This is a genomic window from Pedobacter miscanthi, assembly GCF_003315595.1.
Classification (GTDB): domain Bacteria; phylum Bacteroidota; class Bacteroidia; order Sphingobacteriales; family Sphingobacteriaceae; genus Pedobacter; species Pedobacter miscanthi.
In genome coordinates, this window is sequence record NZ_QNQU01000005.1 from 55,902 (window position 1) to 171,244 (window position 115,343).

Genomic DNA, 115,343 nt, shown 5'->3' on the forward strand with positions numbered 1-115,343 from the left:
TTGAGTGAAAAACTGGAAGTTTTGATCCCGGCGGGCAAAATCGCATCACTCGGTGCGGGCGAAATGGTTGGGGTAATTGCAGCGGACGCTCAGAGTTCGTTCTCTGGTAAGTATGAGACCTCGGCAATCAATTGCAGGATAAACCTGGATATGGATGAAATCAAAAAAGAAGAAGATGGATTTATCGACCTGCCTATTTACTATGATTTTGGAGATAATAAGGAGGAAATACTCCGTAGCAACTTTATGCGCATCACCCGGGAAATTGAGGTTATGGTTGCTAAGTTTGCTTGAGGTAGTGCTGCTGTTTTCTGCTGTTGCACATGCGCAATCTTTTGATAAACTGAGGCTGTCTCTTCCACTGCGTGAATTTAAGATTAATTCTGGATTTGGTAACAGGACCCATCCGGTAAGTGGAAAAAAGAACAGTTTTCACAGTGGTGTTGATCTGCATGCCAGATCTGATAGTGTATTTTCCATTTTGCCGGGTAAAGTTGTCAGGGTTTCTTTTAATCCCCTTATCGGAAACTATATCTTAATTATCCACGGTGGATTTACCAGTGTTTACGGGCACCTTTCAAAATTTATGGTAGTAGAGGGGGATTTTGTTGGCTCAGGCTCCGCAATTGGAATATCCGGGAATACGGGCAGGTCAACAGGGGAGCACCTTCACTTTGGGTTAAAGCACAATGGAAAGTTCATCGATCCGCTCCGGTTTCTTTATCTCTTTGCCAACCTGGAAGAACGCGCACTCCTTACTGTGTTGTCAGATTAAGTGTGATTTACAAGAATGGTTTGGATCCAACTATCAAAAAACGAACATGAATTAACATTTAACGGAAGTTTATTATGAATACACAAATTTTAAATGAAAAGGATCTGCCCCTAGAGCAGCTCAAGGAGATCGGACTCGTCAAACATGAAGAGCTCTTGATCCAGAGGAAAGATATTCACGCACTCTTATCCGGAGGAAGAACCAGTCTCATCAAGCTGCATAATATCTCACGTAGCGGTATCGAAATCAAGGAAATGGAAGTCAAACTCTCTCTGGTTAGAGGAGTATCGGGTAAACCAGACCTTCTGGTACATCCTGTGTACAAACAGTCTTTAAATCCATCTTATATTAACCAAACGGAGGCTGATCAGCTCATTTTGGGAGAAAAAGCCAATATCCTGAAAGAAGTTGAACGAGATGGTGAGAAAAAATCATTACTTATAGAGTACGATTCGGATACTAAGGAATTTGTCGTTACCGATATGATCAAGGTCAAAGCGCCCGAAAAGGTGAACGGTATTCAATTGAGTCCATATCAGAAAGAACGCTATAGTGCAGGGAGGCAGATCGAACTCGAAGATGGTACTTTGATACAGGCAAGTAGCACAAGTGCGGAGGGCATTCGCTCTAATAGGCTTGCACTTGTTGTTTCTGTATTAATGGACGGCGGGATCTCTTACCTGTTGTTAACTGGCCTTAAAGCATTGATCGGAGAAAAAGGTATGCTTGCCCAGACTAATGAAAAAAACAACGGATACAAGCAGGCATTCAAGGAATATGAGAAGCAACAGATGTCAAGGCTCGGGGATATGTTGACTGCTGAAAAGATAAGTGCAGGCGCGAGTCATAGCAGAGGCTATACACGTTCCGGAACATCAAGATAGATGTTTCCTGCTGTTTCTGTCGCCAAGGGAATATGCGAAAGATATAGGTTTTCTTTTAGGACCGACATTTCAGGCAGTTTGATATTTGATTATAATAGTGGCGAGTCTGAGCATTTCGGGGAGAACGTGCATTTGGTACCCTTAAACGGCGGTTTCTGGAGCAGTAGATTAGTGGATCTTAATATTATATCTCATATTTATATCTGCTCTAGCGCGATGGAAGCCATTGCATTTATACATTTCAATTCATCCAGGTTTAGTAAGCCGGATGGGTTACTTTTTATAGCGATCAGTTCATGTTATAACTATCCGGAAAGTATAGTCCGGCGCCTGGGGAAGGTCAGGGTAAATCTGGTTCTCGGCAACGACTTGATTGATAACCTTAGGGCTATAAAATTCTGTATGGACTATAAAGGTATTCAAGTGCAGTTTCTTACTGAAAATGAACAGGTAGTATTTAAAGTTGCCGAACGTTGTTTTTCTCTTTCCCAGCCCGGACTTTCCTTGAGGCGGTTTTTCTTATTGGCGAAGATTAGACCTTTTTTCAGGCAGTATATCCCGAAATCTAAAATTTCTTTTTTGCACGAATTTTTAAATCAATAAAACTGAACCGTATCAGTAGTTATGGTTCATATTCTATCCATTAAATTAATCCATTTATTATGAATGAAAACAATTTGGAGTATCTTCAGAATAATCTGAAGTACTTAGGATTTGGCGAGTCGCTTTATCCACAATTAAAAGAAGCTATCGAAAAAGGGCTTCCGGATATCAGGCTTCAGTTTGAAGTCAATATGCCAGCTCCCAATGCCAAGGATAAACCTGAGCTTGCTGATGCCATGCGTTATGAGTTGGACTTTTCGAAGAGTAAAGAGACGGACATGTATTTTTTTAATAAATACAGTGCATCCCTTCAAAAGCCAGGGCAGTCCAGTACCATTGATCAGAGCTTTTATATTAATAAGGGTAAAGGGGTGACGGCAAAGGAAAGTTACAATCTGCTTTCAGGGCGTTCGGTAAATAAAGACGTCGTACTTAAAAGCGGTGAAAAAGCCAACATGTGGCTAAAGCTTGATTTGTCAGAGCATGACCCTGAAAAGGGGTATACGGTCAAAAATTATGGTGAAAACTATGGGTTCAGCCTGGCTTCGACGATTGATAAGTTTATTCTTCCAGAGATCGAAAAGCCCGGTTTTAGAGAACAAATGATTAAAAGCCTTGAAAGGGGCAATCTTCATGAGGTGAATTTTTCAAAGGATGGCAAAGAAATGAAGGGTTTTGTTAGTGTCAATCCGCAGTTTAAAACCCTTGATTTTTATGATCATAACCTCGCTTCGGTTTACAGCAAAGCGGTCGACCTGAAAGAGGTCGCTGCTAAGGCTTTGGCACCGGTGGAAAATAAGGAAGCTGTAGTTGAAGAGGCTACAGTTGAAAAAAAAACGGGAAGGGGTAGGTAATCGGATGTAGTATTAGCTACTGAAACTGGGGACTTCGGTCCCCGGTTTAATTATTCAAAACCAGGTAAGAAATATCTGGTGGGGGAAAACTACATCAATTGATTTCATCGGATAAATGACATTTTGAATTGTCGTATATGAATGAAGAAAATTTAAGGCATTTGCAGGCTAATCTGGAATACCTGGGTTTCGGAAAAAAATTAAATACATCATTAAGGTATTGTATCGAATTTGGACTTCCACGGTTTCGGATGACACTGAACTTGAAAATGCCTGTTCCTAATCCCAAGAACTGGCCAGACCATGAAGATTTTATAGAATACCAGCTTGAAATATCAAAAGACAGTGATAATGATAAATATTCATTTATTTGGTATGACTTATATCTAAGTAAGGCTATTAAGCCTTACGAAATGATAAATCAACGCTTTTTTATCAATAATGGTAAGGGGATAACGGCAACAGAAAGCTATAATATGCTTTCCGGGCGTGCGGTAAATAAAGATGTCATGCTCAAAAACGGGAGAACAGCCAATTTATGGCTGAAACTCAGCTTTACTGAGTATCTTGCTGTAAATGGTTATGCTATAAGAAGTTACGGCGGAAATTATAAGTTTAATTTAGCTGCTGCAGTTGACAGGTTTATTTTTCCTGAAATGGAAGAGGAAGGTTTAAAAAATCGGTTGATGAAAAGCCTGAAGAGAGGAGATCTTCAGAGAATGTGTTTTTTTACTAGTGGCAGGGAAGTACAGGGGTTTATTACTGTAGACCCCCAGTTCGAAACGATTGAATTTTATGATCACGATCTTGAGCCGGTTCCCAGTCACTTAATTGATAGAAAAACTGTTTATGGAAAAACTATGGGATCGACTCGTAATAAGGATGCTTTGCTCAACGAGGCTATGGATGAAGATAAAAAGGGCAGAGGCAGGTAGAACTTTTGTTATTTATGGTTAATAGTATATTTTGAGCACGGAGGCTTTTGCCTCCGTGCTTGCGCATGCCTAAAATTTTTAAGGTTTATTTTGGTAATGAGATGTTTTCAAGCATTTTATGGATTTATAAATTTGCTGAATTCATGTTAATGGATATATTTGCCCCTTAAATTATAATCAGGATGGAAAAATTCGGTAAAATCAAAGAATTGATCGCTTCTGTTGAAGCTGATGTAGAAAAGTTTTATAATGCTGGCAATGGCGCAGCGGGTACACGTGTACGCAAAGGTATGCAGGATCTAAAAAACCTTGCTCAGGAGATCAGGGCTGAGGTGACAGAAAAGAAAAATACAAAGTAAAAGAAAATCTGTTTTGGGAAATATCAGCAAGGCCGCTGTCCGATTGGGCAGCGGCCTTGCTGGTTTATCGCGTGTAAACTTTTTCGGTTGTAAGCTTTTAAGTTGGTATAATTTATAGTTCAGATCTCAACCATTCTATCGTTTTTCACAATAAGGATTTTTCCGTTTTCCAGTTCCAGCCAGCCATAATCAAAACAGAACCTGTAGATACCTTTTGATGTGGTTAGGATGCGGGTATGGAATTCGAAATTGAATCCGCTATCCCTCAGCAGAAAACTGGTGATCACCGTATTATCTCCCTTATCATCAAACAGGTGTTTGAGGATTTTATGGTTATGTTTAATAATCTCTGATATTTTGAGATAAAAAGCCGGGGCATTCCATTTTTCGGTTTTTAGCTGGTCTCGCCTGGCGTGGTTACGGCATTGGTCGCTGCAGAAGACCTTGTCACTTCTCCCTTCGAATGTATTTTCACAGTAGCGGTAAGCACAGGTCCGCCCGGTTTCTTTAGCCTGCTTCATTCTTAATTGTCTTCTTCTGTCTATCCGTTTTTTATCCGATTGGATCGGCTAATACAAGATACAACCGAATCGGCGGAATCCAATAGATAATTTTGTTCATTCCTAAATTCGATAGATATGAAAAATTGTAATCTCGCTACTGAAAACTTTTCCTCAGGAAGGAGGAATTATTTTCTGGATTTTAAAAGGGCAGTTAATGATAACCGTTATCTGAGCATTACCAGGAGTGATGAACTGGATGATGGAAGCTATAAACGATCATCTGTGGTGGTTTTTGAGCAGGACTTTCATTTTTTGATATCAGCGATGTCTTCACTGTTCCATTCAGCGGTTTACCTGCATCAGGATAATTTCAGTGTGGCGGATCTGGTTCACCTCAGGACCCATGGTGCAAATAAAGGGATCAAATCATGGGATGTCAATTTAAGGCCAAGAGAAAAGTTTATTGCTCTGGGAGGGGAACAGATGAGTAATGCGGAACTGATCGCGATGCTGATCGGCTCAGGCCATAGTGATGTAAGTGCTGTAGACCTGGCAGCAAATGTTTTAAAAGCTGTTGGAGGCAGGCTCGATCTGCTGGCTGCCGAAGACCATAAATCACTTTCCAGGTTTAAAGGAATTGGAATAGCAAAGTCCAGCGCTATCCTGGCTGCGCTTGAACTCGGCAGAAGGATGTGCAGCGTTTAGATTTTATGCAGGACTGCAATTTGAAAGAGTAATACACTGGCGTCTTCAATGACCAGCACCTTGGAACTTTTAAGATATGTTATGGTCGGCTTAAAATAGCCTTTATGTTAGTTTCTGCTAGATTCTTCAAGTGATTTATTGGTTTAATCCTCACTTTGCTTACAGGTTATATTATAAAACTTCACAATAGAAAACGGTAAAAAAGGGCGCGAAATTCGGGCGTTTCGATCTCTGCGAGCGCATAATGTTGTGGCTGCGCCCCATCACCCTCCGGGACTTATAGCTCTCCGTTCCTGTACACCCGCTTTTCTGTACTTTCTTTTTTTCCGTTTTTTCTTTTGAAAAGATTTTTTGGAAAAAAGGAAAGGAGACAAAAAAGTTAAACTTAAAAATTTTACAAAATGGAAATTACAGGAAGATTGACCGCTGATGCAGTGGTAAGAACGGTAAGCGGAGACAGAAAAGTAACAGGCTTTTCAATTGCAATTAATGACACTTACCGCTCTGGCGGGGAGCAGAAAAAGGTGACTACATTTATCGACTGTTCGTATTGGCTTAATACCGGGATAGCGGACTACCTGAAAAAGGGTGGATGGGTTCAACTGTATGGCCGTATAGGCGTTAATGCCTACCTGAGCAGTTCGGGTGAGGCTAAAGCATCACTGACCTTTCATACAGCAGAGATTAAACTACTGGGCAGCGCTACACGCTCCGAAGTGGCAGCCTATTCAGATTCTATGCAACATGCACCAGAGCAGACCCTAAACGAAAAAATAACTTTTCAGGGCATAGACGATCTTCCGTTTTAATAATTAGCTGATACTTATTCATTTTAGATTTTACGACAATGGCACATAACTTAAATTATAACGAGAACACACAGAAACACAGTTTTTTTTCGGTAAGTGAAAAAGCATGGCACGGCCTGGGGAAAATTGTAGATGCTTATCCCACATCAGCGGAAGCCTTAAAATTTGCGGGGCTTGATTATTCGGTCGAAAAAAGGCCGCTCTTTACAATGGATGCGCTGAATATGCGCCTGCGCAATCAGCCTGATCCCGATGCGATCATTTTGGGCGCATCCTCTGACATTGAAGTCCCGAATTATTTTGCTACCGTACGTACCGATTCCGATACGGTTTTGGGAGTGGTGGGCAAGGATTATAGCGTGGTACAGAATACCGAAGCCTTTGAATTTTTCGATAGCATTGTTGGCGGGGGCGAGGGCATCCTCTACGAAACCGCCGGGGCTTTGGGTAAGGGGGAACGGATTTTCATTACCGCAAAATTGCCCTCCTATATCAAAGTGGGAAAGGATGACCTGATCGAGCAATATCTTTTTCTAACTACCTCACATGATGGCTTTGGAAGCATCACAGCAGCTTTTACACCCGTACGGATTGTGTGCAACAACACTTTGAACGCAGCCCTTAAAAATTCTACAAATTCCATCCGAATCCGTCATTCCTCGGGTGCAGGGGACAGGCTGAAAACGGCCCACACGCTTATGGGTATTTCGGGCAGGATAGGGGATGAAATGGAGCAGCTATTTAACCATTGGGCAACCGTGCGTATTTCCGATGAAGAAGTAAAGAAACTCATACAGATTGCAATGGCTCCAAACCGTGAAGTGTTAAGCAAACTGAAAAACGGGACTGTTGATGAAGCATCAAGTGTGTATAAAAATATTGTTGATGATGTTTATAGTTATGCAATGGCTAATCCCTCGCAGTTGCTGGATACCACCAAAGGCACGTTGTTTGGTGCGTATAATGCCGTAACGGGCTACTATCAGAATGTGCGCAGGTTCAAAGACGGAGAATCCAAGTTTAAATCCATATTGGAGGGAACTGCCAAACAACGGGGACAGTCTGCCTTTGACCTGTGCTTGAGTCTAGGCAGAAACGAAAACATTTCATTTCAACTGAATTAACTATCCGGGAGCGGTTATCCGCTCCCTTAAACAACTATACCATGAGCATATTAGCCGATACAACAGAAAAAAAAGCGCTTTACGAAATCGCAAAAACTCTGAGGTTTTTTCAGAGACTTGAATGCCTGCAGATTTCAGCAGGGGATGCCGTGCGCATCCGCCATGCAGAAAATATTATTAAAAGCGTAATAGGGGCCAACGGCTTTGATGCCGTTTTTTCTAAACGCAGGGGAACACACTTGATTAAAAAAAAATCATAAGAGCTAACTTCTTATGCAACTTTAAAAATGACTACTTAGGGTTAAGCATGTTAATAAGTGACTCCCTAATTTCCACCTGCTAAGTGTTCAGTCCTGAAAGCCTATGGATCCCAGGAATACTTTACTTCCCAGGGTGGGATGATAGGATGGGCGGTAGATGATATAGCCACATTCCTGCAACGACCTTAGGCATTTGTGGTAAGTTTTAGTTGAACAGATCTTACTGATCAACATAAGCCTGCTTCTGCTGATAGAAAATGGATTTTCAAATCCATTTTTCTTCCAGCAAATTAACATCGCTGAAAATAGTCCGAAATCAACTGTCGTAAGCCTGCTATCCCTACTGACTTTCTCTATCAGTATCGATATATCGTTAAATTCAGTCCTCATCATTACCAGATCTAAAGGATGTGAATTCTTTAACAATATCATTCTCATTAGGCTTTGGAATCATAAGTTCTTCAACCGTGTCATGGAGGTAAAAATAAATACTTCCAATTTTTGAATATGGCAAGGTTCCGTTCAGCCTGAGGTTTTGAAGCGTACCCTGCGATATCCCAAGTAATTTTCTTACCTCATGACCTCTAATGTATTTTTTTTTAACTGGCTTATCCAGCCTGATAATTTTTTTAATCTCATTAAGCAGTTCACTGCCAAAAGCCTGAAGGTCTTCTTTTGTTATGATTTCTAAGTTCATTGCATTATTTCTTTATAGTTATTCACCGATTTGTACAGGTAAAACTATAGAGGGAATGCTAAACAAAAATGGCCAAAGTTTGGCTTTGGGCATTTGGATTAGAGGTGTTTTAAAGTAATCTGAAAAATTTTATCCTTTTCAGCTATCTCAATATACTTTGAAGATGTATCGGGGGAAAGGTAATTTTGTGCGGTGCCGAAAGGAATATCTTTGTCCCCATGTGCAAAGTATTTCGATACCATTTTATATGCTGAACTATATCCCTGGGCGGTAAGCATTTTGGTGCCGTTTGGAAGCTGCAATGTTCTGATCTGCCTGAGCAGATCCATAAAAGTGGCCAGATTGCCTCTGCTTATGCTAATTTTTTCGCTAGGCTCATATTTCAGGCACTCCTTGATTTGCCCCTCCAGTTCCTTTATTCGGGTACGCAGGTGTTCTATTTCAAAATCTTTCTCTATTAGTAGATCGCTTACAGGTGTTGAACTGTTCCATTTGTCATGTTTAGAAAATATGTTTCTGAAAGAACCAAGGGATTCTAAAGACCTTATATTGGTACTGTGTTTTTTGGAAAAGGGATTTTGGCTTTGATAATATTTAATCCTTGTGGTAACTATGTCATTTACACATTCATGGAAATATCTTTCTTCACCGGGGTACTTGTCAATAAAATACTTGAGATGATAGCAATAAAATTCATCATAGGAAGTCTGGGGCAAGTCATAGATTTTGAGTAAAAAGAAGTTGTCGGCCGAACCCTTGTCCCTGAAAACAGGTCGCCCGATTTCAAATGGATTCGGGGAAAAGTCAAATCTTTCCCTGAATTTGAAGAGGTCATTTCTCATATACAGGAGCGTTAAGTTTTAAGTGAACAATTAAATTTAAACAAAAATGATCTGAAAACAGAATTTCTTAAGCTTCAGATCACTTGCGGATCAGGTTTTATAATATATCCGGTTTGAACCCAATTCTTGTTCTTGGTTTTTTCTCATTTTCACTCGATACCATGAGTTCATCGAGATAACTAAAGACAATTTCGAGATTTTTATCGTGATCGCTTAACCTGTTCTTAATCCTTTCTATGTCCATACGTAATGTGCTGGATTCTTGGAGCCGGTGCCTGATTTTGGTAAAAATTCTGATTATTTCTATGTTTACCATTATTGCACGCTCACTGTTTAATACGCTTGAAAGCATCGCAACCCCCTGTTCTGTAAAGGCCATAGTCCCATATTTTGAATATGTTCCATGTCCTAAGGTGCCAAATTGGTACCTTAGGATTTTCTGTTCATCATCATTAAGTTCAAACATAAAATCCATTGGGAACCTAAGGAGGTTTCTTTTTACCTGCCGCTTTAGCTGTTTGGTTTCCACTTGATAAAGATTTGCCAAGTCGCTGTCCAGCATTACTTTTTGGTCTCTAATGTGATATATTTTACCTGTTACCGCTTCTTCGGTAATTAAGTCTTCTATGCTGTTTTCCATTATTTTGTTATTGTGTAGTTATAGCTTACACCGGTGGTTTTTACAGGCGCTGTAGTAAGTTTTTCGCGTAAAACGGCCATATCTTTTCCGACTTTTATATCCAGCGTCTTTGCGTAGTGCTGTGTCGTCCTAATATCTTTATGCCCTAGCATTTTACTCACCGTTTCAATGGGTACGCCATTTTGAAGAGTAATTGTAGTAGCAAATGTATGCCTGGCAATATGATAGGACAATACGAAACCTATTCCACACAAATCAGCGATTTCTTTTAAGTAGGCATTCATTTTCTGGTTTGAACTGACTGGAAAGGCTTTATCAAAATCGACACAGAGGGGATGGTTCTCGTATTTTGAAAGTAATTCAATGGCTTTTGGTAGCAGCGGGATTCGGGTAGGAGTACCAGTTTTCTGTCTGCTTGTAATAAGCCACCTTTCATTACTATTTCTAATAATAATTTCTGACCTTTTTAACTGATATATGTCAATGTAGGCTAAGCCGGTATAACAACTGAATAGAAATATATCCCTAACGCGGTTCAGCCTCTCGTTTCCAAATTCCAAAATTTCTAATTTATTTATCTCTTCCTGTGAAAGGCATGGCCTTTCAACTACTTTCACCTTGGCTTTGAAATTTGCAAATGGGTCTCTGTTAATCCACCCATTTGCCAGGCAAAGCTTGATGATTTTTTTAAGGTTTTTGATGTATTTAACCGCTGAATTATTGTTGCATTTTCTTGTTGTCCTGAGAAAGAAATCATAGTCAGTCAAAAACTCATGGTTAATTTTTCTGATATCGATATCCTTGATTTTATGTTTTTCTGTTAAAAATTGCTTGATATGTCGCAAGGCGGTCTGATAGCGTAACAAAGTCATTGGTGCAAATTCGATACCTACCAATGCTTCCATTTCATCGTTATGGTCTTGGAATACTTCGGTAAGCATTCGCGGCTTATCTGTTTTGCCCAGGAATTGATTAGCCAGGGTTTGGGCGGTGATTAGTTCATCCATAAGCAGAAGCTGTCTGTGTGCTTCATGGAGCTTCGTTTCCAACTGATGAAGATATAGATTTAGTGTTTTCGCTCTTGATGAGCTGCCGCTTACCTTACCATTCTCCCATTCTTTCTCAGGACAGGTTTTCCCTGTGGATAATTCACAACGTTTTTTTTCGACGGTAATCCTCATGTAGATAGAGGATAATCCTTGTTGATCTGTTTTTGCTTTCCGGAGAAAGAAAATTAAACTGAAATTTCTTTTCATAAAAGTAATCTTAAAGGTGAAATAAAGTTAAGATTGCAGTCAAAAAAAGTCAAGATGTTTACTGAGTAAACTAGTTGTATTACAACTAGTTAAGTGTGAAAGAGGTGAGTCCGAAACTTTCGTAGTTTGACTCACCTCTTTACTCACCTCTTATATGCGTTATTTGGTCAAAAAAGCCACTAAATGCTAAAAAACAAAAGCCTGCAAATCGTTGATTTGCAGGCTTTTAATGTTTTTCAGTGATTTTTGATACTGATTCCAGTGGAGCCGAAGGGAGTCGAACCCTTGTCCAGTTGTGAGATAAATTATACCTTCTACATGCTTATTTTTCAATTGATTTTCGGGAAATAAACGGGCTGAAAACCGACCTAATTTATAACCTTAGATACTTTATCTCACTTTAAGTCGCATCTCCTTAAAGCCAGCTTTGTTGTTTCGATGCCCCGGATTCTAACCCAACAATGCAGCAGTTAGAGGGACAAAAGCTAAGCTAGTTCTAAACTAGGCAGCTAAGGCGTAAGTATTTTCGCCAACTAAAATTTGATCGTTCACTTTAAGTGCTCTCCGAACAACGCACTGCATGCTAACATAACCTTCGCCACCCTGTCAAATCCAAGAACGGCCCCGGTTTTCAGTTTACAATTATCAATTATCAATTGCAAAACTGGACTACAAATATAATAAAATTATTGGTTAACTGGTTAATTGTTTAAATCGGTTAACTGATGCCATAACTACAACAATTAAACAATTAACCAGTTTTAACAATTAACCAATATACAGTTAACTAGTTAATTGTTTAAATCGGTTAACTGATGCAGTAAATCCAACAGTTAACCAATTAACCAGTTTATACAATTAACCTATTGAGCTAATCTTGTCTGCCTGGATACTGTTTCAAGGCTACTTCCAAACAATCCATTGCTGCATTTAAATCATCGGTATTTAAAACGTAAGCCATACGTACTTCGTTTTTACCCGAGCCAGCTGTTGAGTAAAAACCTGTGGCAGGTGCCATCATTACGGTTTGGTTTTCGTGGCTGAATTCTTCTAAAATCCACTGACAGAATTTATCCGCATCATCAATCGGGAATTTAGCAACTACATAAAATGCACCACCCGGGTTAGGGCAGAAAACACCTTCAATATTGTTCAACCTGCCAACCAAAGTATCGCGGCGTAAAGTATATTCTGTATTTACCTTTTCAAAATAGCTATCAGGCGTATCTACAGCAGCTGCACCGGCAATCTGCTCAACCATACCCGGACTTAACCTGGCCTGTGCAAATTTTAATCCTGATGCAATTACTTCCTTGTTTTTGGTAATCAAACAGCCCAAACGAGCACCACACGCACTGTAACGCTTAGAAACCGTATCCATAATGACTACATTTTCGTCTAATCCATCTAAATGCATCGGAGAAATAAATTCCCTTCCATCATAGCAGAATTCGCGGTAAGCCTCATCCGAGAATAGAAACAGGTCGTACTTTACACAAAGTGTTTTTAAAGCTTCCAGTTCTTCCCTCGAGTATAAATAACCGGTCGGATTATTAGGGTTACAGATAATAATTGCCTTTGTTTTTTCGGTAATCAGTTTTTCAAACTCGGCAATAGGAGGCAGGGCAAAGCCATTTTGGATATACGAAAGGATCGGTTTAACCACCACGTTACTCATACAGGCAAAACCATTGTAATTGGCGTAGAAAGGCTCAGGGATAATAATTTCATCACCTTCGTTAACGCAGGTTTGCATGGCAATGGTAATCGCCTCAGAGCCCCCAACGGTAACCAATATATTCTCGGGTGTAATGTTGTAACCCAGTTTATTGTAATATTCGGTAAGTTTTAAACGGTAGGCAAGTGTACCTTCTGATGGCGTGTAGGCCCAAACATTAAAATCAATGTTTTTAATGGCATTCAGCATCCCTTCGGGTGTTTCTATATCGGGCTGACCAATATTTAAGTGGTAAACTTTTTTACCATCTTTTTTTGCTTGATCTGCATAGGGAGTTAATTTTCTGATCGGCGAAGCAGGCATCTGCACACCTTTTTGTGAAATTTTCGGCATGGCACAAAAATAAAAAAGTCCCGATGAAAATCGGGACTTTTTAAATATTATCGGTTAAAAAATTACTTTGAAGCAGAAGCTACGGTTTCACCTTTAATATAAAGCACCTTGATTGGTGTTTTAGCGTTAGAAGTGATGGTAACCGCTTTAGAGAACGTAGATGGGCCGGCAGCAGCATTAAAAGTTACTGAAATTACACCTGTTTCACCTTTTTTCAATGGGGTAGAAGTGTATTTTGGTACTGTACAGCCACAGCTTGCTTCAGCTTTGCTGATAATTAAAGGCTCTTCGCCAACGTTTGTGTATTTGAAATCGAAAGTTACTGGTTTGTTTAAAACAATTTTACCGAAATCATGTGTTTCAGTTTCGAATTTAAATTCAGCAGGTTTAGCCTGTGCATTTGCAGCAATACCGAAACCTAATACAAAAGCGAATAATACTAAGATCTTTTTCATGTTATTTGGGTGTAATTTATTTTTTAAAATATCTAAAACAAATTTAATGTTTTCAATGTAAAACAAAAACTATTCCAAATATTATTTTCCTATTCCATATATAATTTTACAATCGAGGATAAAGGCAAACTTTTAATTTTGTATATATTTGCCACAACCAATCTTTGATTACTATGCCGAATGAAAAATTGATGACCAACGCGATTGATGCTTCCGAACTCAGTTTTAATGATTTTAAATCGATTGTTATAAACGATTATAAAATAGCCTGTGAGAGCAGGCAGGCCAGTGTTTTAGGCCGCAGGGAAGTATTAACCGGGAAGGCTAAATTTGGTATTTTTGGCGATGGTAAAGAGGTGCCGCAGATTGCCATGGCCAAAGCTTTTAAAAACGGCGACTGGCGTTCGGGTTACTACCGTGATCAGACTTTTGCCTTTGCAACGGGTATTTCTACTATAAAAGAATTTTTTGCGCAGCTTTATGCAAACCCAACCGAAGGAGCCGATCCTTTTTCGGGCGGCAGGCAGATGAACTGCCACTTTGCAACAAAATCTGTTAACGAAGATGGCAGCTGGAACGATCTTACACAGATTAAAAACTGCTCGTCTGATATTTCGCCAACAGGTGGTCAAATGGCCCGTTTGGTTGGTTTGGCCTATGCCTCTAAATTATTCAGACAAAACAGGGAACTCGATTATTTAAAACATTTTTCGGTTAATGGAAACGAGGTGGCATTTGGTACCATTGGCAATGCTTCAACTTCAGAAGGAGTATTTTTCGAAGCCATTAATGCGGCTGGTGTGCTGCAGATCCCGATGGCCATTTCAATCTGGGATGATGCTTATGGAATTTCTGTTCCGGCAAAATATCAAACCACAAAAGAAGATATTTCCGAAGTTTTAAAAGGGTTCCAGCGTGAGGCTGAAAAACCAGGGTATGAAATTTATAAGGTAAAAGGCTGGGATTACCCGGCTTTGTGCGAGGTATACGAAAAAGCAATCAATGTTTGCCGTGATGAGCATGTTCCTGTGCTGATCCATGTAACCGAACTTACGCAACCCCAGGGGCACTCCACCTCCGGTTCGCACGAAAGATATAAATCCAAAGATCGCCTTAGCTGGGAAACAGAACACGATTGTATCGTGAAAATGCGTGAATGGATGCTCGATTCGGCTGTTGCCACGGAAGAAGAAATTGCCGAAATTGAAAAAAATGCAAAGATTTTTGTGCGTAATGCCCAAAAAGAGGCCTGGAATGAATTTTTGGAAAGCATTAAACCAGAACAGAAACAAGCTGTTGATTTAATCAATGCAGTAGCTAAAGATCAGCCCGAACTGGCTAAAATTGCAGCTAACCTGGCCTCTACCACTGATGCCCAACGCAGGGAAGTTTTTGCGGCAGCCCGCAAGGCCATCCGTTTATCAGCAGGCAATAATTCTGCCGAACGCGTCGAACTGTTAAATTGGTATAAAGATCAGGGCTTGCTGAATTATGACCGATATAATTCTAAACTCCATACCGATGGAAAAGAAAGTCCGGCAAATATTCCTGTAGTTGCTGCTGAATACGACGATCTTTCTAAAATGGTTGATGGCAGGGAAGTCCTTAATGCCTGTTTTAACGAAAATTTTGCCCGCGACCAGCGTTTGGTTGCTTTTGGCGAAGATTTAGGGAATATTGGCGATGTAAACCAGGGTTTTGCCGGTTTACAGGCAAAATATGGCGAATTAAGGATTACCGATACGGGAATAAGGGAAATGACCATTATGGGTCAGGGGATTGGTTTAGCCCTACGTGGTTTAAAGCCAATCGCCGAGATTCAATACCTTGATTATCTGATATTTGCCCTGAATGTGTTAAGCGATGACCTTGCTTCGCTTGCTTATCGCACCAAAGGGATCCAGAAAGCACCTGTAATTGTGCGTACCCGCGGTCACCGCTTAGAGGGCATCTGGCATTCAGGTTCTCCCATCAGCATGTTATTGGGATCGTTAAGAGGAATGCACTTGTGTGTACCACGTAATATGACACAGGCAGCCGGCATGTATAATACCCTTTTCAGGGCCGACGAACCTGCAGTTGTAATTGAATGCCTGAATGGTTATCGCCTGAAAGAAAAATTACCGGTAAATGTGGGCGATTTTACTGTTCCTTTAGGAAAGGCTGAAGTTCTGGAAGAAGGAACCGATATTACCGTTATTTCTTATGGATCATCTTTAAGGGTTGTTCAGGAAGCGGCCGAAGAACTGGCGCTTTTGGGTATCTCGGTTGAGATTATCGATCCGCAAACCCTTTTGCCTTTTGATATTGATCAGATCTGTGTGAACTCCCTTTCTAAAACCAATAAACTGCTGGTTGTTGATGAAGATGTACCGGGAGGTGCTTCAGCATATATCCTGCAAAAAGTGATGGAAGAGCAAAAAGGATATTTCCACCTGGATGGACAGCCAAAAACATTATCTGCTAAGGCACACCGTCCACCATTCGGTTCAGACGGCGATTATTTCAGTAAACCATCTGTTGATGATGTAATTGAAACCATTTACCAGATGATGCATGATGCTAATCCTGCAAAATATCCTGCGCTTTTTTAATAGTGTAAAATATATTAAATTCAATAAAAAGGTTTAAGTGCTTATTCTATAGGTGTTTAAGCCTTTTTTTTGTTTGAATAAGAGAAATAAAATGGCTTTTTTGTGTGTTGAGTAAAAATCCGGTTACTTAGTAATGGAATTTTTATATACATTTATACATCCAAACAATATTTTTTATTTCAGTATGTTTTATATCATCACCTCTGTGAAACACTGTAATTTTCAAGCTTTTTTGTACCCGTATTCCAATAAAATTAACAAATAGATTTTATAGGATAATGGTATGTTGCGTTGTTGATAAACAGATGAATGCCTGTGCTTTGCTTTTTAAAATGAGTGCAGTGTTGCTGTTGTTTTTATTTTTTAGGATAACTGTTTCTGCGCAAACCAATGCGCCTCAAAAGAAACTTGATAGTTTATTAGCAGTTAATCAGAAGAACCAGAAAACAGATTCAACAAAGATTAAGGTGCTGACGGAAGTTTACCGCCAGTATATGAGAATGAGGAATGTAGAGAAGGCAGAAGAGTACCTGGATAAAACCATTCAGCTTTCGCATGAAAAAAATCTCAAAAAGTTTTCTGCAATGGCCTATTACCGGAGGGCTTTGATGTATCATGGCAGATCTAATTATCAAAAGGCAGAAGAAAACTATGTAATAGCGGTAAGCGAATTTTCTTCAATTGGCAATATGGATATGGAGGCCGGTACCTACCTCAATCTTGGAGCGCTTTACAGCACCATTCCCGATTATGTAAAATCACTGGAAGTTAATCAAAAAGCCATTACAATATATGAAAAAATGGGCAATGAGGTTGATATGGCCAGTTGTTATACCAATATTTCTACCATTTATCAGCGTTTGGGAGACCAGAGCCAGGCTTTGGTATATATGAGAATGGCTTTAAAGGTTTTTTCTAAAGAAGGTGAAAATTCGAGGGGGGTAGCTGTTGTTTATGGCCTGATGGGGAATAATTATTTTGAAGCGTCAGACCGCGAGCTGATGCAGATGAATGTTTTGCCGGGGCAAAAAATTAAACTGGCTTTAGAATATTATAATAAGTCGCTTAAAGTTGCAGAAGCCATTAATGATGTTGGTATTATAGCAACCGCTAAACGCGATCTGGCGGAATTGTATAGTTCAACAGGACAAAAAGATGCCGCCCTTAAATCTTATCAAAAATCCATCGAATTAAGCAAAAATGGCGACGATAAGGAGGCTTATGCTTCTAATTTATATGCGTTGGGCAATTTTTATCAGCGCGAAAATGATTTCGAAAATGCCACTTCCTTTTTGGGCAGCAGTTTAAAAATCGCCGAAGAAAACAGATTTTTGGAAATAGAAAAGGATGCCAGTTTAGGACTGAGTTCGGTTTACGAAAAGCAAAAAGATTACAACAAATCTTTAGCCTATTACAGGCAATATATTAAGGTAAGGGATCAGATTTTTAATGAGGATAAAGAAAAAGAAATTACCCGAAAACAAATGCAGCTCGACTTTAATGTAAAAGAGCGCGATTATTTATTAAAGCAGAAACTTACCGAAGGGGAACTTAAAAGACAGCAGCAGGAACTTACCCTGAAGAGACAGCAACTGGCGCTTAGTGCTAAAGAAAAAGCCCTGGATCTGCTTACTTTTCAGAAAGCCAAAGCCGACCTTGATATTCAGCGTTTAGCCCAGGAAGGCAAATATGCCCGTGCCAGGTATCAGGCACAGCTGGCTGCAAGTATAAAAGATAAGCAGATCAGTAAACAGGACCAACAGATTAAATTTGACGGGCGTGTAAAGATATTTTTAAGCATCGCCACCGTTTTAATTTTAATTATTGCGGTTGTTATCTTTTTTAACCAGCGGAAAACAACAAGGCTGAATAAAATTATCAATAACCAAAAAAAGGAATTAGAACAGTTGAGCAAGGTTAAAGACCGCATTTTCAGCGTGGTGAGTCATGATATGCGCACGCCGGTAAACTCATTGATTTCGTTTATGCAGCTACTGGAAGGAGGGAACATAGAGCAGGAGAAACTGAACCGTTATGCGGCATCGTTAAAAAATAACCTCACTTATACTTCTACCATGATGGAGAATCTGCTCAATTGGGCAGCAAGCCAGATGCAGGGTTTTAATCCTTATTTAGAAAATCTCGATATTAAGCATTTAACCATAGAAGTAATCCATTCCCTTCAAAACAATGCGGATCAAAAACAGATCAATATCCAAAATCTGATTCCAAACGAAACCTTTTGTAAGGCCGACGAAAATATGTTAAGCCTGGTAATCAGAAACCTGGTTAGTAATGCCATTAAATTTACACCTGTTGGTGGCACCATAGCAATCAGTTCAGCGAGCTCAGGTAACCGGTTGGAAATCAAAATTTCTGATACGGGTATCGGCTTAAGCGAGGTTCAGTTAAACCACTTTAATAAACCGGGCTATCTTGGCGCTGGAGTTAGTACGCTGGGCACAAACAAAGAAAAAGGAACAGGTTTAGGTTTGTTGCTCTCCAGAACTTTTATCGGTTTAATGGCTGGAGAAATCAGCGCTGCGGCTAATCCCGGTGGGGGCAGTTGCTTTATCATTACATTAAAGAGTTAGTAGTTGAGTTTGTCATTGTGAATACAACGAAGAACCCGAAGGCTCTGCGAAGCAAATCTTTGCATTCTATTGCACTAACTACCAAAAGCACTGTCTGCAAGAAATCGTCATTGCGAGGCACGAAGCAATCTTACTGCTATGGGTGGGTAAAAATGTTAATTCAATTTCATATCTCGCGATCGTTTTGAGATTGCTTCCTCGGCTGAAAAAGCCTCCTCGCAATGACGAGCCTTCTTATTTAGTCTGTCAGTGGTCGAAGATCGAAACGAAGAATCAAGCTTTAACTACTTCAAAAACCTTGAAAGAATTTTCTTATCAATCGATTTTTCAAGCAATTCCTGTCTGTTGGCTGCACTGATCGGAACAATAAAATTATGCGTTAAATGGACCTCGTGATTGGTTAAGGTAGTGATGTGGTTGATATTAATGATATACTGTTTATGTACCCTCGAAAAAATTTTTGACGGCAATTGTTTTTCCAGGTTTTTAAGGCCAACCAGTACAATGTGTTTATCATTGCGGGTAAACAGTTTAGAAAAATCGCCCATACTCTCAATGTAGATTACATCATCATATTTCAACTTGGTGATGCCTTTGGTTTCCCTGAAAAAGAAATGATCATCACCATCCTCATTTGTCGAATTATCAGCCTGTTGAACTTCTTTTCCTACCAGTTTTTTCAATTCAAGATATTCGATCGCTTTATTTGTTGCCTTAAAAATCCTTTCGAAAGTAGCAGGCTTTACAATAAAATCTAAAGCATCGAGGTTAAAACCCTCAGCTGCATATTCAGTAAATGAAGTGATAAAAATAAAAAGAGGTTGTTTTTTAAGACTTTTTAAAAGTTCCATGCCCGAAAGTTCGGGCATATCGATGTCTGAGTAAACAATATCCACCGGTGTTGTCGAAAGGATCTGCGAAGCCTCAATACCATTACTACATATTGCCAAAATGTTTAACGAAGGTATTTTTCGAAGATGCATTTCAATGGCATCTCTTTCAATTTCGTTATCATCAATAATTATGCAGCTATACATCATTCAGGGAAGGGATTTTAAAGGGAACAGGAGATTTTAATTAATGTTTGTAATTTAATTAAAATGTGGTATTAAAAAAGAATTATGTCAACACTTTTTTAATAAACGTAGTCTTAATTCTACTTTTGATGTTTCTTCTCGCCAGTATATAATTTTTCGCCTGCTTTTACAGCCAGTTCAAGGTCGTTTTCTTCTGGTGGAACCGGACAACGGTAACCATCGCTATAGGCACAATATGGATTATAAGCTTTGTTAAAATCGATTTCTATGCGGTTATCTTTAATTTCTTTAGCATCCAGATCGATGTAACGTCCTCCTCCATAAGTTTCTTTATTATTGGTTTCATCTGTAAATGGTAAAAAGAGGTGATCTTTATAGGTAGGATTGGATGCTAGTGCAACACTTCTGTACAAAGTCATCTGGATAGTTTTCCCATTTAAACTGAAATTTATATGGGCATATCGGTAATAATCGCTGCTGCTTCCATTAAAAGTTGGCATTTTGAAAACCTTTTCGTTTTTTAACAGCACTACTTCAGCCGAAACCCGGTAAGCACTATCTGCATCATAAAAATGAAGATTTTGAAGATCGCTTTTCTTTAAAGGTGAACGGTTGTCTTTAATAAAATCTTCTTTATAGCTTTCCCGGTGTTTTGCAATCTGCTCCTGATAGCTTTGTGCAAAGCCGTTGACACTGATGAACAGGAACAGAAAAGTAATGATTTTCATATTTAAATTACACTTGCTTTATTCCTTAAAAACTGATCGGCCAATACTAATGCTGCCATGGCTTCAACAATTACTACCGCCCTTGGTACCACGCATGGATCGTGCCTGCCTTTTCCTTTAATTTCGGCGGCATCGCCGGCTGCATTGATGGTTTGCTGGTTGTGCATAATGGTGGCTACGGGTTTAAATGCTACCTTGAAAGTAATATCCATTCCGTTAGAAATACCACCTAAAATACCACCTGCATAATTGGTAGTGGTTTTAAATACTTTCGAATCTGCAGCCTTTGGCTGTGGGATATCATTATGCTGCGATCCGCGTAGTTCGCTTCCTGCAAAGCCAGAACCATATTCGAAACCATGAACTGCATTGATGCTTAACATGGCTTTGCCTAAATCGGCATGTAGTTTATCGAAAACAGGTTCGCCTAAACCAGCCGGACAACCTTTTATCACGCAACCGATTTTACCGCCTACGGTATCGCCGTCTTTTCTAACTGAATCAATAAATTCGATCATTTCGTGAGCAGTTGCCGGATCGGCACAACGTACAATATTTTCTTCCCTGATATCCAGCAAAGCTGATAAATCGTTGCTTTCTAAATTAGGAGCTTCGATGGTACCTACTGAAGTTACATGCGCAAAAATTTCGATGCCCTGTTGTTTTAAAAACAGCTTGGCAATGGCACCTGCGGCTACACGTGCAGCGGTTTCGCGCGCCGATGAACGTCCGCCACCGCGGTGGTCGCGGATACCGTATTTTGCATCATAAACATAATCGGCATGGCTGGGGCGGTAAACATCAACATTATGTCCGTAATCTTTCGATCGCTGATCTTCATTCGGAATTAAAAGCGCAATCGGGGTACCCGTACTTTTTCCTTCAAAAACGCCCGACAAAACCTGAACGGTATCGCTTTCTTTCCTCTGCGTGGTGATTTTAGATTGACCCGGTTTGCGTTTATCCAGTTCTGACTGAATAAAATCCATATCAATATCCAATTGTGCCGGACAGCCATCAATAATTACCCCAATGGCTACGCCATGAGATTCTCCAAAAGTTGTAATGCGAAATAGTTGCCCGAATGAGTTGCCTGCCATATGTTAATGAGTGAATGGTTGATTTTTTAATGATTGAATGTTGTTGTCAGTCTTGATACTTAAATCTTGATACTTAACACTTTAATCTTGATACTTAGTACTTCTATCTCGATATTTACCTTACTTAATGCCGATCTCGAATCCCGCTTTTTTCAAATCCTCCCAGTAAAAAGGATAAGATTTTTCTACTACCTGCATTTCTTCAATTTCTACTTCGTTGATTAATAATGCAAGTGGAGCAAAAGCCATTGCCATACGGTGGTCCTCGTAGGTTGCAAAAGTAACTTTCTCCGGAAAGTGGAGGTTATCTGTATTTAAGGTATAAATCAGGTTATCTTCAGTTAAAGTAACACCGATTTTGGCCAATTCGTTCTGAAGGGCCGCAATACGGTCTGTTTCTTTGATTTTTAGTGTTTCTAAACCTGTAAAAGCCATGTTTTTGCCCAGAGCAGCCGCAATAACCACAATGGTTTGTGCTAAATCAGGACAGGTTTTAAGGTCTAAAACTTCATTGGTGTCTAAAGTAAGTCCTAAGTTGCTAATGGCAATGCCTTTATCGGTTTTACTGGTGGCAATACCAAAAATCTTCATGATATTTTTGATCTGGCTATCGCCCTGTAAACTTTTCTCTTTTAAAGCAGGTAAAGCAATTTCAGCTTCATCGGCCAGGGCTGCAATGCTGTACCAGTAAGAAGCTGCGCTCCAATCAGGCTCAACCACTAAAGTGCCCGGTTTAAAAACCTGGGGTTCAATGGTGATTAAGTTTCCGTTCCAGGTATGTTTAATGCCTACTTCTGCAAGCATATCCAAAGTCATATCAACATAAGGTTTGGAAGTAAGCTCACCTTCAATCTCTAGTGTTAAACCCTGTGGCAGGATAGGGGCAATCATCAGCAAAGCAGAAATATACTGACTGCTGATATCACCTTTAATCTTTACCTGAGAAGTTTTTTGATCCAAGGGACCAACAATATTCAATGGTGGGAAACCTTCAGCTTCCGCATAAGAAATATCAGCTCCGATTGTTTTTAAAGCCTCGGCCAAAATTCCGATAGGGCGTTGTTTCATCCGCTCGGTTCCGGTTAAGAGGAAATTTCCGTTTTTGGCAGAAAGATAGGCCGAAAGAAAACGCATCGCCGTGCCTGCCGGACCAACGTCTACTGTTTTCGATTCTTCAATTTCTACTTCTAATTCTTCTTCAAGATTATTAAGGATACCATTTAATGTTACCGTATCGGCCGCATTAGATAGGTTTTCAACTTTAACCAGTTTTTTGCTTAAAGCGCTAATAATTAAGGCCCTGTTGCATTCGCTTTTTGAGCCTGTTAATTGGATTTCCGTATTAATATTCTTGGTTCCTTTAAAAGAAACTAAGGCATTTTTCGACATTTTATTCTGTTTTATTCTCAAATGTAAGTGTCAGGTGTTTTCACCTGACACCACATCTTATATTATTAATCGTCATATTCCTTCAACAAGCTCAGGATGACACTGCTGCCAGACAAGCTTTTAGCTTTGGTCTTTCAGCTTTAAGCTATCTATGCTTTTACTTCGTTATGTTGTTCTGCAGCAATACCTTGTTCAGCTTTGCCGGCATTCATAATTTCAGTTTGTTTACGGATTGATTCGCCGTGTACCAATTCTAAGAATTTTTCGGTAAAGTTAAGGTCTAATTTTAAAGCTTTTGCAAAAGCCTGACCTTTTTGAATGATGGCATCCCAACGGTTAACCTGTAAAATAGTTACCTGGTTATCGCGTTTAAATTCGCCGATTTTGGCAACGATAGCCATACGCTCACCTAATTTTTGCAATAAGATATCGTCTATTTTATCGATTGATTTACGTAGTTCGGCCAATTTATCAGCAGAAGCTTCGTTTGCTACTTCTGGTTCGCGAACAGTTAAGCGGCCTACCAATTCTGATAATGCAGCAGGGGTAACCTGTTGTTTAGCATCGGTCCAAGCAACAGAAGGATCTACGTGCGATTCGATCATTAAACCCTGCATATCCAAATCCAATGCTTTTTGAGAGATGTAAGGGATCAGTTCGCGGTTACCGCAGATGTGGCTTGGATCGTTGATGATCGGCAAATCAGGGCAAAGTGTTTTTAACTGGATAGCAAGTTCCCACATGGGTTCGTTACGGAAAGAGCTTTTCTCAAATGAAGAGAAACCGCGGTGGATAGCTCCGATTTTAGTAATACCTGCACCATTGATACGCTCGATAGCACCGATCCATAACTGTAAATCAGGGTTAACCGGGTTTTTGATTAATACAGGAACATCATGACCTTTTAAAGCATCAGCAATTTCCTGAACGGTGAAAGGGTTTACAGTAGAACGTGCACCAATCCAAAGGATATCTACACCAGCTGCCAAAGCCTCTTCAACGTGTTTTGCATTTGCAACCTCTACTGCTGTTGGTAAACCTGTTTCTGCTTTAGCGCGTTTTAACCACTCTAAACCAATGCTTCCGATACCTTCGAATTCTCCCGGACGGGTACGTGGTTTCCAGATACCAGCTCTTAATACCGATACTTTACCGGTTGCAGCCAATAAATGTGCTGTAGTTAATAATTGCTCTTCAGTTTCGGCGCTACAAGGACCAGAAATGATTAATGGTTCGTTGTTTACGTTTAACCAGGTGTTTAAAGGTTGAATGTTCAAATTAAGTTTCATGATGCTGAGTTTGTAATATTTTGTAATTCTATTGTTTAATTGTTGTATTGTTTTTATTGTTGGATTAAAACTGCCAACTGAAAATTGCCAACTGTTTAGGGTTAATCGGTTAACTGTTTACCCTTCGGCTACGCTCAGGGGGTTAATTGTAGAGTTAACTTTCCCAATTAACCAGTTAACCAATTTATACAGTTAACCAAACTATACTTTATCGTTCTTTTGATATTCGCCGAGTATATTAAAGTTCGATGTATATTTTAATGCTTTTCTGATGGCTTTATCATATTTTTCGGTGCTTGGCCATTCTAAGTCGACGTAAAAGTAATACTCATTTCTTTTACCCAATACCGGCATAGATTGTATTTTTGTTAAGCTTACATCCTGTTCGGCAAATACATTTAAAACGGTTGCCAGCGAGCCTGCTTTATGTCCAACCTGAAAACAGATTGAAGCTTTATTGATTTTCTTCCCTTCGTCGGTTTTGTCTTTTTTAAGGATCAGGAAACGGGTATAGTTTTTCTTATTGGATTCTACACGGCGTTCTAGAATATTTAAACCGTAAAGTTCTGCGGCTAAACTGTTTGCGATGGCCATGGTATCGGTTAATTTTTCTTCCTGGATACGTTTGGCACATGCAGCGGTGTCGTTACTTTCCACAATTTTAATGTGTGGGTAATCGTAAAAGAAATCGATGCATTGGCGGATGGCAATAGGGTGTGAGGTAACGATTTTAATATCCTCAAACTTTACACCGGGTAAGGCCATTAAATGCAATTGGATAGGAAGATAAACTTCGCCAACCACTGCAAAACCGTAATCGCGGATGAGCGTGTAGTTTGGCAATAAACTGCCTGCAATAGAATTTTCGATGGCCATTACCACGAAATCAGCTTCTCTGTTTTCCAGCTTATCGCAGGTTTCTTTAAAAGAATTGCACTCTACCGTTTCAATTTCCTTGCCAAAGAATTTGTATGCGGCTTCTTCGTGAAAAGATGCTTTAATACCCTGAATTGCTACACGTTTTGTCGTTTCCATTTTTGCGTTAAAACAAAAAAGTCCCGGCTGTTTGCCGGGACTTTATTATACATTTTAATATTGTTATATATCTTTTTGCATATTAGCCCCGGCTCTCACTAAAATAGTAAAAGTAACCAAAGTAATATGTGTTTTTGTTTTGCATTTATTTTTTGTTGAGCCAAATGTAGTAACAAAATTTAATTTGTCAATAGAAAAATGAAAATATTTTAAATAAAATTAAATTTTGTTAAAAATGGGCTGATTTTGTTATTTGTCTTTTTGTGGATGAGAATTGGTTAAAAACAGATTTTTATGTGGTTGGAGGCAGTGAAAGGGAAATCTGTTTAGATAGATCAGTATTAAAGACTATCGATAATCTTTTGTATATCTTTTTTAGTAATACTAGCCTCTTCCGATTTGTCGTATATGTAAATCATATTAATTTCATCTTCTACCTGTAAATAGGTAATCACTCTATAACCACCACTTTTTCCTTTTCCCTTGCTTTTTACAGCTAGTCTTATTTTGAAAATATTGTTACCTAATGGAGTACCTGTGTTAGGGGTTTCTAATAATATTGATTCTAACTGAGATAAATCGTTAATTAATGATAGATGTTTCTTTTTTAATTGCTTGGCTTTCTTTATAAAAATAGGGGAATAGATTATTCTAATTTCTGCCATTATATATCACTTAACGATAGTGAAGCAATTTTACCATCTTTTATATCTTTAGCTTCTTTTAAACCTTGCCTTATACCATTCAGCAAGTTTTCTTTCTTAGAAGATTGGATTACTTTGCCATTAATTCTTTTGATTACCTCCAGAAGAAATTCAGTATCGTTATCTTTAACTTGTATGGTTAATGTTGTCATCGCAGTAAATTTATATCAAAAATACAAATTATATTTTGTTTAAGATATGATTTAAAAATATCAAAACAGCCATCATTTCGAGCGAGTACAACGCAGTGGAGAAGTCTGTCTCGAGGTAGATCTCTCCATTCCACTGCGTTCCAGTCGAGATGACGGTGCTTTTAATGAATTTTTTCAAATACGCAAACATCATTCGTGTTAATCTGTGCACCCGTGGCTAAAAAACATCAGCAACCAAAAATGGCCTGTGTTTCCACAAGCCATTCCTTATCTAAAAGATTAATTTTTTATCCTGTAGAGCTTAATTCCCCACGATCGTTAAGTCCTTTTACTTTGTTTTGTTGTAAGGCTTCGAAGTTTTTCTTTTCTTCATCACGCAGCTCTTGTTGCATAATTTTAGCAATTTTGGTGCTTCCATCATGGCTCCAGCCTGGTGGGTTGAAAATATACCTCACCTTATCCATAAAAGTTGGCGCTTTTTTCACATCAGCGGTTAAAGCGATAAATTCGTGGAAAATGATGTTTACAGGGCCGGTATCTTTCGGTTGGGTAGTTAAACCGTATTTTACTACATCCTCTGGTAGTTCTGCCTGAAAAGTTCCAAACCACCTGTCCCAAAGAATTAAAACCATGCCCATATTTTTATCCAGGTAACGCACATTGCTGGCGTGGTGTACACGGTGGTGCGACGGGGTTACAAAGATATATTCGTACCATTTAGGGAATTTGATACTGTACTGTGTATGTACCAGATTGCCATAAATCTGGGTCACCAGGTAGGCGAAAAGAATATCAACCGCGGTAAAACCCATAAATGCCAAAGGCAGATAAAAGAATACACGGTACATCGGCTCAAAAACCGTAGAACGGAAACCTGTAGTTAAGTTAAAATGTTCTGATGAGTGGTGTGTAACATGCATGGCCCAGAAAAAGCGCACGTAATGGCCAACGGTATGTAAAAACCAGTACAGAAAATCCTGTGCTAGAATTAATACCAGCCAATAAACCCAAACATTACTAATCTGGAACAAACGAAACTGGTAGCAATATGCCAGCAAGAAAAACGTGAATGTTTTTGTGCCTAAATTGATCACCACAGCTGCCGTCATCAGGTAAATATTCGTCCAGGTATCGCGTTTGGTATATAATTTTCTGTCGTGCTGGTAACTGAAATACATTTCAACCAGGGTTAAAACGATTACGAAACCAAAAAGCCCGATTACAGAAATATCACTTCCGGTAAAATTCATTTTATAAACTGTTATAATAATCCAAACTGCTTAAAATATCGGCAGTGCTTACACGGCAGTTAAACGTGCATTTGCCAGTTGTTTCTAAAAGTGAAAACAAAATGTTTCCGTCTTCATTCTTTTTATCACTTTGCATCAGTTCTAAAAGGGTATCGAAACTTTCTTTTTTGATGTGGTATTTCGGATATAACGACAAAATATAGCTGCTGATATCATTCAGCTCTTCTTTTGATAGTGTACTGTTTTTAATCGATAATGCGGCTTCGCAAACAAAACCGATGGCAATTGCCTCGCCATGGGTTAACGGATTTTCATCATTTGCCAGCGAATAACCTTCTACAGCATGACCAATGGTATGACCGAAGTTTAAAATCTTCCGCAGGTTTTTCTCATGGGGATCGATGGTTACTACCTCGTTTTTAATCTCCACCGAACGGTAAATATCTTCGGCAGAAGGGGTAAGGTAATTGCTTGCCTTTAGCTTTTCGTAATAAGGTTTATCGTAAATCAAACCATGTTTAATCATTTCGGCAAAGCCTGATAAAAGCTCACGTTCCGGCAATGTTTTCAAAAATGCGGTTTCAATAAAAACCATCTGTGGCAAGGTAAACGTACCCACCATGTTTTTAACGTTATCGATATCGATGCCGGTTTTGCCTCCTACCGAGGCATCGACCTGAGATAATAGCGTAGTAGGCACATTGATAAAATCGATTCCCCTTTTATAGGTTGAGGCAATAAAACCGCCCATATCGGTAATTACACCTCCGCCGAGGTTAATCATCAGACTTTTGCGGTCGGCTTCAAAATCCAGCAGGGTTTTCCAGATGCCTATACAAAAATCGATGTTTTTATTTTCTTCTCCCGCGGATGTTTCAATCAGGTCGAATTCAGAAAAATCATCTAAAAGTGACTGAAACAGGGGCAAACAAATTTCACTGGTATGCTCATCTGCAAATACAAAAACTTTACTGTATTTATTGCTTTCTAAAAGTGTTTTTAAGGCGTCTAAATTGCTTTCGAAATAAAGCGAATGGCCTGCGCTCGTTAAGGTTTCCATTAAATTACTTCGATTTTATCTTGTTCAAAAGTGATGATGTCGCCAACTCTAACCTTGTAGCGTTTGCGGAATTCTACCTCGCCGTTGCATTTTACCAAACCGTCCATCACGGCAGCTTGTGCATCGCCTCCGGTGCCCACCAAACCTGTTGCTTTTAGCAGCTGGATTAATGGAATAAACTCGCCTTCTAATTTGAATTGTATCATTTTGTGCAAAAATACGATTATTTCGAGGTTTTTAGTTTTAACAACCGATGCTTTTTATAATTTTGCACCATTCTGACTTATTACATAGATAAAAATGGATTTATCCCCCAATAAACAACCTAATTTCGACAACACGGAAATCGCTTTCCGCCAAAAATCTAATCAGGAACTAAAAAAAGCATACTGGCTTTTTAAAATGATCGGCAGTAACTTTTTAACCAAAGTTGGTCCGGCAATTACAAACTTCTTTTTAAACATTGGTTTGCCTATTCAGGGTGCCATAAAAGCAACCATTTTTCAGCAGTTTTGCGGTGGCGAAACCATTGCCGAATGTAATAAGGCTATCGATCAGCTGGATAAAGGCGGTGTGGGTACCATTTTGGATTATTCGGTAGAAGGAGAGGAAGAAGAACAGGTATTTGATGAAACCTGTGCCGAAATTATCCGCACCATTGTGCGTGCCGATGGTGATGTGAAAATCCCGATTACCGTATTTAAGATTACCGGTATTGGCCGTTTTGCATTGTTGCAGAAACTTGATGCCAAAGAAAAATTAACCGCTACGGAAGAAGCAGAATACGAAAAAGTGAAACTTCGCTGCGAAATGATCTGCAAAACTGCTTTTGATAAAGGTGTGCCGATTATGATCGATGCGGAAGAAACCTGGATTCAGAATACCATTGATGAACTGGCTTTGGATATGATGCGTAAATTTAACCGCAAGCGCATTATTGTTTATAACACTTACCAGATGTACCGCCATGATAAACTGGCCGATATGAAAGCCGACCACTTAATTGCAAAGGCTGACGGCTTTATTCTGGGTGTTAAAATGGTGCGTGGTGCCTACATGGAAAAAGAACGTAAACGTGCTGCTGAAATGGGTTATCCTTCGCCCATCCAACCGGATAAGGAGGCATCAGACCGTGATTATAATGAATCGTTACGCTACTGCGTTGATCATATCGAAGAAATAGCCATTGTTGCCGGAACGCATAATGAAGATAGCAGCCGTTTATTAACTTATCTTTTAGAAGAAAAAAATATTTCGCATAACCATCCGCATGTATATTTTGCCCAATTGTTGGGTATGAGCGATAATTTGAGCTTTAACCTTGCAGATGCCAACTATAATGTAGCCAAATACGTGCCTTATGGACCAATTAAGGCGGTAATGCCGTATTTATTCAGAAGGGCACAGGAAAATACCTCGGTTGCCGGACAAACAGGCCGTGAATTGGGCTTGATTGAAAGGGAATTGAAGAGAAGGAAACTTTAGTTCAGTTGGCAGTTTTTAGTTAAAAGTTTCCAGTTGACAGTTTTCAGTTAAAAGTTTCCAGTTGACAGTTTTCCTTTAATAGAGTCGTCATCTCGACTGAAGCATAGCGAAACGGAGAGATCTATCTCGAGACAGATTTAGCTTCGCTGAGCACTACGTGGTTCTCGACTTCGCTGCACTCTGCTCGAAATGACGACTTTTTTGGTTAAGTTGTCAATCCTGAGCCTGTCGAAGGATCTCTGTTCCACTCCGTTTTGCTCGAGATGACGATTTTTTTTGGAAATGATTGTTCAGTAATTCTTGGGGGATGCAGTCCCGCTTTTCGCTTTATACCGATGAAAAATCGGTATGCCCGCTTCAATCGGGTTTAGTAACAAAAAGACTGTTTAAGAATATTGGTCACGCAAAAACTAATATTTCACAACGCTTGCGCCCGTTTCCAAACGGGTGCATCAATAACTGCACGATTTTATCGTGATAAAACGATAGGCTATCTACACTTCAGACTTCCAAGTTCTCCCTCCGCTCGTGGCTTTATTAAACTTCGAAAGTGTTTGCCGGGGTTATTTCTTCACCACAAAAGGCTGCCTTCCGGTAAGTAAATCATAAAACAGGATAAAAATCGCTTGCTAAGCTATAACCCGGATATTGAAAGGTAGCAGGTTTGTTTTTCTCAAAGAAAAAGTGCCCCACCCATGCAAAACCATATCCCAATATGGGCATGGCCAGAAAGAAATGCCAGTTATGGAAAAGAAATCCGGTAAAAAAGGCCAGTACCACTAAACCCGTTCCGATAAAATGCAGGATGCGTGAGGCGGTATTGCTATGTTCGGTAAGGTAAAAAGGGTAAAACTCTTTAAGCGATTTATACTTTTTCTCTGTCATACCCTAATTTACAAAATTCCGTTTGCTTTTAAAAATGAGGCTAATTGCGCAGGTTTTTCGGTCATGAGTAAGGTATTTAATCCTACTTTTTTAGCACCTTCAATGTGCTGCGGACTATCATCAATAAACAAAGTTTCGGCAGGATTTAAATTATTCTCTTTTAGTACCTGCTCAAAAATATTGGTATTAGGTTTACGCAATTTCATGTGTTGCGAGAAATAAGCCTTCTCGAAATAAGCATCGTAATTATTGATTTTGAAAGTGGCTTTTAAATAATCGATAATCCAATTGTAGTGGATTTCGTTATTGTTGCTCAGCAAAAAGGTACGGTACTTATCTTTAACCTGAAGCAATAAATCGTGGTTTTCCTGGATGGTACCGATTAAAAGACTGTTCCATGCATCGTCGATTTGCTGGTCGGTTAAATCGGGGTTGTTAGCTGCCTTTCTGATCCCTACCCTGAATTCTGCCGGAGAAATGGCACCTGTTTCAAAATCATCAAATAACTGGTTGTGTGCTTTATGTGCAAAGAAGTTTTCGATATCAGTAATCCCCAGCTTTTTAAATGATGCCTGGGCAATCTTGAAATCGATATCAAATATGACGTTTCCGTAATCGAAAATAATGTTCTTAATGTTTTGCATAAATACGCTGAATTTGCTGCAAAGATATTATTGCTGATTTAATGAAGGATGTAAAAGCATTATTTTTTACAATAAAAAACCCGAAACCTTTAAGATGGGGTTCCGGGTTCTGTTTTGTATTTTAAACCTATTTGGGTTCTACCGTGATGGATTGTATAATCGGGCGGTTCTTTTGATCATCAGTTTTAAGTTCTTTGAAAACAAAATAAATCGAATGGAACTTTCCGTCAGAAATCATACTGATCGGCACACTTTTCCTGAAAGTAGATTTTCCGATCATGATGCCTTTGCTATCATCCAGTCTGATTTCGATTTCGCCATCGCTGCCCGGAGCAAGGTTTAAGAACGAGAACCCGAAACCAGCAATACCTGTTAAATCCACATTTTTGATGGCAATCCAGCCGCTTTGCTGGCTAAGTACAATTTTTTCACCTCCAAAAACATCTTTTCTTTCAAAACCTGCAAAGTCCTTAATATCTGCAGCGTCAATTACACTGCTTTTCAGGTTAACAAGATTGGTGGTGGTTAAAGGCTTTAAACCTTTGGCACCTGCATTGGTATAGGTTGCTTTTAAAGTTAAAACCGATTTCTTTTTATCTGTATTTGCAGGTGGAACAATTTTGCCGGAAGTAGGTAATGATGCTTTAACCGCTTCTTTATTGTCTAATGTCATAATCCATTCGGTAATTTTCTTTACATCGGCTTCTTTCATGGCTGTGTGGGCAGGCATGGGAACTTCGCCCCAAACACCCTGACTACCGCCTATTACTTTCGATGCTAAATAATCAACAGCTTTAGGGTCGTTTTTATATTTAGCTGCAACTTTATCAAAAGCAGGACCGATAGAAACAGCTGATTCTTTATGGCAGGTGCTGCAATCTGCTTTTAACATCAATGCTTTACCAATCATGGTTTGAGCGGCCTGCTGGTGACCTAGCTGTGCCCCGGCCATATCGCTTCCTTCGGTATAGGTGTTCGAAATATAAATGCGGCTATTGTTTACTTTTGAGCTTCTATCGCTCACCAAAACCTTATAATCAACGGGTTTATTAGGGAAATAGAAAGTTTTGTTACCGGCAAGATCTATTGTTACATTAGGATGTTCGTTACCTGCAAAAACAGGGATAACAGCACTTTTAGCCGATGCTTTGCTTTTATCCATTACAGTAACACTTACCGGATATTCGCCTGCTTTGGTAAAAGTGTATTGTAAATTTGGAGTAGTAGTGGTTTTAGTAATTCCTTTGCCCAGGTTCCACACATAGGTTAACGCATCTCCATCAGGATCTTTTGCAGTAACTTTTGCGGTTAATTTGTAAGGAAGCAACCCGCTGGTTTTTACGATATCCAGCTTTTCTACACTTGGCGGACGGTTTCCGCTCAGGTAATCGATCCTTGAGATGGCTGCATCAGGGTTTTTACTAAACCAGCCTTTACCATATTCGAGAATATATAATTTTCCATCAGGACCTAATTCCATATCGATTGGTGCAGCTAATGAAACCTTAAATAAAAATGGCTCCATGCTCTGGTAATCACCTTTATCATTCATGGTTACGGCCTTAACCCATCCGCGTACCCATTCGTAGATAATCAGTTTTCCGTTATAATAAGCTGGGTAGGGTGAGTTGGTTTTGTGATATAACACCGGTCCGGCCATTGCTGTACGTCCGCCTGCGCCCACCTGGGGAAATTCGGCCGATTCGCCATAAGGATACCAGATAAATGCCGGTTGTGCCGGTGGAAGCTGCTGCAAACCGGTATTATTTGGCGAATTGTTGATCGGTGCCTGAGGATCGAAAGCACTGCCATTTGCACCATTGGTAAAATCGTAAGCCTTGTAAGGGTAGTTATTACCGATAAATAAAGGCCAGCCGAAATTACCCGCTTTTTTTGCCTGGTTTACCTCGTCGTAACCTCTTGGGCCTCTTAATGCATCATCATTAGAGGCATCAGGACCAACTTCTCCCCAATATACATAATTGGTTTTTTGATCTACCGAAATACGGTAGGGGTTTCTATCGCCCATTACATAAATCTCCGGACGGGCTTTAGGATCGTTTTTTGGGAAAAGGTTACCATCAGGAATACTGTAGGTGCCATCTTCGTTCACTTTAATCCTTAAAATTTTTCCGCGTAAATCGTTGGTATTTCCAGCCGATCTTCTGGCGTCGTATTGCTCAAAACCCTTTCTGTTATCAAGGGGGGCATATCCTTTGTTCACAAATTCCTGCTTTGGCGCATCAAACGGTGTAGAGTTATCGCCTGTAGAAACATACAGCAGGTTATCGGAGCCAAAAGCAATCGAACCACCGGTATGGCAGCAGATTTCGCGTTGAGAGTAAAATTCTAAAATGATTTTCTCTGATTCTTTTACAACCTGATCGTTAACGAGCTTAAACCTTGATAAACGGTTTACCGACTTATCAAAAGGACTGTAAAAAAGGTAAATGTATTTGTTAACGGCAAATTTTGGGTCGGCAGCCATTCCTAATAAACCTTCTTCGGCATTTACATCCGGATTGCTGGTTTTAAAATAAACGTCAAGCTTGCCGGCTTCTTTGATTTTTTTTGTACTGTTTTTATAAATCAATACTTCTCCCCGGCGTTGAGCCACCAGAATATCGAGGTTGGGCAGTACGGCCATTTCTGTAGGCTCGAAAAATTCTCCCTGGGCCAGGGTTGCTTTAACAAAGCGGTCCTGATCGGGTGTATCAATCCTGTTTTTTTTAGAAAAATCGAAAGTATGTTTTTCGTAATTTTTTTTGGTTAGTGTAGTTGCGGAAATCAGTATAAATGCACTTGCTGATAACAATACGGTAAATGTTGTTTTCATCTATTTGGTTGAGGGATTTTCAATAAATATAGATGTAAGTTTTAAAAAATGAGGTATTGTATCAAAAATTATGCGGATTTTAACCGTAAAGGATAGAAATGTTGAATTTTATGATAAAATGATTGAATATTTAATAACATCAAAATTTATCAGTTACTTTTGGTAACCTTCAAAATATAATCGGCCAGATTGTCTATTTCTTTTTTGCTGATGGCTCCGTTCCAGGCCGGCATACCTTTGTTTATGATGCCGTTAGTGATGTTGTTGATGATCGATTGCTTATCTGCCCCATGTTTAAATTTTCCTCCGATAAGGCTATAAACGGTTTCGGTACCCTGTAATTTATCGCCATGGCAAGATGCGCATAGCTGTTTAAACATGGCGGCCGGACCTGTTTCCATATTTGGCATTTTATTATTGGACGATATGGTTTGCGTTACCTGATCGGTTTTTGTAGCTGATGGCCGCAACCTGAGGATCATATCGTATGGCCTTTCGCCTTTGCTTTCGGGCAGGTCGAAATTTGAGGTTGATATATAAAGATATCCATCCGGCCCAACTACTAAGGACCTGATTCTTCCATATTGTTTTTTCAATAATATTTCCTGTTTAATGATTTTATCTTTCTCCATTACAATCCTCAGGATAGATTCTCCACGTAAACAGGCAACCAGTAAATTTCCCCTGAGCTGTGGAAAAACATTGCCCTGATAAAATACCGCTTCCGAAGGCCCGATAGAAGGTGTATATTCCAGTAATGGATTAAGCATTCCGGTTTTGGTTTCCTGATGGTGGATTATCGGCCATCCATAATTAGCACCTTTTTTAACGATATTAATTTCATCTCCACCGGTGGGACCATGTTCGGTAGCATAAAACAGCTTTGTTTGTGGCTCAAACGCCATACCTTGCGGGTTGCGGTGACCATACGACCAGATTTCTTTACGGGCAGTATCATTTTTTATAAAAGGATTATCGGCAGGAATGCTCCCGTCATCGTTTATCCGCAATATTTTGCCGTTGTAGGTTTTCAAATCCTGAGCAAGGATAGGTTGATCGGCATCGCCGGTTGTGATGTATAATTTTTGATCAGGCCCGAAAACCAATCTGCATCCGGTATGGTTGCGTGCGGCAGGAATCTGCTCAATCAATACTTTAGGCTTAATCAAGGTATCATTTTTTAATTCATAACGGACCACTCGAAGCCACAATCTGTTATTTTGACCATAATTATGGGCGATATATATAAAATGGTTGCTGCTAAAATTCGGGTGGATCACCATCCCTAATAGCCCCGTTTTGGTTTCTGCTTTTACATCGTTAACTTCCAGAATTGGTTTTTGCTGAAGCTTTCCGTTGCGGTAAATACGTATACGGCCGGGGCGTTCGGTAAACAGCATGCTACGATCTGGTAAAAAAACGATCTGCCATGGTACTGTAAGATTGCTTGCCAGGGTATCTATTTTAAAAGAAATGTGATCTCCGTCAACTGTGTTTTTATTTGCAAAACCGCTGATCAATACAATTGCAAGTATAGAAATTAGGCTGATAGTAGGCTTGATTTTCATCATGGACAGGTATTTAATAAAACGTTTTACTAAATAAATATAAACGAAAAATTTAATACATTGGTAAACCTGTTGATAGCATAGATTTTTTTGCTGAATTATTTGATCACCAGAATGGTACCGTCATTTTTAAGTTTGTAATAATACTGTTTTTCCTGCCGACGGGTTAAAATTTCAATCTGGGTTACTTCACCCTGTTTTCCGGTATCATCTTTAATGGTGTCGCCCTTTTTAATACCCTCCAGTTCCTCATTAGTGCTGTTTTTCGATAAGTATTTCATATTTGTTAGTATAATGTCTATTAGTAACATCCTTTACTTATATATGTTTTAACAGATGACCAGGCTTATTCTTCAATCTTATGATTGAAATCTGCGTTTAAATTACTAAAAATATTAAACTATTACAACTTATAGTTGTTAATGTGTAGTTTAATTTAGATTTTAATTCAGAATTTGAAATAATTTGTGTTGAATAATTTACCCATTTATTTGAGGAGATATATCTACAAATGTCGCAAGAATAGAGGTTATAAATTACCTTATGCTGTAATATATAACCGCAATGCAGCATTTTAACAATTGGCATAATTTTTTAGATATCCATTAAAATCAGGTAGGTGATTCGGATGGCGGTGATGGTTGACTGTTCGAAACAGTTTGTTGATCAACTTTGCAAGCTACAAGGTTGACTAACTGAATCCGAAATTCGTTTTCCTGTTTTTTTAAAAGTGTTTTTTATAATATTTGCACGCTGAAAAAGTTTAGGTTGCCTAAAAAATACTTCAGGTATTGTAACCTTATATTGCTGTTTCAGTCTTAGTGATGTTTATCCTTTAAGTTTATTATGATACAATTAGAGCCAATTAGCGGGGTTTTTAATAGAGAACGTGCATTGCAGGCAATATATCCGATGCGGATGTTGATTGTAAAGCAGGCTGATGGCTTTTTATGCATGAATTCCGGCGATTACGAACTGCGCGACAAAAGGATATTTTTTATTCCTGAAGAAGGATTGGTTAGGCTTGAAGGGCGTATTACAGCTGGTTACTGGTTAAATTTTAGCAGTACGCTGTATACAGAGTTTTTGCTCCAGCACCTGGATCCATTGGCCAAAAATCTATTTTTAAATTTATCGTTCAGGGATTTAAGCATACAGGAGTCTGTAAAAACCTATAGTCTGATCGATCAGCTTAAAAGGGAGATTGTTGAAGAAAAGGATACGCGTTTCCTTGCACAGTATTTATCACTTTTTCTTGGTTTTACAGCAGGATTAGACGGTTATCTGGCAGCTTTAACTTTGGATGAGTTACAGCAGGTTTTGCGTTTTAAAGCCATTTTAGATCAGTATTACAGGGTAGAAAGATCCATTCAGTTTTATGCGGAAGGTATGGGGATGAGTATAGGGAAACTGAATAAATTTTTAGATCGTGTATTGGGGAAAAGCTTAACCGTGCTTATAAAAGACAGGATTATGCGGGAAGCAGAAGAACTATTAACGCACAGTGATTTTTCTATTGATCAGATAGCGGCTATATTAGGGTTTGAACAAACTGTAAACTTTACAAAAAGTTTTAAAAGACATAAAGGAATATCGGTACTTCAGTTTTGTAAACTGGTATAAATGAAAGATGAAAATTGGTGCGTCTGGCAAAAAAATGGCCATCATATTGATTTCATCTCTTCTAAAAACAGGCTTTCCGGTCCTCACCACATTAATTGCTTTAGCGCCTAACGCGTAAGGCTTTGCTCACTGGATCTATTATCAGCCGCACCAATTTTTCATTTTGCTAAAATATGAAATCTTGGCTTAAAGCAAAAAAAAATCTCAATTCTTTTACAAATCTGTATACAGGTGTTTACATGGCTGTTTCTCGCTATTTATCTGCTATTTCAACTGCCATCGAAGATTTAAGATAATGGATAAGGATTAAACATAACAGGAATAAAGTAAATTTTAAAGAAATATGATTCTATACAGTTCGTTTTGTGTAGTATTTGTTATACATTCGGGTGTTATCTGTTTTTGTTTGAGTTTTTGCCTGAACCTGGATGTTAGATTATAACACGTTAATCTTCAAACAGGTAACCACTATAGGCTAATCCTTTTGCCACGCTTTTAAAGTTATCGCCGGAGTTTAAAGGGATATGCGGAAATTTATTTTTAAAAAGGTTTTGCACTGCCGAAACCATCGAAGTTCCGCCGGTTAGGAACAAACAATCAATATCCTGCGGATTGATGTTGTAGGTTTCCATAAACTGATCCAGGTAAGTATCTATTCTACTGATATCTTTTTCGATGATGGCATTATATTGGCCGAGCGAAATGTTTTCTTCAATTTCAATCTCCATATTATGGTATTCAAAAGTAGAAACAGGCTGGTCTGAAAGTTCGATTTTGGTTTTCTCAATCGACCTGAAAAGTGAATAGCCCAGGTTATTTTCGATTAGCGTAATGAGGTTTTTAAATTTCGGGTCGTTTTTAGAATAATAATAATATTCTTCAATTTCTTTCTGGATTTTTAAGCCATTAAAGAAGTTCATTTTATCCCAGGTACAGATATTGGCAAATAGTGATTTGGGTACGTTTAATACTTTGCCCGGCGTAGCTTCATACATGGTATTTTTCCCAAAATATGGCGTTCCTTTATCCCACATAAAAGCAGAATCTAAACTATCGCCACCGATATAGATACCGCCCGATGCAATCATGTCGTTTTTACGGTCTTTACTGCCCACTTTATCCGGATCGAGGATGAGGTAGGTAAAATCGGTAGTACCTCCGCCCAAATCGGCAACCAGTACACGTTCCTTCTTTTTTATGGTTTTCTCGTAGGCAAAAGCCGCCCCGATGGGTTCGAACTGGAAACGTACTTCGCTAAAACCAGCACTTTCTGCTGCTTTTTTAAGCCTGGTTTGCGCAAGCGTATCTTTCATGGTATTATCATCATCAAAGAAAACAGGTCGGCCAATAACAGCTTTCTGGCAATCTTCGCCGATAATTTTATCTGCTTTTTGTTTTAAGTCTTTAAGGATCAGCGTAACCAGGTCTGACGCGGTATAACGTTTATTGTGGATCCGCGTTTCGGTAAAGGTGGTACGCGAAAGAATCTGTTTAATGGATTTAATAAACCTGCCCTTCATGCCATCGCTTAAATAGGCTTCAATTGCTTTTTCGCCAACAATATGGTTTTCGCCATCAATAATGCTTTTAACCTCTGTGAAATAAATTAACGAAGGGATAGAAATTGTATCGATAATCTCCTTTTTTTCTTCATCATAAATCGATAATGCCGAGTTGGTTGTTCCAAAATCGATTCCGTATAAAAACTTACTCATGGGTTTAACGTATTGTGGGTGTAGCTAAGAAATGGGGCTGCGAAAGTATCAAAAAATGGTTTAAGAAGCTAAAGTTTTTAAAATAATTCACTTGTGCCCAAATGGGCATTAACAATGCGGGTAATCTGCTGGCCAAGTTCTTTTGCATTTCCGATACCTACACTCTTTATGGCCGCAAGCTGATCGGTAGTTTTGGGCATCCGCTCAGCTATCGAAAGTAATGCGAGATCGGAAAGTACGGCATAATCCTGTGTTCCCCTTTGCGCGGCTATGGTTTTACGCCATTCTACCAGGTTTTTGTATACCTGCGGATTGGAAATTTCTTTTGGCTTGATACTCGATTTAATGATCTTTTTCTCGGGCTGTTTGTTACCTGCGGCATGCAGGGTATCGATGTAATCTTTAATTGAAAAAGGATTCCACGATATTTTAAATAAAGCCAGTTTGGTTTGAAGCGCATCTTTACAATCTTTCAATACCGTAAGTAACTTATCCGAGTGGGTATCGTTATAAAAATTGATAGCGACAATCTTCGCCATCAATACCATTACCTGTTCGAGTTTTGGAATGAAATAATCGGATGCTTTTTTCACGCGCTCCATAAAAGCACCGGCATTGGCAGGGTTTTCGGAAGTGCTTATTTTTGAAAATTCTTTTGTTATAAAGTTTCTGGCTACTTTAAAAACTTCGTTCTGCAGGATCTGGTTTGCTTGTTCATAAATAGATAAAAAAGCATTTTTTTCATCTTTATCAATGAGTTTCGAGCGGCCCAGTTTTTCCCAGTCTTTGGCCACGAGCGAAAAATCCAGTAATTCGTGGATCAAACTCCAGGCATATTGCTGGCTATATTTTTCCAGTAATTCGGGTGTAGGCTTATCCTGGTGGCTGGCTTTTGTAAAACTGATTACTTTTGCGTCGGTTATGATGCTCTCGGCAGTTACCGGAGATTTTAAGATCAATCCTTCCAAACTTCTGCAACGACTTAATGCCACATAGGCCTGTCCGTGGGTAAAAGCGGTGCTTACATCAACAATGGCATGATCGAAGGTTAAACCCTGACTCTTATGAACAGTGATGGCCCAGGCGAGTTTAAACGGATATTGGGAGAATGAACCTGTACTTGTTTCGTCGATTTTATTGTCTTCATCGCTAAGGCTGTATTTTACATTCTGCCAGATTTCTTTCTCCACTTCAATCTCTTTACCATCGCCAGAAAAAGCAACTTTTATCGAATGCTGATCAATTGCGGTGATTTTTGCTGCTTTCCCGTTATAATATTGCTTTTTGCCAGATGAATCATTTTTAATAAAAATCACCTGTGCGCCCAGTTTTAACTGGAGTTTTTCGTCGGTAGGGTAGGCATCTTTAGGAAAATCGCCACTGATTTCGGCATCAAAATCAAACATTTCGCCCTCCAGTTTCTCTAAGCAGCCCTGGTTAATTTCGTTTACCAGTTGGTTATGCGTGGTTAACGTGATGTAATCATCTTTCCATTCCTGATCTAAAGATGGATCGTAACGTTCGTTAAGTTTTTCTAGCAGATTGCTATCGAGTGTGTTTTCGCGCATGCCATTCAGGATATCCAGAAATACGGGATCCGACTGGCGGTAAACTTTATCGAGCATAAACGTAACCATCGGAGTGGAACGGAAAATAATGCTGTCGAAAAAATACGGACTTGAATAGTACGCGCCCAGGATATGCCAGGCATCATGAAAAATGGGAGAGAGCTGATAAAGATCGCCAATCATTAAAACCTGAACGCCACCGAACGGAAGGTTTGATCCTTTAACACGTTTTAAGGTACGATCGATAAAATCGATAATATCAACCCGGACCATACTGATCTCATCTATAATCAGGAGATCAAGGCAACGCAGCAACCTTGTTTTTTCGTCTGAATATTTGAAACCGGTTTCTGCACTTTCGTCAACAACTGGGATCAAGGGGCCAAAAGGGATCTGGAAAAAAGAATGTAGGGTTACACCACCCGCATTTATCGCAGCAACGGCGGTAGGTGCTACCACTGCAAAATTCTTTTTTGTGGTATCCCTGATTTTGCGCAGCAGGGTGGTTTTTCCTGTTCCTGCCTTACCGGTTAAAAAAACCGGCTGATTGGTTGTGGCTAAAAAATCTAAAAGAAGCTGGTTATCCGGATCGGGCGTATTCATATCAATTACAAAAATAACCTATTCGGGATTGATTTCAGGGCTGCTGAAGGGCCGTTTTATCCACATTTTGAAAAGGAGGATAAGCAATGTTGAAAATAAAAATCAAGATTAAGCGGTTGAAAATGAGTTTATATTCTGTTTTTAGCGAAAATTTGCCAAAAACATTTTCGAAAATTCAATTCAAATTTGTAACATTGCACTCGCAAAAAAGGAGTACCTTTTTTCCGGGCCTATAGCTCAGCTGGTTAGAGTAGAAGACTCATAATCTTTTGGTCCCTGGTTCGAGCCCAGGTGGGCCCACTGCTTTAAACCCCTTTAAGGACAACTTGAAGGGGTTTTTTGTTGGGTAAAAAACTAACAGAAGCTGTTATGTACAGCACATGAGTCCCCCCGGCTGATAAACCATTTTAAGCTTGTTAAGCTCTCTGAGTGCTAAACAGGATTTGTGATAATTTCCTCTTTTGAGCGCTCTTTCTGCTCTTCATAAGAAATTTATACGCATCCTGCATTATTTTCAGGCAGCCGGAATGGGCATATTAATACATGATAAATATCGTTGTTTATATTATATTTGTGTTGTCCCCATGCGTGTTTACAGTTCATACTCTGATAGCGAATTGGCATTCCTGTTAACCCAGGGTGATGAACTGGCCTTTACCGAAATTTACAACCGCTTTTACGGATTACTTTTTATACACGCAAGCAAACGTTTAAACGATGAGGAAGAAGCAAAAGATGTACTTCATCAGTTATTCGAGTCGCTATGGCTTAAACGTACGCATGTAGCCCCGGATGGCAATTTATCGGCCTATTTATATACCGCCGTACGTAACCGGATTCTGGATGTATTTGCACATCAGAAAGTGGAAAGCAAATATGTAGATTCTCTTCAGGACTATATTGATCAGGACCATATACTAACTGATTATCGCGTACGAGAGAAGCAAATGGCTTTATTGATCGAGCAGGAGATTGATGCATTGCCACCAAAAATGCGTGAAATATTTATATTAAGCCGTAAAGAGAATAAATCTCATAAAGAAATTGCCATGCAATTGGGGCTTTCTGAATTAACTGTTAAAACCCAGGTTAAAAAAGCATTGAGGATTTTGAAAACCAGGCTTGGATTGGTGATTTACGTCGCTTTTCTCTTTAAAACCTATCATTAATTGCTTTTCTGTCAAAATTAATTCCCGTTTTCTTCTAAAAAATACCCCTGACGAAATTATTTTAAAAAAAATAATTTTTCAATACCCCCAGTGTACCACCTTTGCCGTATATATATTAATCAACCAAACTAGACTTCCTTTTAATGGAGCAAAACGCAAAGAAGCTTTTAAATAAATATCTTGCAGGCAATTGTACGCCCGAAGAAAATGCCGCTGTTGAAGACTGGTATCATCAACTGCCCTTCGAAAAAGATTCGCCTGATCATCCGGCCATCGAAAACAGTAAGGAAGAAGTTTGGCGCAGGTTAAGCAAGGGTGCAAAGTCTGTCAAGTTGATCACTTTTAAACGCATCGCCATTGCAGCCAGCATCATTTTATGCTTTGGCCTGGGTTTTTATTTAATAGCAGGTCGCAATACGCAACCGTTAACGGCCAAAACAGAATTAAAAGATATCCTTCCGGGAGGCCATAAGGCAACATTAACCCTGGCAGATGGAACAATAGTTAACTTGGACGATGCCAAAAACGGTCAGGTAGCCAGCCAGAATGGTATTCTGATCCGCAAGGCAAAAAACGGTCAGCTCGAATATGTGGTGAAAGAAATCCCTAACGCACCGGTTACAGGTTCGAACAGCATTAGTACGCCACGTGGTGGACAATACCAGGTAAGTTTGCCTGATGGTACTAAAGTGTGGTTAAATGCAGCTACTACCTTGAAGTATCCTTATGCATTTGCTAAAAATGAAAGGGTAGTAGAACTTAACGGGGAAGCTTATTTTGAAGTTGCAAAAGATCATACCCGGCCATTCAGGGTAAAAACAGATGCGCAAACGGTAGAAGTACTCGGCACGCATTTTAATATCAACGCTTATCATGATGAAGCCGCTGAGAAAACCACTTTATTAGAGGGCGCAGTGAAAGTGAGCAATGCTTCGGGCAGTGTTAAACTCCAACCCGGCGAGCAATCAAGACTAAATAACGGCACCGCCAAATTAATTGTCGACCAGCAGGTTGACATTGATAAGGAAATGGCCTGGAAGAATAATATATTTTCATTTGATAATGATGATTTGCAGACCATTATGCGGCAGATTTCGCGATGGTATGATGTTGATGTGGTTTATGAGGGCAAAATTCCATCAGAAAAATATGTGGGCGAAATTCCAAGGAACAGCAACCTGGCAGAGGTATTTAAAATATTAGAACTTAACCATGTTCATATCGATGTAAAGGGAAAGGTACTTACGGTATCAGGAAATTAAACAAGAATGGCTTTTCTCTAAACAGCCGAAAAAATCAACCAACCAATTACAAACAAACTAAACTTTATGATGAAAAAACTACCAGAAATTTAGCATCCTACCTTTAAAAAAACCGAAAGCGCGACAACGCTTCCGGTAGAAATTTGGACAAGCAGCTTGCTTCGAAACCCAGCTGCTATTTTTTAACCTCATTCATTACAAAGGTATGAAATTAACTACCCTTTACAACCCCGTGTGCGACATGCGGAGGGTAAAGATTAAATTTTTATTGGTCATGAAATTGACTACAACTTTACTGCTGGTTGGCGCCCTGCATTTGTCGGCGGCCACCTTTTCACAAACAGTAACGCTCTCTCGAAGAAAAACCTCACTTAAACAGGTATTTAAGGAGATAAAAAAGCAAACAGGCTACTTTTTCTTTTACAAAGGTCAGTTGTTGCAGGATAAACCTGATGTTACGGTAGAATTTGTAAAAACATCGTTAACAGAGGCATTGAATACAGCTTTAAAAGATCAGAACCTTAACTATAATATCGTTAACAAAACCATTGTAATCAGCAGTAAAGAAAATTTACCGCCAACTCCCCAGCACGCAGCCGTAAAAATTGAAGTAAAAGGCGTTGTGATTGATAAAACCACCGGCGAAACCATTCCCGGCGTTAATATTTCAGTTAAAAATGGTGCAAGCGTGGGTATCACCAACGATAAAGGCGAATTTAAAGTAAGCGTTGATGAAGGAAGCATTTTGGTTTTTAGTTATGTGGGCTACGATTTATCTGAGGCAAAAGCTACAGGCGGAAAAGCATTGAACATTAAGCTTAGTGCCAAATTAACCCAGATGAATGATGTGGTGGTTACCGGTTATCAAACCATCAAAAAAGATACCTACACCGGTAATGCCATCACCATCAAAGGCGAAGATTTAAAGAAAAACAATCCACAGAGTTTATTAAAGAGTATCCAGAGTTTTGATCCCTCATTTAAAGTTTTGGATAATAACTTATTTGGCTCTGATCCCAATGCACTGCCTAAAATTAATGTCAGGGGAGCAACAGCACTCCCTTCGATAAGCGATACCGAAAATATATTAGACCGGAATAACCTGTCGAGCAATTATAACCTGCCTGCTTTTATGCTCGACGGTTTCGAAGTTACCCTGCAAAAGGTAACCGATTTAGACATCAACAGGATCGAATCGGTAACGCTGCTCAAAGATGCTGCGGCAACTGCCGTATATGGATCAAGGGCGGCAAATGGTGTAATTGTAATTACCACTAAAGCGCCGGTTGCGGGTAAGCTTCAGCTTTCGTATAACTACGAACTGAGCGTAAATGCACCTGACTTAACCGATTATCATGTTTTAAATGCAAAAGATAAACTTGCTTACGAAAAACTGGCTGGTTTGTACGATTCGGGTTTAAACACTGCGTATACCGCTGATCAATTGGATGCTGAATATTTTTCGAGGTTAAAAAACGTTGCCAGCGGGGTAGATACTTATTGGTTATCTCAGGCGCTCCGCAACGCGTACCGGCAAAAACATTCATTGTATGTACAAGGTGGCGACCAGAAATTCAGGTACGGAGTGGATCTGCGTTACGAAACTACACCGGGTGTGATGCTGAAATCAGACCGTAACCGTTACAGTGGGGGCATGAATTTTACTTACAATCCAACTTCAAAATTATTGTTCCGCAACGAAGTTACGATCACACAGGTAGATGGAAATAATTCGCCTTACGGGGATTTCTCAACTTATGTAAGGATGAATCCATATTATCCCATAGCCAATGCAAATGGAGAAATGATACAGGAATTAGCTACCTGGCAGGTGGATACACATGATAACAGTAATGGTCAGCAGATTAAGCAAACTCATGTTTTTAATCCACTCTATGAAGGCACACTGGCCAGTTTTGATAAATCTTCAAACCTGGAATTGATCGACGCCTTTTCTGTCGACTGGAAATTAAGTCCAAGTTTAACTTTTAAAAGTCAGATCAGTTTAAACAAAAGTAAAACCTCCGGGGATAAGTTTGTTTCGCCGTTAAGTAATGTATTCTACGACTACGCGGCGGATAAACTGAATAACAAAGGCTCTTATACTTTGGTCGAAAGCGATCGTTTGGCAATTGATGGTAAGGCAACTTTGGGTTATAACAAACAAATTGGCGACCAGTATTTTAACCTTGTATTGGGTACAAATGTGGTAACCGCCCGTACCGACGATAAACTGATTGAAGCGCAGGGCTTTTCTAACGATCGTTTTACCAATATCGGTTTTGCACGTATTTACAAGGAAAATTCCGCTCCGGGGGGTAATGTATCCGAAAACAGGCTTGCCGGTGCATTTTTCTCCGGAAACTACTCTTTCAAAAATAAATATCTCTTAGATGCCTCTTTCCGTTACGAAGGATCATCAGCATTTGGTTCAAATAAACGTTTTGCGCCTTTCTGGTCAACAGGTATTGGATGGAATATGCACCGCGAAGCTTTTCTGGCCGATTCTAAAGTCATCAGCCAGTTAAGGTTAAAAGCGAGCACAGGTATTGTTGGGTCTGTTTCTTTTCCGGCTTATTTATCACGTTCAATTTATCAGTACGATCCTTCCAACTGGTATTCTACCGGTTTAGGTGCTCAGGTTTTGGGTTATGGCAATAGTAATTTACAATGGCAGAAAACCGAAACTTATGATGTAGGTATCGATTTAGGCCTTTTTCAGGACCGTTTTGTCATCTCGCCGAGATATTATTACAAATTAACCAAAGGTTTGATTACGGATATCGATCTTTCGCCTTCTACCGGGTTTACCACCTATAAAGAAAACCTGGGAGATATGGCCAACGAAGGTTATGAGCTTTATTTAACAGCTAATGCCTATCGGAATAAAGATTTTAACATCAACATTACCGGAAACCTGGCACACAACGTTAATACTTTGGTGAAACTTTCCAACTCGCTGAAAACATTAAACGATAAAATCGACCAATACCAAACCAATCCAGATAAAAAAGCACAGTCTACACCATTGTTGCGCTATAACGAAGGGCAGTCGCTTTCTTCTATTTATGCGGTGAGATCTTTAGGCATCGACCCACAAACCGGTAAAGAGATTTTTGTGAAAAAAGATGGTTCCATTACTTACAACTGGGATGTAAAAGACATTATGCCGGTGGCAGATGGTGCACCAAAAGCCGAGGGTAATGTATCGGCCAATATTGGCTACCGCAATTTTATGCTGAGTTTAAGTTTTTATTATCGTTTTGGTGGTTATACCTACAATCAAACCCTGGTTGACCGAGTTGAAAATGCCGATCCACGGTTTAATGTGGATAGCAGGGTATTAAATGAGCGATGGATTAAACCCGGCGACCAGACATTCTTTAAAAATATTGCCGATTTATCGATCACCAATGTTTCATCAAGGTTTGTACAGAAAGATAACCTGATGGAGTTACGGTCTGTTTACCTCTCTTACGATTTTAAAAGGGAACTGATCAAAAAGCTTGGCTTCCAGAACCTTCGTACTTCCTTAACCCTGAACGATATTTTCAGGACTTCGAGTATTGAAATGGAAAGGGGTACAAGCTATCCCTTTGCCAGGAGTTTAACTGTTTCATTGCTGGCTTCATTCTAACATTAAGAAAATGAAAAAATATTTATTAATAATCATCACGCTCATTGCATTTACATCCTGTAAAAAGTTTTTGGATATCCAGCCCGAATCTGATATATCGAAAGAAGAGTTGTTTACTACCGAGGAAGGCTTTAAAGAAGCATTAAATGGTGCGTATGTAGGTTTGGCCAGCCCCAATCTGTATGGGGGCAATTTAACCGTAAGCAATCTGGATATTATTGCGCAGAATTACCAGTTTAACGACGGTGTTCTGCAAAAGATAGCCACTTTCGATTATACCCTACCGGATTGGATGGGCAAGATTAGCACTATCTGGAACAATTCATACAAAAGTATAGGTAATGTAAACCAGATTTTGGAAGTTATTGACGACCGGAAAAACCTGTTTAAAGATGGTAATTACAACATTATTAAAGGCGAAGCACTTGCTTTAAGGGCCTATATGCATTTCGATTTGCTGAGAATGTTCGGACCATCATATAAGAATAATCCAACATTTAAAGCCATGCCTTACGTCACGACGGTTTCGACCAAAAGTACACCTTATTCTACAGTGAGCGAGGTAATCGACCAGGTTATTTCCGATCTGCAACAGGCAAAAGCACTCCTTAAAACTACCGATCCCATTATTCCGGCTTCTTATGTGGTAGGTTATCCAAACGGGACAAAAACAACCGAACTTAAAAATGCTTCATTGTTTTTACAGAATAGAAGACACCGCATTAACTATTATGCCGTTGCAGGGGAGCTGGCCAGGGTATACCTCTATAAAGGCGACAATACCAATAGTTTAAGCAATGCCAGAGAAGTAATTGAATCGTTGAAATTTCCCTGGACAGTTAAAGAAGATTTCTTTGCTGCTGATGTAACCAAGCGCGACAGGATTTTTTACAATGAAATTTTATTCGGTTGGTATGCGTCGAAGGATGCAATAGATCAGGCTAATGGGCTTTTTGCAAAAGATAACCCTCTTTATTCTGCCACAGCTGACCAGATCAATACCATCTATAATTTAGGAACGGTTGGGGCTGATGACTGGCGTTATAAACAATGGTTTAGGCTAGTAAAGGCTGCGAATGTTGCAGATCGCTTTTACCTGCAAAAATATGTGGTTAATTCAAGCCCGGTTGTAAACTTACATCCAATGGTAATGCCCGCGTTACGTTTAAGCGAAATGTACCTGATTGCTGCTGAAGCCAGTTTTGACACTGATGTCACAAAAGCGGCCGATTATTTTAATACCCTCAGGATTCACCGTGGAATAGGCACGCAATTGTCAGTAGGTATTTCCAAAACGGATTTTATAAAAGAACTGGAAGGAGAGTACCGCAAGGAATTTTACGGAGAAAGCCAGAACTTTTATATGCACAAAAGACTGAATTTACCCGTGGTTACCACCTCAGGCTTTATTTATACCCCTTCGGATAAACTTTTTGTGTTTCCGCTTCCGGTTGATGAACAAGCTTATAGAAACTAACCTTAACAGACAAAAGATGAAAAAAAATATAATTTATGTTTTGCTTTTGAGCATTACTTTCTTTGCCTGCAAAAAGAACGAAATGTTACCATATATCGCTGATGACAACGTTTATCTGCGCTATCTGGATCAGAATGGCAATCAGGATACCACCACCCTTAGTTACTCGTTTGCATTTAATCCGGGCCTGGCCCAGGATACTTTATGGGTCCCCATTGTGGTTACCGGACCAAGGGTATCGCACAGCAGGCAGTTTGCCTTAACTGTTGTTGATTCGGTTACTACAGCGGTAAAGGGAACGCATTATGAAGCGCTAAAGCCATTTTATACCCTGCCGGCAGATTCTGGAACTGTTAAAATTCCGTTAATCATTAAAAATACCGACGAAGCCCTGGCCAATAAATCGGTAATCCTGGGGATCAGTACAGTAAAAGGTGGCGATTTTCAGGCCAACCTTCCGCTTGTACTGCGCAGTAAAAAAGTGATTTTCTCTAACCGTTTGGAAAAACCGGGTTGGTGGATGTACTGGGCGCAGTTGGGAGAATATGGAAGGATCAAACACCAGTTGTTCCTGATCTCATCGGGTACGGTTGATTTGGTAGACCTTTCGAAGCCGGATGCTTATCTACAGATCCCACGTTCGCTTTATTACATCGAAAATTTCCGTGTTTTCTTAAATGATCCCGCCGCATGGATTGCCAAAAACCCCGGCAAAGACTTTGTGTTAACGCCAAAAACTGATGGTAGCAAAGACTTCGATTTCTACAATACGGCCTCACCAACCAAGCGTTACACCCTTAAATATTTCTCACTGGTAAACGCTTACTTTTTTGTGGATGAGAACGGCAAACAGATTATTATCTAACCGTTGATAAAAAAAATGAAGATGAAATTCAAACTGATTTTTATACTGGCCATCATCGCCGGTTTATATACGGCCTGTAAAAAGGATCTGGGTAATTATGATTATCACCCGCCGTCAGCGCCCATGCTTAGTGCATTTAAAGACTCTACCTTCGCCGCTTTATTGGGCGATTCGCTGATCCTTAATCCAAAAATTACGCTTGCTGATGCCAATCCATCAACCGATTTAGAATACGAATGGCAAATTACCGTTCAGGAAGAGCTAAGGGCAGAGGTTTATCAGGGATTTCCCTTAAGGATTGTTTATAATCTCGGTCCGGGTTTACGCACGGCAAAACTGATTATTACCGATAAACGTAACGGATTAAAATATAAAATTCCCTTTAATATTATGGGCAGTACAGAGTTCACCAAAGGGAAAATTGTGTTAAGTGACGATAATGGTACTACTAAACTCTCTTTTATAAAACCCGATAACAAAACGGTTATTCCGGATATTTATAATGCTTTCCACAAAGAAACTTTACCTGATCATCCTGTTGAACTGTATTTTGCAGATCCACTTCCATACCAACCCATCACCCAGCAACAGTTTTGGGTATTGTGTAACGATCAGACTAAAAAAAGCCCCTTACTGGATGCCAGTACGCTATTGCGGAAAAGCTATTTCAACGATCAGTTTTTTACCCCTCCGGCTACAATTGCACCTGGCCATATTGAAGCTTATCAGGGAACGGTGCCAACAGGCGTTATTAATGGTAAAATGTATGTTGGGGTAACTTCAACTGCCCCTTTTGCCCCTGATTATGGAAAATTTGCAAACGAAATAGCGGGTGATTACAGCCTGTCGAAGTATTTTTCATTCGTTGGGTCCTTTTACTTTGCTTTCGATACCAAAACCAAAGGCTTCGTAACTTTTGCCGGTGATGGAAGTTATCTCGGCAAAGATTATGTGGTAGATCCTGCAGGCACCGCTTTTGATCCCAAAAATATTGGTATGGACCTGCTTTATATGCAAACTGGACCTGCAGGTACTTATTATGCATTTTTTAAAGCTGCAGATGGCAGCATTTATGAGCTGGGCTTTACCTACCAGTTTGATTCGGTAAACCGAAAAATCAAAGCAGAATATAAACGGATTTTCAAAGGTGCATCGCTCATTACTGCCGATACCAAATGGCAGCGCAACAGTTTAAACGTGTTTTATTTTACAGCTAATGATAAAATTTACCGCTATAACCCGCTAAATGAAGAGTTACGCACATTAGATGCCAATTTCGGGGGAAAGAAAGTATCAATGCTAAAAATCAGTGCCGATGATAATACCTTAACTGTCGGTACCGAAGGGGCTGTTTATACCCTTGATGTAAGCGTAGGTAAAAACGGGGTCATTACCCAAACCATTACCGGAATTCCGGGAGCTCCGGTTGATATTGTAATCAGAAAATAATCATTTTCCATGCTTTGGGCAAATAACGCCCGGGCATGGAAATTATTTAAACAGTTAATTCAAAATACAAATGAAAAATATACAATTAGCCATATTGGCCTTTTTGCTCCCTGTTTTAACCTGGGCACAAACCCCAAATTTTAGTTTAACAGGTAAAATCGGCACGCTGGGCGCTCCGGCGAAAGCCTATATCGATTATATGGACAATGGCGTAAGTCACGAAGATTCAGTAGCCCTTGTTAACGGAATGTTCAAATTTGCCGGACATATTTCTGGTAATGCCTATGCCCGCATGGCGCTCGATCATACCGGAGATGGTAAAGGTAAAGCTGTTTACACCGGTGATGTAATTTACTTTTATTTCGGTAAGGAACAGGTAAGCATTACCTCAAAAGATTCTTTGCAGAATGCTGTTTTTGCCGGCTCAAAAGTTTATCAGGAGTACGATTCTTATAACAAAGCTATAGGTGGTACCATTATGGAACTCACCAAAGCTGTAAACATCGATTTTAACCGTGGTACGCCCGAACAGCAAAAAGATACCGCTTACATGAAGGCGGTTGACATGCGATATCGCAAAAACATTCAGAACAGAACAGATAAACAGTTCCAGTTTGCTAAAGAACATCCTGCTTCTTATTTCGCATTGGTGGCCCTGTCTGAAGCTGCCGGGGCAAAAGTAGATGTAGCCAAAGTTCAGCCGCTTTTTAACGCCCTGAGCAAAGAATATCGTGAGACCGACATGGGTAAAGAACTGGCCCAGCGCATTGCTGCAAGTGGTATTACCGCGGTTGGAAACGCAGCGCCACTTTTTACGCAGAATAATGTGGTGGGCAAGCCCGTTTCATTAGCCAGTTTAAAAGGAAAAGTAGTATTGGTTGAGTTTTGGGCGAGCTGGTGCGGACCATGCAGGGCAGAAAATCCGAACCTGGTAAAACAGTACCAAACCTATAAAGATAAAGGCTTCGAAATTATATCCGTTTCATTGGATAATGTAAAAGAGCGCTGGTTAGAAGCCATCGAGAAAGATGGATTAGACTGGATCCATGTTTCTGACCTAAAAGGCTGGAATAACGAAGTGGGCCGTTTATATGGCGTACGTGCTGTACCGGCCAGTTTCCTGGTAGATGCGCAGGGTAAAATCATCGGGAATGGCCTGCGTGGCGAACCCCTGAATAAAAAACTTGCTGAAATATTCAACTAATTACAGGCTGAAGAGATATAGATTATGAAAAAGATTTTAACCTTATGCCTGATGCTGGTTTCGCTGTTCACATTTGGTAATGGAAAATACCGGGATAAAATTGCCCTCAGGGTTTTGTATGTGGGGTATAATCCCGATAAACCCATGCCCAAAAATGTAGTTTACTATTCTACTACACCAGCAATTATCGAAAAAATTTACAAAACCAGGATGGCAGATTTTAAAGCCTTTTTGGAGCTGCGTTTTACCGAAGTTAAGGTTGTAGATGTAGCTGATTATAAACCCGATATGTCTGATGGGGTTGATGTAACCCTTATGGATGCCGGTCCGGTTAATATGCCTGCAAACTTTAACCGCCCGATGGTGCTTATGCATGCCATGGCACCTAATGTTGGTTTACCTTTGGGTTTGAAATTTGATTGGTATTGCCAGTGTTTGGATGATGAAGCTTTAAATATTAAAACAGATCATCCCATTTTTAATACTCCAAATGCCGTAAAACTGACCATGGTGAAGAAACCAACTCCAGGTTCTTTTTTTAATGGTCATCAGGCAGCAACAACCCCTAAAGAAATGGAGATGTGGCAGGTGGTAAAACAGGGTTTTTCCTCAAAAGAACCTTACCTGATCGGGATGGTATCGCATGGCGAAGGCTTTAACGATTCGCCTGATGCGGAGTCGATATCAGGTGGCGTTTGTCTTAAAAATGCAGAAGCGGTAGCCCTTGGCCGTCAGGGGAATTACTTTATGTGGGGTTTTGCGGGTTCGCCAGACTATATGACTGATGAAGCCAAAGATGTTTTTGTAAATGCGATTTGCTACATCAAAAAATTCGATCATAAAGCAGCAATGGTTAAAAAAGTGCAGATCGAAACCCGCAGTGGTATAGATGAACTGGTTTATCGTTTAAACAAAGACCTTTATAACCAGGCCATCGTATCAAGGCGTGAGGGAAATCTCCGCATGCTCAAAATGCAGCAGGAATTAAAAGATAAAAAAGCAAAAGGTGAAGATATTGGCCATGGCAACGAAATGTTTTTGAAAATGCCCGTGACTAATGATACCCAATCTTTTGAAGATTATGTAAAAGGTTTTGCAGGCGATAGTTTATTCAGGCTTTACGGTACCAATATTGGTCATTACCACAAATACTACCGTGAGAATTATGAGTATTTCTATCCATCGGGTGTGTATACACTTCAGTTGGATCGCGATGCTCAAAAATTAGGCATTTCTAACCGTAAAGTAGCACTTTTAGATAAATGTGTAAGCTTATTAGAGCATGGCAAAGATGTGGCAATGGCCCAGCGACTGTTAGAGAGATATACTACACAAAATTTCACGAAGGCTGCCGACTGGAGAAACTGGCTTAACCAAAACCGCAACAATTTATTTTATACGGAATCGGGCGGTTTTAAATTTATGGTTAATACTTACGGAAAAACTGTTCCGCTTGGAGAACAGCATAGTTACCAATTACCAAAAGCAGTTGTTGGGGGAGAACCAACCACAGCCGATCCCGTAGCTGTTTCTGCCAGGTTTATTCCCGGTAATGGCAATAAAAAAGACAGTCTAGTAATTGAAGCCAAAATTTTAAAAGGCTGGCATATTTATGCTTATGTATCCAAAGATAATCCCTTTATCGTTACCGAAACCCGTTTAGAGCTTCCTGAAGGGGCCATTGCTGATCAAGAATGGAAAACAACGGCAGCAATTCCATATCCGGGAAACGAGGGCATGTTTATTTTTGAGGGCAAAGCAAACTTTAGGTTGCTGATTGATTATAGCCAGGCTAAAGCCGGAACAAAAATTAAATGCGGCCTGTATTACCAGGTTTGTGATGAAACCAAATGTTATCCGCCAAAAGAGAAAATGTTGGAAATCTCCATTTAAGCTACCTATGCACCCGGCATGGCCAGTAAAATGGCCATGCCGTTTTTTAAACTCTTCAACGTAAAATATGAAACTTTTTTTAAGGCTTTGCCTGTTGCTGTGCGTATTTATGCCGATTGAATTGTGGGCTCAAATGCCCGCTGGCAGAGCTGATTCCCTGCATAATAAACTTTTATCAGAAATGATTTCTGTGCCTGCCCCTAACTTTATTTTAAAAGATCTTGACGGAAATACCGTATCGATAAAGGATTTAAAAGGGAAAATTATCGTACTCGATTTCTGGTCTACCTGGTGTGTACCCTGTAAAAAATCCTTTCCCGCCATGCAGCTTGCTGTTAATGCCTATAAAAATGATCCTGGCGTAAAATTCCTCTTCATTCATACATGGGAAACCACCAAAACTCCTGTTGACGATGTAAAGAAATACATCACACAATCTGGCTTTAAATTCGAGGTACTAATGGATTTGAAAGATGCTTCGGGGCATAATGCCGCCGTTGAAGCTTACAGCGTAAGTGCTATTCCTGCAAAATTCATTATCGATAAAGCCGGTAATATTGTATTTAAACTAACCGGTTTTACCGGAACCGACGATGCCGCTCTGGCAGAAATTTCTGAACGGATTATGCTGGCAAAAACCCATAAATAACCATGTATAACTATATCAAAGGGATAATATTAACCTTAGTGGTGTTTATCGGCCTCAGTGCTGCGGCCCAGAAAAAACAGGTTGCAAAATTCCAGCAAATTATAAACGAAGCCGTTAAAAAAGCTTATCCTGCCAGTGTAAGGATGTGGGGGTTCGACGTGCAGCAGCAACAAAGAACCAGTGCCCAGTTTAGTGGGGTAGTGGTAAGTGCAGATGGCTACATCCTCACAGCTGCACATACTATTTTACCAGGTAAAAATTATAAGGTCTTTTTTCCCGACGGGCGCGAATGTATTGCAATTGCTTTAGGTAAAATCGAAAACAAAGCTACCCCAGGCATACCGGATGTGGGCATGATGAAAATCACCGATAAGGGAAACTGGCCTTTTGCAGAAATGGGATATTCTGCAAGCCTGGTTAAAAACGAACCTTGTATCAGTATTTCCTATCCAGAAAGTTTAAACCAAACATTTCCCACGTTGAGGTTGGGCAGCGTGGCTGAGGTAAAAAACAAATATGGATTTATCCGCTCAACCTGCAAAATGGAACCGGGCGATTCAGGCGGGCCATTGTTTGATTACCATGGCCGGGTGATTGGTTTGCACAGCGCTATTGATGTTTCAGAAGATATGAATTTTGAAATACCTGTTGATCTCTATCGCCGTTACCACACAGCTTTAAACAGCGAAATACTGTATACCGCTTTTCCTAAAGAGGAAGACAGTGTTAAAACAGATCCTTTACGTTCGGTTATTGAAAAAGAAAATAAACAAAAAACATTACACCCGGTATTTGAAACACCAGCGCTTAAGAACAGCACTTTTTTAATTAAGAGTACGGTTAAAGGTAAGATTCAGGAAATTGAAGCCACTTTAATTAATGTAGAAACGGCCAATGGAGATAAAAAACAATTTCTGCTGAGTAAAAGCACCATGGTTGGAGAACATCCGCAAATAGCTGGTAATGGATTAAATAGCCCGCTAAATCTTTTAACAAGGGATAAGGAAAATGACCTGGTTTTGCTTCAGTCTTCCGAAAAACTTGCAGGCGGAGTGGATTTAGATTCGGCTTCGGATGAAAATAATAAGATGGAAATGGGAAGATTTTTATATACTCTCGCGCATAATGGTAAAGTAATAACTAGTATTTTAAGCAGTTCCTTATTCAATTTGCCAAAAATCAGTAATATGCCTTATCTCGGTGCCATGGTGGTATATAATTCGAGTCCGGCTCAGTTTTCGCTGATAAAAGAGGGTAGTCCGGCAGAAAAAGCAGGTATAAAAGTGGGCGATGAGCTGATCAGCATTAATGGAAAGCCCATAACAAAAGCGAACGAATTTGCACCCGAAATGATGAAATACTGGGCAGATGATGAACTTACATTTGAATGGGCAAAAGACTCGGTTAAGGTAAAAAAAAGCATTAAACTGGATGGACGGGTACAACCGGCATTTAACCATCCTGCAGAGAAATTTGAAGGTGGTAAATCAGAAAGACGAGATGGTTTTGACCATATTTTTGCGCATGATGCGGCCATCAAAGCCAGTGCATGTGGTTCTCCTGTTTTCGATTGGGAAGGTAATTTTTATGGGATTAACATCGCCAGATTCAGCAGAACTTCAGTAATCTGCATAACCACCAGCGCACTAAGAAAATTTATTAATGCGTATCTTAATAAATAGGAGGTAATTTATCGAGCTGGCCGAGCTTAACAGACATTTCAAATACAAAAAGTCTCCACACAATTTTATGATGAGCTGATAAATGAATTTAACCATCCACTTTCAAAAATGGTTTTAAATTTAGAATCAAAATAATATAAAAATCATGAAAGACATAAATCCCTGGATCAACTTCAATGGCAATGCCGCAGAAGCATTCATGTTTTAGAATTCGGTTTTTGGCGGCGAGTTTACAAAAATCGTCCCTTTTAAAGATTTATCAGGTACAATTGCGTATCAGAATGTGGTTATGCACAACAATTTGGTATTGGATGATGTTACCTCTATACACATGGAAAAAGAAATAGAAGGTTATTATTCGGGTACCAGCGGGTTGATATTGCCGGTACCCAATAAACTGCATTACCCGGAAGCATTCAGGGATCGCTCCAGGCTGTGTTATTACGGCTCGCTGATGAATAGTATCGAAATCAATAGCTCGTTTTATAAAATTCCGATGGCCACAACAGTAAAAAAGTGGTATGGGGAAGTTCCTGACGGTTTCCGTTTTACCTTTAAACTTTTTAAGGGCATCACACATGCTCCAAAGCTGGGGTTTAATCCTGCAGATATCGCTAACTTTATGGAAGTTATCGATCATGCCGGCGATAAAAAAGGATGTCTGCTGGTTCAGTTTCCACCCAGTATCAGGATAGACGATTTTCCCCAGCTTTCGCGCTTAATGGTAAGCCTGCGGGAGCATGATCCCGAAAAAAAATGGAAGATTGCGTTCGAGTTCAGGCATGCTTCCTTGTATGTGGAAGAGGTGATGGAGCTACTGGAAGAAAACGGGTTTGGAATGGTTATCCATGATAAAGGTGCAGCAGCGGGTCCATTGGATGATACCGGCAACGGTTTTCGTTACATAAGGTTTCATGGACCGGGTGGCAACTATAGGGGCAGTTACCCGGAAGATGTATTGGCTGAATATGCCGGTTATATTGCTGAGTGGCTATCAGAAAAAAAGGAAGTTTTTGTTTATTTTAACAACACAATGGGAAACGCTTACCAAAACCTTTTAACCCTCAGGGGTTTTGTTGCCGATATGGTTTAATATTTAAATTATTTGTGTAACTTACTTATAATGTGTTATTTACCTATACTGTCTTTATTGTATTTCCCCCTGTAATCCAGAGGCGATAAACCTGTATATTTTCTGAAAACTTCACGGAATGCCTTAACATCAATATAACCTACTTCGTACATTACTTCATTAATTGTTTTACGGCTCGTTTCGAAGGCTTTTTTAGCCATTTCTATTTTAACCCGCTGCGCATATTCAATCGGCGTATTTCCGGTGGCTTTGATAAACCTTCTGTCAAAATTCCTGCGGCCAACATTAAATTTTGAAGAGAGGTCGCCGATGCTGATTTTTTCATCCGGATTATGCTCGATATAATTTTGGGCCTCTATCACAAGTGTATCGCCATGTTTTTTTTGACCGTTGAAAATCGTAAACTCCGATTGCGTGCTCCGGTCTATTTCAATCTGGAAAACTTTAGAGCAAAAAATTGCCGTTTGCCTGTCGTAGTATTTTTCAACCAGGTATAAGATCAGGTTTAAAAATGAGTAGGCTCCTCCATTGGTGTAAATTCCCTTTTCATCAGTAATCAGGTGATCGGTTTGCAGGTTTACTTTCGGAAACATCAGACGAAAATTTTCGGCAACCGACCAGTGTGTAGAACAAACTTTTCCATCTAATAAACCAGATGCCGCCAGCAAAAATGTGCCGGTGCAGATGGTGGCAATTTCGGCACCCAATTGATATTGCTGTTGTAACCAGGCCACCAAAGCCTCGTTTCCCTTCAGCGCAAGCTCATAATTGTGGTTAAGAGATGGTACAATAATTAAATCGGTTTTGGCAATTTGTGCAATCGTGGTGTGCGGCTTAACCGAAAACAGACCTGCATTAAAATCAACCTGCTCACACACTCCGGCCAGCTGGATATTAAACAGCTCTTGTTTTGCCATGGTTTTCCATTGGTGGTTTGCCCTCGAAAATATCTCGTAGGTTCCGGTAATGCTGCTCAGGTTATTTTCTCCGTTGGGTACTATAATGGTGAGGTGTTTCATAGCCGCTTTTTTTATCAAAGATAAGGTATATCGTTGTCCAAATCAACCCGTTAGAATGTCTAATTAGCACCCTGATAAATTGAAGATTCTTGTATTACTTTGTATATCAGCTGGAAAATGAGGCTGTTGATTTTTAAATGAAAACTATAGTTATGATAGCACCGCTTCTATTAATGGCAATGCTCAGCTGCCAGAACCCGACGGTAAAACTTACGGGACAAAAGACATTAACAAACACCAATAAAATCAAAACGATTATGAAAAGCAAAGATTACACTACAAACATTTTGGTTGATAAAACTCCGCAGGTAGCATTTAAGGCCATACAAAATTTCAGGGGCTGGTGGTCTCAGGAAATCCAGGGATCAACCGATGTGCTCAATGAAACCTTTTTTTACCACTATAAGGATGTGCATTTGTGCAAACTGAAACTTATCGAAAAAATTTCCAATCAAAAACTGGTATACCTGGTGGTGGATAACCAGTTCAATTTTGTGAAAGATAAGACAGAATGGATAGGTACCAAACTGATTTTTGAGCTCATCCCCGAGGGTAATCACACTAAAGTTGTATTTACCCATCAGGGACTGGTGCCTGAATACGAATGTTACAAGGTATGTAACGACGCCTGGACCAGCTATATCCAGGGAAGCTTAAAAACCTACATTGAAACCGGAACTGGAAAACCGAATGGGAAAGAAGGAGGCCTTAACGCCGAACTTGTTAAAAAATGGGGATTGCCGGATAAATAAAATGTTAAAATGTACCACATCCTCCGCACAACGGCATGCGTAAAAACGATATAAAATTGAAAATTTTAAATGAAATAAAAATGGAACGGCAAACACATTACACAACATCAATCTTACTTGATAAGTCGCCTGAAGAAGTATTTAATACCATCAATAATGTTGGCGGATGGTGGCAGGGAGAAATCAACGGAAGTACCGGAAAAGTAAATGATGAATTTACCTATCAGATGGGCGATGTTCATTTTTCAAAACAAAAAGTGATTGAATCTTTGCCCGGAAAAAAGGTAGTGTGGTTGGTAACAGATAGCGAAATCAATTTTGTATCCGATAAAAAAGAGTGGGTTAATACAAAAATTGTGTTTGATATCAGCCCTGAAGGTGAAAAAACCAGGTTAACTTTTACCCATCGGGGACTAGTTCCTGCGATTGAATGTTATGGAGGTTGTTCGGGTGCATGGCAGAATTTAATTGAAAAAAGTCTGTTCAGTTACATTAATACCGGCAAAGGTGTAGATGTATTTTAAAGTACCTATAAAATTTAGGTGCTATGAGATGATTAATCTTCACTAAGCGCATAAGAGGGCACACATGAGTAATGGTCGCCCTCTTTTTTATGCAGCGCATATTTTATGGTTGTTTACAGGCTTTTTTAGGTGATGCCACCTTCACTGTTAAGCAATTTAATTTATTGCTTTTTGTGGGTCCCGATCACCTGCAAGGCAATCGCCAAAAATGCGAGGTCTTTCACTACAAAAAAGTCTGTTACAATAATTCCATCGCTCAATTTCCATATTCCTGGTGTTGTTGCCAAAAAGCTAAGCGTGGTTAGGAAAATAATTAGAGTAAGATAACCGGCAATTTCTCCCACACGGCGGTTCCAGAATGATCCGATCAGCAGGATACCAGTAACAATTTCATAAATCCCGATAATATTGGATACCCCCTGAACCGAGGTAACACGATATAACCAGTTCATAAAAAAGCTGTTCGATACATATCCTTTTATTGCCATGGCTTCGGCAGGAGTGAATTTTAACAGTCCAATCCAAAATAGTACAATGATTACGGAAATCACGCCCAGCGTATATCCTGATTTTCTTAAATCGACATTTGTTTTCATGTTTTTTATCTGTTTGGTCGTACAGCACTCATAAACCTTACAACGGATACACCGATTTCTTTTAAAAAAAATTACTTCAATTTTTTTGTAAGGAATTGAAATGTGCACCGACAAAGGGGAAAAAACAATTATGAATAGCACAAAAATAACAGCCCTTTCAGCTCTCGCGCTACTTGCCTCAACCTTTGCAGCATGTAAAAAAGATGATTCTCCGCAGCCGGATCTCGCAACAGAAAAAACAACCATCTCCGTAGAAAATGTTCTGAACTCCAAACCGCTTGTAGAATCAGGTGTTTTCCAGGGTTCCGGATCACCGGTTATTTTACCTGGACAATCCGTTTCAATCCAGTTCTCTGCTGCAAAAGGAGAAGCCATATCTTTCGCCACAATGTACGGTGCTTCAAACGATCTGTTTTTTGCACCCGAAAATCCCGGCATACAGGTTTACAATAACGATGGAACTCCAATCGAAGGCGACGTATCCATGCAGGTAAAATTATGGGATAACGGTACACGTATTAATCAAAAACCCGGTGCTTCGGTTTCGCACCCCGGCGTTGCGGAGAGCAAAAATATTACTGAAGTGAATGCAACCGATGCCCAGGGAAACAGCTACCTGGCTGCATCAAAACTGGTAAAGGCCACATTAAAGTATAACGGTAATTCCCTTTTTACCCTCACACTTGAAAATACTTCTGGCGGTACGGCGAATGAAACCCCTTTAAGCCCCGGAGTTTGGTCGGTATCTTATATTGTTGGAGGAAATCTGCTAAATGCGGCCCCTTTGTACGCTAAAGATAAACCAACAGCAAATGGCCTTACCTGGATTGCAGAAGCCGGCGATAACGGACCTTTATCTGTTTATATTAAAGGCATTACAGGGATATTTACACCCCTTTCGCCCATATTGGTAGTGGTTTACAACGGGATTGATAACCCGCTTTACAAAGTTGGAGAAATCGACCGTAACCAGGGCTTGAAAGACCTTGCCCAAAAAGGCGATGCAAGTGTTCTGGCTTCATTTTTAAAAGGAAAAACCGGTGTAAAATCAGTATATGTACTTGCAGCTTCCACAACAACGGTATTGCTTCCGGTAATCAATGGCCAGCAGGGAGGTAAAGTTTCGCAGGAACTGTCGGTTACAAAAGGTGACCGCGTAGCGATAGCAACGATGTACGGGTTTTCGAATGACTGGTTTTTTGCCAGTGGTGCCGAAGGGATAGATCCATTCAAAAAAGGTGATGCATCATCCGCTATAGCCCTTTACAATAACGGAACCGCCCTGGATCAGTTCCCGGGTGCAGGTATTACGCAGTTTAACCTGGCCGGAACTCCTTTGGCCGAAAGCAAGCCCATAAGCCTTGTGCCTAATCCCAATCCATTTACCACTTTGCCCGATATCGCAAATTTCATCAAAGTGACCTTACAATAACAGGAGGATAAGCTGGCCCACCAAACCCTTATCAGCAACTTAATTTAAATGATTCAAAGAAAGGATGTAGCACCTTAAATAGTGTGTTGCATCTTTCCTTTATCACAAAACCCACAAATGGAAAATATTGAAACCCAAACAGCCATTAATAAACTAACCGACCCACATCAATGGGTATCAAAATATGCAGATTACCTGTATACCTATGCGGTTTCGCGGCTTAATGATGAAGAAATTGCCAAAGACCTGGTTCAGGAAACTTTTTTGGCAGCACTAGAGCGGATGGATAAATTTGAAGGAAACAGCTCTGAAAAAACCTGGCTTACGGCTATCCTGAAATATAAAGTTATCGATGTATACCGTAAACGTTCCAAAAGCTTTGGTGAAGAAATAAAACCCGCTAACGACGTGGATGGTGAAGAAGAATTTTTCTACCCCGAAGCGGGTAACTGGAAAGTGGAACACTGGCCACAGGAGATGGGGATTGAAGAACCAGATGCATTAATCAGCAGGGAGTTTACCGAAATTTTACAAAAATGTATGAAAAAGTTACCCGGGTTATGGCTCGCAATTTTTACGATGAAACACATGGATGAGGAAGAAACTGCAGTGATCTGTAAGGAATTGAGGGTTACTGCTTCAAATTTCTGGGTAATTATCCACCGTACCAAGGTGAACCTCCGGTCGTGCCTACAAAAAAACTGGATTTAACAGCATCATCACATGAAAGCATCAGAGATCAAAAAAATAGCCTATAATTGTCGTAAAGCGACATTTTTAATAGAAAAACAGCAACTTGCCCCGATTACGATCAGGGAGAAGCTGGAGTTGAAAATACACCTGGCAGGATGTTCCATCTGCCGCACCTTTATGCAGCAGAGTATAGCCATCAATAAAATGGTACATCACCTGTTTCAATCTTCAGTTCGTAAAGATCTGAAACTCGATGATCGTTTTAAAGAAGAAATGGAAGGGAGGATCAGGGAAAAGCTGGATAAAAACTAATAATTCTTGTTAAAAAGGTAGATTACTTACAAAAGATACTTGCTAAAAATGCCTTAATTTGTAATTTAATATCATGGAAGACCTTTCGCCTTTTTTAGAGAATATCAAACGTAAAATCAGCCTTTCGCCTGAAAACATAGCCTTGCTAACCACCGCATTTCAGGTGGTGAAGATCAAAAGAAAACAAATGATTATCCAGCCTGGCTTTGTTGCCAGGTACCGGATTTACGTACTGAAAGGGGCTTTTCATTCTTATGTGATAGATGATAAAGGAAACCAGCATACAATACAATTCGCAATCGACGACTGGTGGCTGTCTGATTATAACAGTTATGTTCATCAAACGCCGGCCACGCAGTTTGTAGAAGCCCTTGAAAACAGCATTGTATTACAAATCGATCATCAGGCCGAGCAGCAGCTTAAAGATACCAATTGGGAACTGGCCACATTATTCAGGCTGATGGCCGAGCATTCGGCAGCATACCTGGCACGGCGCATTGTATCCAATTTAACGCAAAGTGCCGAAGAACGCTATAATGATTTTGTGGTGCGGTATCCTAAAGTGGTGCAGCGTTTACCACAATACGCGCTGGCCTCTTATCTCAATATGACCCGTGAATTTCTGTCGAAGATCCGCAACGATAAAGTGCGGAAAAAGTGAACTGGTTCACCTGTTTTTCTTAAAATAGTTCATCGTTTCAAAAGTACCATTACCTGCAACTTTGTGGTATAAAATTTAATATTTATGTCACTAAAAATGAATGATAAAGTAGCCATTATTACCGGAGGTAGCAGTGGCATTGGTTTAGCCATCGCTAAACGTTTTGCACAAGAAGGTGCGCGTGTTGCCATTACCGGACGTAATCAAAAAACTATCGATCAGGCCATTGCGCAGATCGGGCCTAATGGACTGGGCATCCAGGGAGATGTTTCCAAACTCGACGACCTCACCCGTATCTATCAAACAGTAGCAGAACATTTTGGTAAGGTAGACACGCTGATCGTGAATGCAGGTGTTTATGTACTGGCACCATTGGCAGATTTCACAGAGGAACAATTTGACCAGGTGAGCGATATCAATTTCAAAGGTGCTTTCTTTTCGGTTCAAAAAGCGCTTCCGGTGTTAAAAGATGGTGCTTCGGTAGTACTGGTTTCTTCGACAGTAAATAACAAGGGCATTCCTAATCATGCAGCTTATTCGGCAACTAAGGCCGCTGTACGTTCACTGGCACGTAGTTTTTCTGCAGAATTGCTCGACAGAAAGATTCGTGTTAATGTTTTAACACCCGGACCTGTTGATACACCTGTGTTTGCTTCGGTTACCGATAGTGCAGAAGGGGCTGCAGCTATGAAAGAAGCCATGGGAAATTTCACACCGGTTAAACGAGTGGCTGAGCCGGAAGAATTGGCCGCTGCAGCACTTTACCTGGCTTCGGATGATTCAGCTTTTATGCTTGGTGCCGAATTATTGCTGGATGGTGGTTTAAGGGAACTTTAATAAGATTATCAGGTCTGACAATCATCAAGCTGGTTATTGAGCCTCTTTAAGTTCTTCTTAAAGAGGCTTTTGTTTAAAAATGAATGAAATTATTTTTACCAGCGAGATTTAAATTTCTCCAAAAGATTCCAGCTGATGGAAGAAAGGCACAAGAGATTTCCCCTTTACCGACAGGTAATATTCAACATGGAGCGGTTTTATGCTGATGATCTTCCTTTCAAGCAATCCGGCTTCTTCCAATTCGCGTAGCGCAGCAGAGAGCGACTGTTTATTGGCACCCGGGATATCGCGTAACAGGCTGCTAAACCTCAACGGGCCATTTAGCGAAAGGCGGAAAACCTCCGGTCTGAATTTTCCTGAAAGTAGTTTAAGCAGTGCCTGTGCTTTGCAGGTTTCGGTATTTTTATCACTGTTTTTGGTGGTCATGTTTTTTTGACTTATTGATGCAAAGGTTAATCTTTCGGAGATTTGCGCTAAAATAGAGATAAGATACATCATTCTCGGCCTGGCCATTGAAAATATTGCATTGATCACGCCCTGAGGTTAATTTTTTTAAAAGATGTGCAAATAAAAAAGCTTATGGACGCAAAAATCAATAATCCACTGTTATGTGATCCCATATCGGGAATCTGTGAAGTGCCGGCAATGAATTCTCCGGTAGATGGAGATTTAAAAACGGCTACGGAAAAAAAACTACGCATGCTTTATTTTACCGATCCGATCTGTTCATCCTGCTGGGGGATAGAAGCCCAGTTGAAAAAACTTAAACTCGAATATGGCCACGAGCTGGATATTGAATACAGGATGGGAGGGTTGCTACCGGACTGGAGTTATAACAGTGGCGGCATAAGCAAACCATCGGACGTGGCTCCGCATTGGGACGAGGTTAGCCCACATTACCAGATGCCTATAGATGGAGATGTATGGATCATTGATCCCCTGGATTCATCCTATCCGCCTTCAATTGCTTTTAAAGCGGCTGAGTTACAGGATATGAATAAGGCGAAAAGATTTTTCAGGATCATGTGTGAAATGGTTTTTCTCCGTAAAATCAACATCGCCAAATGGGAGAACATTGCCGCTGCAGCTGTGCTCGCGGGATTGGATGCAGACCGTATGAAAATAGATTTTAACGGCAGGGCAAAAGTACTTTTTGACGAAGATCTCGGGCTGGCAGTAAAGATGGGCGTAAGGGGATTTCCAACCATTTTTATTTTTAAGGATAACGTAAACACCGAAAAAATATATGGCTTTAAACCTTACAGCGATTATGAAGCCGCTATTAATCATATTGCACCCGAAATACCCAAAAAAGATTATGATAAAAGCTGGGAAGCATTATTTGCCGTTTTTCAGTCGTTAACCCTGAAGGAGTTTGCCGATCTTGCGCAAATTTCATTTTCTGCTGCGAAAGTCTTGTTGGATAATCTGGTAAACGAAGGTAAACTTTCGGTATTTGATACTAAAAACGGAAGCATCTGGTGGGTAAATGATGCGGATAATAATTGTTAGCCTAATAATGTAAAGTACATGGAGAAATCATGTTCAAAAAAGAGTTTTTTTGAACATGATCATTTCTAATTCATTTCCCTTGTACCGGCTTTGTAATACAGTTCGGCCAGGGCTTTCTGGTAGCCTGCTATCATGCTTTCCTGTTTAATTTTCATATCAATCAGTTTGGTTTCGCGGCTGTTGATTAAAAAGAGGGTACTTTCTCCTAACATAAATTTTTGGTTTTCGCCATTTACCAGGATCTGTTGATTTTCGATGCTTTTTGACTGCACCGCCAGCTGAGCAGAGTATGCTGAAACATCGTTGTACGAAGCGATAACATGATTTCTGATTTCCCTTCCAAACTGTTTGAGGTCGTAATTCAGCTCCTGCTGTTTAATTTTAACCTCCCTAAGCTTACCCCGTTCTGACCGGAGAAAAAGGGGGAACGCAAGTTCGATACCAAATTTATAATTGCTCCAGTTAAAATCGTAATAACCGGGTACATTGCTGTTCAATCCCGTCCGGTTCGAAATCAGGTTACCAATTACATTTAATTTAGGTTTTAAAAGCTCCTGCCGGTAACTTTTCTCAACGGCCAGCTGTTCGCCTTTACTTTTTAATTTTAAGAGCTCCGGATGTTGGGTAGTCGCTAAGCCCAAAAGGGTATCCAGTAACAGTGCTGGCGGACGGGTAATCTTCTGATCGATATTTTGCGGTAAAGCATCTGCAGGAAGCTCTAGGGGACTGCCCTGATCATTCCAAAGGTGATTGGAAAGCACCAGCCTGGCATTTTGTAATTCAATAGCAGTTTTTTCTTTTTGGATTATCCTTTCCTGTACCGTTATGTAAGCCTCCACAGAGTCGATGCCTGGTTTATCCCCGATTAAAGTTTGGGCACTCAGGGCTTTAAACCTGCTTTGCGCCAGATTTAAGCCATCATTAATCAGTTCGTTCTGTTTGTGGGCATAATACCAGTTCCAGTAATCTTTAACAATGCCATACCAAACCGCATTAATCTGTTTAAGCTGATCGGCCTCTGCATATTCGACCATTATTTTCGATTGCCTCAAAGTATTTCTCCTTGCATCAATAATCAGTCCCTGACCTAGAGGAATACTTAACCCGATTGCGGATAAGCCCTGCTCACCGGTACGGTTTTCGGGGTTAAGATAGGTTCCAGCATTACGGTCGTAACCCAGTTTAAGGTCTGCACCTGCAAGCCACAATGGAATTTTTAATTCACTGTTCCATTTGTTGTAATATTCTGTGCCGCCAAATAATTTTTTACTGAACCCGGCTTTTAATTCCGGATCAAAATAACCCAGAGATTGCAGTACTTTTGTTCGGGCTGATTCGCTTAATAGCTGAGTCTGTTTGATTACCGGATGATACCTGAAAACCATTAATTGCAGATCTTCAAGTGAGAAAATCTGATCATTGCCGGCAGTTTTTTTGCCGGTTGGCGGCTGTGCAAAACCAGTTTTGGCGAATAACAGTACCAAAACCAATAGGATTGATGTTTTTTTTAAAGCCATTTTCATTTTATAACCTCCATAGCTATTTTTTATCTTTCGTACCGGTTACAGGCTCCTTTTCCAAACTTGGCGGAAAACCGTTCAGCTGACGCCATATTTCATACCAGAGCGGTACCGATCGCAGAATAATACGCCCATAAACCCCCGAACCCTGTCTTAACTGAGGTGGCCAAGGTTCATCTTTTGTTGGAACCGGGTTGGTTTGGCTTACCAGAAGACGGTATTTTCCTCCTGTGCTGCTGGTACGGTCGATAGAAAATACCTTGCCCGCAAAGGTACCCACTGCTACCGATGGCCATCCCGAAAACTGTACCGAAGGCCAGCCTTCAAACTGCAGCCTTACATCGCTGGTATCCAGTATTAAAGGAACATCCATTGCACTTACATAGATTTCTGCGGCAACCATAGGCGATTTTGGCTGTAAGGTAGCCACCGATTCGCCTTCCTTAATGTTTTCGCCAATTCCTGCTTTCAGGGTTTTAACAATAAAGCCATTTTGGGGTGCCCTAACCACATATAAGCCACGCCTTACGTTGAGGTTTGAAATGTCGTTACGTAACTTGGCAATATCGCCCTGCGCACTGGCTTTGCCCGAAATAGCCGAACTCATATCCGACTGTGCTTTCGATATCGATTCCTCGTATTTTACCCTGATGTTGTCGAGTTCGATAGAGGCGTTTAATAAATTCTGCGCCGAATTGTTCAGTTTATTCCGCTGACTTATCACTTTGGCGTTGTCTTCCTGTAATTTAAGCCGCCGGGTTTCTATGTCAGTTAAAGAAAAAAGCCCGTTTTTATAACCCGTTTCATACCTTTCCAGCCTTACTTTTGTGGTTTCGTAGAATTTCTGTACTGCGAGCAAATCTGCACTATCAATACTCACGTAGTTTCTGGCCTGTAACACTTTATTCTCTGCCGCCTTTAGCTGGAAACGTAAACCTTCGTTAAGGGCTTTCATCTGTGCCTTAGTGGCATCAATTTTTTGTCCTGCTGCGGTTTCGCTGCCCCGTTTGGCATCAAGCTGTTCGTTAAGTCGCACGGGCAGTTCAGGGTCGAAGTAAGACTGGCTGGTTTCTGAAATAAGTAAAATGGTATCGCCCTTTTTTACTTCCTGTCCTTCGCGTACCGCCCAAAGTTCTATCCGGCCACCAATCTGGTTCTGTACCGTTTGCGGACGGTCTTCTGGCCGTAGTGCGGTTACTGTGCCCCGGCCGGGAATGGTTTGGCGGTAAGGAAGAAAAAGCAGCAGCACAAAAAAAGCCATAATAAACAAGAGTATTTTGCCTAATCTTTTTGGCCCTTTTGCGTCTATAATTTTGCTGTTGGCATGTACCGAAAGTGTTTCCCAGTTCTGTAGCTGCGCCAGGTTGTTATTTGTTTTACCCATGATTCAGATCTCCTTCCTCCAACTCCAGGTCGGTTACTACAGCCAGCTTTTCGCTTCCGGTTATCATATCAAATACCGTGTTTAAATTGGTCATCAGTTTCTCAATGGCGTAACTAATCTGTACGATAATTACCTCTGCAGCCACAAACTGACCAAAAGTCATCTGGCGTTCCACCACGAAATAAGAGCCTAATAACAATAAGGCACCCATCAGTATGGTGCGCATGGCCACCGCACTGATAAAAAACTTTCTCAAAATTCCGAAGTGATCGTTACGTGCCTGGATATAATTTGCCGTTATTTTATCGGTTCGCTCAATAATCTCTTTTCTTTTAACAGCACTCTGGCGGTAGCTATCCAGATCAGAAGCCACGTCTTCTAAATAGGCAACCACTTCATATTTATATCCTGATTCGTCAATACTGGTTTCAACGCCCCGGCGATAATATAAAACAAGAATTAAGATAATTACAATAAGTACAAAAGTTCCGAAAGCCATAAAAACAGGGTGATAAAACGAAAGCAGTATTACACTGAAAAAAATGAGTACAGCGGCCGCAATAATATCAACAAGCAGTTTGGTAAGTCCTTTTTGAATGGTGAGGATATCAAAAAAACGGTTAACCAGTTCCGTAGGATTTTCTCCCTCCAGTGCTTTCTTTTTAATCCTCGGCAGGCGGAAAGCAAACTCCAGGGCGGTTTTGGTGAAAATTTTCTGTTCAAGAAATTCGACCAGGGTAAGCTGGCCGATGAGCAATAAACCGCCCACTACAATACCGGCCAGAATTACGGCAATCAGGATATAGGTTGAGCTGTACATCGCCCCGTTGGATAACAGGTTAAATACGGCACTGGTTCCCAAAGGGAGCGATAAGCCGATTAAGCCAATCAGTATGGCGTAAACATAAATATAGTTGATGGTTTTGCGTTCGAGGTGAAGCATAAGCACCAGTCTTTGCCATGGCGAACGTGCGCCGGCAGCATGATGGTTTTTCATTTGATATCTTAATTTCAGGTGTTAATTATCAGCTGCTATGGAGCAATAATTAATGTGTGGATAAACGTGTGCATCATATTCCCATTAACATCATAATATGCTTTAAGGGATTTTGATTAAAGGTGGCTAAGAAATCAGGTCGGGAGGAGGTGTAGGGACGTTTTTTGCCGGAAAATTGCCTACGCTGGGCTGATAGTCATATTGATTTACCAAGGGGCAGTTAGCCGGCTGTGAATTGAGGCATGCCATTACCGAAGATTCGTATAAGAGCAGTTTTTTCTTTAATTTTTCAAAAGATTCTTCCTCTTTCGTTTTGTTTTCCTCACTGCTTTTTTCGATGGCATAAGTATTGTCTGACGATAAAAATATAGCTACCGAGAAAGCAAAGAATTTTGTAACCAGCAGACTTAACACCAGTAAGCTAAAAATGTTCCTTAATAAGTTTTTTCTCAGGTAATTCATCATCCGTAGCACAAATATATGTCGGAAGAATAAGGATTAAACTATACAGAAGCCAGTTTCTGGGGCTTTTTTAAAACCCTGACACAAATGTTATACTAGTATTAAAACGGGATTAGAAAAGGGGAGGATAATTACTGGAAGTTGGTACTCCATCTAAATTATCGTTATTTCGGGGAACAATTATTTAATGAAAATAGAAATTATTGGCAGAGGATTTAATGCGTCTACACTCAAAAAATAAAATCATTTCGAGCGGAGTGCAACGCAGTCGAGATAGATCTCTCCGCTCTACTTTTTTGGTAGCTAAGGGGAGAAATCTATACGTTAGATCTCTCCACTCCGCTATGCTTCGATCGAAGACGGGTTTTTCTGAAAATTTATTACGTAATGTTATAAACCCTCACATAATCTACACTCATGCTTGTAGGTAGAGCAGCGTCGTTAATCGTTTGTCCGGCGAGGTTTCCACCCATGGCCATATTAAGGATAATGAAAAACTGTTTATGAAATTCGTCGGTGCCGTTAATGTTATTGGTTGTATTGGCTGTTGCATATAAATTGCCGTCTACATACCATCTTATCCCCAACGAAGTCCATTCTACCGCATAAACATGGTAATTTCCGGGCGTTGTATTGGTATTGTTGCTATAATATACATAACCGTTATTATCCCAATGAATGGTGCCCAAAACAGAATTACTGGTATTTACATGCTCCATAATGTCGATTTCGCCGCATTTTGGCCATCCAACGGTTCCTATATTGCTGCCCAGCATCCAGAATGCCGGCCAGGTGCCCTGTACCATGGGTAGTTTCATGCGGGCCTCTATCCGACCATACTTTATGGAGAATTTTCCATTGGTATTGATCCTGCCTGATGTGTATGGTTGGCCGCCAACCGTTTGTTTCCGTGCGGTGATAATCAGGTTGCCTCCGCTAACGCTTACATTACTGGATTGATAGTACTGTTTTTCATTGTTTACACCCAGGTTTCCGTTTTCGTAATTCCATTTGGAGGTATTTAAGCTGGTTCCGTCAAATTCATCCTGCCATACCAGTGTTAAGGCCCTTGGGGTTGCGGTTTCATCTGCTGGAACAGATGTTTCCTGTTTTTCAGTTTTTTTACAGGCCGAAACCAGTACAGTAAACAGCAGCATTGTGCCAGCCATTTTTTTCAAATGATTAGGTAGTTTTCTCATAATTTGGTTAATAAATGATTAGGGGTTTGATATTTGGTTAAAAATTTTCCGATTTGGGATGATTATTAATGTACTTAAAATTGATTTTGAAATAGTAATGGCTCAAAAGAAACGGTTAGTATTTCGCTTAACGTATGTTTTTAATGACTTGTAAGTATTTTTTATTTTTTAATAAAGTTTATTTATTAATGTTTTATGAATACTAATAAGTCAGATTAGCTTAACGTTAGATTTATGACTTAGTTTTAAAACTACAATATATAGAATTAAAACTACAAATCAAAATTTCTCATCATTTTTATGGTGTAAATACGATTTGGAAGCGAAAACATTCTGCCAATATCTGTATTGAGCCATGATTAAGTAAATAATACCATTAATAAGTTGATTGATACAATAAAGTATCCCCGTTTCGTTTTTACCTTTGGTAAACGATTTTTTTTATGGAAAACAGCACCAATAATCGATATTCAGATTTAAAACTTAGTAAAGAACAACATCATGTATCGCAATGGAGCGGCTTTATCCATTCCAAATGCCCCAGGTGTAGGATGGGTTCGGTTTTTACCGGCGCCGTTTACGGATTGAAAATCCAGAAAATGAATGAAGTGTGCAGTGTATGTGCATTAAAATTTGAGCGTGAGCCCGGTTATTTCTACGTATCGATGTTTGTGAGTTATGCCATGAATGTGGCCGAAATTATTTCCATCAGTGTTGGCGCTTACATTTTAGGATTAGATATTGTATACGAAAACCTTTGGTATTTTGTATTGGCCATTTTTGCCGGTGTTGCGTTACTTTCGCCGTTTAACTACAGGTATTCGAGGATGGTGTTGCTTTACTGGCTATCACCGGGTTTGCATTACGATCCATCACGCATTGTAGAAAATAATACTAAAATCGGCTGATCGGTTGGTGCAACTTGCTTAAATGAGTAGATTCGCAGATAAATTTGCGAATGAAAGAACTCATACCCATTTTAGATTCCTGCACCCTTACCGATAACAAAAAGGCCGATATCCTCGTCGATCGGTTGCAGCACTATTTGGATAAACACCAGAATCTGGTATTTCCGCACCGGCATAAATTCTATCATTTTTTGTTTTTTACTGCCGGTTCAGGCAGTCATTCTATTGATTTTAATACTTATAAAATAGTTCCGGGGCAGATTTATTTTATGTCGCCGGGGCAGGTGCATACCTGGGAGTTTAATGAAGATACCGATGGTTATATCGTAAATTTTGAAAAGGATTTTTTTCAGTCTTTTTTACTCAAACCCGATTACCTCGAAAATTTCTCTTTTTTCACGGGGGTTGATCAAGCCAATGTGAAAAACCTGTCGCCCGATATGAAGAACGAGGTTGAGCAAATCTGTAAACGCCTGTACGCACAGGTTAATAACCCTACCGGGCATAATGCCGATTTTCAAAAAGTATTACTTTTATCCCTTTTGATGCTGGTAGAAGAGCATAGGCCTGTTGTTCAATCGCCAGCCTTCCAAACACACAACATGGTGGTGCTGCGCAATTTTCAGAACCTGGTAGAGGAACACTATCTCTTGAAACGACTTCCTAAAGAGTACGCAGAGATGCTCCATCTTACACCCAACCATTTAAATGCCATCTGTAAAGAACTGATAGGAACGCAGGCTGGAGAAGTAATCAGGGAGCGTATTTTGCTCGAGGCCAAACGCCTTTTGGTAAGTGGAGAGGTAAATATTTCGCAGATTGCAAACGAGCTTAACTTTAATGATAATTCGTACTTCACTAAATTCTTTAAAAAGTATACCGGTTTAACACCAGATCAGTTTAAAAAAGAGCATTTGGCTTAATCAGTTTTTGATCTGCACATTCGCTATATTTACATCATGATATTCCCTGAAAGTGATAGAGGTATTTAAAACATATTTAAAGGAAAAAGGCAGTTTCAGTGATGTGGAACTAAAGCAGATTGAATCAGTAACCACCATAAAGAAACTCCGCAAAAGGCAATACCTGCTTCAGGAAGGCGATGTTTGGAAATACAATGCTTTTATTACCAAAGGTTGTGTACGCACCTATACTGTTGATGAAAAAGGTAATGAGCACATCCTTAATTTCGCTGTAGAAAACTGGTGGACCGGCGATCGCGAAAGCCTGTTTTCGGGAAAACCATCTGTATATAATATTGATGCCCTCGAAGATTCACAAGTAGCACTTATAACCAAAGAAAACTTTAACCTCCTTTGCAAAGAAATTCCTGCCTTTAACAATATGGTTACCCTGATTCTGGAAAAGAGTTTCATTGTTTCCCAAAGCCGGATACAGAGTTTTATCAGTTCTAGCGCTGAAGAAAAATACCTTAAATTCCTTGAAACATTTCCTCACCTTCCCATGCGTGTACCTCAGGGGATGATTGCTTCTTACCTGGGCATTACTGCCGAAACCCTTAGCAGGATCCGTAAAAACGCCCTCAAAAAGTAGTTTTAATGGATTTTCGTATCTCGAACAAAATTCTCCCATAAGGTCATATCGGCCGTAGCGGAGAGATTTATCTTGAGAAGAACTTAAATGCATTTCCTCCCGCGGTACGTTACCCTGAACTCGATTCAGGGGCTTTCATATAGGGGGCTGCTTCAATAGATCTCTCCGTTCCGCTGTGCTTCAGTCGAGATGACGCCCGGCATGTAGCGTCATTTCCGCGTTTACTCTCGCGGTCCGTACCCCTGAACTCGATTCAGGATCTTTCATGCAAAGGGAAATCTGCTTCGATTGATCTCTCGGCTCCACTGTGTTCCCGTCGAGAAGAATTACGCAGCCCGTCATCTCGACCGTAGCGGAGAGATCTATCTTGAGAAGAACTTAAATACATTTCCTCCCGCGATCCGTCACCCTGAACTTGATTCAGGGTCTTTCATGCAAAGGGAAATCTGTTCCGATAGATCTCTCCACTCCACTGCGTTGCGGTCGAGATGACGCCTCACATTTGGTAATCACCTCATTTCCTCCCGCGGTCCGTCACCCTGAACTCGATTCAGGGTCTTTCATGTAGGGGTTGCTTCGATAGATCTCTCCACTCCACTGCGTTGCGGTCGAGATGACGCCAGGCGTGTAACGTCATTTCCGCGTTTACTCTCGCGGTCGGTCACCCTGAACTCGATTCAGGGTCTTTCATATAGGGGGCTGCTTCGATAGATCTCTCCGTTCCGCTGTGCTTCAGTCGGGATGAGGCCCGTATTTTGAAGCCTGTTAATAAGTAACGAACCTTACTTAGCCAGTTTCTCTTGATAAATATCAATGGAATTTCTTGTTTTTGATCAATGCACAGCAAATAAACTTGCCGCAACTTTGAGGTATTCAAAAACAAAAAATATCATGTCAAAAATAATTTTTATCACAGGAACAAGCACAGGCTTCGGTAAATTAACCACCATTACACTCGCAAAAGCAGGTTACACCGTAATTGCGGGGATGCGTGGCATAAAAGGCAAAAATGCAGAGGTAGCCGCAGAACTTTCGGCATTAGATAATGTAGATGTTGTCGAAATCGACATTACCAGCGATGTTTCCGTAAAAGAAGCATTTGCCCACGTACTCCATAAATATGGAAAAGTGGATGTATTGGTTAATAATGCAGCAATGAGTGGCTTTGGTTTACTTGAAGCTTATAGCATCGATCAAATCAAACAAATGTTTGAAGTGAACTTTTATGGGGTAATCAGGACTTATCAGGCTGTGCTCCCTTCAATGAGGGCACATCAAAATGGTCTGATCATCAACATTACTTCAGGAGCCAGCGGTCATACTTTACCTTTTATGGTACCTTACCTGGCATCTAAATTTGGTGTAGAGAGCATTACTGAAGGACTACAGGATGAGCTTGCCGATTACCATATTGAAAATGTAAGTATCCAGCCAGGCGTTTATCCTACTGAAATGAATACAGGAGAAAAAACAGGTATTAATTCAGACAAACCAGAAATTACAGCCGAATATGGCGATGCCGCTACAGCAAAATTTAATGCCATAGGAGCAGGATTATTTGGTAAAATGGCCGAGTTTAACATGAATCCCCAAACCATTGCCGACGGTGTTTTAAAATTGATAGAAATGAAAGCCGGCAGTCGTCCACTCCGTTTCCCACTGGATGCCATTGCACAGGGAACGGATCAGGAATTTATTGATGCAAGAGCTGCTATTAAAGCAAAATGGCTGGAGAAATATACCGCTTAAAAGATAGAGCTGAAAATCTCTGTTTAAAAGCAAACCGATCTGAAAATCCGCTAGAAATTAAACTTAGCGGATTTTTATGTTTATAAAAATAATTGATTTTTGTACTTTTATAATATGAAAATTGTAGAGCTGGATACCTTTTATAAACACTTTCCCGAAAAGGATAGGGAGGAAGCGCCAGCACATGTCGGTAATTTCAATATCTTTAAAATCGAGGATATCCTTACGCCGCGTGGAAGCAAACTTTCTTATTCCCGCAGGGTATTCTATAAAATAAGTTTGGTGGTTGGTCATAGCAAAATCCATTATGCCGATCAGTGTATCGAGGTGAAGGATAGTGTGCTTGTTTTTACCAATCCAATGGTGCCTTATTTTTGGGAACGGATTAGCGATGAACAATCTGGTATTCTCTGTGTATTTACCGAAGATTTTTTCAACAGGTTCGAAAATCTCAAAGATTATCCTGTATTTCAGGATGCTGCAAATGCAATTATTCCTGTAAACGAAACCGAAGCAACATATTTTATTGCGCTTTTCGAGAAAATGATTGCTGAATTAAAAGGTGATTATACTTTTAAATATGACCTGCTCCGTAATCAGTTGACCGAACTCATCCACAGTGCGCAAAAGTTGAAACCAGCAGTTGGAGAACCACATAACAGCAGCAATGCAGCCAACCGGACGACACATCTTTTCAAAGAATTGCTCGAACGTCAGTTTCCAATCGATTTTAGCAGTCAGGTAATGCAGTTACGATCAGCTGCCGATTTTGCCGGTCAGCTCAACCTGCATGTAAACCACCTCAATAAGTGTGTGCGGGAGATTACCGGAAGAACAACTTCACAATTGATTTCGGAACGTATACTGCAGGAAGCGAAGATATTATTAAAGAGTACAGACTGGAATATTGCCGAAATTGCGTGGAGCCTGGCCTTTAAAGAACCCAATCATTTCTCTGCCTTTTTTAAATCACACAGCGGATTAAGTCCTGCAAAATTCAGGTTAGCGCAAAATGATTGATTTTTGTATGTATCGATTTCTTTTTCGTATTTCTACTGAATCTTAATTGCAGAAATTTGTCCCATTAATTTATAATACCATGTGGACAAATAAAAACATCAACAATCAAGGCGGCCGTACCTTTCTGGTTACCGGCGCCAATTCGGGAATAGGATACGAAACGACCAAAGCATTATATCGGGCAGGTGCACAAGTAATTATGGCCTGCAGGGATCTCGACAGGGCAGAAGAAGCAGCTAAAAGAATAAAGCTTGAGCAGGGAACAGGTAGCCTCGAAATAGCATTGCTTAACCTTTCCAATCTTGGCGATATCAAAGATTTTGCAGATCAGATCATCAAAAAACATAAAAAAATCGATGTATTAATCAATAACGCCGGGGTAATGATCCCGCCTGCCTCTAAAACCGACGACGGTTTTGAACTTCAGTTTGGTGTTAACTTTATCGGTCATTATGCGCTTACCGGTTATCTTTATCCGCTTCTAAAACAAACGCCTCATTCACGGATTGTTACCGTAAGCAGTATGGCTTACCTTCATGGAAAAATTGATTTTGATAATTTTAAATCGGAACGTGATTATGAACCAATGCGTGAGTATGCCCAAAGTAAACTGGCCAATATCTTGTTTTCTTTAGAACTTCAGCGCCGTATCGAAGCTGCCGGTGATACTGTGGTTTCGATTGCTGCACAACCCGGTGCTAATAAAACCGAACTATCAAGGCACATGTCTGATGCAGATTACCAGGCTGCGGTTAACCGCATAGGAGAACTAATGGAGCCATGGCAGGGCGCTTTACCCTCTCTTTATGCAGCGGTTGCCACTGAAGCCATTCCGGGTAAACTATATGGCCCTGATCAGGATGGTGGTTACCGGGGTTATCCAGCCGAATCGGCTGTTACACCCAATGGAACTGATGAAACAGTAGCAAAACAATTGTGGGATTATGCCGCGGAGGTAACTGGGGTGGAATATCCATAAAAAAATCGTCATCTCGAACGAAGTGCAACGTAGTTGAGAGATCTATCTTAAAAAATAGTTTTCTTAACACTCCAGTATCTGTTTAATCTGCGTTTTTTATCTTTTTAATCTGCGGGAAAATTTGAAGGCATATAGCATATTTTGTTTCCCGCAGATAGCGCAGAAAAGGCTGCAGATTTATTAAGATGGGGCAGGCATTCCACTGCGTTCCAGTCGAGATGACGAAACTTGACCCAAAACGGCAACTATAGCTTAATAATATTAAGTATTTTTTACTTTTTTTAGTAAGATGCTCAGACGGCTTGCTTTTTTAATTTAAATTATAGTTATATTGAATTGGTTGCCAACCAGTTCAAAATAAAGTATTTACAAAATTTAATTAACAAACTCATCATGGACAAACCAAACCAAACCAAAATCCAATTATTGCATCCTGATTTAAGGGAGCTGGCAATAAGCACCTTTTCTCAGGCGGAAGCTAAATTAACAGGAAGAGCCAAACCGCGGGTAACTGCAACACTCAGAACGTTTAAGGAGCAACAGGATTTGTATAATCTTGGCCGAACGGTAGTTAATCCCGATGGCAGATCAAACAGTAAGCCTATGGGTAATATTGTTACTAATGCAAAAGCTGGTCAATCGATACATAATTACGGATTGGCACTCGATTTCGTGCTGATTATTGATGGAAAGGATACATCATGGAATATGGTGAAAGATTACGATCAGGATGGGCTTAGCGATTGGATGGAGGTAGTTAATATTTTTAAGGCTAATGGCTGGTAATGGGGCGGCGATTGGGTAAGCTTTAAAGATGGTCCGCATCTTCAGTACGATTATGGCTATACCTGGCAGCAACTGCAGGCAAAAATGATTGCTGGCGAACAAAAGAACGGTTATGTAATTTTAGACAGGGAGCCGGTAATTGTACCAAACCTCTATCGAACAACAACAGCTTTAAATTTCAGGACCGGGCCATCTGTTGCATCAGAAAAGATAAAAAAGATTCCCGTAATTTTAAAAGGTGAACATGTTGCCGAAATCTCCCGCGATGGCGAGTGGAGCCTGGTAAGCTACGAAGATATACAGGGTTATGTTAACAATAAATACCTTTCGAAGTAAGTTAATGGCTTATCGGTTAAAGAGTTTTAACTACAGATGTACACAGTTTTCCTAATGAGGCTATCTCATAAAAACCTAATTTCTCAATAAATTTGTCACGTTGAGCCTGTCGAAACGCCATAAATAATGTTATTGGCAGGTCCTTCGACAAGCTCAGGATGATAATTTATATTTATGATACAGCCTCGTTTTAATTTTTATACATTATATTCTTGACGCATTTATAGCTTACTAACCATATAAGTAATATAAGATCATTTAAGCTTTTCTGTGAATCTGTCGCAAAAAAATAGTTCCTGTTTTTACCACCGGGTAAATAGAGGAGATGCACAGAGATTCACAGAGAATAATCTTTCCGTGTTTTCAGTGAATCTGTGGCAAAAAACTAAGAAGTTTACCAACTTTGACTAGTGAGCATGTCAGATGGTAACATCTGACATCACAAGAGCTCCACTAATGATAGGCTCACTAACCATTATTAAACCCATAATTTTCTTTTATACCGCAATATTATTCGATAATTTATATTCAGAAGGGGTAATCCCTGTTTGTTTCTTAAAATATTTGCCAAAAAACGACGAATTGCTGAAATGTAGCGCTATTGCTACTTCAGAAATATTCATCACATGGCTGGTTAACAATAGTTTTGCTTCCCTGATCACCATTTCATCGATAATTTCTCCGGCAGTTCTGTCTGTAACCTGTTTTACCACCTGCGATAAATGCCTGGGTGTAATGCGCAGGCAATTGGCATAATAAATTACCCGTTTTTCTTTTTTAAAGTTTTCCGAAACCAGTGCCAAAAAGCGGTTGGTGAGCTCCGAACGGCTGTTATGGGCAATCGGAACAGAATCTTTTTGTTTGTTTTTCAGCAGAAAAATATCGTAAAGCAACTCTAAAAAACTATTGTGCACGATGTTTTTAATGTGCGGTGTATCTTTAGAAACATTCAGTTTTTTGTGGAGGGCCAGCATATCGTAATAGATAAAGGTGTAGTCCTCTTTTGATAGCGAAAATTTATGGGATTGAATATCCTTCGCCATGCGATAGGTTTCGCCACTGCTAAAAAATACGCCCTTATTTTTCAGGTAACTTTTGTTAAAATGGATGCTGATAAAAGAAACACTGCTGTTATCTGTAATTTCGTAAATCGAATGTGGCAAAACCAGTAAGATATCCCTTTGGTTAATCACGTGATCAACAAAATTTATCCTGATATTCAGTTTTCCCTTGGTGATTAAAATCAAGGCATAACTCGACATGCGGAAAGGCTCCGAACCGCAATAACCCGGATCGTTGCTATTGTGGATTTTCGCCATCAAACCATCATTTTGCGAAAGCGCCTCTTCGTGGTTTTTTTCTGAAAAACTTTTATTAAGTAAAGTCTGTTGCATAAAATCGTTCAGCGTTTTTTAATAATTCCTTAACAGACCAGATCATCTTTTACGCACCAATTCCAGCCATCTTTTTTCAGATGGATTTTGCCCTTTATCTGTCGGATTTTTGTAGTGGCAAATGTAGTGTTCGCGGTGATTTTTGCAAGCTAAATTTTTTAAAATGACTAATCTCTGATTGATTTTGATGTTTTTGATTAATAAATTAGTGTCTTGTATTTGGTTTAAAAACAGCTATTTATGTGATTTTTAGTGCGTTTTACGTTGTTTTTAACTTTTTTACTATTTTATAATAAAAGTCAGATTGTCAATTGGTCAATTCATCTGAATGTCACAATTTGCCGATCCTACTTTTTGACCAATATATCCCACATTTGAACCTTTTTTAGGCTTCAATTCCGCGTTAAAATTGTGTTATCAAATCGTTTGGTTTAATGTGGCTTTAATCTGTAAGGCCGGTTCCGGTTTCAACAGCAATATTGTAGCGCATTCCAGACTTTTCAGAACAGGGTTTTAAAAAACTGAAGAACAATAGCGTTCAGTATGCGTAAAAAATTACAAGATAGAATTGCCTCTTTTAAGGATGCAGCTATGATAAAGGAAAAGGGATTGTATCCTTATTTCAGGTCGATAGAATCTGCCCAGGATACTGAGGTGGTGATCAATGGCAAAAAGGTGCTCATGTTTGGTTCCAACTCCTATTTGGGCTTAACCAATCATCCGAAAATAAAGGAAGCCGCTAAGGTGGCCATTGAAAAATATGGTACAGGCTGTGCGGGATCGAGATTTTTGAATGGTTCGCTGGATATCCATTTAGAACTCGAAAGCCGCCTGGCCGAATATGTGGGCAAAGAGGCTGCTGTGCTTTTTAGCACCGGTTTTCAGGTAAACTTAGGGGTAATATCCTGTTTATTGGATCGTAACGATTACCTCCTGCTCGATGAGTACGACCATGCTTCTATCATTGATGGAAGCCGTTTGGCTTTTGCCCGTACCATTAAGTATGCGCATAACGATATGCAGGATCTCCGCCGTAAATTAAGCCGTTTGCCTGAAGATGCTGCCAAACTGATCGTTTCCGACGGTATTTTCAGCATGGAAGGCGATCTGGTAAACCTGCCCGAAATGGTAGAAATTGCCAACGAGTTTGGGGCGAATATCATGATGGATGATGCACATAGTTTGGGCGTAATCGGTTTTAACGGTTCAGGCACAGCGTCACATTTCAACCTTAACGATGAGGTTGACCTGATTATGGGTACTTTTAGCAAATCGCTCGCCTCGTTGGGTGGTTTTATTGCAGGCAGTACCGAAACCATCGAATTTATCAAACACCGGGCACGCTCATTAATGTTTAGCGCCAGTATGCCTCCAGCGTCTGTAGCGAGTGTAATTGCTGCATTGGATATTATCGAATCAGAACCCGAACGCATCGATAAACTTTGGGACAATACCAATTACGCCAAAAAACTATTAACTGAAGCGGGTTTTGATATCGGCCATGGCAACAGTCCGATTATTCCGGTTTACATCCGTGATAATACCAAAACCTTTATGATTACCAACATCCTTCAGCAGAATGGGGTTTTCGTTAATCCGGTGGTTTCTCCGGCAGTACCATCAGATTCATCTTTAATCAGGTTTTCGCTGATGGCTACACACAGTTTCGAACAGATTGAAACAGCAATTGCGCAATTAAGTGCTGCTTTTAAGGCCGTAAACGTAGAATTAGTAGGAAGCCAATCATGAAAGAACTGATCAAGGTTTCTGGCAAAAAAGCATTGGCGGCATTTGTCGATTTTCCGCATGAATTATATGCTGGCGACGTAAATTATGTGCCAGAATTGTTTATTGCGCAGCGCGATTTGCTCACGCCCGGCAAACATCCTTTTTACGAACACTCTGAAATACAGCTTTTTTTGCTTTACGATCAGGGAAAAGTGATTGGACGAATTGCAGCGATCAATAATACCAACCATAATAAAGTGTACGAATCAAAAGATGGTTTTTTTGGTTTTTTTGACTGTATCAATGATGCAGCTGCAGCCAAACAACTTTTTGAGGCGGCACGGGCATGGTTAAGGGAGCGGGGATTGACGAAAGTTTTAGGTCCGGTTAATTTTTCTACCAACGAAGTTTGCGGCTTACTGATAGAAGGTTTTGATGGTCCGCCGGTGGCCATGATGCCTTACAACGCCCCATATTATCTGCCGCTTTTGGAACAAATGGGCTTTCAGAAAAATGTTGATTTAAGGGCTTACCGTTATACCGCTGGCAATTATAGCGACCGTTCGGTGAAGCTGATGGACAGGATAGAAGATCGTTTGAAACGGAACGATATCATTCTGCGTAAAATCAACATGAAGAAATTCAAGGAAGAATGTAATGCCGTAAGGGATGTGTACAATAAAGCATGGGATAAAAACCTGGGTTTTGTACCGATGACGGATAAGGAATTTGATTATACGGCGAACGACCTTAAAATGATCCTCGATCCTGAATTTTGTATTCTCGCAGAGCAACACGGCAAAATTGTAGGTTTTGCGCTGGCTATACCGGATATTAACCAGATTCTGATCAAAATTAAACGTGGAAGGTTATTCCCGACAGGTTTAATCAAACTTTTGGCCAATAAAAAGAAAATTGACGGCATCCGTATTTTGTTGCTTGGTGTGGTTGATGGTTACCGTAAAATGGGGATTGAAGCCTGTTTGTATGGTCGCATTATTAAACATTTTGAAGCTAAAAGAATGAAATATGCGGAGGCGAGCTGGACATTGGACCATAACGACCTGATCAATAAACCCATCGAAGATATCGGTGGAAAACTGTATCGCAAATACAGGATTTTAGAAAAAGCGATATGAAAAAACGGGTGTTGATTACAGGAGCGACTGGTTTTGTGGGGTATCACCTGATTAAATCTGCCCTGGCCAATGGGCTGGAAGTATATGCCAATGTACGTAAAAGTGCAGTTGCCGATCATCTTAAAGATTTTCAGATTAATTATGTAGACCTTGATTTTGGATCGATCTATTTATTGAGGGAAAATATAGAGGAGAAAAAATACGATTACATCGTCCATGCAGCAGCGGTAACCAAGGCAAAAAACTTAGATGATTACAACAAGGTAAATGCCATTTATACCCGCAATTTAGCCGTTGCAGCTGCTCAATCCACACACAGCATACAGAAATTCATATTCATCAGCAGCCTGGCTGCGCTCGGGCCTTTAAAGCAGAAAAATGAAAAACTGACAGAAAAAAGTGCTTCAAATCCGGTTACAGGTTATGGTATCAGTAAAGCACTTGCCGAAACTTACCTGGCACAGGTTCCGGATCTGCCTTTGATCATTTTCAGGCCTACAGCGGTTTATGGTCCGAGGGAGAAGGATATTTTCATCCTGATTAAAACCATTAAAGCGGGGTTGGAGCTTTACATCGGCAGGCAGGAGCAGGAGCTCAGTTTTGTACACGTTACCGATCTCGCCAATATCATCATCCGGGCACTCGCATCTGATGTGGTGGGTAAAGCTTACAACATTTCTGATGGGGCAGTATACAAGCGCTCTTCCCTTGCAGATTATGTAAGCAAAGCTTTGGGCAAAAAAACGCTAACTATACATGTACCGGTGGCGGTAATTAAAGGACTGGCCTGGGGAATGGAACGTTTTTACGGGGCTTTTAATAAGATTCCGGCATTAAACGTAGATAAGATAAAAGAACTCACTGCCCTGAACTGGGGATGTGATATTAAAAATATTCAGAACGATTTTGGTTTTGTACCCCAATTCGGACTGGAAAAGGGGATAAACGAAACCATTAACTGGTACCAAAAAAACAATTGGTTATAAGATTTTAAATAAAAATTAGCATGAAACAACAAGTAAAAGCAGCTGAAGGCAAGCTGGGAATATTAATGCCGGGCCTTGGCGCGGTAGCTACCACCATGATTGCCGGCGTTGCTGCAGTTAAAAGAGGTTTATCAAAACCAATCGGTTCGTTAACGCAAATGGGCACCATCCGTTTGGGTAAAAGAACAGAAAATAAACAACCAAAAATTAAAGATTTTGTGCCTTTGGCCAATCTTGAAGATTTAGTATTCGGTGGCTGGGATGTGTACGAAGATAACGTATACGAAGCCGCTTTAAATGCCCGTGTGTTAGACGCCAACCTGTTACGCGATGTGCGTGAAGAGTTACAGGCCATTAAACCAATGCGTGCCGCTTTTGATAGAAATTACGTAAAAAACCTGGATGGTAAATATGTAAAAGATATCGATAACCGTTACGAGCTGGCTTTAGCCGTAATGGAAGATATTAAAAACTTCAAAGCTGAAAATAACTGCGATCGTATTGTACTGGTTTGGTGTGGTTCTACCGAAATTTATTTCGAACCATCTGAAGTGCACGAATCGCTTGCAGCATTTGAGCAGGGTTTAAAAGACAACGATCTTCGCATTGCACCAAGTATGATTTATGCTTATGCTGCATTAAAATTAGGTATTCCGTTTGCCAATGGTGCACCGAATTTAACCGTTGATATTCCTGCCTTGATCGAACTGGCTAAAGAAACCAATACACCAATTGCAGGTAAAGATTTCAAAACCGGTCAAACTTTAATGAAAACTATTATAGCGCCAGGTTTAGCGGCTCGTTCGCTGGGTGTAAACGGTTGGTTCTCTGATAATATTTTGGGTAACCGCGATGGTTTGGTGTTAGACGATCCGGATAACTTTAAAACCAAAGAAGTATCGAAACTGGGTGTGTTGGAAGATATTTTCAAACCGGAAGTTAACCCTGATCTGTATGGCGATATGTACCACAAAATCAGGATCAACTACTATCCGCCTCACGGTGATAACAAAGAAAGTTGGGATAACATCGATATTTTCGGTTGGTTAGGTTATAAAATGCAGATCAAAATCAATTTCCTTTGCCGCGATTCTATTTTAGCTGCACCAATTGTGTTGGATCTTGCTTTGTTTATCGATCTGGCTAAACGTTCAAATATGTCAGGCATTCAGGAATGGTTATCATTCTATCTGAAATCGCCGCAAACTATCCCTGGCGTACCTGCTGAGAACGACATTTTTAAACAGTTGATGAAACTTCAGAATACCTTGCGTTACATCATGGGCGAAGAATTGATTACCCATTTAGGTCAGGATTACGAAGAAGAACTGATAGAAACCGTATAGTGTTTATCCACAAATTTCTTTCAACGGCCTTTGGCATTGGCTACATCGGCAAAGGTGCCGGTACATACGCTGCAATAGCAACCTGTATCTGCTGGCACCTTCTCCAAGGCCCTTATAGTAACCCTTATTTATGGCCGGTACTCTGCACCATGTTCATTGTAATGATTGGGATCATGAGTGCCGACAGGGTAGAGGAGATTTGGGGAAAAGACCATCAAAGGGTGGTGATTGATGAAGTGGCTGGAATGTGCATTGCCCTGTTATTTGTGCCTTTAAAATGGCAGTACACCCTGATCGGGCTTGTGCTTTTCAGGTTTTTTGACATCCTGAAACCCTTTTACATCCGCAAACTGGAAGAATTGCCTGGCGGTTGGGGCGTAATGGCCGATGATATACTGGCAGGGATTTACGCAAATATCATTCTCCAGCTGGTGGTGGTTTTCGATTTTTTTTAAACATGCTTACCTACCTAAAAGCACAGGCATCATCCTTAATGGCCTCCGCAACTGATTTTGGCATCACCATTATTGCGGCAAACCTTTTTGGCTTATGGTACCTGGCGGCAAGTATCATCGGAACCATTTCGGGCGGGGTAGTTAATTTTTTAGTCAACAGGAAATGGGTATTCCAGAGTCGGTCAAAAGAAGTAAAAGGGCAGGTATTCAGGTACATTATCGTGTGGGCGGGCAACTTGGCCATCGTTACCGCGGGTGTGTTTATCCTCACCCATTTTTTCAATCTCAATTACGTACTCGCTAAAGTACTGAGCTCGGTTTTAACCGGCATCAGCTACAATTATATCATGCAAAGGCAGTTTATTTTTACAAGTTAAATGAAACCTATCCATTCATTTTTATTATTTCCGTTACTCGTTTTTATGGTGCAGGTAAATGCTTTTGCACAAAGAACCGTGGTTTCCGGAACCGTGCGCGATGCCGTAACCAAAGAAACACTGCCCAATGTTTCCGTGTTTTTTAAAGACACCCAAATCGGTACACAAACCGATATCAATGGAAAATATACACTCGTTTCGCCTAATCCACAAAGTGAATTAAGTTTCAATTATGTGGGTTACCGTACCGTTTTCAAAAATATTGTAGCCTCTGCTACGCAAGAATTTGATGTATCTCTTGTGCCTGATGCAAGGGCACTGGATGAAGTGGTTATTATAGGTGGCAAAAAAGTAAAATACCGCAATAAAGATAATCCTGCGGTAGAACTGATCCGCCAGGTAATTGCGCATAAAGACGAAAACCGCATTAAAAGTTACAATACCGTATCGTACAGGGAATATGAGAAGATGTTGTTCAGCCTGAGCAATGTTTCAGATAAGTTTAAAAACAAAAGGATGTTCAGGAATTACCAGTTTTTGTTTCAGGAACAGGATTCGACTTTAATTGGCGGAAAAAACCTTTTGCCGGTATATATTGAGGAGAAACTGGCCGATAATTACCTGAGTAAAAACCCCGAGAAAAACAAAACCATTGTAATTGGCGAAAAGCAGGTTCAATTTGACAGCCGTTACATCGATAATAAAGGTTTGAAAACTTATTTCGACCGGATGTACCAGGATATTGATATTTATAAAAACAATATCTCGGTGATCAGTAATGAGTTTTTAAGCCCGATTGCCGATGGTGCACCTTCCTTTTACAAGTTTTTTATCACCGATACCATTAAAACACAGAAGCCGGAGATCATAGAGTTGTCTTTCACGCCCCGCAATACTGGCAATATGTTATTCGAAGGAAAGATTTATGTCACCAACGACAGCCATTATGCGGTTACCGGCGCTTCTTTTGGAGTAAACAAAAATATCAACCTCAACTTTGTACGTGCGCTAAAAATCGATCTTGATTTTGAAGCCAATAATAAAGGCAAATATAGTTTAAGCAAAAGCAATTTATTGGCCGATTTCGGTATCGGAAAAACCAAAGGCATTGGTTTTACCGGGGAGCGTACCGTTACCTTTAAAAATTACCAGTTCGATACCGCATTGCCTGATACTATTTTCCAGGGAAAAAGCACCGTGGTACTGGCTGATGCTGCTAAACGAAACGATCAGTTTTGGGAGAAAAACAGGCTCGATACCATTTCCAAAAACCAGCTGAAAATTTACGGGAATATTGATACACTACAAAATCTGCCTTCTTTTAAACGCACGATGAAAATCGTGACCCTTTTATTTGCAGGTTATCAGAATTTGGGTCCTTATGAAATTGGTCCTGTAAATACTTTTTACAGTTTTAACAACGTAGAAGGTTTAAGGTTGCGCTTTGGAGGCAGAACCACACCCGAACTGAGCAAACGTTATTATTTCGAAAACTACCTGGCTTACGGCATCAGAGATGAAAAATGGAAGTTTTTCCTTTCAGGTACTTATTCACTGAATAATAAATCCATTTACGAATTCCCGCAGAATTACATCAGGGCAAGTTTTCAGCGCGATACCAAAATACCCGGTCAGGAGTTACAGTTTGTGCAGGAAGACAACTTTTTACTATCCTTTAAAAGGGGAGTAAACGATATGTTGCTGTACAATGATTTTTACCGTCTGGATTATGTAAGGGAGTTCGAAAATCACTTTTCATACAACCTGGGTTTTAAAAAATGGAGTCAAACGCCTGCCGGAGGATTAAACTATTTAAATTCGGATAACCAGCTGGTTAATAGGCTCACCACCAGCGAAGTTTCCTTGCAGTTAAGATATGCCCCAAATGAGAAATTTTACCAGGGGAAAATTTACCGGGTACCCATTGCCGATCGTTATCCTGTATTTACCTTACGTTATACTGCGGGTTTAAAAGGTGTTCTGGGGGGCGAATATAATTATCATAACTTTCTGGGAAGCATCGATAAACGTTTTTATTTATCCCAGCTGGGTTATAGCGATGTAACCGTTGAAGGCAGTTATATTGCCGGAAAAGTGCCTTTCCCATTATTGGATATACACCGGGCCAACCAAACTTATGCTTATCAGCTTAATTCGTACAACCTGATGAATTTCCTCGAGTTTGTCAGCGATCACTACGTGAGCATCAATATCGACCATAATTTTAACGGCTTCTTTTTTAACAAAGTGCCTTTACTCAAACGATTAAAGTTAAGGGAAGTAGTTTCGTTTAAAGCTTTATATGGTGGTTTAAGGAATGAGAATAATCCGAACTTTCAAACGGGTTTATATCAGTTACCGGTTTACGAAAACGGAGCACAACGTACTTATGCACTGGGCAACGATCCTTATATGGAAGGGAGTGTTGGGGTGGGTAACATCTTCAAGCTGTTAAGGGTAGATCTGGTAAAACGCTTCAATTACCTTAACAATCCCGAGGTTTCCGAATGGGGGATCAGGGCAAGGGTAAAATTTGATTTTTAATAAAAAAACGCAATGGAAAAAAAATTAAGGGACAGCCTTCAACTGGGCATATACAAGATAATCAATCCTTTTGTTAAGGGCCTCATTAAAATAGGCTTAACGCCCAATGCCGTAACTACAATTGGCCTGATTTTAAACATTGGAGTAGCCGTAATTTTTGTGCTTGGTGCCGAAAAATCAAACCGTGGCGACATGTCGTACATTGGCTGGGGCGGGGCATTGGTGCTTTTTGCAGGTTTGTTCGATATGCTCGATGGTCAGGTGGCGCGTTTAGGCAATATGAGTTCGAAATTTGGAGCTTTGTACGATTCAGTGCTCGATCGTTATAGCGAAATGATTATGTTTTTGGGCATTTGTTATTACCTGGTGGCACATCATTACTTTTTAAGTTCGTTGTTTGCTTTTATCGCGCTTATCGGTTCGATGATGGTGAGTTATACCCGTGCAAGGGCCGAAGGTTTGGGCGTTGAGTGTAAAGGAGGTTTAATGCAGCGCCCCGAACGTGTGGTAACCATCGGTGTTTTTGCCATTGCCTGCGGTATTGCCGGGCATTTTATCGGTGGGGACTATAAAATTTATGTGCCGGGCATTTCATTCCATGTTTTTGAAACCATGTCGATTTTTACCATACCGATTACCGTAATGGCTATATTAACCAATATTACCGCTGTTAAACGCCTGCAGGAAGCTAAAAAAGGGTTAGATGCCCAGGAATTTAATGAAAGAAGGGGAAATAATAAGGCTGCACTGATTGCCGGATTGGTTTTAATGACCAGTTTAAGTGGTATGCTGCCTTTTAATGCAAATGCACAGGGAAGTGACCCTTCGCCAATTACTTTTCCAACGCCAAAAGATATTACTAACCAGCTTTTTTACCTTCAACGCGATCCGAATACCAATACCATTATCTGCCAGTTAAACGTAGATAAACATGGCGTAGTGGATAAAGATCAGCCTGTAAACGTATTCTGGATGCGTTACGGTGATAATGGCGAAAAGAAAGATTTAAGTTACATCCAGCGGAAGTTTGCCTATGGCATTATTAGCAAAGATCTGGGGAATGGTCAGTTTGAGTTGAGATTTACCTCGCATAAAAAATTGCCGATGTACTTAAATAAATCAGGAGCAGACAAAAAATACCATGTTTTTGCAACCATTAATAATAAAAAAATGCAGCTGGAACGGATATTCCTGCGGATTGAAGGGGGAACGTTTTGGTTCCCGAATGTAAAATATGTAGAAATAAGAGGATACGATGTTTCGGAGCCTTCGAAAGTATTGATTGAAAGGATTAAGGTTTAGCGGAGGGCACTCATGCTGTCATTCTGAGTGCAACGAAGAACCTTTTGATATAGGATTGGGTTCTATCTTTCACTGGTTTGTCAGTCTGAGCGGAGTCGAAGACCTTTACTGCGTTCAGAATGACAAAGTCGTCATTGCGAGAAGGCTTTTTCAGCCGACGAAGCAATCTTTACAGCAGGGCTCATAAGCATGAAAGATTGCTTCGTCGTTCCTCCTCGCAATGACGACTTTTCTATCTCGATTTGTCAGTCTGAGCGGAGTCGAAGACCTTTTATCAATTTTTTAGTATAAAGATCCTGAAACAAGTTCAGGGAGACGAATGGCAACGGAGCGTAACCGAAAACCAGTTAAAATAATTTACCAAATGAAAAAGAATTTTGTTTCAAATTCTACCGCATCCATCAGGATGTTTAAAAACGACTTTTTAGAAAGCCTTTCAAAGGTAAGGTTTTACGTGCCTTTAATTGTGTATATACCTGTTATCGGTTTCCTGTTTTGGAAAGCCATTATCGATTTGCAGATGCCGGTTTTAAATTTTGCTGGCTGGTTTTTGTTGGGGTTAGCCATCTGGACCATTACCGAATATATCCTGCACCGTTATGTTTTCCATTTCGAACCTGAAGCAGAATGGGGCAAAAAAATCCATTTTATTTTCCATGGCGTACACCACGATTACCCCAATGATGCCAAACGTTTGGTAATGCCGCCTTCTGCCAGCATTCCTATGGCATTAGGTTTTTATTTTCTTTTTGACTGGCTATTGCCCGAAACTACTGTTTATCCTTTTTTTTCGGGATTTATGATCGGTTACCTCTTTTACGATATGGTGCATTATGCCCTTCATCACGCCAATTTTAAAAGTGGTTTCTGGAAAAAGTTAAAACACCATCACATGCTTCACCATTATTCTGATTCGACAAAAGGTTATGGGGTAAGCTGGACTTTCTGGGACCATATTTTCAGGTCGAATTTTGACAAAAAATAACATGCAGCAAGAAGTTTTGCTTAAAAACAGTTTCTATAATATTCGGAATATTTATCTAACAGTTGCTATATCTGTTGGATATCTATTGTTGTCAGCACTGTTGGTGGGCTTTAAAACCGATCAGCTCGTGCTGATTTTTATTTTTAACAGCCTGTTTTATATTTCTGCAGGAACAAGGCGTTTCATCCTCGGTTTTTCCATTTTTATCGTGTATTGGATCCTTTTCGATTACATGAAAGCTTTTCCGAACTACCTGTTTACCGAGGTGCATATCAAAGATTTATATCAACTGGAGAAAAGCATTTTTGGGATCAACCATAATGGTATAAAACTTACCCCTAACGAGTATTGGAAACTAAACAGTACCGCGTTTTTAGATGTGCTTACAGGCTTTTTCTATTTAATGTGGGTGCCTGTCCCTTTGGCTTTTGCAACTTATCTTTTCTTTAAAAATAAGGAACAATTTGTCCGTTTTTCGCTCACTTTTGTTTGGGTAAATTTATTAGGTTTTGTGGTTTATTATGCATTCCCTGCAGCACCGCCCTGGTATGTGCAGGAGCATGACTTTACATTCATCGCCAAAACTGCGGGTAATACTGCGGGCCTGGCCAGGTTCGATCATTATTTCAACATCACACTTTTTCAGGGGATCTATAGCAAAGGTTCCAATGTATTTGCAGCTATGCCATCGCTCCATTCTTCCTATCCGGTAATTGTAGCTTATTATGGTTTAAAAAACAGGTTGGGTAAAATCAATTTGTTCTTTTTGGTTGTAATGGTCGGGATCTGGTTTTCAGCAGTTTATACCAGTCACCATTATACACTGGATGTATTGGCCGGAATCAGTTGCGCAACGATTGGAATTATCAGTTTTAACTACCTTGTTAAAAATACCAGGCTGAAAGATTTTATAGGTTTTTTTGTTAAAAGAATATAAATGATAATGGATGATGGGAAATGTGAGATGGATATCAATAACCAATGATCAATTTGCAATGAGCAATGGTGATTGCTTATAAGAAGCTTAATGATCTTAACTCCTTAATGGTAAAAGGATCTTATCCATAGTCTGTGTCCCCACAGATCACTTACATTATGATCTCCTTCTTTTCCCGCTGATCACACAGATCACGCAGATTTTCGACTTTCTTTTTGACACAGTTTATTGGACAGATCAACTCTGAGGTCAAATGATTAGGCTCTGAGGTGTAACGATTAAGCTCTGAGGTGCAGCGATTAAGCTCTAAGGTCAAACGATTAAACTCTGAGATGCAACGATTAAGCTTTTTGGTCAATTGATTAGGCTCTGAGGTGTAACGATTAGGCTCTGAGATGTAACGATTAAGCTCTGAGGTGCAACGATTAAGCTCTGAGGTGCAATGATTAAGCTCTGAGATGCTACGATTAGGCTTTTTAGTCAATTGATTAGGCTCTGAGGTGCAACGATTAAGCTCTAAGGTCAAACGATCAGGCCCTGAGGTCAAATGATCAAGATTTTTGGTCAATTGATTAGGCTCTGAGGTATAACGATTAAGCTCTGAGGTGCAACGATTAAGCTCTGAGGTGCAACGATTAAGCTCTGAGGTGCAACGATTAAGCTCTGAGGTCAAACGATTAGGCTCTGAGGTCAAATGATTAAGCTCCGAGGTGCAATGATTAAGCTTCACTCTGATTGATACGCAGATTTTACGAACCCACTTTCAGATAAACATTTGGCTGATTTATGGTTTCTTCGTTATTACGCACTGCGATGATATGATTGGCCTTTGCGAAATAATAAAACTCTATACTTGCAATTAAAATCAGGGCATAGCCAAAAAGTTCCAATGATTCTTCGGAAACATTTTTTACATCACGCGCATACTGTGCTTCCATAACCGCCATCCAGAAAACCTTTCTGCCATATAAGCGGGCAAAAATATAAGTGGTAAATATGCCCGACAGGAGGATGCCAAATGAGAATTTTGGAGCAAAATCATTCATGTTCGAAAGGAATATATCCTTCTTCCTATAAATCAGAACTGCCGCCAATATCAATAAACTAAATGCAGCTGTTTGCCACGCACCATCGTAAATGTGCTCATCTAAAAAAGCATCTTGTTCTCTGATGAGTGATGCAAAAGTAAAGGCAAATAAACCAAATGCGAGCGGAAAAATCGACTTGTATTTAAATGAAACGCGCAGGTAAATTAACGAACAGGCCAGAAGGATAATACTCTGTACAGCTTCAACCATTGAATCTTCGGTGAATTTATTTTGCCCTGTTTCATGTTTAACATTCCACTTTAAAAATTCTGCAATAAGGTAAATGATGATACCATAAACAAGAAATCTGATGATGGCGGTTTTTAAGCCTTTTGAGCTGGGTTTTATCGTTTTCTTTAACATTTTAATACATTTTATGCTTTGCTGGAACGCAAGCTGACCGCGCTTCACACTTATCTGAATAGCGTAAAAGCGAAAACAAAAGTCGCGCTCAAAGCTTTGGCATAAAAGGTCTAAAAGTCTGATAAATTAGTCGAAATGTACGAATGAGGCATGTTTACAATGAGATGGCAATTTGGATGGAAGATGGGAAATGTGATATGGATGATGGAAAATGTAATATTGATGATGGGGGAGGTCCGAAAGTCAGAAGACCGATGACCGAAGGCAGACAACGCAGCAAAAAAAACTTTCTTAATGATCTTAATTTCTTAATGGTAAAAAATCTTTGTGCATTTGTGCCTTGGTGGTTGATGATGGAAGATGTAATATGTAAGAATGGATGATGAGAGAGGTTCGAAAGTCAGAAGACCGATGAGCGAGGCCAAACAGCGCCAAACAAAGCCCTCTTAATGATCTTAATTTCTTAATGGTAAAAAATCTTGTGCATTTGTGCCTTGGTGGTTGATGATGGAAGATGTAATATGTAAGAATGGATGATGGGAGAGGTTCGAAAGTCAGAAGACCGGTGAGCTAGGCCAAACAACACAAAAACAAAGCCCTATTAATAACCCTAATTCCTTAATGATAAAAGAAGAGCCTTATTACCCTGGTGTCTTTGTGGTTAATAAATTTAACTAATCAACTTTCTTTTCAAACAGCTCCCTAAAACCCTTATACCGTGATCGTCCAATCGGCAATACCTCTCCATTTTTAAGCTGTAAATGATAGCGGCTTCCCGACGAAACAAGGATCCGATCGGCCTGTATAATATTTACGATATAAGATTTATGGATACGTTCAAAACCCAATGGTAGTATTTTTTCGAGCGTATCTAAACCTTTATCATGTAGTTCTTTAGTTCCATCCAGAAGGTGTATTTCACTATAAATCCCTGCACCCTGTATATAAAATACCTGATCAAGCTCAATCAGTTTGATGCTTCCGCTTTTCCTGATTGATAGGTATCTTATCGAACTGTTATTTTCTTTTTTTACCGTAACCGCCCTGCTAAGTGCAATAAAAAGGCGTTCGCGGTCAAAAGGTTTTGGAACGAAATCCAATACGCCCAGTTCGAAAGCGCGGAGCGCGTTTTCTGTATTGGCCGATACCACGATCGTTTGAAATGATCTCGACGTAATGCTGCTCAACACCTCAAAACCATCACGCCCGTTAAGATTTAAATCCAATAACAGGATATTTATAGCTTCTTTTTCCAGAAAATCGATCCCCTTTTTTAGCGAATCGATAATGCTGATGCTGGCATTTCCTTCGAAAAAATCGTTGGTCATCCGCTCAATCCTTCTCGCAATCCGGGCTTCATCTTCAATAATCAGGACCTTCATATTCTATTGTTTGATAACGTTATTTTACTGATCCAGCCTTGATTTGATGCCATAGAATCGAAAGTCCACTTGCCCGGATAACTTTCTTCCAATCTTGCACGGATGTATTTAAAACCTCCTCCACCTACACGTTCTTCCGATGATTCTCTGTTTTCGCCAATCGTTTCAAAAACATATTCTCTCGTATGTAAATCTTCACTATAAACCAACCTGAATTTCATCTTACCATTGCTAAGAGGCGCATTGTGGGTAATTCCGTTTTCCAATAAAGTGTGGATAATTGCAGGAGGTATCAGCTCATCATCCTTAATTCCAAAATCTTCCCATTGGTAAGCAATTTCTTTTCTAAAACCCATTACTTTCAGGTGCATCTGGCAAAGTGATATCTCCTGTCGGATCGGGATCAGGCTTTCTTCGGCAATTTTGTTCATAATATCGAACTCTTCAGCCAGTGCCTGGATAAATTCTGCGCCTTGTTTGGGCGAATCTTCCACCCAATCCATCAGAGAGGTAAGCGTATTCTTGATAAAGTGTGGTTGAATGTTCTTTTTAATCAGCTCCAGCTGCAAGCGCGAGGAGAGTAACAGCGATGATTCGTGCGCTTGTTCAATCTCCCGCATTTTGATGGTATGAAGGTAAAGCATCGCAAATACAATAAAAGTATAAAAGATGAAAATACCAAAATCGTATACCAGGTAACTGTTCATCACTGCGCTGGCAAGCATCCCTACCAATACCAAAAAACTTCCCTTTTCTTTTCTATAAATGGCTTCCAAAACGATAAGCATTGTGGTGATCCACATCGCTAAACTGTAATACCTTGCCGAAATATCATAATGCCCGTAGTAGTAAATATAGATCGAAACCAATGTTAGAAGTAATGCCAAAAGCAGCAGTAATTTTCTTTTTAAGCCGAATTGGATACTAAAATATAAGGGAACGAGTAATGATATCGAGAAAGTTAACCAGCCAATAATCTCCAGGCGGACGAAAAACTCCGTATAGGGGATTTCGATATAATATTTGATGTACTCCATAATGAGGAGCGAAAAAAAGAGCAGGCAGATTACCGAAAATATCAGTACCGGGTACGACCTTTTATGACTGTTGAAATAAAGGAAAGCATAGTAAAAAAAGGCTATAAAAAAGGCACCAGCCATGATAAACATCAGCGATGAGATAACCAAAGGCCTTTTAATCAGATTGGCATAGGTGTCTAGTTTATATCCTATACCGCGTTGCAGCCTTGGGTAACTAAATTGTGTGCTACGTAAAGCCACATTATGCATCCCTAACTGCGAAAGCGAGTCGGGGAGGAGGAAGTACATACATTCGGTTCCCGGTATTTCCGGCTGCGATACAGATCCAAGCTTTCCATTACTGCCTATTTTTATCCCATCCCAGTAAACTTCATAGGCCCCAAAGGCATCTATCTGGAGCCCTAACCGGCCACCGGAATTCGAAATCAGTTTTACATTGGCCCTTGACCAAAAGATATTTTTTCCTGTAAAACCACGATCAACCGACCATCCTTTTTGATCTAGTTTTTTAGCCGACCATGCCAGGCTGTCTCCCGTTTTAAAAACAGGATCAAATTCATCATAAAGTACCTGTCGCTTGCACGATGCACATAAAATAGCAAGGAATAACAGAATGATGGCGGGTTTCATAAATCAAAAGTAGCATAAAGATAATCCCTACAGGCGCATTTCAAAAGGATATAGAGCCGTTCACATGTTTTTTTATCAGCACTGCATTTCCCTGTGCTAATCTTGCAGCATGAAACACTTTGCTATACTTTTTCTTTTAAGCTTTTATTCTGTGCTTTTTTGCTTTGCGCAGGTACCAAAACATACCATAACCGGACAGGTCAAAGAACGGTCTGCTAAAACAGAAATTCCCTTTGTAAGCATTATTGTTGTTGATGGGGATGGAAAAAACCTGGTTTCAGGCATGGCTGATGAGAAAGGAAAATTCTCGTTAACCTTTTCAGGAGGAAATAAACCAACCGCCCAGTTCAGTTTTATGGGTTATACAAAGCTTACCAAAACATTGATCCTAACCGAAGGAAAAACAGCAAATGATTTAGGTACTGTTCTGATGGAGCCTGATGTAACCCTGTTAAAAGATGTTTCGGTTACCGCTGAGAAATCGGCAATTAGTTTAAAATTAGATAAAAAAGTATTCGAAGTAGGTAAAGATATCCTATCGCAATCGGGGTCGGTTTCCGAGCTGCTTTCGGGTGTGCCCTCGGTTAGTGTAGATCCGGGTGGTGCGGTAAGTCTCCGCGGAAACAGCAGTGTACTGGTACTCATCAACGGCAGGCGTTCGGGCTTAACTGCCGGAGGAGCGCTCGAGCAGGTTTCTGCCGATCAGGTAGAAAGGGTAGAAGTAATTACCAATCCGTCATCAAAATACGATGCTGCAGGATCTGCCGGTATCATCAATATTATATTAAAGAAGAATAAAAAGAGTGGTTTTAATGGTCAGTTAAGACTTGTTGGGGGCGTACCTAACGAAACACGGATTTCGCCCAGTTTGAATTTTAAATCCAATAAAATCAACCTTTTTTCTACCATTGGTGTACGTTTTTCCGATTATGTGGGGCTTTACACCACCGATCAATCAGTAAAGCAGAACGGAGCTTCGGTATTGCTTAGCCAAAGGCAAAACGAAAACCGCCATGATGATGGACAAATGGCTTATTTTGGCGCCGATTATCAGCCTGATAGCCTAAATACCTTTACACTTGCCTATTTATTGAATGCCACTAAAGACCATGATAAATCGAGGTTGGGTTACGATTATTCAAAAGCTGGTGCGGGTTTAGACAGTGCGCTGAACAGAAATGCAGAATCGTGGGAGCGGAGAAATTATAATCAGCTGGAGTTTAACTATACAAAGCTTTTTAAAAAACCGGGGAAAAAACTCACAGTTGATATGCAGTACGATTTTTGGCACAGCGATAAAGATTGGAACCTCGTTACCCAAAAAACAGCACCAGCATTGCTGCAATTGCCACAGATTCGTACCAGCTCCATCGGCTCGAACAGGGATTTTGCAGCACAAAGTGATATGAGTGTACCTTTAGATAGTAATTCGGTTTTAGAATATGGGATTAAAGGTGAAAACAGGAGCGTGCGCAGCGATTTTTTGGCTCAAAGCGAAACTGCTAATGGCTGGGCAACGATTGATGGGATTGATAATGGCGTGGTTTACAACGAGCTGATTGGCAGTGGTTATCTGCAACTGAGAAATAAAATGGGGCGTTTTTCTTACCAGTTGGGCTTGCGCGGAGAATATACCAGGGTTAAAATAGCCGATAGGAACAATATTTACGATAACCTGAAAAATTATTTTAAACTGTTTCCAACGGTACATTTGGGTTACGAACCTGCTAAAGGTACTACCTTGCAGCTAAGTTATAGCCGACGGATCAACCGCCCATCACTGAACGATCTTTATCCATTTAACGAACTCACCGACTTTAACTCGCGTTATGTGGGCAATCCCGAACTTAACCCTTCTTACGCAGATGTGTTCGAACTAGGACTGCTTACCCATTTTGGTACTTTAACTGTAAATCCATCGGTATATTATCAGCACCAAAGCGGTTTGATCATTGATTATAATTACCGCGAAAATGGACTTTTTATTTCTACACCCGTTAATATCGATCTTGAACAACGCTCGGGAATTGAACTTTCCATGATCTATAATCCTTACAAATGGTTGCAAATGAATATGGAAATGAATGCTTACCGCTTCCGTCAGCAGGGGTTTTACAGCAGTCAGGATTTTGCCTTTTCCGGCAATATGTTAACGGGCAGGTTTGGAACCCAGATTAAATTACCTAGTAAATCGAGTTTGCAGTTGCGGTATAATTTTTCTGGTCCGCGCAACTCTGCGCAGAGTAAAAGAGCCGCCATTCATGGTATAGATTTAGGCCTGGCGCAGAATCTTTGGAAAGACCGCGCAAGTGTGCTTTTTGATGTAAATAACCTGTTCGAACTTAGAAAGTTTTCTACGACCACTACAGGGCAGGATTTCAACATCACACAGGTATTTATTCCAAATGGCGCAAGGTACAGGTTAACTTTTGTTTATCGTTTAAACCTAACCAATGATCAGGGCATCAGGCAGGCGAAAAGTGGTAATAGAGATTAATGATTGGTATATGTGTGTAAAATCGGCATCCGGTTTGCCTTACTAACCATACAAATCAACGTTTATCATAATCTGATAAGCACAATAGGGAAAAAAAAGGCTGTGGATGCAGCCTTTTTTGCGTTTTATTAATTTTTCTAAATCCACATCTATTTTAAGAACAGTTGCAAATAATGTAGAATTTTTAAATGATGTAGAAAAAAATCCCCAAAATTCCCCGGTTAATTTTAACATGGAATGAGAGGATTACGAAGCTATTATAACTTTTTAAAAAAATTGATCTTTAAGCCCCCTCTTCGTTTTGAGGAATAATTTATCGTATCGAATCCTGGTGCAATAATAATCTGTTAAAAGACTTCCAAGCAATCAGGATGCTTTTCCAGTAATTTATTTTAGTTTGCCCAATAATGATGAAACTTTAAGTATTGGCTGAGAAATGAGTTTTGGCAATTTATGATTAAATTAAGAGGGTACTCCGTATATCCCTGTACTTTTCCCCTCTTTATGCAATATCTGTTACTATCCCACTAAAAAGATAATGTAGAAATAAAAGAGTTATCCCTTCCTCGTTTTATATCAACAGTATTACGAAACCGATCAAATGCTCTTAATGATCTGAAGGTAAAATTACGGTGTGGTGATACCGGATAAAATGAAGAATAGATCAATAGGCTTTTATACTCCATGAGTAGCTGTAATGACTCCATGAAGGCAAAATTGAATAGTCTGATAATCCGGAAAATTGTTGGCTGTATGTGTTTTGCCCTGGTCAGAAGTATTAAAAGGACTTTTACTATTTACCCTTATCTTTCGAGATCAATTGTTTTACGGTGTCGTGAAATACCCTGAAATCAACAGGTTTAACCAGTAATTTGTCGCCGTTTACCAGATCACCGATTGAATAAGTACTGTGTGAACTGATAAAAACGATAAATTTTACATTGTTTCTCAGCATACGGGCAATATCGAAACCGGAAACATCCATTTCGATATCGAGAAAAAGAAAATCAATTTTTTCGTAACCTTTAAAGGCTGCCATAGCATCTACCGGACTGGTAAAGCTAGCCTTTAATTCAAGATTTTCGATGTTGGAAATATAACGTTCTATAATTTTAATGATAATGGGTTCGTCATCTAAAACTACGCAGCTGTATGATCCTGTCGGGCTGTTCATATTCCTAATGGTTTTGTGGTTGTAGGGAAAAATCAAATGAAATTAACCAGGTTTCATCTGCTGTTAATTTAAGAAATAATATGCATAATTTAAACTACAATTATTATTTTTTATGTAGCTGGTTTAAAGAAATGCCAGATCAGGTTTGCGTTTTAAGCCATCCAGATCTTTCCGTTGGATCTATCCAAAAAATATCTTTCTGGTTAGCTTTCTCGACTGCGTTTCACTGTTAATCTTGATTTATAAATCCCGACCAACTAAAAAACAAAAACCTCCAACAGATTGATCCATTGGAGGTTTTATTTCACTAAAAGTGAAAATGTTATTTGTTCAGCTGTACCAGTGTTTGGCTTATCTGATTTTCATAAGCTTTATCAACATTTGGCAAACGCATTTTTGCAATGTTGTTTTCAACGTTTAATGATGGGTTTTCTGTTTTGGTAAGTGCTGCTATATCTCTTGTGGTGCTCGCCAGCATTTTAAGCGAAGCCATAAACTGACGGTCGATATTTCTGATTTTCTGTATATCAACGTTAGCATTATAATATTCAAAATTTGCCTTTTCGCTATTGCTGTGCTGTACGCTATCTAAGGTAACCAGTTTTTCAGTGATTTGATTTAAAACCTCATCCGATAATTCCAATCCCTGAATACCCACAACACGGTTATTTTTTACATAATAATCAAGGCCGTTAAATGATATGATGGTTAAGTTATTTCTGCTAAAAATATATTCAGCTTTCGGAAGGTTACCGCTTCTGTATTTTTTATTAAAATTGGTTTTCTGGTTGCCCAATCTTTCAATCATCTCATTCCCGTTTACCCTTTCGATATTTTCGAATAAAGTTGACTGTTTGTTTTGATTATGTTGCGCCATTACTTGTATCGTGGAGGAAGTGAGAGAGGCGATTAAAAGAAATACGAAAGAAGTTCGTCTAGCAGTTTTCATGCGGCAAAGATAAAATAATCAAATCTTTTTCCGAACTATTTGTATGTTTAATATTACAGTTTTAAAGCTTTTTTGAAATTTTATTGATGATAAAAATCAACACTTTGGTTTATTGTTGTGTTTTTTGTTAGACAATGATTCGATAACTGTGATTTTTTCCAGCAGGTGTTGATTGAAATAACTGGCATCTGACCATGTTAAATGTAGGGTAATTAATAAAAACTTAACATCAGGTTTATATAGCACCCATACTTTTGCAGTGTAAAATATTTGGTTAGTATTTATACAGGTTTAGTTAGTTGATAAAAAAAGGCCTCAATGGATGTTGTGGCCTTTTTAATTTTCTTCAAAACAAAAAGATAGGTTTTGCGTTTCATCCATAAATCAAAAAAACCTCTTATGAAAAACATCTTTTTATTATTGCTCTCAGCAATGTTGCTATCCCTTAGTGCTTGTGCCCAAAGTCCAATTGCGTCAAATCCAACACCCATAAAAATTGAAAAAAAGGCCGGTTATATTACTGCACAACCTTATTACCAGATCGATTTCAGCGCTGCTTTATGTTTGTTCGAGGTAAGGGTTAACGATGTGCTGGTATTTATGCTCGATCTGCCCGGACAAACTTCTTCAACCATGCCGATCAATCAGGCTATTTTACAAAGCGGGAAGCAGCAGATTTCGGTTAAACTACTTCCAATGGCGGGCCAGAAAGTATTGAGTCCGGATGCTTCTTTTAAATACACCATTAAAGTTTATGATGCAGCTAAAAACCTCGATTTTAAGGAACAGTTGCCAGGTGAATACGCTGTTGAAAAGGTAAATCCTGCCAAAAAACAGGCTTCACTAAGTCAAACTGCAACTTTTAATGCCGAAGTACCTTATACCGTTAATGCCTACCAAACCGGTACCGATCTTAAATCAGTTGCCGGATTGAATGATAAATTACATCGCGCTTATCAAAAACTGGCCGAAATGATTGCAAAAGGAGATCTGGAAGAGCTTAAAAAGCTGATAACGAATAGGGAAGAACTTGCTGCTGTAACCATGTACCTGAGTAAAGAGGAAAGCGATGGAAGGATGAAAAGTATGTTGGGCGACTTAAAATCAGGCTTTAAAATGTTACCGATTCCGGCAAATGCGCAGGTTAAGCTATCTGCTAACGGCAAAATAGCGAGTTTGGTTACTCCAACCGGGGGTTCCGTAATTAAGCTCCGAAACGAAAAAGCACAGGAAGAAATGGAATTGGAGTTTACTTTTTACATTCCGGTGGGCAAAACAGCACTCGAAATTATCTAAAACGACTTTATTTAAAGCCAAATCCTATATCTGCAAAAAATATCTTTTGATTTATTTGTTTATAAATGAATAATCATTTATTTTTGTCGAGGTTTAAATTTGATTATGCGTACAAGGGATATCAATAAAGAACAGTTAGTAAAGCAGAAAGCCATCGAAACCATTGTAAAATATGGACTGGAGGGTTTTACCATCAATAAACTGGCAAAAGCCTGCGGTATATCGGTGGGTACGCCTTATGTGTACTACAAGGATAAAGACGATCTGATTGTTAAAATTGTAATGGAAGAGGGGGCAAGGATGGAGGAGGCTATGTTACTTGATTTTGACCCTGAAGCGTCGTTGGAGGATGGATTGCGCATCCAATGGCGGAACCGCTATAAATACATGATTGAAAACCCATTGCTCGGACAGTTTTTCGATCAGATTAACAGTTCTACTTATCAGGATCAGTTTTTAAAAATGTTTAATGGCGAAGAAGGAAACTTGATGAGCCTGTTTAAAAAAGACATCAGCGCTTTTATCCATAATGTAGTAAAAAGGGGCGAAATGGATGAAATGCCCTTCGAAGTGTATTGGTCGGTGGCATACTCGCCGTTATATTCCTTGCTCCGTTTTCACCATAGGGGAAAAAGCATCGGTGGTAAACCTTTTCAGATCACCGATGAGATATTATGGGCTGCGTTCGACCGCGTTGTAAAGGCTTTAAAAAACTAAAGCCTTTTTTTTGAAGTATTTTATTAAATAATTATTCATTTATGAATGGAAAATTTTGATCACATCTTATTGTTTAAGACTAATCTAGAAGCTGCCGATCAGCTCCAGATAACAGAGCTGTTTAATAAAGAGGGGATAACAGGGTGGAACATCGATCTTGATGATGAAGACCATGTGCTGCGTGTGGTATCGTACTCTTTAAAACACAGTTACATTATACAACTCATTAGGGGTTGCGGCTTCGAATGCTGCGAACTCACTTAAAAGAAATAAAATGAAAAATAAACAGGATATTATTCCATTTACGGGTTACCAGAAAATTGTGGTATTTATACTGGCCATGACCCAGTTTACCGTTATACTCGATTTTATGATTATGTCGCCATTGGGCGATATGCTGATGAAATCGCTCGATCTTAAACCTGCTGCCTTTGGTGTTGCCGTATCGGCCTATGCTTTTAGTGCCGGTATTTCCGGTTTACTTACTGCAGGTTTTGCCGATAAGTTCGACCGTAAAAAACTTTTGGTGTTTTTTTACTCAGGCTTTATTATCGGTACGGTTTTATGCGGATTGGCTACCACTTACCCGATGCTTTTAGCCGCACGGATTATTACAGGACTTTTTGGTGGCGTAATCGGTTCCATTTCGCTGGCCATTATTGCCGATCTTTTTGCGTTGGAACAACGTGGCAGGGTGATGGGTTTTGTGCAAATGGGCTTTGGTGCCAGTCAGGTTTTAGGCATACCCATTGGTATTTATGTGGCCAATGCCTGGGGCTGGGAATCGCCATTTTTGTTAACGGCTGGCTTAGGACTTATTATTGCCATTGTAATTTTGCTTCAGTTAAAACCGGTTAACCAGCACCTGCTGGTGCAACGCGATACATCGGCATTGAAACATTTATGGCATACGGTTGCCAAACGCGATTACCGTATCGGCTTTGCCGCAACGGCAGTTTTATCGGTAGGTGGTTTTATGATGATGCCCTTCGGCAGTGCATTTGCCGTAAACAACCTGGGTTTAACCAATGCACAGTTACCAATATTATTTATGACTTCTGGTATCTGTTCGTTAGTGATTATGCCACTTATTGGCCGTTTGAGCGATAAAGTAAGCAAGTTTAAACTATTTACCATTGCAACGATATGGCTAATGGTGGTTTGTGTTATTTATACCAATTTATCAACTACGCCATTTTACCTGGTGCTTGTATTTAATGTACTGATGATGATGGGGATGCTAAGCAGGATGGTACCATCGAGTGCATTAACAAGTGCGGTACCCGATATGGCCGATAGGGGTGCTTTTATGAGTATCAATGCTTCATTACAGCAGATTGCTGGCGGTATTGCAGCTACTGCCGCAGGGATAATTGTAGTGCAGAAAACCAAATTTAGTCCTTTGGAGCATTACAATACCGTGGGGTATGTAGTGGTGGCCATTTCGGCATTGAGTATATTTTTATTGTTCCGTGTAAGCCAGATTATCGCCAGGAAAAATACAAACAAAACGGTAGTGCCAGAAGCTGCAGCGGAAATGGTATTGAGTGAAGGAATTTAACCGGCTGATCAATTAATCACCCGTTGATCACAATAAATGCCTTAATAAAACGTCTTAGTATCGCTGAAAAGCGTTAATTGTTTTAAAATGATTAGTTTTGCGGCCTGCCTGAACAGGACAGAAATTAATATTGATTTACGGATGGTCTATCATCCTATAAGAAAAAAAACTATGGACAAATTTAAAGAAGTACAAAATCTGATCGCTTCGGTTGAGGCAGATGTAACCAAATTTTACGACGGTGGTAATGCTGCTGCAGGTACACGTGTACGTAAAGCCATGCAGGACCTTAAAGTTTTAGCTCAGGATATCAGGGCTGAAGTAACAGAGAAAAAAAATAGCGCTAAATAATTAAATTACTGCGTTTTGGGAAAACAAGAGCCCTTCGACATAAAATCGGAGGGCTTTTATTGTTTTAAGAAGTCAAGTTTGTAGACCATTTGGTTACAACATAATCTTTAAACTTGACTTCTTTTTAGCTTCTGCTCTTAATCAATAAACCCGATGTGATAGTTATCGGATGTCGCGGAAGCCAAAAGCTTTTTCTGCTTTTGTTGCAGCAAAAAGCGGGACTGAAAATGCCAAACGCACCAAACCATTCATTTCCAAAATACCTATAGAAATAACTAACAAGGCTATTTTTTTTGGTATATTCATTAAAGAAGTCATTTTGTAGATCATTCGGATACAACAAAATCTTTAAACTTGACTTCTTTGGAAGGTTAATGCTGGTAGGACCTGCCCCTAATCAATAAACCCGATTGCCGCGGAAACCAAAAGCTTTTTCAGCTTTTGTTGCAGCAAAAAGCGGGACTGAAAATGCCAAACGCACTGAACCGTTCATTTCCAAAAATCATTCAAACCCCATTGCAGTTTAGTTAAAGAAGTCATTTTGTACACCCTTTGTATACGACGTAAACTTTAAACTTGACTTCTTTGGTATTTTGAGACAATACGTTGAAAGGTTGATCGGTGTTTATACCTTCATAACGGATTTCTTCTGTTTCTTTGTTTCACACACAAACTAACCAAATGAATACCGTTTTAAAAACCAAACAACATTTTAAAATCCTCGATGGATTGAGGGGGATTGCCGCAATTGCCGTTGTAATTTTCCATTTTATGGAATTTGCTGTTCCCGATTATAAGGATAATTTTATTGCACACAGTTACCTGGCGGTCGATTTTTTCTTTTGCCTTTCGGGTTTTGTAATTGCTTATGCATACGATAGCAAGGTAGAAAGTATAGGTGTATTGCGTTTTATTCAATCTCGGTTGATCCGTTTGCATCCGCTGGTGCTTATTGGTGCATTACTGGGACTGCTCACTTTTATTTTCGATCCTTTTAGCAACTTATATCAGGGTTATGGTTTGGGGCAAACGCTGCTGATGTTCCTGTCTGCCGGAACATTGATTCCATATCCCCTGGTGCATGAGCGTTATTTTAATCTCTTTCACCTTAACCCGCCTACCTGGTCGCTGTTTTGGGAATATATGGCGAATATTCTTTATGTATTTGTACTCTATAAGATTAAGAACCGGTTGTTATGGTTACTGGTTATCATCGCTGCTTTAATGCTGGGTTACGAGGCTTATCATGTGGGGAATTTAGCAGTAGGATGGGGTGGCGACAATTTTTTTGGTGGCGGTGCACGCATTTTTTATTCATTTTTAATGGGAATGCTGGTTTATCGCTCCAGTTGGATCATTAAATCGAACATTGGCTTTGTATTGATGGGGTTATTGCTGTTCGGCGTGTTTCTGATTCCTTTTAACGATCAGTTTAACTGGTTAACCGACTCGGTTGCCGTAATTTTTTACTTTCCGTTTTTGGTTGCTTTAGGAGCAGGAGCCAACTTAAAAGCAGGTTACGATAAGATCTGCAGGTTTTTTGGCGATATTTCGTATCCTTTATACATGATCCATTACCCTTTTCTCTGGATTTTTTTAAGTTATGTAGAGGCGAAGAAACCAGTTATGAACGAAATGGTGATGGTAATTATCATATCTTTATTTTTATTGATTGCTTTGGCTTACCTTATTATGATTTTTGTTGATCAACCGATCCGTAAATATTTTAATGCCAGGATTAAGAAAAACACAATTTAGTCATCCAATGAAAGTTTTTATATCTCTTGTTTTGTTCAGTTTTGTTACTGCTATATCGCTGCAGGCACAGGATCTGGACAGCATTAAGTTTAAAGTTACTGCTGCAACCGAATGGAGCAATTTATTTAAGAGAACCGATGGCTGGTTCGGTGGTGATGGGATTTACAGTATTCCATTAAACGGGAAAGAATCATCTCCACCTAAGGCAAAAAAAACGTTATTTATCTTTAGCGATAGCATGATCGGAAAGGTGACCAACGGTAAAATGGATCCCAACGCCGTAATGATCCACAATGCTGCTGCTGTTTTAGATGGGAATGAGCCTGATCCCAATAAAATCAGTTTCAGCTGGAAAAAAGCGAGCGAAAAACCCGAATCTATATTTGAACCTAAAACGCGTTTAACTAATACAGGTGATTATTATTGGCTCGGCGATGGTTTTGTAAACCAGGAGCTGGATAATGCCATTTTCATTTTTGGTTATCGCATAAAAAGTACTGGCGGTGGTGCTTTTGGCTTTGCTGAAGTAGGCAATACTTTGATTAAAATTAAGGCCAGCGAAGCTTTGCCTTTTCAAAATTATGAGCAAAAGGATACGCCCTTTTATCTCAATCAGGATGGCGAAACAGGTTCTTTTGGTGCTGGTATTTATGTGAATACGAAACAGGCTGGCGAGGCTAACGCCGATGGTTATATTTATGTGTACGGTACTTTTGGGAAAACCAAAAAACTTTTAGTGGCAAGGGTACTGCCTAAAGACTTTGAAAACTATAACAAATGGACTTACTGGGATGGAACGAACTGGCAGGCTGATATTAAAAAATCTGCTGCGGTAAGCGAGCAGGTCTCGAACGAACTCAGTGTTTCTCAACTGCCTGATGGACGTTACGCATTGGTTTTTCAGCAAAGTGGTATCGGGAGGCATATTTGTATGCAGCTCGGCAAAACACCTTATGGACCTTTTGGTAAGGTAATTAAATTATGGGATACCTCAGAAGCCATTGAACTGAAATCGTTTTTTACCTACAATGCCAAGGCACACCCGGGTTTATCAAAAAAAGGAGAGTTGCTGATCAGTTATAATGTAAACTCATTCGATTTTTTAAAGGATCTGCAAACGCATCCTAATCTTTACAGGCCTAGGTTTATTAAAGTAAAGTTTGAATAGGCCTGTCATCCTGAGTGCAATGAAGGATCTTTTAATTTCCGCATTAACTTCTGGATTTCGTTACCCGCGTTACTTCATTATCAACCACTCCGTCATTGCGAGGAGGCTTTTTCAGCCGACAAAGCAATCTTACTACTATGGGTTATCCGCAATTCCTTTCGTCATTTTGACAGTAGTGGAGAAATCTGCTGAATATAATCCCTATAACTACATTTCTGGCTTACCGCACAGGCTTGCCTCGGCTCTGCGCCACCGAAGGGCGCTTACTTTTGGCTTGGCCCAAAAGTAACAAAAACCCAAGGCTTGGATCTTTTCTTGAACTAAGCTATCGAAATTCTTATTGCGGCAATATGGAGGGCCCAATGAAAAATCGGGACTGTATATTGCCTCGGGCTGTGGTTTGGGGTAGGGTTGTGCAAGAATTTCAATGCTTTTTCCTACGAAATTATCCTATGCCGGATGGCAGGGTGCAAAGGACTTTTTGCATCATTTCTACAGCGATAATTTTTAGTTCACTTCGTCATCTAATGCCGAGTTCGTTAGCAAGGGCTTCCTGTTTCATACCGCGTAATTCGCGGATACAGCTAAGGTGAATGTTTTTCGGTTTTGATGAGGTTTCCATAACCAAATATATCTATTTTTTTGGGTGGTAAGAAACAACGGGGTTATTGTTTTATACAATTGCGGGTGTGGTAAGTTGTTTTATAGGCCTTTCCCTTCCAGGGGAAAGGTGCCGGTAGGCGGATAGGGGGGATGCTGCCAGTTTTTTGCCTGTCGCACGGGCTTGCCTCGGTTCGCCGCCACCGAGGGGGCTCTTACCTTTTTCTTGATAAAAAGGTAACCAAAAATCAAGGCCTGGCTTTGATGTCGGATAAATTCGTCAAAGCTTTTTTGGTCGCCAGCACAAGCCCCGATGAAAAATCGGGGAGGGCGTGCTGCCTCGGGGCAATGCTAATCGAATGGGGGTGCTAAAGCTTTAACGCTTTCTCCTTCCATCAGAGCCTATGCCAGATGGCAGGATGCCGATAGCATGATGCATATATTATGGTGCATATCGCATCGTGCTGAGGATTTATGCACTGGCATTGTATAAAACCCTGAGGGGAGCTCCCCTCCTAAAGGAGGGGCTGGGGGAGGTGGAAAGTTGCCAGTAGGCGGATAGGGGGAACGCTCTCCGCCCAACGCTCGTCGCTCTCCGCTTTTCCCACAAAATTCACTACATTTGCTCCCAATGAAATACTTTGTGCTTATATTTTCCTTTTACCTCATCCTCCTGGGTATTACGCCCTGCCAGGATAGGGATGATATGGCTACAAGTGTCCAGTTCGAAACGGTTGTGCACCGCGATGCTGCAAAAGGGGAGCATGCTGGTGGTGAATTGTGTCCGCCGTTTTGTAGTTGTGCCTGCTGTTCTGTTGCGCAACATTTCCCCTTAGAAAAAAATACCATAGTTATCATTCCTGTTTTTCAGCAGGTATACCCAGGCTTTCACTGTTCCGCTTTAAAGCAACAGCCTGTTGATGTTTGGCAACCGCCAAAACTCGTTTAATCAGATTTTCTTACATGGCTTTCGTCCATGAATTTTAGCATGTGCTACGCTTGAAAAGTGTAGGCAATTGTGCTATTTGTTAATTTTTTGATGATACCAAATGCTGAACAAAATAATACAGTTCTCCATCAGGCAGAAATTGCTGGTGGGGATTATGATGCTGGCGTTGATTGCCTGGGGCATATATTCCCTGAGGCAGCTGCCTATTGATGCCCTCCCTGATATTACCAATAACCAGGTACAGATTATTACTAACTCGCCCAGTAACGGGGCCGAGGATATTGAAAGGTTTGTAACCTACCCGGTAGAACAAACCATGGCCACCATTCCGGGCATTGAAGAAATTCGTTCGTTTAGCCGCTTCGGACTCTCGGTGGTTACCGTTGTTTTTAAAGAAAACGTAGAAATTTACTGGGCACGCCAACAGGTAAGCGAACGACTTGCCGAGGTAGAAAGGAATATCCCCAAAGGAATAGGAACGCCAGAAGTTGCGCCTTTAACCACTGGTTTGGGCGAAATTTACCAATATGTGATCCATCCCAAAAAAGGATACGAAAAAAAATATGATGCTACAGAACTTCGCTCCATCCAGGATTGGATTGTGCGGCGGCAGTTGTTAGGTGTAGAGGGTATTGCCGACGTAAGTAGTTTTGGTGGATACCTCAAACAGTACGAAATCGCGCTCAATCCCGATAAACTCCGGAGCATGGATATTTCCATCAGCGATATATTTACCGCCCTAGAAAAGAATAACCAGAATACTGGTGGTGCTTACATTGATAAGAAACCCAATGCTTATTTTATCAGGAGCGAAGGTTTGATCAACAGCATCGAAGATATCGAAAACATTGTGGTGCGCACCAATGCCAACAGCATTCCCGTATTGATTCGCAATGTGGCTGAAGTGCGGATCGGTGCGGCCACCCGTTATGGAGCCATGACGAGGAACGACAAGGGCGAAGTGGTTGGCGCGGTGGTAATGATGCTTAAAGGTGCCAATTCATCAAAGGTAATTGCCAACGTAAAAGCCCGGATGGAACAGATTGTTAAAAACCTGCCTGAAGGTGTAGCCATTGAGCCTTTTATCGACCGCACAAAACTGGTAAACAATGCGATTGGCACTGTAGCTAAAAACCTGGCAGAAGGGGCGTTGATTGTGATTTTTGTACTAGTATTGCTCTTGGGTAATTTCCGTGCAGGATTAATTGTGGCTTCGGTAATTCCACTGGCCATGTTATTTGCGGTGTGTTTAATGAACCTTTTTGGCGTAAGCGGAAACCTGATGAGCCTGGGTGCAATAGATTTCGGGCTGATTGTAGACGGTGCTGTAATTATTGTAGAGGCATCCCTCCATCACCTTAGTCTCCGTAAAAACCGAAATCGTTTAAGCCAGCAGGAGATGGATACAGAGATTTTCGAATCGGCCTCCAAAATCCGGAACAGTGCGGCTTTTGGAGAGATAATTATCCTCATTGTTTATCTGCCCATCCTTGCATTGGTGGGGATTGAGGGTAAAATGTTCAGGCCAATGGCACAGACGGTTGCTTTTGCCATCCTGGGTGCTTTTATTCTATCGCTCACTTATGTACCGATGATGAGCGCGCTGTTCCTAAATAAAACCATAAGTACTAAAAGAAACATTTCCGACAGGATTATGGCCTTCTTTCAGCGGGTTTATACACCCATGCTCAATTTTGCCATCAGGGCAAGGGTATTGGTGGTAGGCGTAGCACTGGCATTGTTTGCCATCTGTTTAATCATTTTTAATTATCTCGGGGCCGAATTTATCCCCACTTTAGAAGAAGGCGATTTCGCGGTAGAAACACGGGTATTAACCGGAAGCAGTTTATCGCAAACCATCGAGGCCTCTACACGTGCGGCAAAAGTGTTAAAAGCCAATTTTCCGGAGGTAAAGGAAGTGATCGGAAAGATCGGTTCGAGTGAAATCCCTACCGACCCGATGCCGGTAGAAGCCTGCGACCTGATGATTATTCTGAAAGATAAAAGCGACTGGACAAGTGCTAAAACCAGGGACGAACTTGCTAATAAAATGCAGAAAAAGCTGGAACAGTACATTCCCGGGGTAACTTTTGGATTTCAGCAACCTATACAGATGCGTTTTAACGAACTGATGACAGGGGCACGGCAGGATGTGGTGATTAAAGTGTATGGCGAAGATTTTGCAAAACTAAGCAGTTATGCGTCAAAAATTGGTGAAATTGCCGGTAAAATAGAAGGTGCACAGGATATTTATGTAGAACAGGCTTCGGGCCTGCCTCAAGTAGTGATCAAATTCCACCGGGATAAAATTGCGCAGTTCGGCCTTAATATAGAAGATGTAAATACCGCCATCCGTTCGGGTTTTGCCGGTGAAGTGGCAGGTTTGGTATTTGAAGGAGAAAAACGCTTTGACATGGTGGTACGTCTGGAAAAAGAGAACAGGCAATCATTGGAAGACGTGAAAAACCTTTTCGTTACTGCACCCAATGGTAACCAGATCCCGATAGAACAACTGGCTGATATCGAATACAAAGAAGGTCCCAATCAGATTCAGCGTGATGATGCCAAACGCAGGATTACCGTTGGTTTTAACGTAAGGGGCAGGGATGTAGAGAGCATTGTAAAGGAAATACAGCAGAAAATTGATAGTGATGTAAAATTTGCGCCCGGTTATTATCCAACCTTTGGTGGTACTTTCGAAAACCTGCAGGCTGCAAATAAAAGGCTGGCCATTGCCGTCCCTATGGCTTTGTTGCTGATTTTATTATTGCTCTACCTCACCTTTTCATCCATTAAACACGCCCTGTTAATTTTTACTGCTATTCCTTTATCGGCCATCGGAGGTGTATTGGCACTGTGGGCGAGGGGAATGCCTTTCAGTATTTCGGCAGGTATCGGTTTTATCGCGCTGTTTGGCGTGGCCGTACTCAACGGGATCGTACTGATCAGTGAATTTAACAGGTTAAAAAAAGAAGGAATGACAGATATGTTCGAAATTATAAAAACAGGTACTTCCATCAGGCTTCGTCCGGTAATTATGACGGCACTGGTGGCCTCGCTGGGCTTTTTACCAATGGCCATTTCAGGCGGAAGCGGCGCCGAAGTCCAACGTCCACTGGCAACGGTGGTAATTGGTGGTTTGCTTTCTGCCACTTTGCTTACCCTTTTGGTATTACCCATTCTCTACATCTGGGTAGAAAAAATGGGGAATAAAAAGATTAAAATTGCTCCCGTAGCAGGTTTGTTGATTTTATCCAGTTCTCTTTTAGCGATTCCGTCTGCACAGGCACAAAAACCGGGTTTAAGCTTAAACCAGGCGATATCATCAGCGCTACAACAAAACAAGGCAGTTAGCAGCGCCAGTTTAGGGGTTAATTTGCAGGAACAGTTAAAGAAAACGACTTTCGAAATGCCTAAAACCGATGTTTCGATGATGTACGGCCAATACAACAGCCTGGTTAAAAACGATCAGAACTTTACTATCTCGCAAAGCATTCCTTTTCCTACACTTTTCTCGGCAAATGCAGTTTTGGGTGATGAAAAGATCAAAGCCAGCCGGTTTCAGGTAGCAGCTACTAAAAATGAGTTGATTTATCAGGTAAAAACGGTTTATACGAATCTCCAGTACCTTTATTCGAAAGAGAAACTGCTGTTACAGCAAGACAGTATTTATAAAGGTTTTGTTAAATCAGCATCGCTGAAATATAAAACCGGCGAAGGCAACCTGCTGGAAAAGGTAGCGGCCGAAACCCAGTTGAAAGAAGTGCAAAGTCAAATGGAGCAGAACAGGGCCGATATCGAAATTTACAACAGTCAGCTGTTTACATTACTGGGAAGCAATGCCGTGGAAATTGCCGTAAAGTACCTTCAGGAGAAAAGTATTGTTCCGGTATCGGATAGCACTTCTGTAAAAGAAAATCCATTGTTAGCTTATTCCAGGCAGCAGATTGTAATTGCCGATAAACAGCGGAAAGTAGAACTGGCAAAAGCGCTTCCTGATATTACGCTGGGTTATTTTAATCAGTCGCTTACCGGTTTTCAGAACGTAAATGGAAGCGAGGTATATTTTGGCCAGGGTAAACGTTTTCAGGGATTTCAGGTAGGAGTAGCCATTCCATTATTTTATAAATCTTATTCGGCAAAAGCAAAAGCGTCAGCCATTAGTAAAGATATTGCCGCAAGTGATCTCGATCTGCAGGAACGGAAGTTAAGCGCACAATATCAGCAGGTACTCCGCGAATACATCAAAAATAAAGATCGCTACGGCTATTTTCAAAGCTCTGCACTGCCTAATGCAGCGTTGATTTTAAAGAACAGCCGCATTGCCTATCAGAACGGGGAGATCGGTTATTCCGAATACCTCCTCAACCTGAAACAGGTAAACAGCATTTACGAAAGTAACCTCATGGCTTTATTGCAGCTTAACCAGAGCATTAACCATATCGAATTCCTTACCGGTAATTCCAGTTCATTATAAAAAGTAGAAACATGAAATCCATATATCAATATTTAAGTCTGTTAACTTTAGCGCTGTACCTCAGCGCCTGTGGGAGTCCTAAAGCAGAAAAAGCGCCGGAAAAAGAAGCCGCCCATGAAGAAAGCGACGTGATTACTTTAACCCCTGAACAGCATAAATTGGCTGAAATTACCCTGGGCGAAATCGAACTAAAAGAATTGAGTGGTACAACCAAGGTAAACGGCATGCTCGATTTGCCGCCACAGAGCTTGGTTTCCATCTCCACACCATTAGAAGGGATTGTAAAAAGTACCTCTATGCTTCAGGGAATGAGGGTGAAAAAAGGCGAATTGGTTGCTGTAATGCAAAATCCTGAATTTATCCAGATGCAGCAGGATTACCTCGATTATAAAAGTCAGCTGCAGTTTTTAAAACAGGAGCTGGACCGGCAGGAAGAACTGGCCAAAGAAAATGTAAACTCCAAAAAAGCACTTCAAAAGGCCAGGAGCGAATATCAGAGTGTAAGTGCCAGGTTATTGGGGCAACACTCTAAACTCTCGCTGATCAATATCAATTTCGCAGCTTTGGAAAAAGGGACGATTTTAAAAACCTTTAACCTGTATGCACCAATGGCCGGTTATGTTACCCAGGTAAATACCAATATTGGGGCCTTTGCCAGCACGACTGATGAGCTTTTCAAGATTGCCGATACCGAACATTTACATGCCGAGCTTACGGTATTCGAAAAGGATGTGCCTAAACTTAAAATTGGTCAGAAAGTGCGTTTTACCTTAGCTAATGAAGAAAAAGAACGCATGGCAACCGTACATTTAATTGGTAGGGAAATTAGTAAAGAGCGCACTGTGCAGGTACATTGCCACCTCGATCAGGAAGATACGCAACTGCTCCCGGGCATGTATCTGAAAGC

The 115,343-nt window shown here is 40.2% G+C and carries 103 protein-coding genes, 1 tRNA gene and 1 other RNA gene (2 of these 105 cut by a window edge); 63 read left to right on the plus strand and 42 right to left on the minus strand.

The genetic code is table 11. The annotated features are described in order from the left end of the window. The 6 genes from DRW42_RS07115 to DRW42_RS07145 form a co-directional block, all read left to right on the plus strand. On the plus strand, window positions 1-294 hold the 3' portion of the coding sequence (locus tag DRW42_RS07115; protein ID WP_113948146.1) for a type IV secretion system DNA-binding domain-containing protein. It extends 1,665 nt beyond the left edge of the window; the window shows 294 of its 1,959 coding nt (coding positions 1,666-1,959); the start codon falls outside the window, past its left edge; the stop codon is at window positions 292-294. Further along, window positions 287-775 (plus strand): M23 family metallopeptidase, encoded by a 489-nt coding sequence (locus DRW42_RS07120; protein ID WP_279634096.1) that lies wholly within the window; start codon window positions 287-289, stop codon window positions 773-775. The genes DRW42_RS07115 and DRW42_RS07120 overlap by 8 nt, the downstream gene beginning before the upstream one ends. Window positions 776-849: 74 nt before the next feature. After that, window positions 850-1,659, plus strand: coding sequence for a DUF4099 domain-containing protein (locus DRW42_RS07125; RefSeq protein WP_113948148.1), 810 nt, complete (start codon window positions 850-852; stop codon window positions 1,657-1,659). A 662-nt stretch (window positions 1,660-2,321) separates the two neighbouring features. Further along, window positions 2,322-3,116, plus strand: coding sequence for a hypothetical protein (locus tag DRW42_RS07135; protein ID WP_113948150.1), 795 nt, complete (start codon window positions 2,322-2,324; stop codon window positions 3,114-3,116). Between the two features lie 137 nt (window positions 3,117-3,253). Next, window positions 3,254-4,051: a hypothetical protein gene (locus DRW42_RS07140; protein WP_113948151.1), complete on the plus strand. Its 798-nt coding sequence runs from the start codon at window positions 3,254-3,256 to the stop codon at window positions 4,049-4,051. Window positions 4,052-4,233: 182 nt separating this feature from the next. After that, window positions 4,234-4,410 carry a histone H1 gene (locus tag DRW42_RS07145; protein ID WP_113948152.1) on the plus strand — a complete coding sequence of 59 codons (177 nt, stop codon included), beginning with the start codon at window positions 4,234-4,236 and terminating at the stop codon, window positions 4,408-4,410. A 119-nt stretch (window positions 4,411-4,529) separates the two neighbouring features. On the opposite strand, the gene DRW42_RS07150 is transcribed toward DRW42_RS07145, so the two are convergent. Continuing rightward, on the minus strand, window positions 4,530-4,931 hold the full coding sequence (locus DRW42_RS07150; RefSeq protein ID WP_113948153.1) for a hypothetical protein: 402 nt from the start codon (window positions 4,929-4,931) through the stop codon (window positions 4,530-4,532). Window positions 4,932-5,048: 117 nt separating this feature from the next. On the opposite strand from DRW42_RS07150, the gene DRW42_RS07155 reads away from it, so the two are divergent. From DRW42_RS07155 to DRW42_RS07170, 4 genes are all read left to right on the plus strand, one after another. Further along, window positions 5,049-5,618 (plus strand): UPF0758 domain-containing protein, encoded by a 570-nt coding sequence (locus DRW42_RS07155; RefSeq protein WP_113948154.1) that lies wholly within the window; start codon window positions 5,049-5,051, stop codon window positions 5,616-5,618. Window positions 5,619-6,019: 401 nt separating this feature from the next. After that, a complete protein-coding gene (locus DRW42_RS07160; RefSeq protein ID WP_113948155.1) occupies window positions 6,020-6,427 on the plus strand; it encodes a single-stranded DNA-binding protein in 408 nt (135 codons plus the stop codon). Between the two features lie 38 nt (window positions 6,428-6,465). Further along, window positions 6,466-7,551: a DUF932 domain-containing protein gene (locus tag DRW42_RS07165; RefSeq protein ID WP_113948156.1), complete on the plus strand. Its 1,086-nt coding sequence runs from the start codon at window positions 6,466-6,468 to the stop codon at window positions 7,549-7,551. 41 nt (window positions 7,552-7,592) lie between these two features. Continuing rightward, window positions 7,593-7,811: a hypothetical protein gene (locus tag DRW42_RS07170; RefSeq protein WP_113948157.1), complete on the plus strand. Its 219-nt coding sequence runs from the start codon at window positions 7,593-7,595 to the stop codon at window positions 7,809-7,811. A 379-nt stretch (window positions 7,812-8,190) separates the two neighbouring features. Here the strand turns inward: DRW42_RS07170 and DRW42_RS07180 are convergent, their stop codons facing one another. From DRW42_RS07180 to DRW42_RS07210, 7 genes are all read right to left on the minus strand, one after another. After that, entirely contained in the window at window positions 8,191-8,508 is a 318-nt protein-coding gene (locus tag DRW42_RS07180; RefSeq protein ID WP_208643520.1) for a helix-turn-helix domain-containing protein, read from the minus strand. 98 nt (window positions 8,509-8,606) lie between these two features. Beyond that, window positions 8,607-9,350: a hypothetical protein gene (locus DRW42_RS07185; RefSeq protein ID WP_113948159.1), complete on the minus strand. Its 744-nt coding sequence runs from the start codon at window positions 9,348-9,350 to the stop codon at window positions 8,607-8,609. A 97-nt stretch (window positions 9,351-9,447) separates the two neighbouring features. Further along, the gene (locus DRW42_RS07190) at window positions 9,448-9,990 is read right to left on the minus strand and encodes an ORF6N domain-containing protein (RefSeq protein ID WP_113948160.1); all 543 of its coding nucleotides are present in this window, start codon (window positions 9,988-9,990) and stop codon (window positions 9,448-9,450) included. Then, window positions 9,990-11,246: a site-specific integrase gene (locus DRW42_RS07195; protein ID WP_113948161.1), complete on the minus strand. Its 1,257-nt coding sequence runs from the start codon at window positions 11,244-11,246 to the stop codon at window positions 9,990-9,992. The genes DRW42_RS07190 and DRW42_RS07195 overlap by 1 nt, the downstream gene beginning before the upstream one ends. Window positions 11,247-11,505: 259 nt before the next feature. Beyond that, window positions 11,506-11,872, minus strand: a transfer-messenger RNA (tmRNA) gene (ssrA, locus tag DRW42_RS07200). A 245-nt stretch (window positions 11,873-12,117) separates the two neighbouring features. Further along, window positions 12,118-13,317 (minus strand): pyridoxal phosphate-dependent aminotransferase, encoded by a 1,200-nt coding sequence (locus tag DRW42_RS07205; RefSeq protein ID WP_113948162.1) that lies wholly within the window; start codon window positions 13,315-13,317, stop codon window positions 12,118-12,120. A 62-nt stretch (window positions 13,318-13,379) separates the two neighbouring features. Next, a complete protein-coding gene (locus DRW42_RS07210; protein WP_113948314.1) occupies window positions 13,380-13,772 on the minus strand; it encodes a DUF1573 domain-containing protein in 393 nt (130 codons plus the stop codon). 173 nt (window positions 13,773-13,945) lie between these two features. On the opposite strand from DRW42_RS07210, the gene DRW42_RS07215 reads away from it, so the two are divergent. Together DRW42_RS07215 and DRW42_RS07220 are read left to right on the plus strand one after the other, a co-directional pair. Further along, window positions 13,946-16,366 (plus strand): alpha-ketoacid dehydrogenase subunit alpha/beta, encoded by a 2,421-nt coding sequence (locus DRW42_RS07215; protein WP_113948163.1) that lies wholly within the window; start codon window positions 13,946-13,948, stop codon window positions 16,364-16,366. Between the two features lie 305 nt (window positions 16,367-16,671). Further along, a complete protein-coding gene (locus tag DRW42_RS07220) occupies window positions 16,672-18,960 on the plus strand; it encodes a tetratricopeptide repeat-containing sensor histidine kinase (RefSeq protein WP_158544292.1) in 2,289 nt (762 codons plus the stop codon). A 284-nt stretch (window positions 18,961-19,244) separates the two neighbouring features. On the opposite strand, the gene DRW42_RS07225 is transcribed toward DRW42_RS07220, so the two are convergent. From DRW42_RS07225 to DRW42_RS07275, 11 genes are all read right to left on the minus strand, one after another. Beyond that, on the minus strand, window positions 19,245-20,000 hold the full coding sequence (locus DRW42_RS07225; RefSeq protein ID WP_113948165.1) for a LytR/AlgR family response regulator transcription factor: 756 nt from the start codon (window positions 19,998-20,000) through the stop codon (window positions 19,245-19,247). A 116-nt stretch (window positions 20,001-20,116) separates the two neighbouring features. After that, complete coding sequence (locus tag DRW42_RS07230) at window positions 20,117-20,725, minus strand: DUF1684 domain-containing protein (protein WP_113948166.1); 609 nt, start codon at window positions 20,723-20,725, stop codon at window positions 20,117-20,119. A 2-nt stretch (window positions 20,726-20,727) separates the two neighbouring features. Beyond that, a complete protein-coding gene (gene aroC, locus DRW42_RS07235) occupies window positions 20,728-21,825 on the minus strand; it encodes a chorismate synthase (RefSeq protein WP_113948167.1) in 1,098 nt (365 codons plus the stop codon). A gap of 120 nt (window positions 21,826-21,945) precedes the next feature. Then, complete coding sequence (gene aroA / locus DRW42_RS07240; protein ID WP_113948168.1) at window positions 21,946-23,214, minus strand: 3-phosphoshikimate 1-carboxyvinyltransferase; 1,269 nt, start codon at window positions 23,212-23,214, stop codon at window positions 21,946-21,948. Window positions 23,215-23,363: 149 nt separating this feature from the next. Beyond that, entirely contained in the window at window positions 23,364-24,503 is a 1,140-nt protein-coding gene (locus tag DRW42_RS07245; RefSeq protein ID WP_113948169.1) for a chorismate mutase, read from the minus strand. A 201-nt stretch (window positions 24,504-24,704) separates the two neighbouring features. Next, window positions 24,705-25,538: a prephenate dehydratase gene (locus tag DRW42_RS07250; protein ID WP_113948170.1), complete on the minus strand. Its 834-nt coding sequence runs from the start codon at window positions 25,536-25,538 to the stop codon at window positions 24,705-24,707. Between the two features lie 341 nt (window positions 25,539-25,879). Further along, window positions 25,880-26,203, minus strand: a complete 324-nt coding sequence (locus DRW42_RS07255) for a type II toxin-antitoxin system RelE/ParE family toxin (RefSeq protein WP_113948171.1) — start codon at window positions 26,201-26,203, stop codon at window positions 25,880-25,882. Continuing rightward, window positions 26,203-26,394: a hypothetical protein gene (locus DRW42_RS07260; protein ID WP_113948172.1), complete on the minus strand. Its 192-nt coding sequence runs from the start codon at window positions 26,392-26,394 to the stop codon at window positions 26,203-26,205. The genes DRW42_RS07255 and DRW42_RS07260 overlap by 1 nt, the downstream gene beginning before the upstream one ends. Window positions 26,395-26,681: 287 nt before the next feature. After that, window positions 26,682-27,644, minus strand: a complete 963-nt coding sequence (locus DRW42_RS07265; protein ID WP_113948173.1) for a sterol desaturase family protein — start codon at window positions 27,642-27,644, stop codon at window positions 26,682-26,684. A gap of 1 nt (window position 27,645) precedes the next feature. Continuing rightward, window positions 27,646-28,704, minus strand: coding sequence for a 3-dehydroquinate synthase (gene aroB / locus DRW42_RS07270; RefSeq protein WP_113948174.1), 1,059 nt, complete (start codon window positions 28,702-28,704; stop codon window positions 27,646-27,648). Then, window positions 28,704-28,910 carry an RNA-binding S4 domain-containing protein gene (locus tag DRW42_RS07275; RefSeq protein ID WP_025142770.1) on the minus strand — a complete coding sequence of 69 codons (207 nt, stop codon included), beginning with the start codon at window positions 28,908-28,910 and terminating at the stop codon, window positions 28,704-28,706. Before DRW42_RS07275 ends, aroB begins: the two co-directional genes overlap by 1 nt. Before the next feature lie 94 nt (window positions 28,911-29,004). On the opposite strand from DRW42_RS07275, the gene DRW42_RS07280 reads away from it, so the two are divergent. After that, window positions 29,005-30,189, plus strand: a complete 1,185-nt coding sequence (locus DRW42_RS07280) for a proline dehydrogenase family protein (protein ID WP_113948175.1) — start codon at window positions 29,005-29,007, stop codon at window positions 30,187-30,189. Between the two features lie 603 nt (window positions 30,190-30,792). Here DRW42_RS07280 and DRW42_RS07285 read toward each other — a convergent pair. From DRW42_RS07285 to DRW42_RS07305, 5 genes are all read right to left on the minus strand, one after another. Next, window positions 30,793-31,074 (minus strand): Mpo1-like protein, encoded by a 282-nt coding sequence (locus tag DRW42_RS07285; protein ID WP_244215220.1) that lies wholly within the window; start codon window positions 31,072-31,074, stop codon window positions 30,793-30,795. A gap of 8 nt (window positions 31,075-31,082) precedes the next feature. Then, a complete protein-coding gene (locus DRW42_RS07290) occupies window positions 31,083-31,718 on the minus strand; it encodes an HAD family hydrolase (RefSeq protein ID WP_113948176.1) in 636 nt (211 codons plus the stop codon). A 127-nt stretch (window positions 31,719-31,845) separates the two neighbouring features. Next, window positions 31,846-34,554 carry a PQQ-dependent sugar dehydrogenase gene (locus DRW42_RS07295; RefSeq protein WP_113948177.1) on the minus strand — a complete coding sequence of 903 codons (2,709 nt, stop codon included), beginning with the start codon at window positions 34,552-34,554 and terminating at the stop codon, window positions 31,846-31,848. A 149-nt stretch (window positions 34,555-34,703) separates the two neighbouring features. Then, complete coding sequence (locus tag DRW42_RS07300) at window positions 34,704-36,125, minus strand: PQQ-dependent sugar dehydrogenase (RefSeq protein ID WP_113948178.1); 1,422 nt, start codon at window positions 36,123-36,125, stop codon at window positions 34,704-34,706. A 95-nt stretch (window positions 36,126-36,220) separates the two neighbouring features. Further along, a complete protein-coding gene (locus DRW42_RS07305) occupies window positions 36,221-36,403 on the minus strand; it encodes a hypothetical protein (RefSeq protein ID WP_113948179.1) in 183 nt (60 codons plus the stop codon). 565 nt (window positions 36,404-36,968) lie between these two features. Here DRW42_RS07305 and DRW42_RS07310 point away from each other — a divergent pair. Next, the gene (locus DRW42_RS07310; protein WP_113948180.1) at window positions 36,969-37,745 is read left to right on the plus strand and encodes a helix-turn-helix domain-containing protein; all 777 of its coding nucleotides are present in this window, start codon (window positions 36,969-36,971) and stop codon (window positions 37,743-37,745) included. Window positions 37,746-38,191: 446 nt separating this feature from the next. On the opposite strand, the gene DRW42_RS07315 is transcribed toward DRW42_RS07310, so the two are convergent. Further along, the gene (locus DRW42_RS07315; RefSeq protein ID WP_113948181.1) at window positions 38,192-39,460 is read right to left on the minus strand and encodes an Hsp70 family protein; all 1,269 of its coding nucleotides are present in this window, start codon (window positions 39,458-39,460) and stop codon (window positions 38,192-38,194) included. A gap of 77 nt (window positions 39,461-39,537) precedes the next feature. Further along, window positions 39,538-41,631: an HRDC domain-containing protein gene (locus tag DRW42_RS07320; protein WP_113948182.1), complete on the minus strand. Its 2,094-nt coding sequence runs from the start codon at window positions 41,629-41,631 to the stop codon at window positions 39,538-39,540. Window positions 41,632-41,857: 226 nt separating this feature from the next. Here DRW42_RS07320 and DRW42_RS07325 point away from each other — a divergent pair. The 12 genes from DRW42_RS07325 to DRW42_RS07380 all read left to right on the plus strand — a co-directional run bounded on the left by DRW42_RS07325 (window position 41,858) and on the right by DRW42_RS07380 (window position 58,011). Further along, window positions 41,858-41,931: transfer RNA gene (locus DRW42_RS07325), tRNA-Ile, on the plus strand. A gap of 284 nt (window positions 41,932-42,215) precedes the next feature. Then, window positions 42,216-42,800, plus strand: a complete 585-nt coding sequence (locus DRW42_RS07330; protein ID WP_113948183.1) for an RNA polymerase sigma factor — start codon at window positions 42,216-42,218, stop codon at window positions 42,798-42,800. A 143-nt stretch (window positions 42,801-42,943) separates the two neighbouring features. After that, window positions 42,944-44,062: a FecR family protein gene (locus DRW42_RS07335; RefSeq protein ID WP_113948184.1), complete on the plus strand. Its 1,119-nt coding sequence runs from the start codon at window positions 42,944-42,946 to the stop codon at window positions 44,060-44,062. 274 nt (window positions 44,063-44,336) lie between these two features. Then, complete coding sequence (locus DRW42_RS07340; protein WP_244215221.1) at window positions 44,337-47,699, plus strand: SusC/RagA family TonB-linked outer membrane protein; 3,363 nt, start codon at window positions 44,337-44,339, stop codon at window positions 47,697-47,699. Between the two features lie 10 nt (window positions 47,700-47,709). Beyond that, entirely contained in the window at window positions 47,710-49,176 is a 1,467-nt protein-coding gene (locus DRW42_RS07345) for a RagB/SusD family nutrient uptake outer membrane protein (protein WP_113948186.1), read from the plus strand. A gap of 16 nt (window positions 49,177-49,192) precedes the next feature. Beyond that, a complete protein-coding gene (locus DRW42_RS07350) occupies window positions 49,193-50,041 on the plus strand; it encodes a DUF4843 domain-containing protein (protein WP_158544293.1) in 849 nt (282 codons plus the stop codon). A 21-nt stretch (window positions 50,042-50,062) separates the two neighbouring features. Beyond that, window positions 50,063-51,490, plus strand: coding sequence for a PKD-like family lipoprotein (locus tag DRW42_RS07355; protein WP_158544294.1), 1,428 nt, complete (start codon window positions 50,063-50,065; stop codon window positions 51,488-51,490). Between the two features lie 70 nt (window positions 51,491-51,560). After that, window positions 51,561-52,694 (plus strand): TlpA disulfide reductase family protein, encoded by a 1,134-nt coding sequence (locus tag DRW42_RS07360; RefSeq protein ID WP_167437798.1) that lies wholly within the window; start codon window positions 51,561-51,563, stop codon window positions 52,692-52,694. Between the two features lie 24 nt (window positions 52,695-52,718). Continuing rightward, window positions 52,719-54,587, plus strand: a complete 1,869-nt coding sequence (locus tag DRW42_RS07365; protein WP_113948190.1) for a protein-disulfide reductase DsbD domain-containing protein — start codon at window positions 52,719-52,721, stop codon at window positions 54,585-54,587. 67 nt (window positions 54,588-54,654) lie between these two features. Then, window positions 54,655-55,236 carry a TlpA family protein disulfide reductase gene (locus DRW42_RS07370; protein ID WP_113948191.1) on the plus strand — a complete coding sequence of 194 codons (582 nt, stop codon included), beginning with the start codon at window positions 54,655-54,657 and terminating at the stop codon, window positions 55,234-55,236. 2 nt (window positions 55,237-55,238) lie between these two features. After that, the gene (locus tag DRW42_RS07375; protein ID WP_113948192.1) at window positions 55,239-56,918 is read left to right on the plus strand and encodes a S1C family serine protease; all 1,680 of its coding nucleotides are present in this window, start codon (window positions 55,239-55,241) and stop codon (window positions 56,916-56,918) included. Window positions 56,919-57,207: 289 nt separating this feature from the next. Then, window positions 57,208-58,011, plus strand: a complete 804-nt coding sequence (locus DRW42_RS07380) for a DUF72 domain-containing protein (RefSeq protein WP_244215222.1) — start codon at window positions 57,208-57,210, stop codon at window positions 58,009-58,011. Between the two features lie 35 nt (window positions 58,012-58,046). On the opposite strand, the gene DRW42_RS07385 is transcribed toward DRW42_RS07380, so the two are convergent. Beyond that, a complete protein-coding gene (locus DRW42_RS07385) occupies window positions 58,047-59,030 on the minus strand; it encodes a GlxA family transcriptional regulator (RefSeq protein WP_113948193.1) in 984 nt (327 codons plus the stop codon). Window positions 59,031-59,182: 152 nt separating this feature from the next. On the opposite strand from DRW42_RS07385, the gene DRW42_RS07390 reads away from it, so the two are divergent. Together DRW42_RS07390 and DRW42_RS07395 are read left to right on the plus strand one after the other, a co-directional pair. Next, entirely contained in the window at window positions 59,183-59,782 is a 600-nt protein-coding gene (locus tag DRW42_RS07390) for an SRPBCC family protein (protein ID WP_244215223.1), read from the plus strand. 80 nt (window positions 59,783-59,862) lie between these two features. Continuing rightward, window positions 59,863-60,306: an SRPBCC domain-containing protein gene (locus DRW42_RS07395; RefSeq protein WP_113948317.1), complete on the plus strand. Its 444-nt coding sequence runs from the start codon at window positions 59,863-59,865 to the stop codon at window positions 60,304-60,306. Window positions 60,307-60,467: 161 nt separating this feature from the next. Here the strand turns inward: DRW42_RS07395 and DRW42_RS07400 are convergent, their stop codons facing one another. After that, window positions 60,468-60,902, minus strand: coding sequence for a DUF417 family protein (locus tag DRW42_RS07400; RefSeq protein ID WP_113948194.1), 435 nt, complete (start codon window positions 60,900-60,902; stop codon window positions 60,468-60,470). 130 nt (window positions 60,903-61,032) lie between these two features. On the opposite strand from DRW42_RS07400, the gene DRW42_RS07405 reads away from it, so the two are divergent. From DRW42_RS07405 to DRW42_RS07425, 5 genes are all read left to right on the plus strand, one after another. Beyond that, window positions 61,033-62,334 carry a spondin domain-containing protein gene (locus tag DRW42_RS07405; protein WP_113948318.1) on the plus strand — a complete coding sequence of 434 codons (1,302 nt, stop codon included), beginning with the start codon at window positions 61,033-61,035 and terminating at the stop codon, window positions 62,332-62,334. Between the two features lie 117 nt (window positions 62,335-62,451). Beyond that, window positions 62,452-63,045 carry a sigma-70 family RNA polymerase sigma factor gene (locus DRW42_RS07410; RefSeq protein WP_113948195.1) on the plus strand — a complete coding sequence of 198 codons (594 nt, stop codon included), beginning with the start codon at window positions 62,452-62,454 and terminating at the stop codon, window positions 63,043-63,045. A 12-nt stretch (window positions 63,046-63,057) separates the two neighbouring features. Beyond that, window positions 63,058-63,339: a hypothetical protein gene (locus DRW42_RS07415; RefSeq protein WP_113948196.1), complete on the plus strand. Its 282-nt coding sequence runs from the start codon at window positions 63,058-63,060 to the stop codon at window positions 63,337-63,339. 73 nt (window positions 63,340-63,412) lie between these two features. Further along, on the plus strand, window positions 63,413-64,000 hold the full coding sequence (locus tag DRW42_RS07420) for a Crp/Fnr family transcriptional regulator (RefSeq protein WP_113948197.1): 588 nt from the start codon (window positions 63,413-63,415) through the stop codon (window positions 63,998-64,000). Window positions 64,001-64,096: 96 nt separating this feature from the next. Continuing rightward, window positions 64,097-64,837: a glucose 1-dehydrogenase gene (locus tag DRW42_RS07425; RefSeq protein ID WP_208643521.1), complete on the plus strand. Its 741-nt coding sequence runs from the start codon at window positions 64,097-64,099 to the stop codon at window positions 64,835-64,837. A 108-nt stretch (window positions 64,838-64,945) separates the two neighbouring features. On the opposite strand, the gene DRW42_RS07430 is transcribed toward DRW42_RS07425, so the two are convergent. Beyond that, window positions 64,946-65,263: a winged helix-turn-helix transcriptional regulator gene (locus DRW42_RS07430; RefSeq protein ID WP_113948199.1), complete on the minus strand. Its 318-nt coding sequence runs from the start codon at window positions 65,261-65,263 to the stop codon at window positions 64,946-64,948. A gap of 153 nt (window positions 65,264-65,416) precedes the next feature. On the opposite strand from DRW42_RS07430, the gene DRW42_RS07435 reads away from it, so the two are divergent. After that, window positions 65,417-66,349 carry a DsbA family protein gene (locus DRW42_RS07435; protein WP_113948200.1) on the plus strand — a complete coding sequence of 311 codons (933 nt, stop codon included), beginning with the start codon at window positions 65,417-65,419 and terminating at the stop codon, window positions 66,347-66,349. 65 nt (window positions 66,350-66,414) lie between these two features. Here DRW42_RS07435 and DRW42_RS07440 read toward each other — a convergent pair whose 3' ends face one another. The 5 genes from DRW42_RS07440 to DRW42_RS07460 all read right to left on the minus strand — a co-directional run bounded on the left by DRW42_RS07440 (window position 66,415) and on the right by DRW42_RS07460 (window position 71,911). Continuing rightward, the gene (locus tag DRW42_RS07440) at window positions 66,415-67,866 is read right to left on the minus strand and encodes a TolC family protein (protein ID WP_113948319.1); all 1,452 of its coding nucleotides are present in this window, start codon (window positions 67,864-67,866) and stop codon (window positions 66,415-66,417) included. 22 nt (window positions 67,867-67,888) lie between these two features. Then, window positions 67,889-69,253 carry an HlyD family secretion protein gene (locus DRW42_RS07445; RefSeq protein WP_113948201.1) on the minus strand — a complete coding sequence of 455 codons (1,365 nt, stop codon included), beginning with the start codon at window positions 69,251-69,253 and terminating at the stop codon, window positions 67,889-67,891. Further along, window positions 69,246-70,250, minus strand: a complete 1,005-nt coding sequence (locus tag DRW42_RS07450; RefSeq protein WP_113948202.1) for an ABC transporter transmembrane domain-containing protein — start codon at window positions 70,248-70,250, stop codon at window positions 69,246-69,248. The genes DRW42_RS07445 and DRW42_RS07450 overlap by 8 nt, the downstream gene beginning before the upstream one ends. Before the next feature lie 126 nt (window positions 70,251-70,376). Continuing rightward, window positions 70,377-70,715 (minus strand): hypothetical protein, encoded by a 339-nt coding sequence (locus DRW42_RS07455; protein ID WP_147243692.1) that lies wholly within the window; start codon window positions 70,713-70,715, stop codon window positions 70,377-70,379. A 377-nt stretch (window positions 70,716-71,092) separates the two neighbouring features. Beyond that, window positions 71,093-71,911: a glycoside hydrolase family 16 protein gene (locus DRW42_RS07460; protein ID WP_113948204.1), complete on the minus strand. Its 819-nt coding sequence runs from the start codon at window positions 71,909-71,911 to the stop codon at window positions 71,093-71,095. 443 nt (window positions 71,912-72,354) lie between these two features. Here DRW42_RS07460 and DRW42_RS07465 point away from each other — a divergent pair, with 443 nt between their 5' ends. From DRW42_RS07465 to DRW42_RS29060, 8 genes are all read left to right on the plus strand, one after another. After that, window positions 72,355-72,819, plus strand: a complete 465-nt coding sequence (locus DRW42_RS07465) for a DUF983 domain-containing protein (RefSeq protein WP_113948205.1) — start codon at window positions 72,355-72,357, stop codon at window positions 72,817-72,819. Between the two features lie 50 nt (window positions 72,820-72,869). After that, a complete protein-coding gene (locus DRW42_RS07470) occupies window positions 72,870-73,742 on the plus strand; it encodes an AraC family transcriptional regulator (RefSeq protein ID WP_113948206.1) in 873 nt (290 codons plus the stop codon). A gap of 52 nt (window positions 73,743-73,794) precedes the next feature. After that, complete coding sequence (locus DRW42_RS07475) at window positions 73,795-74,373, plus strand: Crp/Fnr family transcriptional regulator (protein WP_113948207.1); 579 nt, start codon at window positions 73,795-73,797, stop codon at window positions 74,371-74,373. Window positions 74,374-75,264: 891 nt separating this feature from the next. Continuing rightward, complete coding sequence (locus DRW42_RS07480; RefSeq protein ID WP_113948320.1) at window positions 75,265-76,122, plus strand: SDR family oxidoreductase; 858 nt, start codon at window positions 75,265-75,267, stop codon at window positions 76,120-76,122. Window positions 76,123-76,236: 114 nt separating this feature from the next. Beyond that, the gene (locus DRW42_RS07485; protein ID WP_113948208.1) at window positions 76,237-77,142 is read left to right on the plus strand and encodes a helix-turn-helix domain-containing protein; all 906 of its coding nucleotides are present in this window, start codon (window positions 76,237-76,239) and stop codon (window positions 77,140-77,142) included. 79 nt (window positions 77,143-77,221) lie between these two features. Next, complete coding sequence (locus DRW42_RS07490) at window positions 77,222-78,121, plus strand: oxidoreductase (RefSeq protein WP_113948209.1); 900 nt, start codon at window positions 77,222-77,224, stop codon at window positions 78,119-78,121. A 393-nt stretch (window positions 78,122-78,514) separates the two neighbouring features. Beyond that, window positions 78,515-78,907, plus strand: coding sequence for a M15 family metallopeptidase (locus tag DRW42_RS07495; RefSeq protein ID WP_208643523.1), 393 nt, complete (start codon window positions 78,515-78,517; stop codon window positions 78,905-78,907). An 84-nt stretch (window positions 78,908-78,991) separates the two neighbouring features. Further along, window positions 78,992-79,243, plus strand: coding sequence for an SH3 domain-containing protein (locus DRW42_RS29060; RefSeq protein WP_208643524.1), 252 nt, complete (start codon window positions 78,992-78,994; stop codon window positions 79,241-79,243). A gap of 497 nt (window positions 79,244-79,740) precedes the next feature. On the opposite strand, the gene DRW42_RS07500 is transcribed toward DRW42_RS29060, so the two are convergent. Then, window positions 79,741-80,637: an AraC family transcriptional regulator gene (locus tag DRW42_RS07500; RefSeq protein ID WP_113948210.1), complete on the minus strand. Its 897-nt coding sequence runs from the start codon at window positions 80,635-80,637 to the stop codon at window positions 79,741-79,743. A gap of 543 nt (window positions 80,638-81,180) precedes the next feature. On the opposite strand from DRW42_RS07500, the gene spt reads away from it, so the two are divergent. From spt to DRW42_RS07550, 10 genes are all read left to right on the plus strand, one after another. Beyond that, window positions 81,181-82,386 carry a serine palmitoyltransferase gene (gene spt, locus DRW42_RS07505; RefSeq protein ID WP_113948211.1) on the plus strand — a complete coding sequence of 402 codons (1,206 nt, stop codon included), beginning with the start codon at window positions 81,181-81,183 and terminating at the stop codon, window positions 82,384-82,386. Continuing rightward, window positions 82,383-83,504 (plus strand): hypothetical protein, encoded by a 1,122-nt coding sequence (locus DRW42_RS07510; RefSeq protein ID WP_113948212.1) that lies wholly within the window; start codon window positions 82,383-82,385, stop codon window positions 83,502-83,504. The genes spt and DRW42_RS07510 overlap by 4 nt, the downstream gene beginning before the upstream one ends. After that, window positions 83,501-84,490, plus strand: coding sequence for an NAD-dependent epimerase/dehydratase family protein (locus tag DRW42_RS07515; RefSeq protein WP_113948213.1), 990 nt, complete (start codon window positions 83,501-83,503; stop codon window positions 84,488-84,490). The genes DRW42_RS07510 and DRW42_RS07515 overlap by 4 nt, the downstream gene beginning before the upstream one ends. Before the next feature lie 20 nt (window positions 84,491-84,510). Next, complete coding sequence (locus DRW42_RS07520) at window positions 84,511-85,836, plus strand: inositol-3-phosphate synthase (RefSeq protein ID WP_113948214.1); 1,326 nt, start codon at window positions 84,511-84,513, stop codon at window positions 85,834-85,836. Next, the gene (locus DRW42_RS07525; RefSeq protein ID WP_244215224.1) at window positions 85,836-86,291 is read left to right on the plus strand and encodes a phosphatidylglycerophosphatase A family protein; all 456 of its coding nucleotides are present in this window, start codon (window positions 85,836-85,838) and stop codon (window positions 86,289-86,291) included. The genes DRW42_RS07520 and DRW42_RS07525 overlap by 1 nt, the downstream gene beginning before the upstream one ends. Window positions 86,292-86,293: 2 nt before the next feature. Further along, window positions 86,294-86,668: a GtrA family protein gene (locus DRW42_RS07530; RefSeq protein WP_113948216.1), complete on the plus strand. Its 375-nt coding sequence runs from the start codon at window positions 86,294-86,296 to the stop codon at window positions 86,666-86,668. After that, window positions 86,669-89,212, plus strand: coding sequence for a DUF5686 and carboxypeptidase-like regulatory domain-containing protein (locus DRW42_RS07535; RefSeq protein WP_113948217.1), 2,544 nt, complete (start codon window positions 86,669-86,671; stop codon window positions 89,210-89,212). A 12-nt stretch (window positions 89,213-89,224) separates the two neighbouring features. Further along, window positions 89,225-90,514, plus strand: a complete 1,290-nt coding sequence (locus DRW42_RS07540; RefSeq protein ID WP_113948218.1) for a DUF4833 domain-containing protein — start codon at window positions 89,225-89,227, stop codon at window positions 90,512-90,514. Window positions 90,515-90,878: 364 nt separating this feature from the next. Then, window positions 90,879-91,499, plus strand: a complete 621-nt coding sequence (locus DRW42_RS07545) for a sterol desaturase family protein (RefSeq protein ID WP_113948321.1) — start codon at window positions 90,879-90,881, stop codon at window positions 91,497-91,499. A gap of 1 nt (window position 91,500) precedes the next feature. After that, window positions 91,501-92,436 carry a phosphatase PAP2 family protein gene (locus DRW42_RS07550; protein WP_113948219.1) on the plus strand — a complete coding sequence of 312 codons (936 nt, stop codon included), beginning with the start codon at window positions 91,501-91,503 and terminating at the stop codon, window positions 92,434-92,436. Window positions 92,437-93,185: 749 nt separating this feature from the next. Here the strand turns inward: DRW42_RS07550 and DRW42_RS07560 are convergent. The 3 genes from DRW42_RS07560 to DRW42_RS07575 all read right to left on the minus strand — a co-directional run bounded on the left by DRW42_RS07560 (window position 93,186) and on the right by DRW42_RS07575 (window position 96,939). Beyond that, window positions 93,186-93,887: a hypothetical protein gene (locus tag DRW42_RS07560; RefSeq protein WP_113948220.1), complete on the minus strand. Its 702-nt coding sequence runs from the start codon at window positions 93,885-93,887 to the stop codon at window positions 93,186-93,188. A 674-nt stretch (window positions 93,888-94,561) separates the two neighbouring features. Next, the gene (locus tag DRW42_RS07570; protein ID WP_113948222.1) at window positions 94,562-95,269 is read right to left on the minus strand and encodes a LytR/AlgR family response regulator transcription factor; all 708 of its coding nucleotides are present in this window, start codon (window positions 95,267-95,269) and stop codon (window positions 94,562-94,564) included. Then, window positions 95,266-96,939, minus strand: a complete 1,674-nt coding sequence (locus DRW42_RS07575) for a histidine kinase (RefSeq protein WP_113948223.1) — start codon at window positions 96,937-96,939, stop codon at window positions 95,266-95,268. Before DRW42_RS07575 ends, DRW42_RS07570 begins: the two co-directional genes overlap by 4 nt. A 109-nt stretch (window positions 96,940-97,048) precedes the next feature. Between DRW42_RS07575 and DRW42_RS07580 the strand changes: the two genes are divergently transcribed. Then, window positions 97,049-99,436 carry a TonB-dependent receptor gene (locus tag DRW42_RS07580; protein WP_113948224.1) on the plus strand — a complete coding sequence of 796 codons (2,388 nt, stop codon included), beginning with the start codon at window positions 97,049-97,051 and terminating at the stop codon, window positions 99,434-99,436. A 42-nt stretch (window positions 99,437-99,478) separates the two neighbouring features. Here DRW42_RS07580 and DRW42_RS07585 read toward each other — a convergent pair whose 3' ends face one another. The 3 genes from DRW42_RS07585 to DRW42_RS07595 all read right to left on the minus strand — a co-directional run bounded on the left by DRW42_RS07585 (window position 99,479) and on the right by DRW42_RS07595 (window position 101,559). After that, window positions 99,479-99,670: a hypothetical protein gene (locus DRW42_RS07585; protein WP_113948225.1), complete on the minus strand. Its 192-nt coding sequence runs from the start codon at window positions 99,668-99,670 to the stop codon at window positions 99,479-99,481. A gap of 559 nt (window positions 99,671-100,229) precedes the next feature. After that, window positions 100,230-100,610 (minus strand): LytR/AlgR family response regulator transcription factor, encoded by a 381-nt coding sequence (locus DRW42_RS07590; protein ID WP_113948226.1) that lies wholly within the window; start codon window positions 100,608-100,610, stop codon window positions 100,230-100,232. Window positions 100,611-100,932: 322 nt separating this feature from the next. Further along, on the minus strand, window positions 100,933-101,559 hold the full coding sequence (locus DRW42_RS07595; protein WP_147243693.1) for a hypothetical protein: 627 nt from the start codon (window positions 101,557-101,559) through the stop codon (window positions 100,933-100,935). A 399-nt stretch (window positions 101,560-101,958) separates the two neighbouring features. On the opposite strand from DRW42_RS07595, the gene DRW42_RS07600 reads away from it, so the two are divergent. The 5 genes from DRW42_RS07600 (at window position 101,959) to DRW42_RS07620 (ending at window position 105,484) form a co-directional block, all read left to right on the plus strand. Then, window positions 101,959-102,855, plus strand: coding sequence for a hypothetical protein (locus DRW42_RS07600; protein WP_113948228.1), 897 nt, complete (start codon window positions 101,959-101,961; stop codon window positions 102,853-102,855). Window positions 102,856-102,960: 105 nt separating this feature from the next. Beyond that, complete coding sequence (locus DRW42_RS07605) at window positions 102,961-103,572, plus strand: TetR/AcrR family transcriptional regulator (protein ID WP_113948229.1); 612 nt, start codon at window positions 102,961-102,963, stop codon at window positions 103,570-103,572. A gap of 45 nt (window positions 103,573-103,617) precedes the next feature. After that, on the plus strand, window positions 103,618-103,836 hold the full coding sequence (locus DRW42_RS07610) for a hypothetical protein (protein WP_113948230.1): 219 nt from the start codon (window positions 103,618-103,620) through the stop codon (window positions 103,834-103,836). Window positions 103,837-103,846: 10 nt separating this feature from the next. Beyond that, window positions 103,847-105,133 (plus strand): MFS transporter, encoded by a 1,287-nt coding sequence (locus tag DRW42_RS07615; protein WP_113948231.1) that lies wholly within the window; start codon window positions 103,847-103,849, stop codon window positions 105,131-105,133. Between the two features lie 171 nt (window positions 105,134-105,304). Then, on the plus strand, window positions 105,305-105,484 hold the full coding sequence (locus DRW42_RS07620) for a hypothetical protein (RefSeq protein ID WP_025142680.1): 180 nt from the start codon (window positions 105,305-105,307) through the stop codon (window positions 105,482-105,484). A 162-nt stretch (window positions 105,485-105,646) separates the two neighbouring features. Here DRW42_RS07620 and DRW42_RS28715 read toward each other — a convergent pair whose 3' ends face one another. Further along, the gene (locus DRW42_RS28715) at window positions 105,647-105,790 is read right to left on the minus strand and encodes a hypothetical protein (protein WP_158544295.1); all 144 of its coding nucleotides are present in this window, start codon (window positions 105,788-105,790) and stop codon (window positions 105,647-105,649) included. 375 nt (window positions 105,791-106,165) lie between these two features. Between DRW42_RS28715 and DRW42_RS07625 the strand changes: the two genes are divergently transcribed. The 5 genes from DRW42_RS07625 to DRW42_RS07645 form a co-directional block, all read left to right on the plus strand. After that, entirely contained in the window at window positions 106,166-107,242 is a 1,077-nt protein-coding gene (locus tag DRW42_RS07625) for an acyltransferase family protein (RefSeq protein ID WP_113948232.1), read from the plus strand. 7 nt (window positions 107,243-107,249) lie between these two features. Continuing rightward, entirely contained in the window at window positions 107,250-108,410 is a 1,161-nt protein-coding gene (locus DRW42_RS07630; RefSeq protein ID WP_158544296.1) for a DUF4185 domain-containing protein, read from the plus strand. A 1,231-nt stretch (window positions 108,411-109,641) separates the two neighbouring features. Further along, window positions 109,642-109,959 (plus strand): DUF6660 family protein, encoded by a 318-nt coding sequence (locus tag DRW42_RS07635; RefSeq protein WP_113948234.1) that lies wholly within the window; start codon window positions 109,642-109,644, stop codon window positions 109,957-109,959. Window positions 109,960-110,059: 100 nt separating this feature from the next. After that, the gene (locus DRW42_RS07640) at window positions 110,060-114,436 is read left to right on the plus strand and encodes a CusA/CzcA family heavy metal efflux RND transporter (RefSeq protein ID WP_113948235.1); all 4,377 of its coding nucleotides are present in this window, start codon (window positions 110,060-110,062) and stop codon (window positions 114,434-114,436) included. A gap of 11 nt (window positions 114,437-114,447) precedes the next feature. After that, window positions 114,448-115,343: the 5' portion of an efflux RND transporter periplasmic adaptor subunit gene (locus DRW42_RS07645; RefSeq protein WP_113948236.1), read on the plus strand. 271 nt of this gene lie beyond the right edge of the window; only the first 896 of its 1,167 coding nucleotides appear in the window; the start codon lies at window positions 114,448-114,450; its stop codon lies off the right edge, out of view.

What these genes read in the sequence shown, in the direction of transcription:
- DRW42_RS07125 (WP_113948148.1), top strand. Translation starts at nt 850, where the DNA reads ATGAATACACAAATTTTAAATGAAAAGGATCTGCCCCTAGAGCAGCTC.
- DRW42_RS07135 (WP_113948150.1), top strand. Translation starts at nt 2,322, where the DNA reads ATGAATGAAAACAATTTGGAGTATCTTCAGAATAATCTGAAGTACTTA.
- DRW42_RS07140 (WP_113948151.1), top strand. Translation starts at nt 3,254, where the DNA reads ATGAATGAAGAAAATTTAAGGCATTTGCAGGCTAATCTGGAATACCTG.
- DRW42_RS07145 (WP_113948152.1), top strand. Translation starts at nt 4,234, where the DNA reads ATGGAAAAATTCGGTAAAATCAAAGAATTGATCGCTTCTGTTGAAGCT.
- DRW42_RS07150 (WP_113948153.1), bottom strand. Translation starts at nt 4,931, where the DNA reads ATGAAGCAGGCTAAAGAAACCGGGCGGACCTGTGCTTACCGCTACTGT.
- DRW42_RS07155 (WP_113948154.1), top strand. Translation starts at nt 5,049, where the DNA reads ATGAAAAATTGTAATCTCGCTACTGAAAACTTTTCCTCAGGAAGGAGG.
- DRW42_RS07160 (WP_113948155.1), top strand. Translation starts at nt 6,020, where the DNA reads ATGGAAATTACAGGAAGATTGACCGCTGATGCAGTGGTAAGAACGGTA.
- DRW42_RS07165 (WP_113948156.1), top strand. Translation starts at nt 6,466, where the DNA reads ATGGCACATAACTTAAATTATAACGAGAACACACAGAAACACAGTTTT.
- DRW42_RS07170 (WP_113948157.1), top strand. Translation starts at nt 7,593, where the DNA reads ATGAGCATATTAGCCGATACAACAGAAAAAAAAGCGCTTTACGAAATC.
- DRW42_RS07180 (WP_208643520.1), bottom strand. Translation starts at nt 8,508, where the DNA reads ATGAACTTAGAAATCATAACAAAAGAAGACCTTCAGGCTTTTGGCAGT.
- DRW42_RS07185 (WP_113948159.1), bottom strand. Translation starts at nt 9,350, where the DNA reads ATGAGAAATGACCTCTTCAAATTCAGGGAAAGATTTGACTTTTCCCCG.
- DRW42_RS07190 (WP_113948160.1), bottom strand. Translation starts at nt 9,990, where the DNA reads ATGGAAAACAGCATAGAAGACTTAATTACCGAAGAAGCGGTAACAGGT.
- DRW42_RS07195 (WP_113948161.1), bottom strand. Translation starts at nt 11,246, where the DNA reads ATGAAAAGAAATTTCAGTTTAATTTTCTTTCTCCGGAAAGCAAAAACA.
- DRW42_RS07205 (WP_113948162.1), bottom strand. Translation starts at nt 13,317, where the DNA reads ATGCCGAAAATTTCACAAAAAGGTGTGCAGATGCCTGCTTCGCCGATC.
- DRW42_RS07210 (WP_113948314.1), bottom strand. Translation starts at nt 13,772, where the DNA reads ATGAAAAAGATCTTAGTATTATTCGCTTTTGTATTAGGTTTCGGTATT.
- DRW42_RS07215 (WP_113948163.1), top strand. Translation starts at nt 13,946, where the DNA reads ATGCCGAATGAAAAATTGATGACCAACGCGATTGATGCTTCCGAACTC.
- DRW42_RS07220 (WP_158544292.1), top strand. Translation starts at nt 16,672, where the DNA reads ATGAATGCCTGTGCTTTGCTTTTTAAAATGAGTGCAGTGTTGCTGTTG.
- DRW42_RS07225 (WP_113948165.1), bottom strand. Translation starts at nt 20,000, where the DNA reads ATGATGTATAGCTGCATAATTATTGATGATAACGAAATTGAAAGAGAT.
- DRW42_RS07230 (WP_113948166.1), bottom strand. Translation starts at nt 20,725, where the DNA reads ATGAAAATCATTACTTTTCTGTTCCTGTTCATCAGTGTCAACGGCTTT.
- aroC (WP_113948167.1), bottom strand. Translation starts at nt 21,825, where the DNA reads ATGGCAGGCAACTCATTCGGGCAACTATTTCGCATTACAACTTTTGGA.
- aroA (WP_113948168.1), bottom strand. Translation starts at nt 23,214, where the DNA reads ATGTCGAAAAATGCCTTAGTTTCTTTTAAAGGAACCAAGAATATTAAT.
- DRW42_RS07245 (WP_113948169.1), bottom strand. Translation starts at nt 24,503, where the DNA reads ATGAAACTTAATTTGAACATTCAACCTTTAAACACCTGGTTAAACGTA.
- DRW42_RS07250 (WP_113948170.1), bottom strand. Translation starts at nt 25,538, where the DNA reads ATGGAAACGACAAAACGTGTAGCAATTCAGGGTATTAAAGCATCTTTT.
- DRW42_RS07255 (WP_113948171.1), bottom strand. Translation starts at nt 26,203, where the DNA reads ATGGCAGAAATTAGAATAATCTATTCCCCTATTTTTATAAAGAAAGCC.
- DRW42_RS07260 (WP_113948172.1), bottom strand. Translation starts at nt 26,394, where the DNA reads ATGACAACATTAACCATACAAGTTAAAGATAACGATACTGAATTTCTT.
- DRW42_RS07265 (WP_113948173.1), bottom strand. Translation starts at nt 27,644, where the DNA reads ATGAATTTTACCGGAAGTGATATTTCTGTAATCGGGCTTTTTGGTTTC.
- aroB (WP_113948174.1), bottom strand. Translation starts at nt 28,704, where the DNA reads ATGGAAACCTTAACGAGCGCAGGCCATTCGCTTTATTTCGAAAGCAAT.
- DRW42_RS07275 (WP_025142770.1), bottom strand. Translation starts at nt 28,910, where the DNA reads ATGATACAATTCAAATTAGAAGGCGAGTTTATTCCATTAATCCAGCTG.
- DRW42_RS07280 (WP_113948175.1), top strand. Translation starts at nt 29,005, where the DNA reads ATGGATTTATCCCCCAATAAACAACCTAATTTCGACAACACGGAAATC.
- DRW42_RS07285 (WP_244215220.1), bottom strand. Translation starts at nt 31,074, where the DNA reads ATGACAGAGAAAAAGTATAAATCGCTTAAAGAGTTTTACCCTTTTTAC.
- DRW42_RS07290 (WP_113948176.1), bottom strand. Translation starts at nt 31,718, where the DNA reads ATGCAAAACATTAAGAACATTATTTTCGATTACGGAAACGTCATATTT.
- DRW42_RS07295 (WP_113948177.1), bottom strand. Translation starts at nt 34,554, where the DNA reads ATGAAAACAACATTTACCGTATTGTTATCAGCAAGTGCATTTATACTG.
- DRW42_RS07300 (WP_113948178.1), bottom strand. Translation starts at nt 36,125, where the DNA reads ATGATGAAAATCAAGCCTACTATCAGCCTAATTTCTATACTTGCAATT.
- DRW42_RS07305 (WP_113948179.1), bottom strand. Translation starts at nt 36,403, where the DNA reads ATGAAATACTTATCGAAAAACAGCACTAATGAGGAACTGGAGGGTATT.
- DRW42_RS07310 (WP_113948180.1), top strand. Translation starts at nt 36,969, where the DNA reads ATGATACAATTAGAGCCAATTAGCGGGGTTTTTAATAGAGAACGTGCA.
- DRW42_RS07315 (WP_113948181.1), bottom strand. Translation starts at nt 39,460, where the DNA reads ATGAGTAAGTTTTTATACGGAATCGATTTTGGAACAACCAACTCGGCA.
- DRW42_RS07320 (WP_113948182.1), bottom strand. Translation starts at nt 41,631, where the DNA reads ATGAATACGCCCGATCCGGATAACCAGCTTCTTTTAGATTTTTTAGCC.
- DRW42_RS07330 (WP_113948183.1), top strand. Translation starts at nt 42,216, where the DNA reads ATGCGTGTTTACAGTTCATACTCTGATAGCGAATTGGCATTCCTGTTA.
- DRW42_RS07335 (WP_113948184.1), top strand. Translation starts at nt 42,944, where the DNA reads ATGGAGCAAAACGCAAAGAAGCTTTTAAATAAATATCTTGCAGGCAAT.
- DRW42_RS07340 (WP_244215221.1), top strand. Translation starts at nt 44,337, where the DNA reads ATGAAATTGACTACAACTTTACTGCTGGTTGGCGCCCTGCATTTGTCG.
- DRW42_RS07345 (WP_113948186.1), top strand. Translation starts at nt 47,710, where the DNA reads ATGAAAAAATATTTATTAATAATCATCACGCTCATTGCATTTACATCC.
- DRW42_RS07350 (WP_158544293.1), top strand. Translation starts at nt 49,193, where the DNA reads ATGAAAAAAAATATAATTTATGTTTTGCTTTTGAGCATTACTTTCTTT.
- DRW42_RS07355 (WP_158544294.1), top strand. Translation starts at nt 50,063, where the DNA reads ATGAAATTCAAACTGATTTTTATACTGGCCATCATCGCCGGTTTATAT.
- DRW42_RS07360 (WP_167437798.1), top strand. Translation starts at nt 51,561, where the DNA reads ATGAAAAATATACAATTAGCCATATTGGCCTTTTTGCTCCCTGTTTTA.
- DRW42_RS07365 (WP_113948190.1), top strand. Translation starts at nt 52,719, where the DNA reads ATGAAAAAGATTTTAACCTTATGCCTGATGCTGGTTTCGCTGTTCACA.
- DRW42_RS07370 (WP_113948191.1), top strand. Translation starts at nt 54,655, where the DNA reads ATGAAACTTTTTTTAAGGCTTTGCCTGTTGCTGTGCGTATTTATGCCG.
- DRW42_RS07375 (WP_113948192.1), top strand. Translation starts at nt 55,239, where the DNA reads ATGTATAACTATATCAAAGGGATAATATTAACCTTAGTGGTGTTTATC.
- DRW42_RS07380 (WP_244215222.1), top strand. Translation starts at nt 57,208, where the DNA reads ATGCACAACAATTTGGTATTGGATGATGTTACCTCTATACACATGGAA.
- DRW42_RS07385 (WP_113948193.1), bottom strand. Translation starts at nt 59,030, where the DNA reads ATGAAACACCTCACCATTATAGTACCCAACGGAGAAAATAACCTGAGC.
- DRW42_RS07390 (WP_244215223.1), top strand. Translation starts at nt 59,183, where the DNA reads ATGATAGCACCGCTTCTATTAATGGCAATGCTCAGCTGCCAGAACCCG.
- DRW42_RS07395 (WP_113948317.1), top strand. Translation starts at nt 59,863, where the DNA reads ATGGAACGGCAAACACATTACACAACATCAATCTTACTTGATAAGTCG.
- DRW42_RS07400 (WP_113948194.1), bottom strand. Translation starts at nt 60,902, where the DNA reads ATGAAAACAAATGTCGATTTAAGAAAATCAGGATATACGCTGGGCGTG.
- DRW42_RS07405 (WP_113948318.1), top strand. Translation starts at nt 61,033, where the DNA reads ATGAATAGCACAAAAATAACAGCCCTTTCAGCTCTCGCGCTACTTGCC.
- DRW42_RS07410 (WP_113948195.1), top strand. Translation starts at nt 62,452, where the DNA reads ATGGAAAATATTGAAACCCAAACAGCCATTAATAAACTAACCGACCCA.
- DRW42_RS07415 (WP_113948196.1), top strand. Translation starts at nt 63,058, where the DNA reads ATGAAAGCATCAGAGATCAAAAAAATAGCCTATAATTGTCGTAAAGCG.
- DRW42_RS07420 (WP_113948197.1), top strand. Translation starts at nt 63,413, where the DNA reads ATGGAAGACCTTTCGCCTTTTTTAGAGAATATCAAACGTAAAATCAGC.
- DRW42_RS07425 (WP_208643521.1), top strand. Translation starts at nt 64,097, where the DNA reads ATGAATGATAAAGTAGCCATTATTACCGGAGGTAGCAGTGGCATTGGT.
- DRW42_RS07430 (WP_113948199.1), bottom strand. Translation starts at nt 65,263, where the DNA reads ATGACCACCAAAAACAGTGATAAAAATACCGAAACCTGCAAAGCACAG.
- DRW42_RS07435 (WP_113948200.1), top strand. Translation starts at nt 65,417, where the DNA reads ATGGACGCAAAAATCAATAATCCACTGTTATGTGATCCCATATCGGGA.
- DRW42_RS07440 (WP_113948319.1), bottom strand. Translation starts at nt 67,866, where the DNA reads ATGGCTTTAAAAAAAACATCAATCCTATTGGTTTTGGTACTGTTATTC.
- DRW42_RS07445 (WP_113948201.1), bottom strand. Translation starts at nt 69,253, where the DNA reads ATGGGTAAAACAAATAACAACCTGGCGCAGCTACAGAACTGGGAAACA.
- DRW42_RS07450 (WP_113948202.1), bottom strand. Translation starts at nt 70,250, where the DNA reads ATGAAAAACCATCATGCTGCCGGCGCACGTTCGCCATGGCAAAGACTG.
- DRW42_RS07455 (WP_147243692.1), bottom strand. Translation starts at nt 70,715, where the DNA reads ATGATGAATTACCTGAGAAAAAACTTATTAAGGAACATTTTTAGCTTA.
- DRW42_RS07460 (WP_113948204.1), bottom strand. Translation starts at nt 71,911, where the DNA reads ATGAGAAAACTACCTAATCATTTGAAAAAAATGGCTGGCACAATGCTG.
- DRW42_RS07465 (WP_113948205.1), top strand. Translation starts at nt 72,355, where the DNA reads ATGGAAAACAGCACCAATAATCGATATTCAGATTTAAAACTTAGTAAA.
- DRW42_RS07470 (WP_113948206.1), top strand. Translation starts at nt 72,870, where the DNA reads ATGAAAGAACTCATACCCATTTTAGATTCCTGCACCCTTACCGATAAC.
- DRW42_RS07480 (WP_113948320.1), top strand. Translation starts at nt 75,265, where the DNA reads ATGTCAAAAATAATTTTTATCACAGGAACAAGCACAGGCTTCGGTAAA.
- DRW42_RS07485 (WP_113948208.1), top strand. Translation starts at nt 76,237, where the DNA reads ATGAAAATTGTAGAGCTGGATACCTTTTATAAACACTTTCCCGAAAAG.
- DRW42_RS07490 (WP_113948209.1), top strand. Translation starts at nt 77,222, where the DNA reads ATGTGGACAAATAAAAACATCAACAATCAAGGCGGCCGTACCTTTCTG.
- DRW42_RS07495 (WP_208643523.1), top strand. Translation starts at nt 78,515, where the DNA reads ATGGACAAACCAAACCAAACCAAAATCCAATTATTGCATCCTGATTTA.
- DRW42_RS29060 (WP_208643524.1), top strand. Translation starts at nt 78,992, where the DNA reads ATGATTGCTGGCGAACAAAAGAACGGTTATGTAATTTTAGACAGGGAG.
- DRW42_RS07500 (WP_113948210.1), bottom strand. Translation starts at nt 80,637, where the DNA reads ATGCAACAGACTTTACTTAATAAAAGTTTTTCAGAAAAAAACCACGAA.
- spt (WP_113948211.1), top strand. Translation starts at nt 81,181, where the DNA reads ATGCGTAAAAAATTACAAGATAGAATTGCCTCTTTTAAGGATGCAGCT.
- DRW42_RS07510 (WP_113948212.1), top strand. Translation starts at nt 82,383, where the DNA reads ATGAAAGAACTGATCAAGGTTTCTGGCAAAAAAGCATTGGCGGCATTT.
- DRW42_RS07515 (WP_113948213.1), top strand. Translation starts at nt 83,501, where the DNA reads ATGAAAAAACGGGTGTTGATTACAGGAGCGACTGGTTTTGTGGGGTAT.
- DRW42_RS07520 (WP_113948214.1), top strand. Translation starts at nt 84,511, where the DNA reads ATGAAACAACAAGTAAAAGCAGCTGAAGGCAAGCTGGGAATATTAATG.
- DRW42_RS07530 (WP_113948216.1), top strand. Translation starts at nt 86,294, where the DNA reads ATGCTTACCTACCTAAAAGCACAGGCATCATCCTTAATGGCCTCCGCA.
- DRW42_RS07535 (WP_113948217.1), top strand. Translation starts at nt 86,669, where the DNA reads ATGAAACCTATCCATTCATTTTTATTATTTCCGTTACTCGTTTTTATG.
- DRW42_RS07540 (WP_113948218.1), top strand. Translation starts at nt 89,225, where the DNA reads ATGGAAAAAAAATTAAGGGACAGCCTTCAACTGGGCATATACAAGATA.
- DRW42_RS07545 (WP_113948321.1), top strand. Translation starts at nt 90,879, where the DNA reads ATGAAAAAGAATTTTGTTTCAAATTCTACCGCATCCATCAGGATGTTT.
- DRW42_RS07550 (WP_113948219.1), top strand. Translation starts at nt 91,501, where the DNA reads ATGCAGCAAGAAGTTTTGCTTAAAAACAGTTTCTATAATATTCGGAAT.
- DRW42_RS07560 (WP_113948220.1), bottom strand. Translation starts at nt 93,887, where the DNA reads ATGTTAAAGAAAACGATAAAACCCAGCTCAAAAGGCTTAAAAACCGCC.
- DRW42_RS07570 (WP_113948222.1), bottom strand. Translation starts at nt 95,269, where the DNA reads ATGAAGGTCCTGATTATTGAAGATGAAGCCCGGATTGCGAGAAGGATT.
- DRW42_RS07575 (WP_113948223.1), bottom strand. Translation starts at nt 96,939, where the DNA reads ATGAAACCCGCCATCATTCTGTTATTCCTTGCTATTTTATGTGCATCG.
- DRW42_RS07580 (WP_113948224.1), top strand. Translation starts at nt 97,049, where the DNA reads ATGAAACACTTTGCTATACTTTTTCTTTTAAGCTTTTATTCTGTGCTT.
- DRW42_RS07585 (WP_113948225.1), bottom strand. Translation starts at nt 99,670, where the DNA reads ATGTTAAAATTAACCGGGGAATTTTGGGGATTTTTTTCTACATCATTT.
- DRW42_RS07590 (WP_113948226.1), bottom strand. Translation starts at nt 100,610, where the DNA reads ATGAACAGCCCGACAGGATCATACAGCTGCGTAGTTTTAGATGACGAA.
- DRW42_RS07595 (WP_147243693.1), bottom strand. Translation starts at nt 101,559, where the DNA reads ATGAAAACTGCTAGACGAACTTCTTTCGTATTTCTTTTAATCGCCTCT.
- DRW42_RS07600 (WP_113948228.1), top strand. Translation starts at nt 101,959, where the DNA reads ATGAAAAACATCTTTTTATTATTGCTCTCAGCAATGTTGCTATCCCTT.
- DRW42_RS07605 (WP_113948229.1), top strand. Translation starts at nt 102,961, where the DNA reads ATGCGTACAAGGGATATCAATAAAGAACAGTTAGTAAAGCAGAAAGCC.
- DRW42_RS07610 (WP_113948230.1), top strand. Translation starts at nt 103,618, where the DNA reads ATGGAAAATTTTGATCACATCTTATTGTTTAAGACTAATCTAGAAGCT.
- DRW42_RS07615 (WP_113948231.1), top strand. Translation starts at nt 103,847, where the DNA reads ATGAAAAATAAACAGGATATTATTCCATTTACGGGTTACCAGAAAATT.
- DRW42_RS07620 (WP_025142680.1), top strand. Translation starts at nt 105,305, where the DNA reads ATGGACAAATTTAAAGAAGTACAAAATCTGATCGCTTCGGTTGAGGCA.
- DRW42_RS28715 (WP_158544295.1), bottom strand. Translation starts at nt 105,790, where the DNA reads ATGAATATACCAAAAAAAATAGCCTTGTTAGTTATTTCTATAGGTATT.
- DRW42_RS07625 (WP_113948232.1), top strand. Translation starts at nt 106,166, where the DNA reads ATGAATACCGTTTTAAAAACCAAACAACATTTTAAAATCCTCGATGGA.
- DRW42_RS07630 (WP_158544296.1), top strand. Translation starts at nt 107,250, where the DNA reads ATGAAAGTTTTTATATCTCTTGTTTTGTTCAGTTTTGTTACTGCTATA.
- DRW42_RS07635 (WP_113948234.1), top strand. Translation starts at nt 109,642, where the DNA reads ATGAAATACTTTGTGCTTATATTTTCCTTTTACCTCATCCTCCTGGGT.
- DRW42_RS07640 (WP_113948235.1), top strand. Translation starts at nt 110,060, where the DNA reads ATGCTGAACAAAATAATACAGTTCTCCATCAGGCAGAAATTGCTGGTG.